This window comes from Paenibacillus sp. LS-5 (assembly GCF_056121505.1).
Map to the genome: position 1 here is coordinate 288,357 of NZ_JBWAVA010000001.1, position 115,343 is coordinate 403,699.

Genomic DNA, 115,343 nt, shown 5'->3' on the forward strand with positions numbered 1-115,343 from the left:
GCTGTATTATTATTTCCCGCATGGCAAAGAGGAACTGGCCTTAACCTGTATCAACAAAACCAGTGAGTATGTTGTAAGACAGCTGAAGCAATATGTGGAGAAGGAAACTTCGGTTACAAAGGCGGTTCAGGAGTTCATTCGTCAGATGATCAAGGATGCGGAAGAGTCTGATTACAAAGGTATGGTGCCCTTCAGCTTCTGGGTGGCTGTGGAAACCTCCTGTATCAGTGAGGAGCTGAGGACAGCGTGTCAGTCTGTATTCAAGGATTGGCAGGACGTTATTCTGCAGCGTTTGCTTGAAGAGGGAGTAGATGCTCAGCTCGCAGCAGATAAGGCTTCAGTGGTGGTCTCGTTGTTTGAGGGCGCGCTGCTGCAGACCCTGACCTGCCATAGTACAGGGCCGCTACTTGCCGCCGCCAAATTGGTTCCCGTATTGCTTAGCTAGGCAAGAAAAAAGTAAACAGATAGAGAGAACAATCTTTTATTATCAGGAGGATTATAGAGTGGAAGCCACCAAAACTGGAAAGAATCAAACCGAAGAAACCAAGTTCAAGATCATGCCCATCCTGATCTCCTTACTGCTTGCAGGATTTATTGGCATGTTCAGTGAGACCGCCCTTAATGTTGCGTTAAGCGACCTGATGAAAGTTCTGGATATTACACCGACAACGGCACAATGGCTGACTACAGCTTATCTGTTGACACTGGGTATTCTCGTACCGATATCCGGGTTGCTGCTGCAATGGTTCTCTACCAGACAATTGTTCGTCGCCGCATTGTGTTTTTCGATCCTGGGAACTTTCCTGGCTGCAATGTCGCCGAATTTTGAATTTTTGCTTACAGCCCGTGTTGTTCAGGCGATGGGAACTGCACTGCTCTTGCCGCTGATGTTCAACACCATTCTGGTCGTTATCCCCGCTGAAAAAAGAGGTGCAGCGATGGGACTCATCGGACTTGTTATCATGGTCGCTCCGGCTATAGGGCCTACGATTGCAGGTCTGCTGATTGAAAGTCTGAGCTGGAACTGGATTTTTTGGCTGTCATTACCTTTTCTGGTTATAGCGCTAATTAGCGGAATTCTGTTCATGCAGAACGTTACCGAGGTAACCAAGCCGAAGATTGATATCCTATCCATTGTACTCTCATCTGTAGGGTTTGGCGGAGTGGTATTCGGATTCAGCAGCGCCGGGGAAGCTGAGGGCTGGGGAAGTCCGAAAGTCATTATTGCTATCGCGGTTGGTGTGGCTGCACTTGTTCTGTTTGTAATCCGTCAACTTACGATGAAGCAGCCGATGATCAATCTCCGGGCATTCAAATTCCCGATGTTTGTCGTAGGTCTGCTGATGGTCTTCATCTGTATGATGGTGATTCTGTCCTCCATGCTGATTCTTCCGATGTACCTCCAGCAGGGACAAGGATATTCGGCTTTCAAAGCCGGGTTGCTGCTGTTGCCAGGCGGTCTGATCAACGGTCTGATGTCTCCGATTATGGGACGGCTGTTTGACAAATACGGTCCGAAATGGCTGGTCATTCCTGGTTTGGTTATTGTCGCAGTGTCATTGTGGTTCTTCTCCAGCATCACCGCCACTTCGACCGTGGTGTTCGTTATCGTGCTGCATAGCGCGCTAATGATAGGGGTGTCCATGGTGTTCATGCCTGCCCAGACCAATGGTATCAACCAATTGCCTATGGAACTCTATCCGGATGGGACAGCTATCATGAATACCTTGCAACAGGTAGCTGGTGCAATTGGTACGGCACTCGCAGTCAGCATCATGACTGCAGGGACCAAAAGCTATATTGAAGCTGCCAGCAATCCTGCCGATCCGGCCAATATTTTGCCAGCCTTTACACAAGGTGTACAGAATGCCTTCGTGTTCGGAATGTCCATGGCGATTATCGGTCTGCTGATTGCATTCTTCCTCAAGAGAGTCATCGTACAGCATAAAGCACAGGTTTCGATGCATTAATCACAAAGAGCAGTGAATTCGTTGTTAGGAGACACATCTGTTATTCAGGTGTGTCTTTTGGCATAGGTAACTTTTCATGGACAATGGGGAATAGAATAAAATATAATACATGGAAATATAATGTATATTAATTCGGCTGAGGGGAGCGGGCTATGAGAACCGTCAAGGAAGTATTCAAAAGCAATACGAAAACCCTGATTCTCTCTCTTATGCTCGCAGTCAGTGTGGAGGGTGCGTTTCTGTTTCATGGAGACCTTGCTTCCGCTAGGAATATCGTAACTGCAGAACCGGGACAGAGTGCGGGTACTGATGCCAACCGAAAGATTCAAGGGCAAAAGCTAAACAACCTGCCTGAGGGGTTCGTCTATCTGGATGAAGTTATTCCTACCGCGCAATATGAAATACGTTATTATAGTGAGAATAATTTCACAGGATCTCGTGTTGAGGGATACAAGGCGCCGCTGGCCATCTTTTCAAGAGTGGGGGCTAAAGCGTTAAAGGCAGTCAGCGAAGATCTGGCCCGGAAAGGCTATCTCTTAAGAATCTATGATGCTTACCGCCCGCAAAAAGCAGTGGATGATTTTGTATCCTGGTCAAAGGATGCCTCTGACATTAAAATGAAGCAGCAGTATTATCCTAAGCTGGACAAGCGAAATCTGTTCAAACTGGGCTTTATCGCTGAAAAATCCGGGCACTCTCGTGGCAGCACGGTTGATTTGTCACTAGCCTACGCCAAGACAGGCACTATAGTGGATATGGGCAGCCCGTATGATTTTTTTGGAGAAATATCGTATTACAATACTTCACTTATCAGCACAGTACAGCATGCTAACCGTAAAATCCTCAAGGATGCGATGGTGAAGCAGGGTTTCAAACCGTACAGTAAAGAGTGGTGGCATTTTACACTGATCAAGGAGCCTTTTCCCGCACAATATTTCAATTTCGATGTAGAGTAGAAGCGAAATAAACTTTTGCTTCCAATTGATCATATGAATGTTATAAAATCTAAGCAAAAGGGTAATGTTTAATGTAGGTTCTCTTCCTTAGCCTTGCAAAGATATGTAATCTAATACAGGAGAGGTGGAATCGATGTGTTGAACAAAATCGCAGCCGTAACCCTCAGTATTCTGTTATTTGCAGGCGGGTTAGGGCTATTCGTGCCTCAGCGCGCACAAGCCGCAGACCCCATTAAAGTCGTTCTGAATGGACAGCTTCTACAACTGGAAGAGTCAAGTGCATACAAGAGCGGATCGGCCGTCATGATTCCACTAAGGGAGACAGCTGAAGCGCTTAAATACCATACTACTTATAAAGGCAGTACCGGACAGGTTCAGTTAGCGCGGATTAATGAGACTGTTGATTTCAAGCTCAGCGGTGATGAAGTGCTGCTTAACGGGAAGGACAAGGTTCCCTTTCAGGAGCGGATTGAAGTCAGACAGAAACGAATCTTTGTTCCTTTGGCTTTTTTAAATGCAATAGGGCTTATTGCTGCTTATGATGATAACACTGGACAAGCCGAGATTTATGCTCCAGAGGTTGCTGCAGGAGCTGTTACCGGTCTGCTGGCAGCAGGCAAGTATCAGGAGCTTCAGGAACGTTACTTAAGCAGTACGGCTGCAGAGCAAGCATTCTTGCCGGTGATCCAGCGGAGCTGGGAGGCAGTTGCGACACCATCTGGTAATTATTTTGGTATAAAAACTACAGAGAGCCAGTGGGCTGATGGAGTGATGACAATTCGGAGTGTGCTGCTCTTCTCGAAGTCAGAAGCACTGCTCACTTTAACTGTAGACAAAACAGGAAAGATTACAACACTGACCTTGGCACCGGTGGCTGCAAATGCGGCTGCGGCTCTTACAGTGAAGTAACCCGTATATGCAAGAAGGCGACCCATTCCTTAGTTGGAGGAGGTTCGCCTTTTTTTATTTCAAGAAACTATTGACAGAAGGCCATATAGGGAGTAAATTAACTCTTGTTAAACGCTGTTTAAAACACTGATTAGACAAGTGAACGGGGAAGGAGAATATACTCACACCTATGACTAGAACCCATAACATAACAGAACCTTCAGACAAGGATACGAAGCAGACGATACTTGAAGCAACAGTGGATCTGATCCGGGCAGAAGGATTTGGTTGTGCCACCATGCGTAAAATAGCCGCCAAAGCAGAGACCAATCTGGCACTTGTTAATTATCATTACGGCTCCAAGGAGAAACTGCTGGCTGATGCGGTAAGAATGCTGCTTGCTACATTTGATGGCGCCTTTGAAGTTCTGGAGGATGATACTTTGCCCCCAAGAGAACGTCTTAAGCTGTTTTTTATAAGATACATTGAAGAACTCAAGCGCTATCCTGGATTGGCCAGACAAATGCTTGATCAGAGACATCATATCATGAGTTCCCTGGATGAATATTCCCGTTATTGTAAAATGATGCGGCTGGAAAAGATTTTGCAGGCGATTCGGGAAATCACCGGAGAAGAGGACAAAAATAAGCTGATGATGATGCAGCTTCAGATATACGGAGCAGTGGTCTTTCCAGTTATTATGGTTGCGAGCCTGCCTGGGGACAATACGGATTTCATGCCGGTCTTTAATCCTCCGCCCCTTGAGGAGCAGATCGACGCGTTATTCGAACGTTTTTTTCATTAATACTATACAAATAGAGAAATGAGTGGAAAATGAATGCCGAATTCAATGAATGCGAAAGTTGCTTCTGCTGAGCAGCCTTTCTCACTAAGAGCCATACTGCCGCCGCTGCTGGCCATCATCGTAGGGATGATCATGGTTATCCTTGACGGTACAGTAGTCAATGTAGCTGTTCCCAAGCTGGTGGAATATTTCAGTACTGATCTCAAAACCGTACAATGGGCAATAACAGGATATACTCTTGCCTTGGCTGCAGTCATCCCGCTTGCCGGTTATATGACGGACCGGTTCGGTTCGAAGCAGGTATTTGTGTCAACGGTCGCCATGTTCGTGTTGGGATCTATGCTATGTTCATTAGCACAAACTTCAAGTCAATTGGTGCTTTTCCGTGTCATTCAAGGTCTGGGCGGCGGCATGGTAGCCCCAATCGGGATGGCGATGGTCTTCAGACTGGCTCCACCGGAACGAAGAGGATCCATCATGGGTCTGCTAGGTATTCCGATGCTGCTGGCTCCAGCGCTTGGTCCTATATTGTCTGGATGGCTGGTGGAATATGTGAGCTGGCACTGGATCTTTCTGATCAACTTGCCAATTGGCATCGTTGGAATCATTCTCGGAATTAATTATTTGCCCAAAACAGAAAAGAAGGGCAAAGCCCATCTCGACATTCTGGGAATTATTCTGGCTCCGGTAGCCTTCTCCATGCTAGCTTACGGTGTGAACCAGGGCGGCGCCGAAAGCTGGTCCTCTACAGGTGCGATTGTAGGTTTGTCTGTGGGTGGTGTTGCACTGGTGTTGTTTGTTATCGTAGAGCTGCTTCATAAGCATCCGCTGCTGGAACTGCGTGTATTCCGCTCATCCGACTTCACCCGGGGGATTATTCTCAGCTGGGTGACACAGGCTGCATTGTTCGGCTCCATGTTGTTCGTGCCGCTATATCTGCAGCAGATTCGTAATTTTACGCCGCTGGAAACCGGTTTGATCCTGCTTCCGCAAGCTCTTGCTTCCGGGATCGGTATGCCGCTGGGTGGACGTCTGTTTGACAAGATTGGTGCACGTCCATTGGTGTTTATCGGTCTAAGTATTATTTCAACCGCACTCTTTATGCTATCGGGTGTGACTGTAGATACTAGCCTGCCGTTTATTATGTCTTGCCTGGCGATGATGGGTCTTGGCATGGGTCTGTCGATGATGCCGGTCAACACACATGTGCTGAACTCGGCACCGCGTGAATGGGTGAACCGGGTAACGCCGCTTACCGCCGCTGCCCAGCAAGTTGTGGTATCCTTTGCCGTGGCTGGAATGACCGGTTACCTGACCAGTCAAATTACAGTTCATATGGGTAAAATGGCCGCAGGCGCAAATCCTCTATCCGCCATGGTACTCGGATTCAATGATGTGTTCTTCTTCTCAGCCTGCATTGCTGTGGCAGGTGTAGTAATCAGCCTGATTCTCCGCAAGCCGAAAGTTGGCGCTGCCCCGGCTTCGCCGGAAGCGGAAGCTGTTGATCCTGCAATGATGATGGGACACTAAGCAGAATAGTTCAGATTAGTGTTAAGTTATTACAAAAAGCCGCTGCAGCTTGTCGCTGAGCGGCTTTTTGCTGTTAAGTGCTGTTGTTGATTCAGACTTAACTTATTATAGATTGGCCCGCCGTTTCCTGTGCAGCTTGTAGGTAGAAGGAGCGAAGTGTGCTTTACTAAGCAATTCTGAGGCGATGATCCCCAGTAGCACAAGCGCCGCACCGGTGTAACCTTGCATCGACAGCTGTTCTCCGGCGAACCAATAACCGAATAGAGCAGCGAATACGGGCTCCATCGAGAAGATCAATCCCGTACGGGTAGGTGTCGTGTATTTCTGGGCTACAGGTTGAAGTATAAATCCACAGGCGCTGCAAAAGATGCCAAGTGCCAGGATCGCAATCCAACCGGATAGAGATGAGGGTAGAGCAGGCGTCTCGAATAAGAATGACAAGATCAGTGCGAAACCTCCGGCGAAACCAAGTTGCAGAATACCAATATTCAGACTGTCGCAGGTCTTAACCGCTTTACCTGTTACCAGAATCTGCACAGCGTAGAATACAGCGGATAGAATACAGAGAACATCGCCAGGCTGCATGTGTAGAGAAGAATTCAAGGTGAGGAGTCCGATTCCGGTAATCGCCAGAATAGCTCCAAAGATTTGGGGAGGAGCGATTTTTTTCCTGAATACGAGCACATCAATCATCGGCACAAAAATAACAGTCAATGCGACAAGAAAACCGGCATTAGAAGTGGTCGTAGTCTTCAAACCAAAGGTGATACAGGTAAACACACCAAGCAGCAGAAATCCTAGCAGTGCACCATACTTCAGCGTTGTTGCATCTATGGCTTTGAACCGTTTGTGAAATAGGATCGCTGCCAGAATAAAAGCAAGTCCAAAACGTAAGGCAATCAGATTGAATTCCCCGAGCGACCCTAGTCCCATCTTCATGAACATATAGGAGGAGCCCCAGAACATGGTTACTATAAAGAGCATCAGCTCAGCCTTGAGCGGCTTCATTCAATCATCATCCTTCATCATTTCATGTAGCAAGCCACTATAGTATAATATGGTGGATTACATAAGTTAACTGAATGTTTATCATACAATACATGAGAATTACTAATGTATACCCGGAGGTGACAACCAGTTGAGTATTAGCAAGTATGAAGTATTCCTTAAGGTTGTGGAGCTGGGCAGCCTGACCCGGGCCGCAGAGGTGATGGGCTTCACCCAGTCCGGCATCAGTCATACGATCTCCAGCCTGGAGATGGAATTTGGTTTCGCTCTGCTCGTCAGAAACCGTTCCGGGGTGAAACTGACAGTCAACGGTGAGCAGGTGATGCAGCCAATCCGTGAAATGATCAAGTGGAACGAGCAGTTGAAGCAGCAGGTTGCTGACATTCATGGACTCGAGACAGGAACGATTACTATTGGTACCTTTACAAGTGTTTCTGTACACTGGCTGCCGGGAATGATCAAGCAGTTCCGCAAGGAGTACCCCTATATCGAGTTTAAGCTGATGGAAGGCGGTTATCTGGAAATTGAGCAGTGGATTGAAGCTGGAATGGTCGACTGCGGATTCATCTCGTTACCTACCCGTGAGAGATTCGAGGTTATTCCACTCCAGCAGGACAGGATGCTGGCGATTCTTCCCAAGGATCACCCCCTGAGCGGGGCACCCTATATGCCGCTTGCACAGATCGCTTATGAGGATTTCATTATTCCGAAGGCAGGTTCGGACTATGATGTCAGACGTGTGCTGGACAAGGCGGCAATTAAGCCAAATATCAAATTCTCGGCCGGAGATGATTACGCTATTATAGCCATGGTTGAAAACGGACTGGGTATCAGCATACTGCCGGAGCTTGTCATTCAGCGCCAAAATCATAACGTAGCTATGCTGGAGCTTGAAGAGCGCAGCTTCCGTTCACTGGGTATCGCCGTGCATTCACTGAAGTATGCTTCTCCGGCGACCAAGCGGTTCTTGAAACATGTTCAGTCCTGGTTACAATAAACCGACTAATCGAATTACGGATTTGGTGATTGACGCCAACCGTGCTCTGTGAGAAAATGTACGCGTGTACATTTGGATAGGCTTTATGAAAGGATGATTGCTATAGCAAGCCGCAAAGAGGTTGCCGAGCGTGCCGGTGTTTCAGAAGCGACGGTCTCCCGTGTGCTGAACAATGTCGGTCCGCTGAAGGAGAAGACCAAGGAACGTGTGATTGCAGCAGCACGTGAATTGGGCTATACGCCAAGCTCACTTGCCCGCAGCTTTGCCCGCAGGCGCAGCGGGAATCTGGGTGTAGTCATGCCTTATCTGCCCAAAGCCCGGCTGTTCTCCGCTTACTACTTCTCCGAAATTCTAAGCGGAATCGGGAGCCGTGCAAGAGAAGAGGGCTATGATCTGCTGATGATCTTCCGTGATGCCGATGAGCCGCTGGATTATTGTGGGCTTTTCCGGATGCGCAAGGTAGATGCCTGCATAGTGCTGGGTGCCAAAGAGGAGGCTGGAGAGCTGGAAGCACTCCGGCAGCTGAAGAAGGAGGGGCATCCCTACTGCCTGATTAACCAGCATTATGAAGGCGAATCCTTCCATGAGGTGGATGCCGACCACGTTGAAGGCTGCCAGCTTGCGGTGAAGCATCTGCTGCAGCAAGGCTTCACACGTATAGCTTTCCTGAATGGTCCTCAGGCATATTCAAACAGCCGTGACCGGCTGGAAGGGTATTTACGGGCGCTGCAGCAGGAGGGGATTCAGGCGGACTCCTCGCTTATGTTCGAAGGGAATTTCAGCAGAAGAAGCGGAATGGCTGCCGCGAAGGCCATGTGGGCTCAGCTTGAGCATATCGATGCAGTGGCAGTAGCTAATGATCGGATGGCCATTGGACTACAGCAAGGCCTGCGGGAATTAGGGGTTACCATAGACCGGATGCCTGCGATCGTCGGATATGACGATTCCGATGCCGCCGAGCTCACATCCCCGGCCCTCAGCAGCGTCCGGGTCCCTTTTTATCAGCTGGGGGAAATTGCTGCAGCTAAAGTACTTGAACTTCAGGAGAGCGGAGGCGTGGATCTCGGGAATAGCATGATCCGCGTGAAGCTTCCAACCAAGCTTGTTGTTCGTGATTCATCATTAAGATCAGGAGGGATTCAATGAAACAGCTTCGCATCGGAATGATTGGATACAAGTTTATGGGCAAGGCCCACAGCAACGCCTACCGCAGTCTGCCGATGTTCTTCCCCAAGGCTCTAAAACCGGAGATGTCTGTACTATGCGGACGGAATGCCGGGGCACTGAAGGAAGCAGCTGAGCAGCTAGGCTGGCAAGAGACTGTAACGGATTGGAGAGAACTTGTTAGCCGTGACGATATTGATTGGATCGATATCAACGCCCCCAGTGATGCTCACAAAGAGATTGCGCTGGCTGCTGCGAAAGCAGGCAAGCATATCTTTTGCGAGAAGCCTCTGGCACTGACGCTTGCGGATTCCCGTGAAATGCTGAAGGCAGCTGAGGAAGCCGGCGTTATGCATATGGTGGGCTTCAATTACCGGTTTTCACCGGCTGTGCGGCTGGCCAAACGGCTGGTAGAAAGCGGACGGCTGGGCCAAATTTATCATTTCCGCGCATGGTTTCTGCAAGACTGGATTCTGGATCCCGAATTCCCGCTGGTATGGAGGCTGCAGAAGGAGATTGCTGGTTCGGGTTCGCATGGCGACCTCGGGGCCCATCTGATCGATCTTGCTCATTATCTGGTTGGGGATTTGAAAGAGGTTATCGGAATGAGCGAGACCTTTATCAAGGAACGGCCATTGGCGGCAGAAATGACAGGTCTTAGTGCCAAATCAAGTGCGGGTGCCCCAAGAGGTCCAGTTACTGTAGATGATGCTACGTTGTTCCTGGCGCGTTTTGCAAACGGTGCCATAGGCAGCTTTGAGGCTACACGCTTTGCTGCTGGACACCGCTCTACCAATTCCTTTGAGATCAACGGCAGTCTCGGAAGTGTGAAATTTGATTTTGAACGGATGAATGAACTGGAAGTGTATCTGACCTCTGACGAGGAGGATGTGCAAGGATTCCGGCGGATTCTCGCCACCGATCCGGCTCATGATTATGCGGAGGCATGGTGGCCGCCGGGTCATACCATTGGTTTTGAACATACATTTATTCACGAATTTCTGGAGCTGTCTTCTGCGGTAGCCGAAGGCCGACAGCCTGTGCCGAATTTTCATGATGGGGTGAAATGCCAGGCGGTACTGGAAGCAGTGGAGCGTTCGGTGCAGGAACGGCGCTGGGTAGAACTGTCCGAAATGTAAGGATACTTAAATCTATGGTTGGGGAGAAGGAGTGACAATGATGAAAAAAGCACTAATCGTATGGGGCGGTTGGGATGGACATGAGCCGGAGCAGGTTGCCGGCGTTTTTGCGAATATTCTGCGTGAAGCGCAGTATGAGGTAGAAGTTGCAAATACATTGGAAGCGTTCGCTGACAAGGAGAAGCTGTTGGGGCTGGATCTGATCGTACCGGTCTGGACGATGGGGGAAATCTCACAGGATCTGGTCAACAACGTATCGGCAGCCGTACAGAATGGGACTGGGCTGGCGGGCTGTCATGGTGGAATGTGCGACTCTTTCCGGACCAATGTAGATTGGCAGTTCATGACAGGTGGTCAATGGGTTGCCCACCCAGGCAATGATGGAGTCCAGTATAAGGTGGAGATCAGTCAAAGCTCCAGTCCGCTGACGGCAGGTATTGAGGATTTCGAAGTCACATCCGAGCAATATTATCTGCATATTGATCCGGCGGTGGAAGTGCTTGCGACTACAAGATTCCCGGTTGTGCAAGGGCCGCACGCAGCGAACAAAGCAGTTGATATGCCGGTAGTCTGGACCAAACGATGGGGTCAGGGGCGTGTATATTACAATTCGCTCGGCCACCACGCGGATATTGTAGAGCTTCCTCCTGTACAAGAATTGATGCGTAGAGGACTGCTATGGGCAGGAGATGGCAAAGCAGAAGCAGCAGGGAGGGCCGGACAAACGGAAGGTGCCGAATACAGCGGCATGGCGGACAGCCAATTATAGGGCGGGAGCGAACAGGACATGGATAAAGTAAAGGTTGGCATCATCGGTTGCGGCAAGATAAGCAGCATCTATATGGAGAATTGCCAGAAGTTCGAGATTCTGGATCTTGCAGCCTGTGCGGACATGGACCGGGACAGAGCAGCAGAGCAGGCAGCTAAGTACGGAATTCCTCTCGTGTATACGGTTGACCAACTTCTGGAAGATCCTGAAATTGAGATTATAATCAACTTAACCATCCCTGCGGCACATGCTGATATCAGTCTGCGGGCGCTAGATGCCGGCAAGCATGTCTATGTCGAGAAGCCGCTCACGGTTACAAGAGAGGAAGGGCGCAAGGTGCTGGAAGTGGCTGATGCCAAAGGTCTGCTGGTTGGCAGCGCCCCGGAAACCTTCCTGGGAGCCGGGATTCAGACAGCACTAAGGCTGATTGAGGAAGGTGTCATTGGCCGCCCGGTTGCGGCGACATCATTCATGTTAGGCAGAGGGCATGAGCATTGGCATCCCGATCCGGAATTCTACTATGCTGCGGGAGGTGGGCCTATGTTCGATATGGGTCCGTATTATTTAACCGCCCTCGTGCAGCTCCTTGGGCCTATCCGCATGGTAGCCGGCATGACCGGGAAGGCTATGGAGGAACGTACCATAACGAGCGAGAAAAAGGCCGGACAAAAGATTCCGGTCGACATTCCAACTCATGTTGCCGGAACGCTGCAATTCAGCAGCGGTGCGATCGCTACGCTGATCACCAGTTTTGATGTGTTTGGCGGCAGTGAATTACCGCCGATAGAGATCTACGGCACAGAAGGAACATTGCAGGTACCTGATCCGAACACGTTCGGAGGTAAAGTCAGATATCGCAAGACGGGTGAAAGTGACTGGCAAGAACAGCCGCTTCTTCCAGGCTACGATCAGAATACCCGCGGGATCGGTCCTGCAGATATGGCCTATGCTATCCGCAGCGGACGCCCTCACCGTGCCAGCGGCGAATTAGCTTATCATGTACTGGAAGCCATGTGGGCTTTTCATGATTCCTCTGATTCGCAGTGTTTCTATAAGATGGAGAGCACTTGTGTTCGTCCGGCACCTCTTCCTCAAGGACTTGCACCTTATACACTCGATTAATAGAGTTGATAGTACCAGTAAAACACCGTTCAAGATCATGAACGGTGTTTTTTTACATGATGTGAAGCGTTAGAGCCACCCGGATATAGGAACAAGAGCCGATATCACATGAACATGACTTTGGTGAGATTAGCTAACCCTACTTTCTCGCGCCTGAGGGTGTAATCCCCTTATACTGTTTGTACAGTTTCGTAAAATAGTTAGGATTATCGCAGCCGACTTTGCCGGCGATTTCCGTTACCGTGAAGTCCGTTTCCAGTAGTAACCGTTCCGCTTCTTCTACCCGGCAGAGGTTCACATAATCGATAAAGGTGCGTCCGGTCAGCTTTTTGAAGGTTTTACAGAAATGGTATGGATTGAGATTCACGAATCTGGCCGCAGACTCAATGGTTATTTTGTCCTCATAATGCTGTTCCAGATATTCAAGCAGGGGTTTGAAGCGTTCCTGGTTAATGGAGTAGCGTTCCCTGTGATACCGTTCTGATAGTTGCAGAGGCGGAAAAGTCCGCGAGAGCAAGATTAAGAATAGATGCAGCTGATTTTTGACCACCAATTGAAATGCCGGTCCCTCCTCCTGAACCTCTTGAATGATCGCGTTAAGCAAAGGGTAATAGCTGCTGCATACAGGGTTCTGTTCTACAGGCTTGACAGGGAGATGATACAAGTTATTCAAATATGGGGCTACATATAGTTCATGCTGCGAATCCTGATTCCGGTCCTTGAACAAGGAACCATGGAACACTATGGACACAAAAGCAATATCTCCGCTGATCAAGCTGTAACCGACATGAAGCCCCCCGGAAGGCACTAGAATCACATCACCCGGTCCGGCTTCATAAGGTTTGCTGTCAATATGAAAGATGGCTCTGCCTTGCTGCATCACAATAATCTCAAAATGCTCATGCCAATGTAAAAAAAGAATGTTCTGCTCAGTCTTGGCATCCAGGCATTGATTGAAAAACAAGCGGAACGGATAGATTTTTTCTTCAAGCTGAGGATATTCCTTCAGTTCCTTTGGATAGGTCACAATCACATCAACTCCCACAATATTCAGCTATTTATGCACAAGATAAGAAGAGATTTCGCTACATATGCGCTATATACTTGGATTGCTGAACTTACTATAAACCAATATTGGAGTGGTATACAAGATGCACGAAGACATTAGAATCGGAACACTTGTCGGGGCGCCGGATGCCGTCCGTGTGATTCCCCAAATTGTTAAGCATGGTTTTGAATCCTTCAGCCTGACGTTCTGGCAGACTACAGGTGAAACCGATCTGGTGGAGACCGCAGCACGGGTTCGTGAACTGGCCGCTGAACATCATTTTGTCATTTCCTCTGTAGGAATCTTCGGGAATCCGTTGACGGGAACCGGTGGCAATGCCGACACCCTGGCGAGCTGGGAACGTCTGATTGATCATGCCCATTTATTCGGTACAGATATGGTCTCCGGATTCACAGGCAGACTGACCGGGCAGACAATTGACGAATCGATACCGAAATTTGCAGAAGTGTTCGGTGAACTCTCAAAACGCGCTGCTGACAAAGGACTACGGATAGCTTTTGAGAATTGTTCCATGGATGGAAACTGGCAGTCAGGAGATTGGAATATTGCCCATAACCCTATAGCCTGGGAGAAAATGTTCAACGCCGTTCCGGCAGACAACCTCGGTCTAGAGTGGGAGCCCTGTCATCAAATGGTTGCGCTGATCGATCCGATTCCACAGCTGCGTAAATGGACGGACAAAATCTTCCATGTACATGGCAAAGACGCAACAATCGCTTGGGATGTCGTCAAAGAGTATGGCATTCATGGTCCCAAGCCTTATGTATGGCACCGGACTCCGGGTTTCGGTGACACCAATTGGACGGATGTAATCACCATTCTGCGGCAGGCTGGTTATAAGGGCACCATCGACATTGAAGGGTGGCATGATCCCGTATACCGGGATGAGCTAGAAATGACCGGTCAGGTCCATGCGCTGAATTATTTGAAACATTGCCGCGGTGGGAGCTTCATCCCTAATCCGGTCTAATAGCAGAAAGCGGGGAAGCATATATGACTGCAATATACCGTGTAGCCGTCGCCGGCTGCGGAGGAATGGCTAATGAATGGATTAGTTATGCTATGAAGCGTTCTGATGTAAGTATTGCCGCACTTGTGGATATACGGCTCGAAGCGGCAGCAGATATGGCCAAAAAGCATGGACTTAATTGTCCGGTATTCACCGATATTGCTGAAGCCATAGATATTACTGATGCCAATCTCGTCTTTGATGTAACCGTTCCCGGCAGCCATTATTCGGTTGCCAGCACAGCGCTTGAACGTCAATGCGATGTGTTCAGCGAGAAGCCGCTGGCTGAGACGATGGAGCAGTGTAACGCCATTGTGGATTTAGCAGAACGGTCTGGACGCAGCCATGCCGTCATGCAGAACCGGCGGTATGATCCCCGTATACGCTCCCTTCGCCAACTGATAGAAGGGGGCAACATCGGCCGGATTGGCTATATCGGAGCGAGTTTTTTTCTGGCACCGCATTTTGGAGGGTTCCGGGATATCATGGAAAGCCCGCTTCTTCTCGATATGGCAATACACACCTTTGATCAGGCCCGTTACATCAGCGGTGCAGACCCCGTTACGGTGTACTGTCAAGAATTCAATCCTCCCGGATCCTGGTATGCGGGGAATGCTTCCGCAGTATGTATTTTTGAAATGTCGGACGGCTCGGTCTTCAGTTATCAGGGCTCCTGGTGCGCTGAAGGCGCCCCAACTTCATGGGAAGCCTCATGGCGGGTTCAGGGAGACAAAGGAACTGCCGTCTGGGACGGCGAAGGAATGCCCTACGCCGAGAAGGTTCAGGAAGGTGTTGCGGATGGTAAATTTATTCGTGATTATGAACGCGTAGAAGGTATAGCTGTAGAGATGAAGGAAACCTTCCATCAGGGATGTCTTGAGGAGATGTTCCTGGCTCTGGCAGAAGGCCGCCCGGCTGAGACGGACTGCCGTGACAACTGCTACAGCATGGCCATGGTGTTCGGAGCACTGGAGAGTTCCCGGACGGGAAAGAAAGTAGACCTGTCCAGCTTTATGCGTAGTAGTGAAATGAACATGCAGCGACAATAGCTGAAGAATCCAGTTTTTTACTAGGAATAAAAGGGGAATTTGACGCTTTGAGCAGGAGCATATTTCTGTCCAAAGCGTTTTTTTGCTGTTTCAGGCTAAGCTGTGTTATCGGCAAAAGTCACAAATATCCATTTGGTTATATCAGGAAGGTAAGCTCGGGTTCGTCTCTTTGATTGTGGATGCGGTCAAGTCTTGGGAGGCTGACGGAAATACGTGGGATGTGTATGGCGGAAGACTAAATAAATGATGAAGAGGCTGACTGCAGATATTATCTGCTGAGTCAGCCTCATTGGTAAAGTTCTGTAGAAGGAACTAAAAACCTTTATATTGAGGTTCCTCATTCTCCAGTTCAGTCACGCGTGATTCTACCTGATCTACAATCTGCTGCGTCTGTTGAGCTGCATTGGTGAACAGGGTCTTAGCTTCTTTATTCTGAGTTTCCATGGCGAATTGTTCCAGGCTGGCCTGGGCACTCTTCAGAGAGGAGACACAGGTTTTAACTTGTGAGGCTACAGTCATTTCATTATTCCTCCTTTGGATGGCGGTGCGGTTCGCGAAATATTATTTGCCGAGGTGCTGGAATGTATACCGTCCCGTACGATTAGAAAATATTTTATGGTTATTCCCGCACCGTATGACAAATAATGAATGTTAATGATATGAATACAGGTTAATGGGAGGCTACAAAAAATGCCGGAATGGTTTGAGGTTGTATGGCGCACTTTTTTTGCTGTGGTCATGCTCTTCTTTTTGACGAAGCTGCTTGGTAAAAGGCAGGTATCTCAGCTCTCGTTCTTCGAATATATCACAGGGATTACTGTGGGCAGTATTGCTGCATATATCTCGTTGGATACCGACAAGACTTGGCATTTGGGGATTATCGCACTGATGGTCTGGGTTGCTTTCTCACTAGGAATTGAATACCTGCAGATCAAGAGCAAAAAAGCCAGAGACTTCATTGATTTCAAATCGACTGTGCTCATCAAGGACGGTAAAATCCTTGAGGAGAATATGAAAAAAGAAAGGCTGTCGACCGACGAATTATTGGAGGAGCTGCGGAAAAAAGATGTCTTCAAGGTTGCCGACGTAGAATTTGCCATTATGGAGTCGGATGGGGCGATTAACGTTCTGCTTACCCGTGAGAACCAGCCTCTTACACCCAAGCATCTTGGGGTAAAGGTAGCCCCGGAGCAGGCGACTCAAGCCGTAATTATGGATGGCGTAATTATGGATGAACCGCTGGATACTCTAGGATTGACACGCGGCTGGTTGCAAGGTCAGTTGGAAAAGCTTAACTTGACCCCGGAAAATGTATTTCTGGGACAGGTGGATTCGTATGGAGAACTTACCGTGGACTTGTACGCGGACGGTGTAGAGGTTCCTAAGACTCAGGAAAAACCACAGCTCTATGCACTGCTTAAGAAGTGTGAGGCGGATTTGGAGTTGTTCAGCTTGTCTACCAACAATGAACAGGCGAAGAAGATGTATGGGCAGTGTTCCGAACAGCTGCAGAATCTTCTGCAGAAGCTGAAGCCATTTGTCCAAAGCTGAGCCCAGTGGTATTGGGATAACATTAATAAGATCCGTCTAACAAATTGTTCAGACGGTTCTTTTTTTGCCTGAAAGGTATGCCAATTCACATATTTGTAATATTATGCCTAAAAAAATCTCTGTACAATTACAAATATTTACTTATAGTGGATAGTAGGTTGCCTTCTGCAAAAAAAAGAATTTTGCAGCAATCTGCATGTCATCGGTCAAGGAGGAGTGCGATCGACAATACATCTGTGGTTCGTAAGGAAGCAATGGGAATGTAAGAATGCAACAGCTGCAACAGGCTCTGAAAATACAAAATACTCTGGAGGTAAATGTTAACGTGAAAATAAAAAAGAGATTTGCCTTTACCGCATGGATTGGGCTTTCTGCAGTACTTGCTTTTGGCGGTTTGCAATGGGGCATCCCTTCCGCACAGGCAGCAAGCATCTTCAGTGATGATTTTGAGTCTGGCAATGCCGGCAATTGGAACAATACTACAGGCACGTGGTCTGTGGTACAGGATGGCAGCTCTCATGTATATTATCAATCCAGCAGCTCTGAAGGGCGCACCTCCGCAGGTAGCAGTACATGGAGCGACTATAGCGTCCAGGCTGATGTTAAGGTCGATCATTTTAACGGCAGTAACCGTACTTATGTATGCGGGCGTTATACGGATGGAAATAACTATTATGCTGCTTCCATATCCAATTCGAACGGCGGCACACTCGAAATCCGCAAAAAATCGGGTGGTGCAAGCACTACCCTAGCAGCTAAGACTGATTATGCTATCACAACAGGAACAGTGTATTCAGTGAAGCTTGAAATGAGCGGAGATTCGCTTAATATGTATGTGAATAATGTGCTGCAATTAAATGCACACGATAACATTTTAACATCTGGAGGAATCGGATTAATTGCTTATAAGACCGCTGCTAAGTTTGACAATGTTATTGTAAGCGGTACCAATGCAACTCCGACAGCTGCCCCAACTGCTACAACAACTGCAGTGCCGACAGCTAGTCCGACAGCGGCCCCTACAAAAACACCAATACCTACATCAACGCCTTCACCAACAGCAACAGTAGCGCCTACCGCAACTCCAACGGTCACTCCAACAGCAACCCCGGTTTCGGGTGCACTTTATGTGGCACCAGATGGTACAGCCAGCAACCCGGGAACCATAGGCAGTCCGACCACTCTTGGATCGGCAGTGACCAAAATTGCTGCAGGCGGAACCATCTATTTGCGGGGCGGCACGTATTCCTTCTCATCACCGGTAACCATTGAGCGGGATAATAGCGGTACTTCCGGCTCCCGCAAGAATATTGCTGCATATGGAAGTGAAAAGCCTGTGCTTGATTTCTCCGGTGAAAGCTTTGCTTCCACTGAGCGCGGGCTGCAAATCTTCGGCCATTATTGGTCTGTAAAAGGTCTGGAGGTCAAAGGAGCCGGTGATAATGGGATTTTCATCGGAGGGAACTATAATCTTATTGAGAATGTCGAGACTCACCATAACCGGGACTCCGGGCTGCAAATCAGCCGCTACGCCTCTACAGCATCCAGCATGAGCGATTGGCCAAGTTACAACCAGATCATCGGTGTCTATTCTCATGATAATTTCGACCCGGATAACGGTGAAGATGCGGACGGTTTCGCCGCCAAACTGACCCTCGGACCCGGCAACGTATTCGATAAATGTATCTCTGCCTGGAATACGGATGATGGGTGGGATCTATATACCAAATCAGATACCGGTCCTATTGGCATTGTAACGATCAAGAACAGTATCGCGTACAAAAATGGCCAAACTTCGGATGGCAACACAACCACCAACAGTGATGGTAACGGCTTTAAGCTGGGTGGAGATTCTATCGCGGTCAACCATATTGTAACGAACAATGTTGCCTTCCAGAATAAGAAACACGGTTTTACTTATAACAGCAATCCAGGTTCGATTCAATTAACTAATAATACTTCCTGGAGCAATGGGGCGAGCAACTTCGCTTTTGATACTGGTACTCATATATTTACAAATAACCTAAGCTTTGCCGGAACCTCCAGCGATAAAACAAGTGGGACCGATGTTTCCAGCACCAATGTCTGGTGGAAGAGCAGCGCCAGTACCAATGCTAAGGGTCTTGTGGCCAGCAGCACTGATTTCTTAAGTCTGACTCCTTCCGTCGTCCGGAATACAGATGGCTCCTTCAGCCTTGGGAATTTCCTGAAGCTGGCAGCCGGCAGCGATCTGATTGGTTCCGGTACACCAAGCGGTACCAATATTGGTGCCACCAATAAATAGTTAATAGTCTGGGCCTACAACGTCGTTCTGCCTGAGATATACGATCGGACCTCGTTTTTCTATTGCCGTTGACAGCGGTATACTATAGTGGATTGGGATTTATATATTTTCTAATAGGGAGGCTGCTGTCAATTATGGAATATGTGAAGCTTGGTTCTACCGGACTTGAGGTCTCAAGAATTTGTCTGGGATGTATGAGTTACGGAATTCCGGAACGGGGAAATCATTCCTGGACGCTAAATGAGGAGATGAGCAGACCCTTTATTCAAAAGGCGCTGGATCTAGGGATTAACTTCTTTGACACAGCCAATGTGTATTCCGATGGAACCAGTGAGGAGATTGTCGGCAGAGCGCTAAAAGATTTCGCTGCACGTGACGAGATTGTACTTGCAACCAAGGTACATGGAACCATGCGTCCGGGACCTAACGGCGGGGGACTATCCCGTAAAGCAATTATGAGTGAAATTGACCATAGCCTGAAGCGGCTGGGAACGGATTATGTAGATCTGTACCAAATCCACCGCTGGGACCCGGCCACGCCGATCGAGGAAACCATGGAGGCCCTGCATGATGTGGTTAAGGCGGGTAAGGCCCGTTATATCGGAGCTTCCTCTATGTATTCCTGGCAATTCCTGAAGGCGCTACATGTCGCTGAACGCCATGGTTGGACCCGGTTCGTATCCATGCAGAATTATGTGAATTTGCTCTACCGTGAAGAGGAACGGGAGATGCTGCCGCTTTGTGAAGCGGAAGGTATCGGTGTAATTCCCTGGAGTCCGCTTGCCAGAGGACGTCTCACCCGTGAATGGGAAGAGACCAGCACCCGGTCAGCATCCGATGAATTCGGTAAGTACTTGTACTCCAGAACCGAAGAAGCGGATCGTACTGTCGCGCTAAAAGTCAAGGAAATCGCAGAAGAACGCGGAATTCCGCGGGCCCAGGTAGCACTCGCGTGGGTATTGCAGAAGAAGCCGGTGACGGCACCGATTGTAGGAGCCACGAAGATGGAGCATTTAGAGGATGCTGCAGCAGCGGTCTCGATCCGGCTGACACCGGCTGAGGTGAAGCGGTTGGAAGAACCGTACATTCCGCATCCGGTAGTAGGGTTCAGCTGAATACGGTAATACCTAAAAAGACAACAGAGCAGCGATTCTCCGGACATTTGGAGAATTGCTGCTCTGTTTTTTAATATACTGTACGAATCCGAGGATGACCTGCAGACACCAAATGACTGATGAGACAGCACGGATATTTTATACAACCATAAGAAGCATGCAAGTATAGTATTGCAAATAAATGGAATACTAAATTGAATTCTCAGGGGAAGCTCAAGGAGGTAGTACAGGTGGCAGAGAAAAGTATGCTGGAGGCTATTAAAGAGCAGCTTACGGACTGCAGTGATGCAGTATATCAATCCATTAATATATACGGACATGCCTGTATGCTGATCTATATTCCTTCTATTGTAGATACGCTCAGCCTGCAGGAATTTGTCTCCACACCACTTAAGGCGGAGGCGAATGCCGAGCCGGATTGGGCACGATTTTTGGAACGGCTGGATCACGGTTCTGCTTTTGCCATTCCTTATATCAAAGCTTATAAGTTGGACCGTGCGGTAGAGCTCATTGTTAGCGGTAATGCAGTGCTCTCGATTGAGGGTCTTCCTTATGTTTATTATTTTGAGATTACGCATTATCAGAAAAGAGCGGTCTCCGAATCGCAGAATGAGCTGGTGGTTATTGGGCCTCAGGAGGCCTTTATCGAGGATGTACAGACGAACCTGTCTTTACTGCGGCATAAGATCAAACATGCAGATTTGAAGACCCTGCATTTCTCCATCGGCAGGTATACGAAAACAGATGTGTATCTGGTCTATATTGAAGGGCTGTGCAAGCCGGAAATTGTGGAAGAGTTCACGAAAAAGCTGAGGGACATCACAGTGGACGGTGCACTTGGTATAAGCAATGTAGCGGAGCAAATAGGGAAGGGCCAGTATTCACCCTTTCCTTTATTTCAGTATACGGAGCGTCCGGACTCGGTTGCGGCTTCGCTAATGGAAGGACGGGTGGGGTTGCTGCAGGACGGGACACCTTCAGCTTTGCTGACACCGATAACCTTTTTTTCTTTGCTGCAATCCTCAGAAGACTATTATCAGAACTTCTATGCAGGAAGCTGGATTCGATTGGTCCGATTCTTTTTCTCCATGATATCTATCCTGTTGCCGTCCTTATATGTGGCTATCACAACTTTTCACAGTCAGATCATCCCCTCAGATCTGCTGATTACCATTGCTGCTGCGAGGGAGAATATTCCGTTCTCCGCCTTGACGGAAGCCTTGATTATGGAGCTTACGTTCGAAGCGCTTAGAGAGGCCGGCACCCGGATCCCCAAACCCGTAGGACAAACCGTATCCATTATTGGCGGGATTGTAATCGGACAGGCTGCTGTCCAGGCTGGGATTGTATCGGCTCCCATGGTTATCGTAGTTTCTATTACAGGCATCGCATCATATATTATTCCCCATCTTGAACTGGGTTTAACATTTCGTCTGCTCCGCTTTGTGCTGCTGGTTCTCGGCGGAACGATGGGGCTGCTTGGCGTATTTGTCGCAGCATTTGTAATTTACGCCCATCTGGCGAATCTTAGATCTTTCGGCACTCCTTACCTGCAGCCGATTGCCCCGCTTGTCTTCCAGGATTGGAAGGACACTTTACTTCGTGTACCTTCTCCTTTTATGACGAAAAGAAGCACTTCGTTCACCAACACTAAAAATGAAAAGAGGCAGAAATGAAAATGAAGCTCTTCAAGCTGGTTCTGAGCGTTGTACTGCTCCTGAATCTGACTAGCTGCGGATCCAAAATTGAACTGGATGAACTCATCTTTATATTTGGTCTCTATATAGATGCGGGAAAAGAGCCAGGAACGGTTGAAGTGTCGATCAGCTCGCCCCTGCCCAACCGTCTGCTCTCCAGCACACAATCGGGGGGTGGAGACGGAAAATCCTATTCTATGGTATCTAAGACAGCCGCAAATATTACGGATGCGGTTATATTAATTCAAAAAGACTTGTCCCGCAGGCTGGAAATCTCTCATATCAAGGTGGTTGTACTGGGGAAGGAATACGCCAGTCAGGGAATAGAGGAGGCTCTGCAATGGTTCAAGCGTCAGCCTGAAATTCCGCTTGGAACCTATATGATGACGGCTCCAGGCAAAGCGAAGGAAGTAGCTCAGCTATCGACTATATTTGAGCAGTTGCCCGACCAGGTGCTGATGAATTTTTCAGAAGAGAATCTTCTGTATGCAACTACAATTAGAGACTGCTTGCTGGCGGAGTCCTCGAATATGGGATATGCCATGAATTATCTCTCATTTGGCCAGAAGAGTGGTCAATCGGACCAGGGCAAATCTATACATTGGGCAGGCATTCAGGGAGTTGCGCTGTTTCAGGATGGCAAGATGCAAACTACTTTGCAATTAAAGGAGAGCAGGGCACTTGCCTGGGCAGCGGGAAACTTGGCTGGACAAGTAGCACTGCCCGAGTATACGGTTACCTGGGATGGAGACGATCCGGGTCAAGCAACCGCACTGTTCTTAAGCAACAAATCATCAATAAGCACCAAGTTAATGGATGGAGAACCGGTTTTCTACGTCAAGCTGAAGGGGAAAGTAAGCATCACTAACTTCAAAGACTCACAGGGGCGGAAGGCGATCGAACTTAGCTTCGTTATGCTGGAGAAGATTCAGGATATGGTAATGAAAGAGGCTTCCGATTCTATCCGTGCCACGCAGGAGGCGGGAACGGATGTATTGCAATTGGGCATGCAGCTGGAATGGAATTATCCGGGCCTATGGAAAAAGCTCAGGGAACGCTGGAAAGATTATTATGCGCATGAGGCGCAAATTAAGGTACAAGTAGCCTTTCAGATTCAGGACGTTGGTTCAGGAAAATAAAGGATAGTGAAAGGAGATTTTTATGCACACATCGAAATGGCAGTTGTTCAGATTCAGCCTGATCTATCTCAGTTCCCAGACCACTATTTTCCTGATTCCTGTACTCGTGGAAACTTCCGGCTATCAAGGGTGGATTGCGCTAATCGGCGGCGGATTTCTGAGCCTGATCGTTCTGTTCTTTACCATACGGGTAGGCTGCATGAGAACGGACCAGGGATGGATTGACTTTGGCAATGAGATTATAGGGAAATGGGTACACAAGCTGATGGTTCTGATTCTGTTATGCTGGTGCATTTATTATACTGCTTTTGATATGGAGAACTTCGTCCTGTTTTTCGGCTCCAATTATATGAGGGGAACCTCGCCAATTTTCATAATAACCGTCATAGGCCTGGTAATCATGTACTGTGGGACTCTAGGATTGTCTACAATTATATATATGGCGGATGGTATTTTTCTGATTTTTTTTGCTGGTACTCTTTTATCCATCTATTTATTTATTCCATATGCGGATTTATCGATGTTTCCGGCCTTCCTGCATTATCATGATCCCGGCCTTGCCATCAAAGATTCTATTTCAATAATGTCATGGTTAGCGGAATGGGTCGTATTTCTCTTCGTGGCACCGGAGCTAAAAATCGGGATCAAGATGCTAAAGAACCTGGCTGTAACCGGGATATGCCTCCTATTCATCGTATTATCAGCATGGGTGCTGACCATGCTGAATTTTGGCCCGCACTTGGGCAAAGATCTGCAATATCCTTTTCTGGATATGATCCGCAGTTCCTCGCATCACAATATTCTCGGGAATATGGACCCTATCCTCATTGGGATCTGGTCGGCTTCTATGTTCATTCACGGATCATTTTTGATGTATGTGTCTGCCAAATGCGCCATGTATCTGACCCATCAAAAAGGGCGGAAGTATATGATTCCTCTGATAACGGTTTGTTCCATGATCATAACTTATTTGTATTCTATTAATAATACTATAAATTACTATAGAAATTTCAACGCCAATCTGACCATCTACCTGTGGTTGTTCGTCGAGTGCATCCCAGTCTATTACTTCATCGTCGCATTCATCCGTTCCAAGATCAGTCGGGCTGTCAAATGACGGAAGCGACTTATCTATTATAAATTGGATGCGCTTTCTGGTATGATTAAGCTTTAACACATACCTAAATATGGAACGGATGGTGTTATTCTTCATGATGCTTCAGGAAGCGAACGCACGGATACAAGCAATAAGGGTCAATCTGGCTAAAGTTATTGTCGGTAAAGATGAAGGGGTAGATCTGCTCTTGACCGCCCTGCTGGCGAACGGACATGTACTACTGGAGGATGTGCCGGGTACGGGTAAAACATTACTCGCCAAAACATTGGCACGCTCGCTGGATTGCTCCTTCAAGCGCATCCAGTTCACTCCAGACCTGTTGCCTTCGGATCTTAGCGGAATCAATTACTATAATCAGAAAACAGGCGAGTTTCAGTTCCGTCCTGGTCCCGTCTTCGCCAGCATTCTCTTGGCGGATGAGATTAACCGTGCAACTCCCCGGACCCAATCAAGCCTGCTGGAATGCATGGAGGAACGGCAGATTACCATTGATGGTCTGACTCATGAGCTGGAAGCGCCTTTTCTTGTCATTGCTACACAGAATCCAGTGGACAGCCAGGGAACCTTCCCGCTGCCGGAAGCACAACTGGACCGGTTCCTGATGAGGATCACCACAGGTTATCCAACCTATGAAGAGGGAGTTCATATTCTTCAAAGATTCCGCGGGAATCATCCTTTGCAGGATACAGTAGCTGTAGCTACCGGACGTGATATTCAAGAACTGCAGAGACTTGCCGCAGGTGTTACTGTCAGTGATGACCTTCTGGGTTATATGATTAGCATTGTTGAAGCGACTCGCAAAGCTCCTGCAGTCAGACTAGGTGCAAGCCCCCGTGCGGGCTTCGCGTTGCTTCGTGCTGCCCAGGGGTACGCACTCCTCCGGGAAAGGGATTATGTACTGCCCGATGACATCAAGGCAGTAGCGATACCTGTGCTTGCCCACCGTCTGCTGATGCAGCGCGGCCCCGGTTCCCGTGAAGGACAGGCGGCAGAGCTTGTGCAGCAAGTACTACGTGAGGTTGAGGTTCCCGCTGAGCCTCTAACGGCCGCCAGAGGTGGAAGGGTGGACTAAATCATGACACTGCCCTGGTTTATCATCAGCACGCTACTGCTGATGCTGTTCATCTCCACGGTTTATCAGCGAAATGCTCTGAAGAAGGTGAATTATATCCGTTATTTCTCTTCTGATGCGGTGTTTGAGGGAGAAACAGTGGAGATGGTGGAAGAGATCAGCAATGGCAAGTTGTTGCCGCTGCCCTGGCTTCGTCTGGAGTCCAGCATCGCCCGGGGGCTCGAATTCGGAAGTCAGGAGAATCTGGGCATCAGCAGTGGTGAAATCTATCAGAACCATTTGAGCCTATTCTACCTACGGGCTTTCCGCCATATCAAACGTACACACAAGGTCCGCTGTCTACAGCGCGGGCTGTTCCGTCTGGATACGGCTACCATGACCACTGGGGATTTGTTCGGACTTAGCCGCAGCACCCAAACCTTCCCCTTACAGCTTGAACTTATGGTTTTTCCTATGTTGGTGGACTTGTACGAGCTGCCTCTTCCTGTACACAGCTGGCTGGGTGAGCTCCCTGTCAAGCGTTGGATTGTTCAGGACCCCTTTCTTACAGCAGGGACACGTGAATACAATCCTGGCGATTCGCTGGGGTCATTGAACTGGAAAGCCACAGCCCGTACCGGCCGGATGCAGGTTCACCAAAAGGAGTATACTGCTGATTCCAGGCTTGTGATCTGCCTGAACATGGAGATCAGTGATTCCATGTGGAGAACCGTCACAGATGTGGAGCGGATTGAGCTCGGCATTCGTTATGTCGCTACAGTAGCAGATTATGCCATTGGACATGGTATCGAAACCGGCTTCCTCAGCAACGGAAGGCTGGATGGAGGCGGTGCGAATGATCCGGTAGATGCTGAACCTATGGGACGGCTGGATGACATTCTAGGATTACTGGCAAGGCTGCAGCTGGATCGGACAATGCCAATGAGCAGATTGCTGGAGCAGGAAGCGGAGAAAGGAAACACCGACTCAGATTACCTCATTATTTCCTGTCACCTCGGTCCTGAACTTCAGCAGGCAGTCGAACAGCTAAGACTATCCGGGAATGGTGTAGAGTGGCTGCAAATTCCTGTGGAAGGGAGGGAGATTGTATGAGGCTGCAAGCTCCAAAACACTTGAAATATACATTGCAGCTCTACCTGACATGTATTGTAGAATGGCTGCTGTTCCTCCCTGTATGGATCGTGTTACAGAAGTATTTGCAGTCCGGTTCTGCGTTGCTGCCATGGATCTATACCCTGCCGCTCATATCCATGGCGGGAGGGACGCTTCATCAGTTCTGCGACCGGAAGTGGAAGCAGCTCTTGGCAGCACTTCTGCTTGGTGTGCTGGCAGGAATCTTATCAGGATCATTTTCATTAGAAGAAATCCCATTATATGCAGGTGCTATGATATCAGCCTATCTTGGCATAACTGCCGGGAGCCGTAGCAGCAGGATTAGCATATATATAGCTGGGCTTGCAGTATATTTTGTAGCTGTAATTGCTTTCGATCGTATTCCACTGCTTCAGCCAAGTGTTACAGAATTGACCTGGAGCGGCAGTCTCTGTCTAATTCTGGCCCTCTTGGATTCTAACACTAGTCACTTGCATTACAGCTCATTCACAGGAGCCGGTTCTCCGCTTCCGGGAGGGATTCGCCGGCATAACCGCTTGTTTGTTCTTTTGTTCATTGCAGTGGCGGCGCTACTTGCAGCGGGGGCAGGCAGAGTATTGGGACTATTAATTTGGCGTGCCGTGAAGGTCTTCTTCGGCTGGGTGAGCCGGCTGTTCTCCGCCTCCGATGAGCCGGCGCCGGAGCTGGATGCTCCGCCACCTGTAATGCCTGATATGCCCCCAGGCGATACTCATGAGCCTGGACTGCTGGCGATGATTCTGAATGTTGCTTTTTATGCCATTGGAGCAGCGGTGTTGATCATAATATTGTTTTTTGGCCTACGATGGTTATACCGTAATTCAAGTGGAGTGTGGCGAAGACTCATCGACTCTGTGTTAGCCTTACTCCGCAGAGAATCACCATCGAACAATACCGCATATCAAGACGAAGAAAAAAGTATTTTCACCTGGGAGAAGACGGTTCAAGGCGTGAGAGAGTACTGGCGGAACCGTACAACTTCTGCATCCAGGCGGGATCGCTGGGAAGGTTTGAACGGAGGGCGTGAGCAGACCCGCTGGCTATACCGCCACTGGCTGAAGAACAAACGTGCTAAAGGATATTTGCAGAGAAGCTATCTTACCCCTCAGGAGACTCTGAAAGATGTTGAAAAGTGGAGTGAGAGCCAGAAAAGCCAGCATAGACATCCAACAATTACTGCTGACGCCACTTCCGATCAGCTTCTCCAGTTCTATAATCAGGCCAGATATGGGGAGAATGAGCCTTCGGAAGCAGAAGTACTAAAGCTGAAGGAAAAGCTGAAGTTATAGCCGTGTCAGAAACAGCAAAGGGAGGAAGAGAGAGAATCCATGGTTACCTATTTACGTGGAGAACTGGCAAAGGCAGCGAAGGTCAATATTGAAACGCTCCGGTACTATGAGAAGCATGGCTTGCTTCCCCAGCCGCAGCGGACGGCCTCGGGTTATCGCAAGTATACAGAGGAGGCACTCACCCGGATCATTTTTATACAGAATGCCAAGAATTGCGGATTCACGCTGCGTGAAATCAAAAAAGCGCTGGCTAAGTCGGAGGAAGGAAGTATAGGCATTACAGATTTCATTATGGCCATTGAGCGGAAGATGATTGCTGTGGATCTGGAAATTGCCAAACGTGAGGGTACCAGACTGCTTCTGCAGAATCTGAAATTAAACCTTGAATCTGCGGAACAGCATCCCGGTGTGAAGGAAACCCTGCAAATTCTTAGAATGGATACATAAAAATTCGGGAGGCGTTCATAGGTGTTGCGATTCTGATCCTGCTTGACTCTGTACCCTGATACAGGGTTTACAATACAGGTATCAGGCCAATGCCGGGAGGAATGAAGGATGCAGAGCTCCAAGGAAATGCTTCAAGCCATAAAGCAATATTTGAAACAAAATAATCGAACAGCTGGAAAAACAGCAGTTCAAATCCGTCAGGAAATGGCCGAATCCGCCACACGGTTGCCACCGCTTCATGGAGTATCCTTCGAAAGAGTTGATTCGGATGGTGTTGCAGGAGAATGGCTTAATGTTATGGAAGACTATGCCGCAGAGGACAGGAAAAAGGCCATACTCTACGTTCATGGAGGAGGATTCATCTCCGGCAATTGTGAGATCTATCGTGATCTGGCTGCAAGAATCGCTTCCGCCAGCGGTGTGAAGGTGTTTACGTTAGAATATCGTCTTGCACCCGAGCATGTATATCCTGCAGCCAATGAAGATTGTCTAACTGCTTACTTCTGGCTGCTGCGGCAGGGTCTCCTGCCGGAAGACATCATTCTGGGCGGGGATTCTGTAGGTGCCACTCTCGTACTCATGACCCTGATCACGCTACGTGATACAGGTGAGGGATTGCCTGCCGCCGCATTTCTTCTCTCCCCACACGGCGATCTTGTCCATCTGGACGGGGAATCCTATGACAGCAGAGCAGAACTGGATCCTACGGGAAGCAGGGAGAGCAATCAGAGAATCTTGTTGGATTATCTTGGAGCATATGAGGGGAATATGCCTGATCTGCTCTCGCCACTAAGGCTTCAACTGGGTGGGCTGCCACCATTGTTGATACAGGTCGGGGATCAGGAAGTGCTGCTGAGTGATGCCGAACGGCTCGCAGAGCGTGTAAGTTCAGCCGGAGGTGAGGTGCAACTGGAAATATGGGAGAACCTGTGGAGCGTGTTCCAGATGATGTCCGCTCTACTTCCGGAAGGGCAGGAAGCGATCGGGAATATTGGAGATTTTGTCAAAAGGTTCTGGGATAAATAGAGGATCGAACGGATACAGGAGGAAATAATATGCCTTACACAATGGAAGTTAATGTAGCCAAGAATCAAGTGGTTGTAAAAGCATTTGGTCTTACGGAAACGGATGTCCCAGCTTATATATCTGATTTTAAAGCAGCCATGAAGCAACTGAAACCGGGCTTCACTGGAGTCACTGATGTAACGGAGTCCCAATCCATTCTCACCCCTGAGGTTGCTTCCATGCTTGCGCCAACAGGTGAGATAGCCGTCGCTCATGGAGTGGGTGGATGGGTATATGTTGCGAACTCCAAGGTGTGGAAGATGCAGATGAACAGATTATTCGGAAAGTTTGCTGTCCATTATCCGACTTTTGAAGAAGCAGATGCTTATCTGAATAGTCTGGTGAAGTAATTACTAACTTATGATTTATGAGGGACGGTTCTTCGGAACGGTCTCTTTTCTGTTTTATGAGAATAACGATCATAGGATGATAAGTGAAATAAGAAGATATCCAGTTACAGAGAGAACTCTAATTACTAAAAAGACTCCTCCTCCGCAGATAACTGCGGTATGGAGGAGTCATTAACCAACTTTAGTAGAGCACCAGTACTCCGAAGCCTTCAAGGCTGTATGAGCCGTTGATGACATCACCAGTCAACAGATCCGTTCTCTGTTCTTTGAGCTGAATCGTTGCAGGTTCTTCACTGAAGTTCAGCAGAAACGCATAACTGTTATTTTCACTTTTGCGGATTTGCAGCTCTACTTCCGAAGGAAGCTCCAGCCATTCCGCTACAGGGGAGTGAAGCGAAAGTCTGTCTATGATCTGGAGGGCTGCTTCCGCGTTAAAAACAGCGCCGTAATACCACACCTCTCCTTTGCCGCGTTTGTTTCTGGTGACTGCCGGTTTGCCGGCATAATAATCGGTTGCATAGGTGCCGACCACCTCGACTGTGTCCTCTTCGACATGAAGAATATCGTTGAATGCATCTGCCCCGGTAAGTACCCCGGAATCGTTACCCCAGCGGATGGAGGTAGGAAGACGGGTGCCTTTGACCATGGTGAATTCTTCAACGCTGATGCCGCAGAGGTCCTTCGCAGCACCTGGAAAAGGCCGCATATAACATTGTCCGCGGGTATCCTTGTAGCCGGTCCGGCAGCCAAAAATCAGCGTTCCGCCTTGCTGCACATATTGATCCAGCATTTCTGCTGTCTCATCGCTCATAATGGCCGGATGCGGATAGACCAGAACCTGATATGGAATCAGGTCGTCAATGGTGGTTTTGCTGCGCATGTAGATGATATCGTTCGGGATTTGTCGCTTCTGCAGTGCTTTGAACCATTCCTTGTTGCTCTGCCACGTAAAAGGTCCATGCCAAACATCGTATTCTCCATCCCATTCATTGTCGTAGTCACGCAGAATGGCGATATCCGCTTTAGAGCGGGTACCCACAATATGTTTACCAGCTGCAGCCAGCTCCCGGCCAATCTGTTCTGCCTCCCTGACCCTGCGGTTTGGCTGGTTATGATAGTCATTGATGCCGTGCCAATAAATTTCATTGCCCACCGTGGCTGTCCGCCAACGGAAGTAGAGCAGCTTGTCTGCTCCATGGGCAATGGACTGATACGTCCAGAGCCTCATTTGACCAGGTTTGGGTGATGGCATATCCATCCGGTTAACCCAGCCGCCAGGGCCGGATTGCTGCTCCATGATGCAAAAGTTGGGGCTGATCGAGCGGACCGCAGTCAATGATTGGCTCCAGCTCCGGTCCAGCAGCGGTTCTGCTTCGGCTGGATCCGTACTGATACTTGCGAACTGCGGGTAGGAATCATAGCTGAAGAAATCAAGAAGCTGATCATTCAGCTCATGGCTGTCCAAATGTCCGAACAGTCCATTGGTGGTTACCCATTGGGAAGGGGCCAATTCCCGGATGATATCGGCCTGTATTCTGGCAAAGGCAATGGTGTTATCTGAAATGAACCGCTTCTCATCCAGCGCCTGATGCGGATTAGGCTGCATGGTTGAAGGGGTTGGGCGCGGCAGGAAAACCTGTGACCAGCTGTTATAGGTTTGATTCCAGAAAACAGTTCCCCAAGCCTCATTCAGCTTCTCCAGCGTTACATATTTGGCCTGTACCCATTCCCTGAAAGCCTGGTGATCGCTCTCCGAATAGAATACATTAATTTCACAATTCAGTTCATTGTCAATTTGCCAGCCAACCACACCCGGATGACTGCTATAATGCTGGGCGAGCTGTCTGGTGATTCTGGCGCAGAGCTCCCGGTATTTGGGACTGCTGTAATTGTAATGACGGCGCATGCCGTGGTGCAGCGTCACTCCGTCATAAGTAACATTCAGCACCTCAGGGTAACGTTCGGTAAGCCAGGCGGGGGGTGTAGCCGTTGGTGTACCCAGAATTACCTTAAGGCCATAGCTATGAGCTAGATCGATTGCTCTGTCGAACAGATCGAATTGGAAGACACCTTCTTCAGGTTCAAAAAGGTTCCAGGCGAATTCAGCCATCCGGACAATTGTGAATCCGGTTTCAACCATACGGCGGTAATCATCTGCCCAGAGTTCCTCCGGCCAGTGTTCAGGATAGTAGCATACGCCAAGCTCAAACTGATCATTTGTTAAGGGCTTTCTCATCATAACCTCCAAAGGATAGAGAATACTTCATTTTTTTGTGTCCCAGACTCACTGATATTATGAAAAATATGCTTTATTTCATTTACATATCTATTGTATTATCAAGTGAAATGAACATTATATAACAAAATATTGCTTTTATATGACGATATTGCGAGATTACACAAGTGCACTGAGGGGAGCTACTGAACGAATGAGAAATCAATGTTATCTGCCAACACCGGCTTACACCAAATATGTATGTTATCCAGAGTTTCTGGGTCACTACACCGAATTTCCCCAGCATACGGAAAGAAGAGCGGAAGGATTCCTGGACAGCTATAATCTCCATTTGATTTTTGCCGGGGAAGGTTATGTATTTCATGAGGGGGAACGGATTCCGATGGAGAGAGGCAAAGGTTTTCTTTTCCCCAGAGGCGCTTATCAACAGTACGGTTCTGCTCTGAGCCAGCCCTGGGATGTACGTTGGGTGCACTTTGGAACCGGTATGCCGCTGCCATTACTGGAGGAGGCCGATCAGTCGAGGGGTTACTTCTTCACCTTTGATCCGGAAGCGGGGCTGGAAAGTTTATTTGAGGAGATGTACCGGCTTGGCACTTCCTACGAGACCCGTTACGAACCGAAGCTGTCGGCGCTGTTATATGAAATCTTGATTACACTATTGCAAAACTCCGAACCGCAGAATGGCGCAGTTTCTTTGGAGGTTAGGCATTCCATCCGCAACACAGCGAATCTCATTCACAGGGAGTGTGCGGGGACCTGGACACTGGAGACCATGGCCCGGTTGTCGGGTTACAGCAGCTATCATTTTCTGCGTCTGTTCCGTACAGTCATGGGTAAGACCCCGAACCGCTATTTGACAGAATGCCGTTTAGCCAGAGCAAAACTGCTGCTTGTATCTACTGAGTTCTCCGTTTCAGAAATCGCGCGGCAGGCTGGCTTTGCCCAATCGAGCTATTTCATTAAAGTATTCAGACAGTTTGAGGGAATGCCCCCCAACCAATATAGGCTTGCATTTGGATCAACTTCGACTTAACATACGATTTCTATTTTCATGTGAAAGTTACAGATTGAAATCTATGGTTACAAATTGGATACATTTACCTGATTCTCAACCACTATAATTATTCCTAGCAAATGTACATGGGAGGAAATCAATGAGAAAGCTTAGAACTACATATATCGCGTTACTGTTAAGCACATTCGCTATTGGACAACTGTCTGCTAATCCTGCATCAGCCGCCTCTGCGCCGGTAAATAACGGCGGTTTTCAGGGATCTGCAGTATCTACAATAAGCGCCGTCCCCAAGAATCTGGGCTCCATCCAGCTGGAGGCGAATGTCAAAGCTACGTTAGAAGATGTGACTCTCTGGTCTCAGGCGGGAGGGAATATTCTAACGTATACGCTGAATTACTCAAACGCAGGGGGCAGTAATGCAAGTCTGAGTCACTATTTTTCGAGAGTAGTTACTTCTGGAGGCTCTGTCATTCCGGGCAATCCAGTGACCGCCGATTCGGCTAAGAACAAAGTCGTATCCAGACAAACCGAACGGGTAACCTACTATGTTAACATTGGCAAAATAAATTCACTTAACGGACTTAAAGTTACAATGTATGTGTGGGACCCCAAAAGCAAAGGTTACCTGAGACATGCGGGAGCCCTAAGTATTCCAGCTAATTACTCATCGAGTGCAGCCATCGGCCAAAAACAGCAGCTCACCATTAACAACATTCCAGTCACTGCTGCTTCGGAATCCCTACAGCTCTATAAATATGGAGGCAAGGTATTCGCAAAGGTTGGGGTTAACTTCAGCAATGTGGGGAATAAGGTACTCTCGGACCCAGGTTATTCCGCATACCTAATGTCTGCTGGAGGAACAGCCTTCGAGCTGGCACTCGACAATTCGCAGGCAGGTTATAAGATTCAGCCCCAGGAAAAGAAGACCATTTATTACCTAACCGAGATTCCGCCGTACCTAAAGACCGACAACATGAAGATACAATATGTTCAGAGGGATGAGACGCTTAAGCTTGATCTCGCTAAATTTTCGTCCAAGCTTCCTGCGGCTGCAACCCCTGACCTGAACGTAGGCAAAGGGGCTATCAAAAAGGTCGGCATCAACAGCAATACTATCGAATTTCAGTTAACTGCAGCAAATGTCTATGCTGAAGATGCTACAGGGATATGGACGTTCCAGTTCCGGATTAAAAATGCCGGCAAACAAGCGGTGGTTCTACCTTCTTATGACCTCTCGGTTCGATCCGCAAAAGGGACAACCTTCCCTATCAGCTCTAGCGGTGTGAGCGGGGTCAAGCTGAAGCCCATGGAGGAAAAGGTAGTACAACTTACAGCCCAGATTCCACTTGAAGTGGAACAGAACACACTGAAACTGCAAATGATTGAAGCAGTCAGCAGCAGCGATGCGGCCAGTTCTGGAGCTCAAGTCAATCAAGGGACTTCGGGGGGCTCAGGTGCGAATTCTGGCCCTACAGTATCGCCAGGCGCGACGGCTAAGCTGTCCATTCCTGTCGCTTATTTTGCCATTCCGTACACACTACGTACGGATGCTCAAAAAAATATGAATTACACCATCACCAATCCATCAGGTACATTCGGCTATAGCTTGCTGTCCCTGCAGCGTTATCCATGGAAAGATGACGACATTCTGATCGCCAAGTTGAACATTACCAATACGCAGTCAGTAAATCTAACACTGCCAGAACTAAAAGGTGCTCTCAAATTGGATAATAACGACTTGACGGCATCAACGGAATTATTCATAGAGAAAGAAGGTTCCTCTATTGCTCCAGGGCAGAGTGTGGTGGTTAATGTATTTAGCAAAATCCCTTATACTACGGAGTTCCAGTCAACGAGAGTCAATCTGTATTCCGTCGTGAAAGAAGAGACTGTGCCCTTTCTGTCGTTGAACACGAGCAGTGTAACAGATGCCGTATACAAGGTTGACAGAGGTGGCAGCTATACCATTGCCGGAAAAGGTAAAAATGCCAAAGTACAGGAGAGCAAAACGGTCATCTACCAAGGTGTTAACTCTAACATTGTCTACACTGAACTGTTCATGAGCAGCGAAGAAAAGAGACAAAGTAAAATGGCCCGCCTTCAGGCTTATTTTAAATCCGAAGACGGTCAACTATATGAGGCCACACCAATCCAGCCTGACACGGCGGCAACACCTGGCGGCAAGCAACTGGTAACATTCTGGGCAAAGCTCCCAAAAGCAGTAGATGCCTCGGATGTAACCCTATATATTGGACCCGGCATCACCGGGAACAAGTTGACTGAGCCTGGACAGGAATCAACAGGTTTCATTAATGTCTCTGCCTTGGAACTGAGTCCGCAGTACATAACACCGGTTAACAATTTATCCAAGGTTACCTTATATCCTTATACATTGTCCGTTCTTAATTCAGAAGGCAGCAATGTACGCGGCAGCGACACGATTAATATCAACATGAATTACAGCCTGCTGCGTGATATCAGCTATGATGTAGGAGCATTCAATCACAAGCTTGTACTTAAAATGACGGATCCATACGGACAGACGCAAGAGAAAAGCATTACGATTGGAACGGATTTGATGGAAGGGGAAAATAACAAGTTTTCTTTGACCTTCAGCAGTGAAATGTACAAAAAACTGACTGGCGGAACATACTCCATCAAACTGTATGATGAATTCCAAGGTGAGCGGATCGAGCTGGCCAACCAGGCCTACGTTCTGAAGATGGAAAGACCAGCAACCACCGAGTTAAAGACAAGCACTGATATCAAAGAATAAAAAGGAGCAGCTTATGTTGCGAGTGGAGAATGTATCACATACGTTTAAAAGCGGCAGTGAAGTAACACCTGTGCTCCATAACATCAATTTCGAGGTGAAACCTGGTGATATGGTTGCCCTGCTAGGCAGCTCAGGTTCCGGTAAATCTACAATGCTGAATTTAATGGCGGGTCTGATGAAGCCGACAGAAGGACATATTTACATTGCCGACAAGGATATCGTGAAGATGGGGGAGAACAAGCTGGCAGTATTCCGGCGCAAAAATATCGGGTTTATTTTTCAGGCATATGAGTTGATCACCAGCCTGACGGTACGGGAAAATGTGGAGCTTCCTCTTGTCTTCCAATCGGTCTCTCCGTCGGTCCGCAGAAAAAAATCACTTGCTTTGTTAGAAGCAGTGGGTATCCCTGATAAATCCGAGTTATTTCCCACCCAGCTCTCCGGAGGCCAGCAGCAGCGGGTCAGTATTGCCCGTTCGCTGATTACGGAACCGTCTATTATTTTTGCGGATGAGCCTACTGGTAATCTGGATACCAAAACAGAAGAAGAGATCATAAGTATATTGTTAGATTTAAACAAAAAAATAAAAACTACGTTCATTGTAGTTACGCACGAGCCTGAGGTGGCAGCGCATATGCAGCGTATTTTTACACTTCGTGACGGACACATGATTACTGAGAGAGATGGTTCCGCTGAATCAGAACCTTTAGAGGAGGAGCCGGACCGTGCGAATTCTTGATGTAACGCGTTTGGCGTGGGGCCAGATTAAACGGAGAAAGGTAGTTACGGGGCTTTGTATGCTAGGGCTCTCTATCGGCTGTTCGGCTATTGTCGTGGCCTTGAGTCTTGGCGACTCTGTGCAAGGCTATGTTAGCCGCGAAGTAACTGCCCAATTTAGAATGGATGAGATTACCGTGACACCGAATGAAGGAGTCTCCCAAGGTGGCGGTGAAGGTGCGGTCAAAACAGGGGCGAATTCGAATGTCGGCAAGCTGACTGAACAGAAGCTGGATATTATCAGGGGACTCAGACATGTCGCGGCTGCCGCGCCGTTTCAAGATGCAGGATATTTTGAGATCATAACCGCTGACAATAAAATATCCAATTTCAATTTAGTTGTAACTGATCTTACCCTGCTGACCAAATATGACTTTTCTTTTCAAAAAGGGGTACCTAGTAAACAAGTAGGCAGCTTAGTACTTAACTATGGTGCTACTATCGGGTTAATGGACATAGAAACTCAAAAAAAGCTGTTCGAACAGATGAACACTAATGCCTACGACCCTGAAGTGATGCAGAAGTACGATGAACTATCCAGAATGCCTTCTGATTTGTACCAGCAGCAGGTTCAGTTTCGTTACAGTAATTTTGACAACAATACTCCAAAAACCTATCTCAGTTCCCAGCTTCAAGTCGTCGGCATATTGAAAAAAGCGGATGGGATGAGCGCGGATCAAGCTATGTATGATAAGAAGATTTATGTATCCCAAGAAACCTTTGACAGACTTAAGGAAGAATTCAACATGAAGACGGAAAATGCCGGATCGGGTGAAACTTACAACCAAGCACTTATTCGGGTAGATAACCAGAAGAATTTACCGCAGGTAGAGACACTGATTAAGAAACTAACTTTAAATACAAGCAACAATCTGTATCAACTGGAACAACTGAAGTCACAATTCGCTATGTTTAAAATGGTGGCTTTAGGAGTCGGCGGATTTATCCTGATTATTGCTTCCATCTCTATCATAGTAGCCATGACGATGTCTACACACCAGCGGCGGCGCCAGATTGGGATTATGAAGGTGCTGGGCTCCAACATGCGGCAAATTCGCACGATGTTCATTATGGAGTCCGCGTTGCTGGGCTTTATGGGAGGAGTACTCGGAATCGGCTTTTCATATTTGATTGTGGAAGGCATTAATAAGCTGGTCAGCAGTTCAGGAGAAATGACACTGGGTACTGGGGAAAGCCTTATCGTTTCTATTCCATTGACCACAATACCCCTTGGCATTGTTTTTGCAGTAATCACAGGAGTGTTGTCAGGGATTTATCCGGCAATCAGTGCTGCAAGAACCAATGCGCTCACTGCGATTAAACGGGACTAGCCATTTATAAGCTGAAAGGAAGTTACAGGAATGAAGAGGATCATAAAGTGGAGTATCCTAGTGGTGATACTATCTGTCGCAGGTTATTTTATCTATAACCAAATGAATAAACCCAAAGAGCAGGTTGCGCCTGAAGAACCGATGCAGGCTATTACCTTCCCGGTAACCAAAGAAACGATGACAAAATCTATACAGGTTAAAGGCACTTCAAAATACCAGCATGAAACCCTGGTCTATGCTCCATTTGCTTCCAAAGTAACAGACTGGAAAGTAGAAAACGGCGGACAAGTAAAAAAAGGCTCTGTGATGTACACGCTGGATACGGAGGCGCTCAAGAATGACATTGCCACCCAGGAAGCAACGATCCGCAAAGCTAAGCTGGAAGCCGAATTGAATGCCTTTATCAACCAGCAGAATGAGGAGACAGCCGTTGTAGGCTCTACTGAAGCTGAGCGGTTAAAGACTCTTGCGACACAAGAGACTTCAAGAATCAGCGATGATTTGAATCAGGTCAATGCGGAGATTCAAGCACGTGAAATTGCGGATAAAAAGAAGAAGATTCAAGCGGCGAGCTACCGTGCCCCAGCCTCGGGGATTTTCTTGTTCGACAATTCCAGTGAGATTCCACAAATGGTAACTGACAATCAGTACATCGGCAAAATAGTGGACCTCAGCAAATTGGAATTTATCGCTCTGGTGGGTGAACAGGATATATTCAGCATTAAGCCAGGTATGAAAGTAAAAGTCAAAATGACTGCTTCCAAGGATGTCAAGCTGTCAGGAGTAGTAACAAAGGTATCCAAATTCGCGACGACGGTATCGGCCAAGGATACAACGACCAACCAAACCCCGCAGTTCGAAGTGGTCATTTCACTTGAACCGAATGAGCTATTAATTGGCGGTCTCAGCTTAACTGGCGAGATAGAAACCTTACGCAAAGAAAATGTTACCGCGGTATCAAACATTGCTATCATCCATGAAGGAGATCTTTCTTACGTTATGGTGGACAAAGGCAACGGAAAAACAGAGCGGCAACAAATTACTACCGGACTGGAAACCACAGATATGGTAGAAGTGCTGACCGGGCTGAAACCGGGTGACACCGTAGTGCTTCAGTAAGAAAGACAATATTTCAGTCGATCCATTGCTAACAGCCACGGCATGCAAAAAGAAGTAATCTATCCACAAGAGTGGAAGGATTACTTCTTTTGTTGTTATAAAGAGATTTCTTTGCGCCATATTTTAATGTCTTTGTTAAGCTCGGTAAGCTTAGGGATAGGAATAGGCTCGTCTGTTAGCTTGTATTTCTGCTTCAGTGCAAGAATCCGATAGACGCTCTCATCAATCCTGGCTTCCGAAATCTTACCGCTCCTCACAGCATCCAGCAGGGCTTTTCGCGCAGTCTGTTCATTGCTGTATTCGTGGGCGATAAGCAGAATGTCACTGCCCGCGAGTACTGTATTCACAGCAGCCGTAGCCAGGCTGTAATTCTTCAAGATAGCACCCATAGTCAGGTCATCCGTAATGACCACGCCCTTGAAGCCCATCTGCTTCCGGAGCAATTGTCCGACGATGACTTTGGATAAGGAAGCAGGCCGGTCAGGGTCCAGCTTCGGATACAGGATGTGGGCCACCATTACCGCATCGGTCTGCTCCTTAATCGCGGCCTGGAAGGGCAGCCATTCGAGCTTTGCCAGCTGGGCTTCTGTTTTATTCACTACCGGAAGCTCCAAATGGGAATCGACCGATGTATCTCCATGTCCGGGGAAATGCTTAACGACAGGGACCACACCTTCACTCTCGATCCCCTTCATTTCAGCAATGCCAAGCTTGATAACCTTCGCGGAGGTGCTGCCGAAGGAGCGGTCTCCGATCACCGGATTGTCAGGATTACTGTTGATATCCAGTACCGGAGCAAAGTTCATATTGAACCCTGCACCCTGGACCTCTCTGGCAAGAAGCTTGCCCATAATTTCCGCTGCTTCCGCATTACCACTTGCGCCAACGGCTCCATTCGCAGGGATCTTGGCATATTCATCCGGCAAGCGGCTGACCTTGCCGCCTTCCTGATCGACACTGACAAACAGCGGTGCAGGGTTTCCAGCATTACTTCGCTTCAGCCCATTGGTGAGGCTGACCAGTCCCTTTAGGTTGTCAATATTATCCGCATACAGGATGATGCCGCCAACCTTATCTGTAGTGATCATGTTCTGCGTCTGTGCGCTCACTTCAGTACCGTCAATTCCTACGAGGAGCATTTGGCCGATTTTGTCTTCTAGCGGCATAGTAGCTATCTGCTGTTCGATGTCGTCTGCGGGCCTGATGCCTTCAGAGACAGCAGGCTCAGGTGAAGCCGAAGTCACCGGTAGAGGAGACTGATTAGCCGAGGGTGAGACGGTCTCCGTCTGCCGGGAAGGTGGATTAACAGAAGACGGGGAAGCGGTAGAAGGGACCTCCTGAGGCTCTGCTGCTAGACTAGAACCAGCTTTTCCACTGCAGCCGCTGCTGATGAGGAGGCAAGTAACGGCCATAGCGAGAGTAACCATTTTATAGCTTCGAACCGATGTCTTGCTGTGTTCATCGATAAGGGTCATTGGCAACTGCTCCTCCTTAATGTTTGCTGGATCACAAGTGCAGGTGTTAAGATGGGGTTGAGATATGCTACATAGGAATGGCTGCAAGGCACACAAATTTATATGAAGAGGTGAACTTGATCATGAAAGAAGAATTGGTAAAAGCGCTTAATGAACAGATGAATTTTGAGTTTTATTCCGCACATGTCTACCTGGCGATGGCTGCGTATTGTTCCGGTGAAAGTCTCGATGGCTTCGCTAATTTTTTCCTGATCCAGGCAGAAGAAGAACGGTTCCATGCGATGAAAATCTACAAATTCCTGAATGACCGTGATTTCCGGGCGACACTTGCTGCCCTTCCAGAGCCCAAAAATGAGTATACATCCATGCTGGATGCCTTTGAACATGCATTCGCCCATGAGCAGCAGAACACCTCAAGATTCTACCATCTTGCTGATCTTGCACTCGATGCGCGTGAACATGCCACAATCTATTTCCTGAAATGGTTCATCGATGAGCAGGTAGAAGAAGAGTCGTTGTTCAGTAATATCATCGCCAAGCTGAAGCGGATTGAAACCGACAGCAACGCCTTCTACATGCTGGATGCTGAATTCGCAGGACGCACCTTTGTAGCTCCGGCTGAATAAGAAATGCAGTTTCTACTGAATCCCGGCAGGCAGCTGTATACCCGTCATGGTACCTCCGCTCCGGACAATAAGAATATTCCCTGTTTTTAGCGAAGGCTGGAATTCACGGGAAGAAGTTCTGACGGTGAACAGAGGCTTTTGGCTGATGATGTCAAAGGCATGAAATAATCCGTCAGATTGTCCATTGTACATGGTCTGGCCGAAGATATCCATTTGTACGGAAGGATTCTCGCCTTGCTTCATGTTGATCACCTGTCCATTTGCAAGCTTCATGGCAATCAGGGTCTGATCGCTATAATTGTAATACATTAGCCGGTCCTGAATTACCTTGTAGAGAGGAAATATACTGCCGGATAAGGGTTGATCCCATTGCTTAAGGGGTTTCCCATTCTCAGTATAATTCCAGAAGTTATACCGGGCGACCTTCCGGCCCTGCATAACATACAGGTTGTCGCCATCCAGAAATGCTGTACCATACGCCCCTCCAGACCGGAATCCCCCGTCTGGAGGGGTGTTATTGTCTGTCCAGCGGTAATTACGTTCACCTTTGAGCTGCCCGCTCTTCAGGTTGAAAATAGACACCAGAACCTTACGGTTCACAGGATCTTCATCCAGCATCTCCAGTGACTTGACAGAATACAATAATCCATCGCGAATAGCCAGCGGCATGCTCTGCCGGTACTGCTCCCATAGTTTCTTACCCGTCTGGGAGTCATAAGCTATGATCGACGGAAAGGTTAAGACTCCAGCGCTGGTATAAAGACGGATCAGTACCCCGTCCTCTTCAATAAGGTCTGTATATCCCTCATAACTGCTGTTCTCCGCAATTTTCCATTTAAGCCTGCCGGTGGAAGCCTCCACCGCAGCTAGCTGTCGCCCTTCAGTCACATAAATAGTGGCTCCCAGTTGTTGAATACTGGATACATTAGGCAAAGATAAAGAAGTCGTCCAGACTTTTCGCCCTGACTCTGTTACAGCATACAGCGAACCGGCTTGTGTCAGTCCATATATCGTTCCTTTACTATACGTGAACATCGGTGCAAGGGCGCTCCCGTATTCCCAAAGTTTTTTGCCTGTAGCTGCATTCAGCGCAAATAACTTTTTATTCTGCTGAAGCGCAAAAACCTTGCCGTTTTCTGCGACAGCAGTAACGGAGTGAGACGGAATATCGTTCGGCACAGTGGCCGTGGTGATAGACCATAACGGCTTAAGGACAGGTGCTGTAACTTTGGTGTAAAAAGAATTTCCAATACTGGCCTCTGCCTTCTCGGCAGAAGCAACGGGCAACAGTTCTCCGGCATACAGGGGCAATGCTATTCCCATGCCAGCGAGAACTAAAGTCATTTGTTTGAGCTTTAGTCTGTTCATTTTTTGCGCTCCTTTTGTACTCGAAATAGATATGGTTTCTATCAGGGGAAAGATGCTTATTATCCTTAGACTAGAAAAATAGAAAAAAGTTACAGCTGCCTGGTTGGAAAGTGAAGAAGGAATGGGAAAAGGCTGAAGTTGAACGAGGGCAAACAATGTTACATGCGGCAAAACACTTCCGGTCTTCCAACTCTATTTAGCTGGGGGAACACTTACGGGTTCTTGCAACACTGTTTCTCTAGACCCACCCGGTTGTTAGCGTGTAGGATAGAACGATACTATTCTTTGGAGGTTCTTTGCTTGGAAAACTACAGTGACATCAAACAAAGTGAAAAAGGGGCCTGGCTAAGTCTGTTTGCCTATATTCTGCTGTCTGCCATCAAGCTGTTAATCGGTACATTTTCAAACTCTCAGGCACTTCTTGCCGACGGCTTGAACAACAGCACGGATATTATTGCCTCACTGGCTATTCTGGCCGGACTCAAGATTTCCAGGAGACCGCCGGACTCCAATCACAGCTACGGTCATTTCAGAGCGGAAACCGTGGCAGCGCTGGTCGCTTCATTTATTATGATCGTTGTAGGGCTTCAAGTTCTGTATCAAGGTGTGAACAAATTTATTCAGCCCGCACTGGAAACACCGGATCTTGTAGCCGCGTGGACGGCAGCTGGTTGTGCTATAGTGATGTTCGCTGTCTACATGTATAACATAAGACTGGCCCGCAGTCTGAACAGTAACGCGATGCAGGCCGTTGCCCAGGATAACCGTTCGGATGCTCTTGTAAGTATTGGCGCTTTTATCGGGATTGTCGGTTCGCAATTCGGTCTGCCTTGGCTGGATCCGCTGACCGCTACAATTGTCGGGGGATTGATCTGTAAGACGGCCTGGGATATCTTCCGCAAGGCAACTCATGATCTTACCGACGGCTTTGATGCCAGTGAGCTTGAGTTAATGAAACAGACGGTTGCTAAGATTGATGGGGTAGAATCTATTAAGGATATCAAAGCCAGAATACATGGAAATAATGTGCTGGTGGATACTACAGTGCTTGTGAACTCCAGCTTAAACGTTATCCAGAGCCATGATATCACCGAGGAAATAGAGGATCAGCTGAAAAATCTGCACCAGGTCTCCAATGTGCTGGTACATATAGAACCCGTGTAAAGGACGAACAGATCTCTGAAGCTGAAGATCCATTTTCAACAAAAAAATTGTTCCATAATTTGTAACGGATCTGTAGTATGCTTAACTCAAATTGGAGGTGGCTATACTAATGAAAAAAGTGAATTTGGAAGGTCTTACGTTACTCGCTGATGATGTTGCCCGTTTAGCAAGGTTTTATCATGAAGTCCTGGGGTTCACGATTGTTGTAGAAGAGGAGCATTACGTAGAATTCAGCAATTCAGGAGTGCGATTAGCCATTTGTTCCAAATCACTTATGGCGGAGAATACCAACGATCATTTTTCCTTCAGAGAACAACGAAGCGGACAAGCCGCTGAGCTTAACTTTCAATGTGATTCGCCAGAGGAAGTATATACTTTGTACGATGAATTCATTTCGAAAGGAGCCATTGACATCATGCCGCCGCAAGTCAAGTCTTGGGGGCATACCACTGGTTTCTTTGCCGATCCTGAAGGGAATATTCATTCCTTATTTGCGATAAATCCGGCATAATAACTGAAAATCGGGAACTGTGAAGAGGCGTAACCACGATGGGGGTTACGCCTTTTGTATGGATATCTCAATCCTTCGTCATCGACTTTTGATAAAACAAATACTTGACTCTACTAGTGGAATTGGATATATAATAACAATATGATAATAACACATAGATAATAACTAAAAATCTAAGATAGTTCCTAATATAAATCAAAGGAGTATATACATGTCCAACAAACCGTTAACTGACCGAAATGGCTTAACCGAGGAACAATTTTTGCAGGGTTATGATGCGGGGATGTATGAGCGTCCATCTGTTACGGTGGATATGCTGATCTTTACCGTAATGGAGCAGGCGCAGGATAACTACCGCAAGCTCTCCGAGAAATCACTTCAGCTGCTGCTGATTCAGCGCGGTGAGCACCCGTTTCTGGGTCAATGGGCGCTACCGGGAGGATTCGTCTCTGTTGACGAGAGCCTTGAGGATGCTGCCCGCCGGGAGCTGCATAGTGAGACCAATATAGACAATGTCTACATGGAGCAGCTCTACACATGGGGTGATGTGAACCGAGATCCGCGCTTACGCGTGATCAGCAGCTCATATATGGCACTTGTTGACCGGACTGCGCTTGATGTTCAGGCTGGGGATGATGCGGATGACGCTGGTTGGTTCGAGATTGCCTATGATGTGCTGAAGTCCAGCCGCAAAGAGCTTGAAGGTGGTTATCAACAGGATGAGCAGATTCGTATCATCCTACAGAAAGAGGATATTGTATTATCCGGTGTCCTTTCTGTTTCCGAGACTGTGCAAGGTCATGTCCGGCGTGTGCGGCGGGAGATTATAGAGAATCACGGGCTAGCATTCGATCATTTGAAGATGATCCAGTATGCCATTGAACGGCTTCGGGGCAAGGTGGAATACACCGATATTATTTTCAATCTGATGCCACCCTTATTTACATTGTCCGAACTTCAGCGGGTCTACGAAATTATACTCGGCAGAGAGCTCTTGGCCCCCGCCTTCCGCCGTAAAATTGCCGATCGTGTAACTGAAACCGAAGAGTTCACCAAAGATGCCGGACACCGGCCTTCAAAGCTGTACCGGTACAAAGTAGACCGGGATGCATAATTAAAAATGAGTAAAATTATAGAATGGAGAATTACAAATGGAGACTTTTACTTACTTTTACCGTAGCGGATCACCGTTTTCGCAGTGGTATCCCTGCAATTTCATTGTAGAAGAGAATAGCTTCAACTGTGCAGAGCAATACATGATGTATGGCAAAGCTCTTTTGTTCAAGGATGAAGAAACGGCCAGACAGATTCTGCGGGCAAGAACACCCAGGGAGCAAAAAGAGCTGGGACGTAAAGTGAGCGGCTTTAAGGAAACGGAGTGGAATGCTCACTGCAAAGAGATTGTCTACCAGGGAAACCGCGAGAAATTTCTGCAGAATGAAGAGCTGCTGGAGCTATTGCTGAATACTAAGGGAACGACACTAGTGGAAGCCAGTCCGACGGACCGCATTTGGGGTGTGGGGTTGGCCGAAGACGACCCAAGAATCCGAAACAGAGATACTTGGAGAGGCACTAATTGGCTTGGAGAAGTGTTGACGCAGCTTCGGGACGACCTGTTACTGGAATAACTACCCCCGGTATAACCCGGGTTAAGGAGTGAAGATATAAGATGAATAACTTAAATCCGAGGAATAAAAGAGCGGCAATTGCGCAAGAAACACTGGATATTTTGGAGAAGGGGAATTACGTTAACCGGATGGGACGGCATATCGACATAGCTGAAAGTGTGAGAGCATCCATCACGGATACCATGTTGTATGCACCGGACGAGCTGCCTCAGCTGAACGCAGCTGTTACGGAGCATATGAAGAAAGATGCGATGCATACCGCGAAGCTGACTATAACCAGTGAATCCACCTTGGAAGCCGCTTACCGATTAGTTGTCAAAGAGGGCGGGGAGCAGACGGTATGTCTGAACTTTGCATCAGCGAAGAACCCGGGTGGGGGCTTCCTGGGAGGAAGCCAAGCCCAAGAAGAAAGCTTGGCCCGAGCTTCTGCACTTTATCTGTCCATCGCCGCGAAAAATGAAATGTATCAATACAACCGAGGCCGTAAAACCTGTCTATACTCGCATTATATGATTCATTCACCTAAGGTACCTGTCATCCGTGACAGCCAGGATCAGCTGCTGGATGAACCGTATGCGGTATCTTTCATTACCGCACCAGCAGTAAATGCGGGAGTAGTCCGAGAGCGGGAGCCTCAGGAGATTGGAATGATCCCAACCGTGATGCTGGAGCGCATACGCTACATTCTGGCTGTTGCCGCTAATAATGGGCACAAGACTATTGTACTCGGTGCATACGGGTGCGGAGTTTTTCGTAATAATCCGAGCGAAGTTGCGGAATGGTTCAGACGGGTGCTGTTGGATGAAGGCTATCAAAGCCTGTTTAACCAGATCGTATTTGCCGTACTCGATCATTCTCCGAATCAGAGAGTGCTCGGCGCTTTTCGCACAATCTTCAATGCGTAAATATTGTATATACAATAATGATCAATATACCGAGCAATACACTCCAGGTGATCGGGTGATTGGGATTGAGACTCCAGCCAGCACCTGAACTTTTGCGGATAAACATAGGACGGTTCGGTCTATTTACTGACATTTTACTCATACTGCCCCTTCTTTCGGCCAAAGCATTGGCAGCAGTCAATGCTTTTTTACGTTTTTTACTAGTTTACTCTTTTAGAGGCGTTATTGTAAGAACGGTTTGATTAGAGAAGATGACGCAGGGCATTTTCTTTTTTTTTTGGCCTTTATTAGAGTGCCGGAGCAGAGTTTATACTACTCGAATGCTTTGTGTTATCATTTGAAATAGAGATTCAGATAAACTGCAAGTCAAGGGAGTGGAATGATGAAAATATTGCGTATGCTCGCGTCGGGTCTGGTCATGCTGCTTGTGCTGGGACTTGTGAATTTCTACATCGGTCTGCATTTATGGTATCTGCTGAAAAATTGGCTGCCGGGAATTCATGCAGGTCTATATTGGCCGCTGTTCCTGCTTATCGCTTTTGCTTATATGATTGGAATGGTTCCTTGGCCGAAGGCTGTGAAGCCGGTTGCCCGGCTGTTCAAAGTCATAGGCTCATATTATCTGGCCTGCATGGAATTTGCCATTATTGTACTTCCGCTTACGGATTTGTTCTATTGGGCGCTTGGTCTCATGGGGGTCGAGCGTACGTCCTTCACTTCGGAGGCGGGGACTACACTTGTTCTGCTGCTGGCCATCTTCCTAATCTGGGGTTCGCGCAATGCCTGGAGTACAGTTGTGCGTAATCACCCGATTCAGATTGACAAGTCAACTGGAACCAGTGTTCCGCTGACCATAGCGGTCGCATCAGATCTTCATCTGGGCAACATTGTCGGCAACCGCCATTTGCGCCGTATGGTAGCTGAGATTAACCGGATGCAACCCGACTTGATTCTGCTTGCAGGGGATGTACTGGATGACAGTATTGAGCCGTTTATCCGCAACGGGATGAGTGAAGAGATCAGAAAGCTCAAAGCACGCCATGGCGTATACGCTGTACTGGGCAATCATGAATATTATGGAGGCTCGATTAAACAGTACACTGAGCTTATGGACAGCATCGGCATCAAAGTTCTGCAGGACGAAGTAATAGATACCGCCGGTCTGTACATTGTAGGGCGTAAGGATAAAACAGCCGAGACGATGGAACCCGCAGGCCGTAAAAGCGTGGAAGCATTGCTGGAAGGACTGGATCTGTCCCGCCCTGTGATTATGATGGATCATCAGCCCACTGGATTTGATATCGCCGCCAAGGCAGGAGTGGATGTGTTGTTGTCAGGACATACGCACCGGGGTCAAATTGCTCCGAACCACTGGATTACCAGACGGTTGTTTGAACTGGACTGGGGTTATCTGCGCAAGGATAAGCTGCATGTGGTTGTCTCCTCCGGGTACGGAACTTGGGGGCCTCCAATACGTTTGGCAAGCCGCTCCGAACTGATCAAGCTTGAGGTAAGGCTGGAAGGCAGCAAACGTTACATTGAAGAGCCGATTCACGGAAATCCTGTTCTGATATAAAAAGGATAAACCCCCATGCCTCTCCTATTTTGAGGCACGGGGGTTTATTTTGTTTTGACATTTACAGCAGCTTACGTTATTTTTGAACAGAAGTAGTTAAGTTATTAACTAAGTGGAGCTGAACAGAAAGTATGAAAGATCTACAAGAGGGGAACTTACAGCAAGATGAGCTTCAGCAAGATGATCTGCAGGAATACGTGCTGAACCTGCCATTGCCGAATGAAGCCTTTTTCACATTGGTTGAGGCGACCGCCAATATGGTGGCTGTCTCTGAGAAGTACTGGCAGTCCAAGGGATTAAATGGTGCAAGAATTCGTGTGCTCGTGGAGATTGCCAAGCAAGGTGGAACGATGCTTCCTTCGGTACTTGCCGGCAAAATCGGAGTTTCCAAGGCCAATATCAGCCTGCTGCTGACCCCGCTGAAGCGGGATGGCTATATCGCGAGGACTGAGCACGCCCAGGATGGACGAAAGTCAGTGATTTCACTAACCGCTGCCGGCCGGGTCCTATTGACGGAGCAGCTTCCCGGCAATCGCGAGGCCGTTGCTGGACGGATGAGCCGGCTAAATGGAGAAGAACTTCGACAGCTAACGATGCTGCTGCAAAAGCTGAACCGGTCATAAAAGTGTATATCCAGCAAGACGCTAAGCTATATGAACGATGAAATCGAGTACCTGGTAGGCTGTAACTATACGACTCACAGGATGTCCTTCCGTTTCCTGCTTCACTCATTTAGTTAAGGGCTTAACTATTATCGTGATATACATTATGCATTTTAGAGGAGGAATGAAGATGACCACACTGATTACTGGAGCTACTGGCCAACTAGGCAGTCAGATTATAGAGAATCTGCTAACCCATCTCTCAGCCTGTGAAATCATTGCAGGAGCACGGAATTTGGATGCAGCCGCACACTTTGCGGATCGTGGGGTAGAAGTCCGATGCACCGATTACGATCGGCCGGAAACACTGCAAACCGCTTTGGCTGGAGTGTCCAAGCTGCTGTTGATCTCCAGCTCGAACACAGATGATGCAGTCCGCCTGACTGGGCACAGGCGTGTAATTGATGCGGCTAGGACAGCCGGAGTTGCGCATATTGTCTATACCAGTTTTGCTTTTCCGCAGGCAAATAATATACATTCAGGCAATATTCATGCGCTCACTGAACAGGCGATATTGGATTCGGGGATGGAGTAGACAATTTTACGCAACGGGTTGTACATTGATTTTGTAGGAGTGCTCGGACTGAATGAGGCGATCCGCACCGGTATTCTGCAGACACGGCCAGGTGATTGGAGGTTCAATGCTGTAACGCGGGGTGACCTTGCACTGGCAACGGCAAAGGTTCTTGCCGGAACTGGACATGAGCATCGGGTGTATGAGCTGGCTGCGCCGCGCACATGGTCTTTCGCTGATCTGGCAGAGGTACTTACTGAACTTGCAGGCAAGCCAGTAGCTCACACCGAAGATGTGTCTGTACAGCACTGGATTTACCATTTTCTAAGCAGTATCAACACCATATCTACCTCAAAGGATCTGGAGCAACTGATGGGCCGGCCTGCCGCTTCACTAAAGGAGAGCATTAAGCTGTTTTTGAATCTGGATAATGTGTGATTATAGTCCTGCCCACGTTGAAGTTGTCTAAATTCTTTAATGTTGCTACTATGATGACAGCTAAGGGAATACCCGGGGAGTGATAGGAATGAAGAAAATATTAGTGGCTGATGATGATGTGAACATCCGCACATTGCTGCGGCATGTCCTGACAAGAGAAGGGTATCAAGTACAGGAAGCTGCCGACGGACGCGAGGCGATGGGCCTGATGAAGGTCAATACTGTGGATCTGGCGGTTGTGGATGTGATGATGCCGTATATGGACGGGCTTGAGCTATGTGAGTACATTCGGGAGACTTATGATATTCCTGTGATCTTGCTTACCGCGCGCCAACAGCTTAGCGACAAGGAGCAGGGGTACATGCGCGGAACCGATGACTATGTGACCAAGCCGTTTGAACCGGAAGAGCTTTTGTTCCGGATCAAAGCCCTGTTTCGCCGTTACTCGGTGGCTGCGAGCGACAAGATTCGGCTGAATTCTCTGGTAATTGACCGTAAGAATTACGAGATCAGCGACGGAAATGATGTGCTTTTGCTGCCGGTGAAGGAGTTTGAACTGCTTGCCCAGCTTGCAGAGTATCCCGGCCGGCTGTTTTCGCGCAGCGAGCTGATTGAGCTGGTGTGGGGAGCGGATTATGAAGGGGATGAGCGGACGGTGGATGTGCATATCAAACGCCTGCGTGACCGGTTCAGCGGATACAAAAATGACTTTTCCATCCGTACGGTCCGTGGTATCGGCTACAAAGTAGAAATGGTGAATCCATGAAATCGCTGTATATAAGAATGAGTATATTATTCTGTTCGGTAATTGTGATCAGCAGCGTGCTGGGATTTCTCATATCCAACGCCTATTATCAGGTCAAAGTGAAACCGCAGAATGACGCCAAGCTTACCAAAATGGCTATTGGCCTGCAGTCTTTTATTGAAGATCATCCCGATGCCGTGGAGGAATATCTGCTCAGCACCGCTTCTCTGGGATACAAGATGTATCTACGGGGCGAACAGGGGGATGAACGGTTCTATGGGCTGCCTTTCCGCAAAAATGATCTGAAGGAAGATGATTTGCAAAAAGTGCTGGCCGGAGGCATCTATCATGGGGTGTCTGACTTTCCCAGCCAGTTGTTCGTTACAGGCTTTTTTGATAATCAGCTCAGCAATTCGATAGGTGTTCCCATATATGTTCACGGCCAGCCCTATGCGCTGTTCATGCGTCCGGATGCCGAGGTACAGTTCGGTGAGCTGCGGATTTTTTTTGCTGTGCTCATTGCAGTAACGATTCTCTTCAGTCTATGGTTTGTTCTGATCTCTGTTTTTCATGTGGTAAGGCCCATCACCCGGCTCACGGAGGCTACCAAAAAAATCTCCAAAGGCAGATATGATATTAAGCTCTATACGGCACGGCGCGATGAGATTGGTCAGCTGGCATCCCACTTCATGGTCATGAGCCGGGAGCTGGAGAGGACGAATCAGGCACGACAGGAATTTGTCGCCAACGTATCGCATGAGATCGAATCTCCGCTGACTTCTATCCAGGGCTTCGCCCATGCGCTTAAAGATGGCACTCTCCCCGACCAGCAGCGGTTAGAGTATCTGTCCATCATTGATGAGGAGAGCCGTAGGCTGTCTATGCTCAGTAAACAGCTGCTCACCTTGTCTTCACTGGATTATGACGGATATACGCTGGAGAAGAAAAGCATAGATCTGCGGGCACAGCTGCGCCAGGTTGTTCAGATTATGGAGTGGCAACTGACGGAGAAGGAGCTTGCGGTGCGGCTGCATGTGCCGGATATCAATCTTCAGGGCGATTCCAATCTGCTATACCAGGTATGGATGAATCTGTTGTCTAACGCGATAAAATATACCCAAGTTGGCGGATCGATCACGATCTCGGCGGAAATCTCACATCACAGCTGTGTTCTATCTGTTGCGGATAATGGCTCAGGCATTCCTGAGGATCAGCTGCCGATGATATTTGACCGCTTCTATAAAGTAGACCGGGCGCGTACCCGAGGGAGCAACAGCACCGGTCTTGGATTATCCATTGTGCGGAAAATAATCGAAGTCCACGGAGGTACCATTGAAGCGGAGAGCCAGCTTGGAAAAGGGACTATTTTTACGGTTGTACTGCCGCTTTTGTAATTCTCTATTCATACTCCGTTCATTTTCATCTTCTAGACTGTGACTATACAGATTAGAAGGAGTGGTTATATGTTTTTGGCATTAAGGGAGATGAGGCACTCCAAAGCACGCTACAGTCTCATAATGGTCATTATGCTCCTGGTCTCATTTCTGGTCCTGTTTGTGACCGGTCTTGCGCGGGGATTGGCTTATGCCAATATATCCGCTGTAGAGAACATGTCCGCCAATTACTTTGTGGTACAAAAGGACGCCGATCATACTTTCAGACGTTCCCAATTGGGTGAAACCGAGCTTGCTGCCGCACGTTCGGTTGCCGGAGAGCAGAATGCTTCTCCACTGGCGGTGCAGATGAGCACAATTACTGCTGCAGAGGCGGATATAAAAGCGGACATTACCTTTTTTGCAGTTGATATGGATGGTATGCTGGCGCCCAAGGCGGTTCAAGGGTCCGGCATTACCAATGACACACAGGGCAAAGTGCTTGCAGATTTGAAGCTTGCAGATTCAGGGGTTACGATCGGCAGTTCAATCAAAGATCAGGCCTCGGGGCTGACCTTCAAGGTAGCAGGTTTTGTAAAAGACAGCTCTTACAGCCATACACCAGTTATCTACATTAACAATCTGGACTGGAATGCTATAAGACAGGGCTCGGGCCAGAGCGGCATAGATGCAGACTCTGTTCCTTATAATGTCATAGCGCTACAGGCAACCTCCAGTCAAGCTTCTCAGATCACGGACAAACTGGACAATGTCGAGGTTATTACGCAAAAACAGGCAATCGCAAGCATTCCTGGATACTCTGCCGAACAGAACTCACTGCTGATGATGATCGTGTTCCTGTTCGTCATTGCTGCATTTGTACTTGCTGTATTCTTCTATGTGATTACGATCCAGAAGACCAGCCAGTTCGGCATTCTGAAAGCGATGGGTACTAAGATGTCCTACTTGGCCTGGAGTGTGGTCGGTCAGGTGTTGATACTCTCGGTAGCCAGTCTTGCAGTCAGCCTTTTGCTGACCTTTGGTATGAATATGGGCCTGCCGAATACGATGCCGTTCCAATTGGAAGGCAAGACGATCCTCTTGACCTGTGTACTGTTCGTCGGGATGTCACTGTTAGGCTCGCTGATCTCGGTAGCCAGAGTGGCCAAAGTAGACGCCTTAGAAGCGATAGGGAGGACTGGAGCATGAGTGCTGCTAAGTTAATGATGAAGCAAGTGACGCAGACCTACGGCGACGGTGATAGAGCCATGACTGTATTGAATCAGCTTGATTTTACGGTGAACGAAGGCGAATTTGTTGCAGTGCTAGGTCCCTCCGGTTCTGGTAAAAGCACTTTTCTCTCCGCAGCCGGTGCGCTTCTGACTCCGACTAGCGGTGAAATCTTCATTGATGGTGAACCGCTGGGCAACAAGGATAAAAGAGAGCTAACCGAGCTGCGATTGCAAAAGGTCGGTTTTATGTTCCAAAGTGCCCAGTTGCTGCCCTACCTGAAAGTGGAGGAACAGCTATTGTATGTAGCTAAACTTGCAAAGCTGAGCAGCAAGGAAGCTAAAGAACGGTCGGCCTATCTGCTGAAGCGGCTGGAAATCTGGGAGCGCCGGAATCATTATCCCGGGCAGCTCTCCGGCGGGGAGAAGCAGCGCGTGGCGATAGCCAGAGCCTGGATGAACAAGCCGGCCATTCTGTTTGCCGACGAGCCGACGGCAAGCCTGGATTTCAGCCGCGGGCACGAGGTGGTGCGTATGATCGCGGATGAGGTGACAAGCGAAGGCAAAGCGGCTGTCATGGTGACTCATGACGAGCGGATGCTGGAATGGTGTAACCGGGTGTATCTTTTACAGGATGGCGTGCTGGTTGAACAATAGGAAAGTTCGGTACTTCAGAGCAACTAGGATAACACGTCCTAGCGCAAAAACTGGTTTCATGAGGAAGGGCTGATAAATCTAGCCCTTTTTTTTATATTTGCAATTTTAATACTTTATATGAAAGAATTTTAATTTTGAACCTTGGGCGGAGAGGAAAACCATTGCCACGTGTTGAAAAAAGAATTTAGAAAAATTTTCTTGTCTGGTCGATTTCGTTGTCTCTCGTTCGTTGCTTATATAAAGGGAAATCACTTAAGGAGGAGATTCACGATGAGATTCATGATGATCGTCTAAGTAACAACTGATTCTGAGGCTGGCGTCATGCCAAGTCACAACGAAAAGGAACGAGAATTACTCTTGACGTGCGCTTCCGATTGCGCCGTAGAATAAAACAAGATACGAGAGGGGAAGTTCAAATGAGTCAAGAAGTTACCGAGTTTATTGAGAAAGTCAAAGAGCTTTGGCAAGTTCAGCTGTGCAAGGAATTGCGCCAAATCGTCCACAACGCTATTCCAGACGTTCAGGAGCGTATACAATACAACAAACCTCATTTTCTAAAAAACAAAAAATATGCAGCAGTGATCTCGAATTCGAAGGACGCTGTAAGCTTCACGATCTTCAATGCGACCGAACTGGAACTCCCTGAAGGAATGTTCGAAGGCCCTCCGGAACGGAAGACGATCAAGTTCCGCAGCGGCCAGCAAGTGGATGGCGTAATGCTCACCCATTTAATAAAACAAGCCTCCAGTACCCTATAAGTCAAAAGCCGCCCTTAGCCGCCCTTAAATGGGCGGTTTTATATTTTGAAAAGAAGAATATCCATGTTCAGGGTAAATTCGAAAGACCACAAGGAGGTTGATGCGCTTAATGCAGCGTGTATGGTCAAATCTTATGGCAGTGGCGCATGGAGGAATCTTGATATAAGGAAGACCATTGATAAACAGAAGTTTCATCATTTGAAGATTTGGGTATATAAGCTATGTTTTTGAAATATAAACGTCAACATGTAACAAGTTGAAAGGTGAGGGGCGTCATGGATTTTCCAATCAATATCCTGCTCGTAGATGATCACCCGGAAAATCTGATTGCCATTGAAGCAGTTCTTAGCGATGAACCTTATCGTCTGGTTCGGGCGTATTCCGGGATGGAAGCTCTGCGCTGTTTATTGGAAGAGGAGTTTGCGGTGATTGTAATGGATGTGCAAATGCCGGAAATGGACGGTTTTGAGACAGCCAGAATCATTCGCACCCGGGAAAAAACCAAATACGTGCCGATCATCTTCCTGACTGCCACCAGCAATACTATGGAGCATATTTTCGCAGGATATTCCGCCGGTGCAATGGATTATATGACGAAGCCCTTTGTCCCGCAAATCTTCAAATCCAAAATTGAGGGTTACGTTAATATGTACGAAGCCAACCAAACCCTTCAGATTCAAAGCGAAATGTTGAAGAAACAAACGAGACAAATGGAGAAAACCAATCAAGCGCTCAGTAAGGCCAAAGAATCGGCGGAAATCGCTTCCCGCGTGAAATCGGAATTTCTGGCCATGATGAGCCATGAAATACGGACACCTCTAAATGGAATCATTGGCATGTCTGATCTGCTTCTTGCCTCCGATTTGCCGGAAGAATACACGGAGATGGCAGGAATTATCCACAAAAGCGGCAATGCACTGCTATCTGTCATCAACCATATTCTTGATTTTTCCAAAATTGAATCGGGAAAGATGGAACTGGAGGAGGAACCGTTCTCCCTTCAGCAATGCTTGAATGAGACTATTGATTTGTTTACGGCCCAGACTAGAGAGCGGCATCTGGAAATGGCAGTGATGGTTGATCCTATGTTGCCGTCCTGTATCAAAGGCGATATGAACCGTCTGCGTCAGGTGTTGAATAATCTTGTAGGCAATGCTGTAAAATTCACGCCTGAAGGCAGTGTATACATAATGGTTAACAAGCTAGCGGAGACGGAGAATTCGCTTACGCTTGAATTTATGATCAAAGATACCGGAATCGGTATCCCTCAGGATAAGATAAACGAAATGTTCCAGCCATTCTCCCAGCTCGATGCCTCAACCACACGCAAGTTCGGTGGTACAGGGCTCGGATTATCCATTAGTAAAGCTTTGGTCGAGCTCATGGGCGGCACGATTTGGGTAGAACCCTCGAATGATCCCGGGGCAACATTCATTTTTACAATTGTTGTCAAGCCATGCCCGAGCCCATATCCTGCCGCTCCTGTATCGGACGATCCGTTTCAAAAGCCGGAGGAAAAGGATGTTATGATTATCTGTGATCCTGCAGCACCGATTCGGATATTAGTCGCAGAGGCAGACCACGTAAGCGGGAGGCTGATGATACAAATGCTGCGGACACTCGGCTTCACCGCCGATTTGGCAGAGAACAGCACAGAGCTGCAGGAAGCTGCCGGGCAAATAGCTTACGATCTGCTTTTCCTTGACACGCGAATACCAATGTATGTAGATTCCGGGACTGAAAAGGAAATGATTATGAATGTTATGAATAAGCATCCTGTGACCATTGGCATGACAGCGGACATTTCCAAGGAAACAATGCAGTGGTGCTTGTCCTCGGGTATGGACGTTTTTATCACCAAGCCCATTCGGTTGAATGATATCAAGCAGGTTATTCTAAAATATATGATGCAAAAGGGGCAGGGTTGAGAATATGAAGGATCAAAATCAATTCAGTGAAAAAAACGATGATCAAATAGATGCCGGTGAACTGCTCAATGCCTTGATGGCAATGAAAAAAGGCAACTTTTCCTATAGAATGCCCTATGACCGTACAGGTATTGCGGGTAAGGTAGCGGATACGTTTAATGAGATCATGGACATTCAGGAAGGACTGGTATATGAAGTCCAGACTGTAGCCAAGGTTGTCGGTAAAGAAGGCAATCTGTCGAAAAGGTTTGTACAGAAAAATCTGGGCGGATCATGGGAGACGATCACGGATTCGCTTAACGGACTGGTCATTGATCTGATTCAACCTACAAGCGAGATGGTTCGGGTAATTAATGCAGTGGCCAAAGGCGATCTGTCCCAAAAGGTGGAACTGGAAATCGAAGGAAGACCGCTCACCGGTGAGTTCCAGAGAACGGCAAGTAATATTAATATGATGGTGAACCAGCTCAGTACCTTTGCTTCGGAGGTTACCCGTGTGGCGCGCGAGGTGGGTACGGAGGGGATCTTGGGCGGACAGGCAGACGTCAAAGGTGTATCTGGAACCTGGAAGGATCTTACAGATAGTGTGAATTACATGGCCACAAATCTTACGGATCAAGTGCGTAACATCGCGGCTGTAACTACTGCCGTGGCCAACGGGGATCTGTCGAAGCAAATTACGGTAAATGCACGGGGAGAAATCCTTGAGCTCAAAAATACGATCAACACCATGGTGGACCAGCTCTCGATGTTCTCTTCCGAGGTGACCCGTGTGGCGCGCGAGGTGGGTACAGAAGGCAAACTAGGCGGGCAGGCGGACGTTAAAGATGTATCGGGGACTTGGCGTGATTTGACCGAAAGTGTTAACTACATGGCCTCCAATCTGACCAACCAAGTGCGTAATATTGCTGTTGTAACTACTGCGGTTGCAAATGGCGATCTATCGAAGAAGATTACAGCGGATGTTCAAGGCGAAATCCTGGAACTCAAGAATACAATCAACACGATGGTGGATCAATTGTCGACCTTTGCTTCCGAGGTTACCCGGATGGCGCGCGAAGTCGGTACGGAAGGGATACTCGGCGGGCAGGCGGATGTTAAAGGCGTATCCGGGACCTGGCGCGATTTGACCGAAAGTGTTAACTACATGGCTTCTAACCTTACCAACCAGGTGCGTAACATCGCAGAGGTGACGACGGCTGTTGCCAAGGGGGACTTATCGAAGACAATTACCGTAGATGCCAAAGGCGAGATCCTCCAATTAAAAAGCACCATCAACATCATGGTGGATCAGCTCAGCAACTTTGCCTCCGAGGTTACCCGTGTAGCGCGGGAGGTTTCCACAGAAGGAATTCTGGGCGGTCAAGCGGATGTTAAAGGGGTATCGGGAACGTGGAAGGACTTGACAGACAGCGTTAACTTTATGGCCGGCACGTTGACTGATCAGGTGCGCAATATTGCTGAAGTGACCACAGCGGTGGCAAAAGGCGACCTGTCCAAACAGATTACGGTGAATGCGACAGGCGAGATACTGGAGCTTAAGAACACAATTAACACAATGGTGGATCAGCTCTCCACCTTTGCTTCAGAGGTTACGCGGGTGGCGCGGGAAGTGGGTACCGAGGGCATGCTGGGCGGACAAGCCCAAGTTAAAGGCGTTGCGGGTACCTGGCGGGATTTGACCGAGAGTGTTAACTATATGGCTTCCAACTTGACCAACCAGGTGCGCAACATCGCGGTCGTGACCACTGCGGTGGCGAACGGTGATCTGTCTAAGAAGATCACGGCAGATGTACAAGGAGAAATTCTGGAGCTCAAAAATACAATCAATACGATGGTGGACCAGCTTTCGATGTTCTCCTCAGAGGTTACGCGGGTGGCACGTGAGGTGGGTACGGACGGGAAATTGGGCGGTCAAGCTCAGGTTAAAGGAGTCGGCGGGACCTGGAAAGACTTGACAGAAGGCGTTAATAACATGGCCCGGAATCTGACGGACCAGGTGCGGAACATTGCAGACGTCACGACGGCGGTAGCTAAGGGCGATCTGTCCAAGAAAATCACTGTAGATGTAAAGGGTGAGATTCTGGAGCTCAAGAATACGATCAATACCATGGTGGATCAGCTTTCCACCTTTGCTTCCGAGGTTACCAGGGTAGCGCGTGAGGTAGGTACTGATGGTAAACTGGGCGCCCAGGCTGAAGTTAAAGATGTATCCGGCACGTGGAAAGACTTGACGGATACGGTCAACTACATGGCCAGTAACCTGACCATCCAGATGCGTAACATTGCTGGGGTTACTACAGCAGTAGCGAACGGAGACCTGTCCAAGAAAATCACTGTAGACGTAAAAGGCGAACTGCTTGAACTGAAGAACACGATCAACACGATGGTGGATCAACTGAATTCCTTCGCCTCCGAAGTAACGCGGGTGGCGCGAGAAGTGGGTACAGACGGGAAGCTGGGCGGACAAGCCCAGGTGCGGGGCGTCGGAGGGATCTGGAAAGACCTCACCGATAACGTTAATATTATGGCGACCAACCTTACGGATCAGGTGCGCGGAATTGCCAAGGTCGTAACTGCGGTTGCGAACGGTAACCTGAAGCAGAAGCTGACCGTAGAAGCAAAAGGCGAAATCGCCGAACTGACGGATACGATCAATAATATGATCGATACTCTGGCTACCTTTGCCGATCAGGTTACCACTGTGGCGCGTGAAGTAGGCGCAGAAGGGAAGCTGGGCGGACAAGCGAATGTCCCTGGAGCAGCCGGTACCTGGCGCGATCTGACCGACAACGTTAACTATATGGCGAGTACACTGACCACTCAGGTACGTGCCATCACTAACGTCGCAACAGCGGTAACGAATGGCGATCTGTCGCGTGCTATTGACGTATCTGCATCCGGAGAAGTCGCGACGCTTAAAGACAACATTAACGAAATGATCCGAAATCTGAAGGAGACGACCCGAATCAATACGGAGCAGGATTGGCTCAAAACCAATCTCGCCAAATTCTCACGACTGCTGCAAGGACAAAGAGATTTGTATGCGGTAAGCCGTATGATTCTGTCCGAACTGGCTCCGCTTGTCTCCATGCAGCACGGTGTTTTCTATATCAATGAACCGTCTGGCGGCGAACCGGTGCTGAAGCTGTTTGCCAGCTATGCTTACCAGAGCCGCAAACATTTAGCGAACGAATTCCGGGCAGGGCAAGGATTGGTAGGCCAATGTCTCATCGAGAAACAGCGGATTCTGCTTACCAATGTTCCAGGTGACTACGTTGTGATATCCTCCGCTCTAGGAGAAGCTACACCGCTCAACATTATTTTGCTGCCGATTATCTTTGAAGATCAGGTACTTGCGATTCTTGAACTGGCAACCTTCCGGCCATACAGTGATATAGATATTGCATTCCTGGATCAGCTTACCGAGTCTATTGGAATCGTAATTAACACCATGCAGGCGAACCAACGTACGGAAGAGCTGCTGATTCAATCGCAGTCCCTCACCGAGGAGCTCCAGAAGCAGCAGATGGAGCTGCGGAATACGAATGATGAACTCGAGGATAAAGCGAAGCTGCTCGTACTGCAGAAGGCGGAGGTGGAGAGCAAGAACCATGAAGTGGAGGTGGCCAAACGATACCTGGAGGAGAAAGCGGAACAGCTTGCTCTCACATCCAAGTATAAATCCGAATTCTTGGCCAATATGTCGCACGAACTTCGTACCCCTCTCAATTCCTTGCTGCTATTGGCTGAACAGCTTGCTGAGAATCCGGAGGCCAATCTTAACGATATCCAAGTGAAGTTCGCAAAGACTATTCAAGACTCGGGATTCGAATTACTTAACCTTATTAATGATATCCTGGATCTGTCTAAAGTCGAATCCGGCACGATTACACCTGATTTCAGTGTGGTTTCTTTGACTGAACTCACAGATGGTCTGGACCGTACTTTCCGTCATATGGTGGATGCTAAGAAGCTCGACTACCGGATCCAGGTTGATGCCGGTGTGCCGGCAAATGTTGAAACGGACTTCAAACGACTTCAGCAAATCCTGAAAAATTTACTATCCAATGCCTTTAAGTTCACGGAACAAGGGAAGATCATGCTCCAGATCCGCAAAGCAAGCGAGGGCTGGCACCCGGACAATGAGTCTCTGAATCGTGCCAAAACAGTCATTTGCTTCTCCGTAAGCGACACGGGGATCGGTATCCCTCATGAGAAACAGCAGATCATCTTCGAAGCCTTCCAGCAGGCGGATGGCAGCACGAACAGGGAATATGGCGGAACCGGCTTGGGGCTTGCCATATCGCGTGAAATTGCCGAGATGCTAGGGGGAGAAATCACCCTGTACAGTGAAGTGGGCAAGGGAAGTGTATTTAACCTGTACCTTCCAACAGAAGCGGAATTCACAGAGCCGGAGATCCGGAAGGCACATGTTCCGGAAGTGATTGATATCACCCCTCCAAAACGCAGAAGCAGCATGGCCACACCCGAAGAAGACGCATTGATTGACGACCGGGATAATATCGAGCCGGGTGATCGTGTATTCCTGATTATTGAGGATGATCAAAAGTTCAATGAGATTATTCTCGACCTTCTCCATAAACGCGGGCTCAAAGGTGTCATTACGGCCAGTGGCTATGATGCCCTGGAACTTGTTCATAAGTACCATCCGATCGCTATCACGCTGGATCTGCATCTGGGCGGGGATAGCAACGGTTGGTTGGTGCTCGAGCAGCTGAAGAACGATATCGATGTGCGGCATATTCCGATTTGTGTCATGACTGTTGACGAAGATGAGGTGCTTCTGCTGCAAAAGGGGGTTCACGATTATTTCCGGAAACCGGTGAATAACGAAGAGCTTGAGAATGCACTGGATCGATTGAACCAATTTGCTGACAAAAAGGGGCGCAACCTGTTGTTGGTCGTCCATGATGAGCAAGAGCGCAAGCAAATCATTGAACTTTTAAGTAATCAGGATCTGAAGATCACGGCAGTTGACACAGGGCGCAAAGCTTTGAACCAGATGAATGCCAAAGATTTCGATTGTGTAATCCTGGATAATAGCCTGCCGGATATGAATCTCATTAGGCTCATCCGGGACATGTATAAGAACGCCAAAAACAAAAGGGTACCCGTAGTAGCCCGTCTGAGCAAGAAGTTGACGGCGGAGGAGGAAAACGAGTGGGATGAGCTCGTCAAAATGGCGGTTCTCAAGGAGGTTAAGTCAAATGTCCAATTGATTGACGAAACTACCCTCTTCCTGCACCTCAAGGCCGAGGACCTGCCGTCCGGCTTAAAGGACAAGCTGGTCAAACTATATCATTCGGATGAAATGATTGAGTATAAAAAAGTGCTTGTTGTAGATGATGATATTCGGAACATTTTTGCCCTTACCTCGATCTTGGAGCGTCACCATATGAAAGTCATTCCTGCGGAGAACGGCCAGGATGCAATTCATCTCCTGGAACAGACTCCTGATATCGAAATCGTGCTCATGGATATCATGATGCCAGGAATGGATGGTTATGAAACAACCCGGGCGATCCGGCAAAAGGCGGAATTCCAGAACCTTCCGATTCTTGCACTCACGGCAAAAGCCATGAAGGGAGACCGGGAGCTATGCATCGAAGCAGGCTGCTCCGATTACATCACCAAACCGGTCAACAGTGCTCATTTGTTATCCATGATGCGCACATGGCTGGACCAATGACCCGTACGGTCTAACCAATTTTAATGGAGACCCATAAGAAGGACACCTAGAAAAAGTGCCCTTCTTGTGGGTCTTTTGTGTTTGAACGGCATTACTGCACATATTCCTTGCTCAGCAGCAGATTTCATTGCCCACGGGGATGCACGGAAATATGGTTCGAAGGTAAGCTTAAGTTGCAGGTAAGAAAGGAGGATGGGATGTGGAAGAGATTTCATTCGAAACAGAGCACAAATGGTCACCGGCTGAGCTGGGCGGGGGCGGTTATATTACAGGGCTGATTCAGCATCCATCTAGAAGCGGTGTGCTATACGCCCGTTGCGATGTGGCGGGCGTCTTCGCCAGCACCGACGGCGGCTTCCGCTGGGAAGCTCGGAATGGCGGACTTTCGAAGGCATATCACCACCAGGTGCAAAGCTTTGCCATTAGTCCGCATCACCCTGAGGTATTGTTCCGCTGCTCGGGGGAAGTTCGCAGCCATCAATTTTACGGCTCGGTTCACAAATCAGGCGATGGCGGGCACACCTGGAGAGAGGTTTGTACAGGCATGGGTTTTTACGGCAATGGACCTACCCGGATGTACGGTGAAATCATCGCGGTAGATCCTTATCACCCGGAAGTTGTGATTGCTGGTGGTTATACTGGCGGCTTATGGATCAGCCGGGATGAAGGGGAGAACTGGAAGCCATCTCCCCTGCCGGAGGAACGGTTCGGGTGTGTCGTATTCCATCCAGGTATACCTGGATTACTGTATGCAGGAACCATAAGTGATGAAGATCTTAATATGGATTATGTGGAGACAGGGGAGGGCGGAGTGTTGGGACTGCTTCAGGACCTGCCCCGCGGCAAGACTGGCAAGCTCTATGCCAGCAGTGACCAAGGCAAGTCTTGGGTGCTTCTGCATGAAGGCCTAAGCTTTGCCGAGCTTGCCTTCGACAGCCGTGACCCCAAGCGGGTGCGTGCTGCCTGCATATGGAATGGCATCCTGCAGAGCCACGATGGCGGCGGGACATGGCAGTCTGACATGACAGGGCTGCTCCAGGGCAGGCAGAGATACGGAACGGTTGTACAGGACAACCATCATCCGCACTTGTGGTATACGGCCCCGGATGTCCGGCCTCATATGAAGACGGTTCCGCCGATTCCGTTGTATGTATCCGGTCTGGGCAGCGGCGATGCTGAAGAGTGGCAGCTCCTTCGGCAGTATAAGAATCAGGATTTGAGCGGATTCCCTGCCTATATGGATCACTTCGACAGCGGTTCGCGGGCAGAGGCGACAGGTTGGGCGATCTCCAAAATCATTGTCGACTACTTCTGCGAAGGTCGTCTCTATCTGACCAACTGGTATGGAGTTGCCGTCAGCGTTGATAGAGGAAGAACATGGGAGGCGGCTCACTTTCAGGGCCTGGAGACGACATGCATGGAAGCTGTTACCGCCGATCCGCATGAGCCGGGCAAGTTCTGTGTTACGATGGCTGACCACCCGCCCAAGATCACTGAAGATGGAGGCAGAAGCTTTTGGAATCTCCCTGGCATTCCCGGTTATTCAGGAAGTACGGCAGCTGTAATCCTGCGAACATCTTATCAGCACTATCTCTACGGACTTGTCGGTCATGGGCGTACTGCATGCATTGCACTAAGCCGGGACAATGGAGCGACCGCTTCAGCTGTGCTCACGCTGGGACAGGGTCTGTTTGTGCAGGCTTTGCGGGAGGACGGTGTGGAGGCGGGCACCTGTTATGCCTATATCGATGGCCCGATTGCATCAGGAGCCGGAATCTATTGTTCCAAGGATAGCGGGGTGACCTGGGAGCAGACTGCTTTTCGTCCTCACGTATATATGACAGAATTACCTCATCTGAAGAACTGGGTTGAAGCCGACCTGCTGTCTGTAGTGGTCTATCAGGTCAAAAATGCCTGCGGGGCCAATCAGCTGCTGGCAGCAAGCCCCAAACAAAAGGGCCGGATACTGGTTGGTGAATGGACAGAGGGAATCTGGGAATCACAGGATGGTGGAGACACCTGGGAATCGATCGAGAAAGGTCTTCCATTTCAGCGGAGAGGTCCGGTGTCCGTATTGAACACTGTAGCCTATTCTCCGAGTGACCCGGATACGATATATGCCGGTTTCATTACAGAAGGACTATGGCTTACCACCAATGCAGGGCAGTCCTGGAGCAAGCTATATCCTGCTGAGGCGGACCAGGCTTTTAATGTATCTGCACTGACAGTGGGGAGTGGAGACGGTGGACAGGATCTGTTAATCCTTGCCTGTGAACCCATGGTCATGAATGGTACGGGGTCTCAAGTGGTCTGCAGCCGGGATGGCGGAGGTCACTGGGATGCTTGGAATCAGACAGAACTGGGGGCGGTCCGCTGGAAAGGGATCACTCTTGATGCTGCGGGAAAACAGGTGCTCAGCGTATCCTGCGGCAATGGAGCTTATCGTACACCCCTCATGGACAAAATATAATTCGGCACAAAAGCCGGACATCGTTGCTGCAGCATAGTTTTCGTTGCTGCTGTACCTTGTTGAGCTTTATGGAAAACGCTTACATTTGAGGTGCCGGACGACGTCCTTGTCGTAATTCCACCGGCTATAAGTGAGTGGGGGCCTGATTGAAGTGGTACCACGTATGAGGGGGAAATGGTTCCATGGTTGGCTGGCCGTAGTTCTGATAGTTGCATTAATTTTCGTTCCTAGTGCTACAGTGCGGGGGGCTGGCGAGAATCTGCTGGGTAATCCCGGGTTTGAAGCGGGAGATACGCTCTGGGAGAAGTGGGGAAGTCCGGTGGTGACAACCGCCGAGAAGCATGGAGGCTCAAATAGTCTTTGGGTCAAGCGAAGTACAGGAGGGGCATCAGCTTCAGTTGCAGTACAGCAGGGTAAAACCTACCGGGTCGGATTATGGGTTAAGTTTGCCGCAGCAGGTGTCACTAGCGCGACGATTGATATGGACATTTTTGGCACGAAGCAATCGAAGGAACAGCTTCATTTCTCAGGCTCGACAGAATGGGAATACCGGCAGCTCCTGTATACGCCGGGGCCAGGTGTGCAGTATATCCGCTTGTCCTTCTGGAACGCCACGGGCAAAGATTATTATATCGATGACGGTATCATTCGGGAGAATGTGGATATCGAACGCCCCACAACTCCGGGTGCATGGCAGGCACAGCATGACTCCAAAGCACTGAAGCTAACCTGGGCGGGGTCCACGGATGATATGGGAGTGGATTCCTACCAGCTTTTTTACAAAAAAACAGATGCTGCTGACTGGAATACCGCGGTTATCCCTCATCAGCAATCCGTTACACAGTACACGTATACCCTCAATAATCTGGATCCTTTTTCAGTGTATGCGATTATGCTGAGGGCCAAGGATATAGCGGGCAACACCTCTGATGCCGTGATGGGACTGGAGGCTACACCGGGATATAATCAGGTACCTAACGGAGGATTGGAGACGGGGTATCTTCTGCCTTGGATTAGAACAGGGACCGTACAAACGACAACTTATGATCCCTATTCAGGAATGTATGCGATGAAGCTGATGAATTCCTCTACTGTCAAAACGCCTATTATACTCTCGAACAATAGTGCTTCCTATCTGGTTTCTTTTTGGAGCAAATTCAATACGATACCGCCGGGAACCTTCACAGTAACCATGGATGTCTATCAAGGGTTCTCTGTAAATTCCTATCCGCTCTATACTAACGCCACAGCAGCCTGGTCCCGTTCGGAGCAGCAGATACAGACCGGCAACGGATGGGCTGGCCTGCAGCTCCGGGCTGGTAATTGGAGCGGAGGGGATATGTATCTGGATCAGGTATTTATCGGCAAGATGCCAGTAATTCCGACTGACCTTAGCCCAACTGCACCTGCGGGTTTCAAGGCGGGAACAATAGACGGGGTATCTGCAGAGCTGGAGTGGGCAGCATCCACAGGACCCTTTGGCGTGAGAGAGTATAAGCTGCTCTATAAAAAAACCTCTGACACCGGCTGGAGCAGCCTGAGAATTCCTTATGTTTCCGGACAATCCATGTATGCTTACAAGCTGGAAGGCTTATCCCCGGAGAGTGTATATGATATTGAAGTTAAAGCAGTTAGTGAAGGGACGGCTATTTCCGCTGCAAGTACTCTTCAGTTGACGACTACACGGATGATTCCGGTGAACCCAAATGCATCTGAGGCTGCGTCTGCGCTTCTCGACCGCCTCTATGCTACGATGGGGAATGCTATCTTTACGGGCCAACACAATTATTACGAAGAGCCTGCAAAATGGTATGACAAGGCAGCAGAGCTGACGGGGTATTATCCGGCATTATGGGGCTCGGATTTTGCCTATTATACCGGGGAAGATATGGGCGAAGTGCGCCAATCCATGATTGACGAGGCGATTCGTCAAGGCCACGCCGGAACCATTGTGACTCTCACCTATCACCAGACCCGGCCCATGGACCCCGCCACCTCCGGCTGGGAGAGTGTGACGGGTGATGTGACAGAAACCCAAATGACAGAGATCGTCACTCCGGGCACTGTGCTGTACAATCAGTGGGCCGCCCAGGTAGATGAGATCGCAGGATATCTGAAGCAGCTGCAGGATGAAGGTATTCCGGTATTGTGGCGGCCGTATCACGAGATGAATGCTGAATTTTTCTGGTGGGGCGCAAGACCTGAGCTGTTCAGGCAGCTATGGCACAATATGTACGATCGCTTAACGAATCTGCATGGTCTGAATAATCTGATCTGGGTGTGGAGCCCGAATGCGGAGAGCTCCTGGGCGTATGACTCAACCCCCTATTATCCAGGTCACGATGTTGTTGATGTGCTGGCTATGGACATTTATAACAACGATTACCGTGACACCTATTACAACAAGCTGCTAAAGCTCAGCGGAGGACGGCCTATTGCCATCGGAGAAAATGGCGAGCTGCCGGATATGCAGATGCTGCGGGATAAACAGTCAAAATATGTGTACTTCATGACTTGGTCCCAATATTTAACCGACAAAAATTCAATTAGCGGCATTCAGGCGCTCTACAGCGATCCGCGGGCACTCAAGAACGGAGAAACAGGAAACGGCCCGTTTATTCCGCCTCCGGTGGACTTCTATCTAATCGATGATTTCGAATCCTACGGTGGTTCGTATACAAGCCTGCGTTCCAAATGGCAGCGCAATGTCTCCGGCAATGCCGCAACCGTAACACTGGATACGTATCAGCTGAACAGTGGTACCTACGGGCTCAAGCTGGACTATACCGTCGGCAATCCCGGCTACGCAGGTGTCTATCGCAGCATGGGTAAGGAATGGCCTGGTATGGAGGCGATCAGCTTCTGGCTGCAGCCGGATGGCTCGAACCGCCAGTTGGCTGTGCAATTTCATGAGACGAACGGAGAAGTCTGGGAAGCCAGTATCAAGATTGAGGGCACGGCTCCATGGCTTGTAACGATTCCCTTTACGGATTTTGCAAGGCCCGGTTGGTCAACTGGCGGCAATGGAGTTATTGATTTGGGCTCGATTAAAGAGTTCGCTTTCTATGTAGCTCAGGGTAGTGGAACCCAGGGCAGCGGGACGATCTATTTTGATGATGTAAAGGCAATTAAGCTGTAAATAACCATCATTGCTGAACCACACATTTCGTTGGCCACGGTACTGGTTCCTCCTTCCTGATCTGAATAAGATTAAGGTGTAGAGCACAGAAACAGGAAGGATGACTAACGTGGAAATCGAACGAAAGGTCATTACCAGGGCGAAAGGAAAGCCTGTATCCTGGTGGAGCAGGTGGATCAGGCAGTGGGATATTCAGCTGATGGTTGTCCCCGCAATGCTGTTTATCTTCGTCTTCAGCTATCTGCCCATGTATGGGGTATTGATGGCGTTCCAGGATTATCAGCTGTTCGGCGGTTTTTTTCACAGTCCATGGGTAGGGCTGAAGCATTTTGAGGCCTTCTTCAATTCGCCCGACTTCTGGACGGTAATGCGTAACACGATAGTAATTAGCCTGCTGAAGCTGTGTATCGGGTTTCCGGCTCCGATCCTGCTGGCGCTGATGCTTAATGAGGTCCGGCGTATGCTGTTCAAGCGGATCATCCAGACCGTCAGCTATCTACCGCATTTTCTATCCTGGGTAATCGTAGGCGGGTTCGTAGGCTCGATGCTTTCGACCGATAATGGAAGCGTTAACATGCTGCTTATGAATCTCCATCTTACCACGGAGCCCATCAGCTTCCTGTCGGTGCCAGAGTATTTCTGGGGGATTCTGGTGGGAACAGGCATCTGGAAGGAGATGGGGTTCGCGGCTATCGTCTATCTGGCGGCTATTTCCGGAATTGATCCGCATCTCTATGAAGCCGCTTCCATTGATGGTGCAGGAAGATTCAAGCAGATCCAGCTGATTACGTTACCCTGCATCCGGCCGGTCATCATTATCTTCCTCATTCTGGCTGTGGGCAACATTTTGAATGCCGGATTCGAAGATATCCTGATCTTAGCTACCAATCCGATCCTGCGTGATGTATCCGACGTGATTGATACGTATGTCTACCGCATGGGGATTTTGAACAACCGTTTCTCTTATGCGGCGGCAGCGGGACTATTCAAGGCGATCGTAAGTATCGGACTTCTTGCCCTGGCGAACAAGGCAGCGAGAAAAATGGGCTCAAGTCTATGGTGAGCACAAGTGAATTACAACAAATTCGAAGAAGGAAGGCGGGGAGCAGGTTATGATGAAGCTGTCGGCGGGAGACAAAATCCTTCAAATCATTATCTATGCACTGCTTCTGCTGCTGGGTTTCATCACCCTGTACCCTTTCTGGAATTCACTTGTGATTTCCTTCAATATGGGCTCGGACACGGCGCTTGGCGGAATAACGTTCTGGCCGCGAAGTCCTACGCTGGATAATTACGAGGTCGTGTTTCGGGATAGCCGCATCGGCCATGCGTTTCTGATCTCCATCATGCGCACCATCGTAGGCACCACCTTATCGGTCATGTTCACCGCCATATTGGCCTATGGCCTCTCCCGGAATGAACTGATGGGCCGCAAAGTATATATGGTATTCTGCATCATAACGATGTACTTCAGCGGTGGACTGATTCCAACCTTTCTCCTGCTGCGCGAATTTGGCATGATGGATACCTTCTGGGTACTGGTTATTCCAGGGATGATCAGTGTTTATAACATGATTATATTCCGGACTTTCTTTTTGGGGCTGCCGGCGGGACTGGTTGAATCGGCGCGGATTGACGGCTGCAACCATATCGGTGTACTGATCCGCATCATTATTCCCATCTCTGGTCCTGTCGTGGCAACCCTGTCCTTGTTTACAGCCGTGTACCACTGGAATGACTGGTTCTCGGCCAGCATTTATATTAACAATCCAGATCTGATCCCGATTCAGACCCTGCTGAAGCAGATCCTGAATTCCAATATTGTGACGGATCAGCTTCAGAAAGCTATAGGCAGCAGTGCAGCAGCGCAGGACCGTCTAGCGCTCGTACAGTCGGTCACCAGTAAATCGCTGATCATGGCAACGACCATGGTTGCTACACTGCCGATCATTATGGTCTACCCTTTTTTACAAAAATATTTCGTGAAAGGTGTATTAATCGGCTCGCTTAAAGAGTAAAGAATGAACATTAGAGAGGGGTTGCTGATTTGAAGTCTAAGAAGAGTTTTCCGAAATATAAGAATCTATATGCTGTGCGCCATAAATGTTCCTTATATTTCTCGCTGAAACGGTACCGTCCCTTAAAAAGACGGTTCAGCCATTTCTGCTTGCTGCTGAGTGTTGTAATATGTTCGGTGCTTATGATTGCCGGTTGTGGAGGGGGGAACAATACTACGGCACCATCCGCCGATCCTACCAAAGCACCTGCGGCAACAGAGACAACAGCGGCAAGTGCAAGTCCCGAAGCAACAGCTGCAGGTGTCGGAAGCACGGTCAAACCTGTCTCCTTTACGTATTACAGTAATTACGATTGGGATACCACGGAACAGTGGGGCAGGGATTCCACAACCAAATGGATTGCTGATACCCTGAAGGTCCAAATGACTCCGGTTCAGTCCAGCGGCGCTGCCGAGACCAAGTTCAGCACAATGATTGCCTCAGGCAGTCTGCCGGATGTCATTATGATGGACCGGGGTGCAAATGTGGAGCGGCTTCGTCAGCCCGGGCTGCTGGTACCCTTTGATGATTATCTGGACCGTTATCCCAATCTGAAAAAGAACGCCGGTGAAGCCACACTGAACATGCTGCGCTCGGAAGACGGCAAGCTCTACCAGTTCCCTAACTGGTATACGTCAAGCCCGAACGGTAACGGCGGGTGGATCATTAACCGCAAAATATATAAGGAACTGGGTTCACCAAAACTGGAAACCTACGATGATCTGTACGCTTACCTGAAGCAGGTAAAGGAGAAATATCCAGATGTGGTGCCGCTTGAGGTAGGAGCCAAGGGTCGTGGAATCGATACGATGTATGGTGGATTTGCTGAAAATAAACCGTATCTGCCCAAAGCGAATCCGGTAGGCAATACGCTGGAATCGATTTTTGAGGATCAGGTTTTTATCGAGAATATGCAGTACGCCAGCAAGCTTTTCCGTGAAAAGCTGATCACTCAAGACCTGTTCACCCAGACGGGTGACCAGATTTCCGAGAAGCTCAAAACCGGCCGCGTAGCAGTCTATGTGGATGGTGATGTGGTGAATCCTGGACGCGGAGCAGATACCGCGCTCAGAACAACGGACCCCAATGCCGGATATGATATCATCTGGCCAATTCACAAAGCCGGTCTGGATGCAGCCAAAATCACACCCAACAATTACAATTCACTGGGCTGGAACGTGCTGGTCATCACGAAGAATGCCAAAGACCCGGAAGCGATCTTCTCTTATCTCGACTGGGTAACCAGCGAAGAAGGACAGCGGATTCTGAACTTTGGCCGGCAGGGACTCTACTGGGATAAGTATGATGCAGACGGCGTTCCTATTCTGAACGAGGCAGGTCTGAATACTCCGCAGGGAGACAAGGACAAGGAAAGAATTGGCCGTTTCAACTGGGTTGGCAACACGACCTTTATTGACCAGACCAAAGCCAAGATGGATGCGCAGCTTCCGCCCGACAAGCAGAACTGGACTACACTGGCTCAGCAGAAGGTAACCTGGAAGACCTCCAAGAACTTCACGGAGTTCGTGAATCTGGATCCGCTGCCGGACTCGGAAGAAGGAACCATTGCCACGGCGGTAAATGATATTTACCAGGAGGTCTTTGCCAAAGCCTTGTATGCAAAAAGCGATGACGAAGTCATCAGCCTCTTAAATAAAGCGAATGAGGATGCGAAGAAAGCAGGCTATGAGAAGCTTCTGAAATTCCAAACCGGAAAATGGCAGGACAATCTGAGCAAGATGAAATAACACTAGAGCCATCCTAAGCCGTGGGGTATACTGAATCCAAGTGTACCCCCTTTTTACTATTATATGGTATTATCCGCAAGCACAGGTCGCCTGGGTGCAGATTGAATTCTGATTGTGAGGGTGATATGGGATGTACAAGGTGCTGCTGGTCGACGATGAGCTGCTGGATCTGGAGGGACTGCAGCGCTTCATGAACTGGGAAGGTCTTGGCATGGAGGTGTGTGCAGCCGCATGCAGCGGCTTTGAAGCACTGGAGGTGCTGGAGTCGCAGACTGTGGATATTATGGTCACCGATATCAGAATGCCGATCATGTCAGGAATGGAGCTTGCCCGCAGAGCCCTTGAGCTGAACCCGAAGCTGAAGATTATATTTGTCAGCGGCTATGAGGATTTTCAATATGCCAAGCAGGCCATATCCATGAGCGCGTCCGGTTATGTGCTGAAGCCTGTGGATGATAAAGATCTGCGCAGATCACTTGAAGAGGTCAGGGAAAGTCTGGACCGCGAGCAGGAGCACAACTATTTGGAGCGGTACTTCTCCGAATCTGAGCCACTTCTGCGCAGGGAATTGTTCATGCAGCTGATTGACGGAACCCCGGATGAAGAAAAGATATTGTCTCTCCTTCATCGAGTGGGGATCAACTGGAGTGGAGCGAGACTGTACACGGCGCTGCTCGAACCCGATGATATGTCCTGGAAGCTGAACGGCTACAGTGACGGGGCCAAGGCAGAGATAGAGAACAGACTGGAGCTGTCAATCGAGCGGTATTGTTCCGAAGAACAGATACAAGCGTGCAGAACGGAACGGTTCCATTACGCGCTGATTCTCGAAGAAGGTATGGGCCACGAAATACTCCGCAGGCTGATCCAACAGGCGGCGGACGGAATACCGCTGACGATAACCATCGGTGTGGGTCCTACCGTTAGCCATCTGTGTGAGCTGCGTGATTCTTTCCAGCAGGCAAGGAATGCGCTAGGACTGAAGTTGTTCCTGGGCAAAGGCAAGCTGATTCTGCATTCCGATGCCAGAGGGCCGATCTCGGCCTCCGCTAAGGACTTAGACAGCATACTGCAAGCTTTATTTGCGGCGATGTCCACTTATCGTCTGGTCGATGTGGATGACTGCAACGAGGAGCTGTTCGTATGGGTGGGCAATATGGAGACCAAGCTGGAGATTTACCAGCTTTTCCTGCACATTATCTCCAAGCTGGATGCATATCTGCATACGATCAATGAGGATTTTTATGAGCTGCTGGGGCTGGAACGCAAGCATCTCAATATTTTATATGACCTTGAGACCATTGAGGATATGAAATCCTGGCTCCGCCGCCGGATGTTCGAGTTATCCGAGCGCCTGCAGCGCAAACGCCAGGGGAAGAAACGCAAGCTTGTAGAGGAGATTCAGGCGTACATTGAAGAGCATCTGGAGCATAATGTCATGCTGCGGGATGCAGCCAATTACTTTTCTTTTTCGCCTAACCATCTGGGTCAGATCTTCTATGAAGAGACCGGAGTGTATTTCTCCGATTATGTGGGGCAGCGGAGGCTTGAGCGGGTCAAGGTATTGCTTGGTGATCCAAAACTGAAGGTCTATGAAGCCGCAAACAGAGTGGGTTATAAGAATCTTTCCCATTTCAGCAAGCAGTTCAAGGAATTTTATGGTGTGAGCCCTGGCGATTACAGGAGACATCTGTGACATGCGGCGCATGGGGAATATTCCTTTTGGATACAAGCTCATTCTGCCTTATGTACTCTGCCTGCTGATTGCCGTATTGACGGTTGGCTTGTTAGCTTACACCCATTCTGTGAATTCCCTACGTGAAAAAACACGTGAGAATCTTCAAGGTACCCTGAGGCAAATGCGCGATAATATCCGTTACCGCACAGATGATCTCGAACGGATCTCGAACAGTCTCTACTACAATTACAGTCTGCAAAATGCTCTACGCCGCTATGATCAGGGCTGGTACAGCTATGAGACCATGACGAAGACCCTCATGCCGGCGCTCGAAAATCTGCTGAATTATACAGCCAGCAACATTGGCCTGTCCCTGTATCTTCAGAACGAATCACTGCCTGAGGTGTTCTATAAGGATGGAGGGCAGAATCCACTGCTCTCAACCAAACGATACGAGATCTATCATCTGCAGCGGATTCAAGATGCGGATTGGTACCGCATGCTGGAATTCCCGGGCACCCTCCCGAGTCTCAGCCACTGGCAGCAGATACTCCACGATATGGAGGACAATAATATCTCGCTGCTGCAGCGTCTGGACGATGTACAGCGCGGGAAGAAGATCGGACTCGTCCGGGTGACGGTGCAGATTAAGGATCTGCTGGATTCGGTGGACTATCGTAAAATCGGTGAATACAGCACGCTTGTCGTGCTTGACGACAGCGGAAGAATCGTGCTGCAGTCCTCGCCGGAAGATTCGGAAGGGGGGAGCATCCAGTCCGGGCCCGGACGGCTTGTTCTTAGTGAATCCCTGCACGGTCTGGGCTGGCAGCTGCAAGCCTACATTCCGGATAGCTTGTTCGATCAGAGCGCGAATGAAGTCCGCCGGATGACCCTGCTGGTCTGTCTGGTCAGCGCCTTCATTCTGGCAGTGCTGGGAATTTGGGTATCCGGTTACTTTTCACGGAGGATTCAGAAGATCGTGGGATCGCTCAATGCTTTTCATGACGGGGATTTCCACAAAAGAATCCGCTTCAAAGGCAATGACGAGCTGGCTCAAATCGCTACCGCTTTCAATCGGATGGGCAGCAATATGGAAGAACTGATCCACAAAAATTACGTTGCCGATCTGCAGAAAAAGGAAGCAGAGCTGGAGTCGCTGCAGGCGCAGATCAATCCCCATTTCCTCTACAATACTCTCTCCTCTATCAATCGTCTCGCGCAATTCGGCGATATCGATAAACTGCATATTATGGTCCAGGAGCTGGCGAAATTCTACAGGCTTAGTCTGAACCGCGGAGAAATCCTGACCACCGTGGGTAATGAAATAGAACATGCTAAAGCCTATGTGGCAATCCAGTGTATCAAATACGGTGAACGGCTTAGTGTATATTATGACATCGACCCGGAAGTTCTGGAGTACGCCACGGTCAAGCTGATACTCCAGCCGCTGATTGAAAATGCGCTCGAGCATGCTTGGTTCGGAATGACTCTTGGTATCCGACTTATCGCTGAGAAAAGGGATACGGAGATTGTGTTCAAGGTGATTGATAATGGGGTTGGCATGAATTCGGAGATCATCCGGCAGATTATGGACCCCGAAGGCCCCCGCATTGGCTATGGCATACGTAATGTGGATTCCCGGATCAAGCTGCATCATGGCAGCAGCTACGGGGTAACCATCGCCAGCCGGCCAGGGATCGGGGCGTGTATACAGATTTCGATTCCGTGCCGAATGTAACCTGTAATCATTCAGGCGGTCACAACCGGCTACAAAGGAGCTTTGAAGCTATTGAAGATCATACTAAGCAATGGCTGTGAAATGAGGCTGGAGGGTAAGACAGGTGCTTTTACCGTCTCCCTCTTTGATGCTAGTGAAGAAGTCTCTGAGACAGGAGTTCATTATGTCCGTCTTGTTATGGATGCCTCAAATCCGGAGGTTCCCCCTGAATTATCCCTGAAATGGAGCTGCGCAGCAGTGGATGTGCAAGGTCTGTGGCATCCAGCGGTAGAGCGGAGCCGCGGACTGATCCCTGATTGGTGGCAGGGCTTCCCCTCAAGTTCTACTTCCTCTGCGCCGGTCATTAGTCTCTATGGGAACCGTGGGAATAATGTGCTTACCTTTGCCTGTTCGGATGTTCTGAACCCTGTGGTTCTGCATACAGGTCTGCATGAAGAAACATCCTGCTTTCATTGTTCCGTGACACTCTTTGCAGAATCTAGCCCGCCAGTGGGCCATCTTGAGATCACTCTGAGGCTGGATTCCCGCAGTCATCCGTATTATGAAGCATTGAAGGGAGTGACAGAATGGTGGGCCGGACTACCCGGATGTGACCCTTCACCCATTCCGGAAGCGACCAGGGAACCGATGTATTCGACATGGTACAGCTTTCATCAACAGCTAACACCTGATGCAGTAGAAGCCGAGTGCCGCGCAGCAACTGCAGTGGGCTGCAAGACAGTTATCGTGGATGATGGCTGGCAAACCTCAGATGCAACCAGGGGTTATGCGTACTGCGGAGACTGGAGGGAGAGTGCGGATAAAATCCCAGATCTGAAGACTCACGTAGCCCGGATTCATAAGTATGGGATGAAATTCATGCTATGGTACGCGGTTCCATTCATCGGGAAGCATAGTCAGGCCTGGGCGAGGTTTGAGAATAAATTGCTGTATGTGAATGATGCGTTTGGAGCCGGGGTTGCCGATCCCCGTTACCCGGAAGTGCGGGAATATTTGACCGGAATCTATGAGCAGGCGGTTCTGGAGTGGGATCTGGACGGGTTTAAGCTGGATTTCATCGATAGTTTCTATACCCCAGAGGATACGTCACCTAAGTATGGGCATGACACCGGTTCGGTGCCGGAAGCGGTAGATAAGCTAATGAGTGGCATCATCTCCCGTCTGCGGCAGCTGAAACCGGATATTCTGATCGAATTCCGCCAGAACTACATTGGACCGCTGATGCGCAAATACGGGAATATGTTCCGGGCAGGGGATTGTCCGAATGACGCGCTCCAGAACCGGATCAAGACAATCGATATCCGGTTGATATGCGGAACCACTGCGGCGCATTCTGACATGTTGATGTGGAATATGCAGGAGTCTTCAGCATCGGCAGCACTTCAGTTTATCAATGTGCTGTTTGCCGTCCCGCAGATTTCAGTCAGAATCGAACGTCTGCCGGAGGACCATGTCACCATGCTGGCGTTCTGGTTATCCTTCTGGCGAGAACACAGGGAGGTATTGCTGGATGGCCGCCTGGAGCCGCAGCATCCTGAGCTGTTGTATCCGCTGGTGATAGCCCGCACCACCCAGAAGTGGGTATTTGCGGCTTACCTTGATACTGTTATTTCCGTAACCGGGGATTTACCAGGGCTGGTGATTATCGTCAATGGTACGCTGCTCACCCGGTTGGTGCTGGAGTTGGACCGTGACTCGGGTCCACTGGATATCAGTGTCCGTGATTGTCACGGAACAGTGACTGCAGATTACCAGCTGAACTGGAGCAGCGGGGTACACGCGCTGGATGTGCCATCGGCTGGTGTAATTACACTGCGTCCAGTCCGCAAAAACGAATAGACGTATGAGGAACATCTATTCCACTGTTTCTGCATTACTTTAGCTGGCTCTGAACATTAAGTAGCTCCTTACTACGTGCAATAGGCTGCTCCCGAATTTATTCGGTAACGTGGCTATTGTCCGCCCAAGCCTGTTTTGAAAACGAAACAACGGCAGAAATGCCGTTGTAGGAGCACCTGCCTACCTGATGGGTCTGGAGGAAAGGAGGGATTTAAAAAAATTTTTCCAAATAGGAAAAAGCCACTTTCTGGCCGGACTTATTGGATCAGTTCTGCTGTCGGTGCTGGGGATGTGCTTGTGAATGCTTTTGGAGTGGCTTAAAGGAGACGGAGGGTTCGCACAGTGAAAAGACGCCGCTTGAATAGAACCTAACGGCGTCTTTATAAAGGATAGGTCACTGTTATTCCTGCTTAGGCACTGTAGTGATCATCCAAAGGATGCCAAACTTATCCTGAACATGTCCGAAGAGTGCTCCCCAGAATGCTGGATTCAATGCTTCCTTAATCACGCCGCCCTCCGCAAGATTGTCAAAGGCTTGACGGGCTTCAGCTTCTTCCGCGAATTCCAGGTTCAAATTGACCGTATTTCCATAACTAACCGGTTCTAAGACTGAATCGGACATCATAAAGTGGACCCCGGCAGCCATAAAGCTAAGGTTAATCACTTTGTCCTTCAAATCCTCACTTGCATTTGGCAAGTCTCCGTGTCTGGTAATGGAATTCATTTTGCCGCCAAGCGCCTGAATGTAGAACTCCGCTTGAGCTTTAGCATCCTCCGACATCAGATAAGCTGTAAAATTGGCCATGTGAACAACATCCTTTCCAGGGTTGAGGTTTGGTTCTGACTTGTTCATTGTAACAAATCACTTCAGCCGCATTTCTTATGGATTGCTGTATTGTTCTGTACAGAACTCAAGCTTTCTATACCCCTGAATAGGCCATGAATCCGCCGTCTACCGGTACTGTAATTCCCGTAACAAAACCCGACATCTCTTCGTCCGCCAACCAGAGTAAGGTACCGAGAAGGTCCTCCGGCTTCCCGAAGCGGCGCATCGGAGTCTGGGAGATGATCTTGTCTGATCGTTCGGTCAGTCCTCCGTCATCACGGAGCAGGAGCTTCTCATTCTGATTCGTGAGGAAGAAGCCTGGTGCAATGGCATTAACGCGAATCCCGGACTCTGCCAGATGGACAGCCAGCCATTGGGTGAAGTTGTTAATCCCAGCCTTTGCAGCACTGTATGCAGGTACTTTGGTCATTGGTGACGCGGCACTCATGGAAGAGATGTTAATCACGGTTGCACCTGAACGCCCAAGCATTTGCCTGGCAAATAGTTGGGTAGGTATAAGTGTGCCAACCAGATTGAGGTCCATGACCTGACGGAAGCCGGATGCAGATAGATCGAAGAAGGAGGTGATCTCCGGATTCTCCAGATCTCCATCTGCCAGTATTTCCTTCGTTGTAATGGCGGATGGCTGATTTCCCCCAGCCCCATTAATTAAAAGATCGCATGGCCCCCAATGCTTCAGAACCTCAGCTGCAGCAAGGCTAACGCTGCTTTCATCCGTTACATCACAAGCTACTGAAAAGGCTTGTCCTCCTGCTTCATTAATCTCGGCAGCAAGCGCGTTTCCCTTTTCCACCGTGCGGTTCAGGATAGCTACCTTGGCGCCCTGTCGCCCTAATTCATGTGCCATGACAGCACACAAGACACCCGCTCCTCCAGTAATAACAGCAATCTTGCCTGCAAGCGCAGGCTGCAATGCTAATCGAGCCATGAACGGCACTTCCTCTCTGCAGGGTACAGCGCTATCGCGCAGCCCAGGATGAATTCTTTTGCAGCATAACTTCTTGCACAAGACTTTAAAGATCTATCCGCTCTACGTGACAGTTGTATATACATTCATTAATCTTAAAGTGAAACAGTGGCCAGGCATTTATCGGGTGCTGCTTCGGTAGGCCGAGGGGGAGACCCCGGTTGTTTTTTTGAAATACTTAGAGAAGTGGGCCAGCTCCATCCCAACCTGTTCGGCGATATCAGAGATGCTGAAGCCGGTATAGGACAGCTGTTTTTTGGCGAGTTCCATCCGTTTGAGCTGTACATAGTGCATCGGGGTGACGCCCATGAACTTTTTGAAATAAGGAATAAAATAATTGGGATGCAGATGCACTTGATCTGCCAGTTCTTCGATCTCAAGCGGATGTTTCAGACGCCGGTCAATGTATTCCAGCACATGCGCGAGTTTGCCCTGGTCACTGGTATGCAGCAGCTCATTCAGGAAATCCGAGTAGCCGCCGGCCTCCATGCACAACGCCATAAGATTAAGCAGTGCCGCTTGCACACGGATTGTGGAGAGAAAGCTGTCATCTTGAAAGTGAGTGATCATCTCGGTAAAAACTTCCCGAACAGCGTCGGGATCGGCAGCATCGCTGATATACAGCTTATTAGCGGAATGAAACAGCGGCCACTCCCCGATGTGGGCATCGAAATGGCAATAGTACCGGGCATATGGGTGGTCTGGTGAAGTTTCTGTGGTCTGAATGGAACCGGCAGGCATTATCATTAATTGCCCTGGTCTTGGATAATAAGCAACACCATTAATAATCACTTTACCTTCCCCGCTGTCAATAAAATAAAGCCGGTTGAAAGAAGGCGTCTCGTTCGTGCGGTTCCAGCCCGGGTACCTGGTACTGAGCTGGGCATGAGTGACAGTAACGTTCAAATTCTGAAGCAGTCGTCCTGTCATATTTCCTAATCGATCCATAGGGCCACTCCTTAAGAGAGGAATAACTTTAGTATACCGCTTTCATTTAACTAATACATCTTAATTATATACAAATACTCCTTAATTCCAGTCATGTTCACACCTGATGATTAAGGTTATTCTCATAACATAAACTGAAATCAGGATGTGATCCAAGAGATGACAAAGGTACGTTATGGAATCATAGGCATCGGAAATATGGGCCGGGCCCATGCCCTTAGCCTGCTGGAAGAAGTGAAGGGGGCTGAGTTGACTGCCGTATGCGATATCAGTCCTGAACGCCTGGAATGGGCTTCGGAACAGTTGCCGGAGAAGGTGAAGCATTTCAGCACAGCAACAGATATGTTTCAATCAGGCGTCATTGATGCTGTGTTAATCGCTACACCGCATTATGACCACCCGCCGCTCGCGATAGAAGCGCTGGGGTACGGATTGCACGTTCTGATTGAAAAGCCTGCCGGTGTATACACCAAAGCCGTTCAGGAAATGAACGACATAGCTGCTAAGTCAGACCGCAAGTTCGGCATTATGTACAATCAGCGGACCAACCCGCTCTACCAGAAGCTCCGTGAGCTGATTCAGGCTGGTGAACTTGGCGAGATCCGTCGTACGAACTGGATTATTACGAACTGGTACAGATCACAGAACTACTATGATTCCGGCGGCTGGCGCGCTACCTGGGCCGGAGAGGGAGGCGGAGTGCTGCTGAATCAGGACCCGCATCAGTTAGACCTCTGGCAGTGGACCACAGGAATGATGCCTGTGCGCATTCGGGCGTTTTGCCATTTTGGGAAATACCGGAAGATTGAGGTCGAGGATGATGTGACTGCTTATGCCGAGTATGCGAATGGAGCCACCGGGCTTTTTATTACCACGACCGGAGAAGCTCCGGGTACAAACCGCTTTGAAATCACCGGAGACAACGGGAAGATCGTCATTGAAGACGGCACCCTGACCTTCTGGCGGTTGCGCACGCCTGAGCCAGTTTTTAACGCTGAATACAAGGGCGGCTTCGGAGCACCAGAGTGCTGGAAATGCGAGATTCCCGTGGAAAAAGGGGATGGTGAGCAGCATAAAGGCATCCTGCGTAACTTCACGAACGCCATCCTGCACGATGAACCCTTGCTTGCACCAGGGGAAGACGGCATCCATGGCCTGACACTGTCGAATGCGATGTATCTGTCCGCATGGACAGATAACTGGGTGGAGCTTCCCATTGACGGTGATTTGTTCCAAGAGAAGCTGATGGATAAAGTGCAGAATTCAACCTTCCAAAAGGATACGACTGGGCTAAAGACGCTGAATGTGTCGGGAACACACTAGATATCTTCGGTTAAAGCGATATCAACCGTCCGATTACAACCATACAAGGAGTGTAGCAATCTATGAAGACTTCAACCATTGCCGCGCAAATGTATACCCTGAGGGAGTTCACACAGACTGCCGAAGGGTTGCGGGACAGCTTTCTAAAGGTAAAGGATATTGGTTATCAGGCAGTGCAGGTTTCGGGTATTGGGCCAATTTATCCGCAACTGGTGAAGCGATATGCAGAAGAAGCGGGACTGGCGATCTGTGCCACACACGTTCCCTGGGACAGGCTGGTGAACGACCTTGACGCGCTGGCGGCGGAGCACAAGCTCTGGAACTGTCCATACATCGGTCTTGGAGCACTTCCGGGCGAGTACCAGACTAGTCAGGAAGGTTATCGTACATTTGCCAAGAAAGCTTCCCAAATTGCAAAAGTCTTGAAGCAGAAGCACGGGCTGCAATTTGTGTATCATAATCATGATTTTGAGTTCGAGCGACTGGATGGCATGACGGGACTTGAAGTTCTTCGGCAGGAGTCAGACCCGGAGACGTTCGATTTTGAATTGGATCTCTACTGGGTTCAGGCTGGGGGTGGCAGTCCGGTGGATTGGATTCACAAGATGAAGGGCCGAATGCGGGTTGTGCATCTGAAAGATATGGCAGTGGTCGCAAGAAAAGCAGAATTTGCTGAAATCGGCCAAGGCAATATGGATTATCGAGCAATCATCGAAGCCTGCCGCGAGACTGGAGTAGAGTGGTATGTGGTTGAACAGGATGTCTGCCGCCGCAATCCGTTCGAGAGCCTGGAGATCAGCTTGAAATATCTTCATACCTTGCTGTAATTAGATCTGGAGGGAAAATGTATGAGTCGTAATGACGGAATGAATTATGCTCCCAGACATGAGGCTAAACCTGTTGTGGGACCAGGCGAATTCGTAATTGCTGCAATCGCACTGGACCACGGACACATCTATGGAATGTGCAACGGGCTGGTGGAGGCTGGAGCGGAATTGAAATGGGTATATGACCCGGATCCAATAAAGATCAAAGCGTTCACGGCCGCATATCCGGGAGTCCGGGTGGCCAGATCTGCCGAAGAAATACTGGAAGACCCGGAGGTCCGCCTGGTAGCCGCTGCCGCTGTGCCCTCTGAAAGAGGACCACTGGGTCTGCGTGTAATGGCTCACGGGAAGGACTATTTTACGGACAAGGCACCTTTTACAGCTATGGAACAGCTAGAGGCGGCGCGTGTACAGGCAGAGAAAACGAAACGTAAATACATGTGCTATTTCAGTGAACGGCTGCATGTGGAAAGTGCAGTGTACGCTGGCCATTTGATCAGACAGGGTGCGATAGGCTGCGTGTTACAGGTGATTGGGATGGGGCCTCACCGTCTGAATGCGCCAAGCCGTCCCGACTGGTTCTTCCAACGCGAGAAATATGGGGGGATTCTCTGTGATATCGGCAGTCACCAGATCGAACAATTTCTCTATTATGCGGGTTGCCGTGACGCCAAGGTACTGCACAGCAAGGTGGCCAATTACAACAATGCTGCCCATCCGGAGCTTGAAGATTTCGGGGATGCATCACTGGTTGGTGATAATGGTGCAACCCAATATTTTCGCGTGGACTGGTTCACCCCGAAGGGACTCGGAACTTGGGGGGACGGACGTATGATCATTATGGGAACCGAAGGTTACCTGGAGCTGCGCAAATACACAGATATTGCCCGCTCAAATACACCGGATCACGTCTTTTGGGTAGACGGACAGGGCGAACATTATGAGCAGGTAGTCGGCAAAATTGGTTTTCCCTTCTTCGGTGAGCTTATCCTGGACTGTCTGCAGCGTTCAGAGCTGGCGATGACACAGGCTCATGTGTTCAAAGCTGCGGAACTGTGCCTCATTGCCCAATCTCAAGCGCTGAACCTTACACCGGATATTCTCAGGTAACATACTAAGTTAGTAGAATTTAAGACAGAGCATAACGGAAGGTGAACCGGGATGAGTACAATTGGTGCAGCGATCGTCGGATGCGGCGCGATTGCCCCCTTGCATGCCAAGGCTATTCTATCGTTGGAAGGGGCACGGCTAATTGCCGTCGCCGATTCCGATCCTGAACATGCGGCACAAGCCGCTCAGGACTATGGCTGTGAAGCGGTAACAGACTATAAGCAGCTTATTGGGAGAACAGACATCAGCATCATTCACATATGCACACCGCATCATCTGCATGCCTCAATGGCAGTGGAGTTCCTTCAGGCAGGCCATCATGTCTTGACGGAGAAGCCAATGGCCATGGATGTGCCGTCCGCCCGGAGAATGCAGGAAGCTGCAGCTGTAAGCAAGGGACAGTTGGGTATTGTATTTCAGAATCGTTATAATGAAGCTTCCATACGAATCAAAGAGATTATAGACTCCAGTATTCTCGGCCAGCTGCTCTGCATGAAGGGGATCGTGACCTGGAGCCGGAGTGAAGATTATTATACGCAGAGTAGCTGGCGCGGGAAATGGTCTACCGAAGGTGGAGGAGTCCTGATTAACCAGACGATTCATACGCTCGATCTCCTGCAATGGTTCGGCGGCGAAATCACTTCTATTAAGGGAAGTGTGACTACGGATGTACTGAATGAAGTCATTGAAGTGGAAGATACCGCACATGCCTGCATCATTTTCAAGGATAATATACGCGGAATTTTTTATGGAACGAATGCATATTCGGTGAATTCTCCGGTTGAAATGGAAGTTGTTTTTGAGCTGGGTACGCTGCTTCTTCGCAGAGACTGTCTATACCTCTGGAAGGATGGCCAGGAGACGCTGCTATGTGAACCCACGTCTACGGCAGCCGAAGGAAAGTCTTACTGGGGAAACAGTCATAAACGGTTAATCCATGACTTCTACAGACACATCAGCGAAGGCCGCAAATTCTGGATTGACGGGAACGAGGGAATCAAAGCGCTGAAAGTTATTGCCGGTATTTATCAATCATCCGAATTCAGACTCTGTTCACCTGTGTCCTCAAATTGACATTAAGCACATTTAGCCTTATCTTCATTACATGCGTTTCTAGCATGGCAGATGATAGACAGGGAGAGGGATACAGGTTATGGAACAGGCAATGTTTGCCGGAGGCTGCTTCTGGTGCATGGTAACACCTTTTGAGGAGCTGCCCGGAATTCATGGGATTATCTCCGGCTACGCCGGGGGATCCGTAGAGAATCCGACTTATGAACAGGTCAAAACCGGAACAACAGGCCATTATGAGGTTGTGCAGATTACTTATGACCCGGCGTTGTTCCCGTACGAGAAGCTGCTGGAGCTGTTCTGGCCGCAAATCGATCCGACCGATGATGGTGGACAGTTTCAGGATAGAGGTCCCCAATACCGGACAGCGGTATTTTATTATAATGAAGAGCAGCGTCTGGCTGCACTGGCTTCCCGGGAACAGGTAGCAGCAAGCGGCAGGTTCGAAGGTCCGGTCGTAACGGAAATACTGCCAGCACCAGTCTTTTACCGGGCAGAAGAATACCATCAGGACTATCACAAAAAGAATCCAAAGCACTATAAAGAGGACCGCGAGCAATCTGGACGCGATACTTTCATTGCAAAGCATTGGTAAAGCTAATAGTGTTTTTCAAAAGCCTTATACCTCCTGCATTCAGGAGACATAAGGTTTTTTCTTTTTTTGCAGCAAATGTGGCAGATCCATTGATTATCAAAACGTTTCACCCAAAATATGGAGACCAAATCCGAAATTCTGCTCCTACTAAATGAGCAATAAGAATACTATAATCAGCATTGTAAACGCATACATTTATGGTGCGTGATTGAACTTATTCCATATAATGGAGGATGATTGCGATGAGAAAAAAATGGCTCATGTCCGTGCTCGCGCTTCTGCTGCTGATCTCCTGCTTCCCGCTGTTCGGCTCCAAAGCCGAGGCCGCCGATTACACGCAAGGTGTCGACTTGTCTGGAACCACAGCAACGATCTGGTTCAAATCTGCTGTAAGCACTAGCTGGACGGACGTGCATTACAAGCTTAATGGTGGAACCCAGATTAATCTTCGCATGACGTACAGCAGCAGCAAAGCCCGCTATGAACAAACCGTAACGGGGGTATCAAGCGGGACAGCAATCACCTATTTCTTCACATATAACAACGGAACTCCTGCTTATGACACTGGCTGGTTCACTTTCAATGCCGGAACCACACCTACAACACCGCCATCCAATTCCTCCGGTTCGATCTATTCCATTGCCGCATCCTCCATTCCCACAGCACCAAGCGGATCGCTATCCTTTAAGGTAATGAACGGAACAGGGGGAGCATACTCTGACAGTCAAGTCTACTGGGGGGTTATCGGCATCAATCCGGCTAACGGACAATGGAGTTATCTGGATTTGAATGGAAATCTGGTGCCTATCTCAGCGGCTCTGAACGACGCGTCTGGCCATTTGACCAAAAACGGCGTGAATTATGCGAATATTTATCACACGGTCAGCCAGGCCTCATGGGTGAACATGCCCAAAATCACCTCCGGGCGGATGTTCCTCAGTGTAGGAACACCGCTGTACATCAAAACCTATAACGACGGCTTTGCCGGACCGGATATCAATAATGCAACGGATCCGAACCGTAATATCTACTTTGATTTTATTGAATTCACAGTCGACGCCACCGGATATCATGGCAATACTACCCGCGTTGACGCATTCGGATTCCCGATCCAGCACCGTCTGGTGAGCTTGTCCGGCTCATACGACCGGACTGTAGGTGAATTGGAATCGGAAACCCGTGCAGGAATATTCACGAAATATCAGAACGAAGTGCCAACCGCCTTCAAATCACTGGCTACCGATCAGGCACCTTACCGCATCGTAGCTCCGATTCACGGATCTTTTGCTCCAGGTGGGGCTAATGCCAACTATTTTGCCGGGTATTCGAGTTATAACACCCAGGATATTCTCCGCTGTGACGGAGCGCTCACCGATGCTGCTACTGCGGCTGCCATCAACCGCCATGTCTATACAACCAGCAACTGGAATAATGTAGCGAACTATTACAACGCAGCTCCAGCCAACTATTATGCAAAGTTCTGGCATGACCACAGCATCAGCGGCCTGGCTTACGGCTTCCCTTATGATGATGTCAACGGCCAAGCAGCTTATCTGGAGGTAGGCGACCCCAAAGGCCTGATTATCCGTGTAGCCTGGTAAACGTGTAATTCGCACTGACTTCTAATTGTAAAATCCGATGTATAAGAAGGCTGCACCGCTTAATGAATGGCGGCGCAGCCTTCTTTGTTCAATTAGATTTTCAATACGCTATTAATACATTTTTAATTATTGCAATTCTACATTCTTCCTACATATTTATTCAGTACACTTCTATTTACATTCGTGGGAGTGAGGCGCCAACACCGGAACATAACCTGCCAGTAATTCGCAAATTCATACTGCAAGTCTTCTACGGATGGAACAGGAAACCCGGAATATGATAAGCTCATGGAGTGAGGTTAGCCCTAAATAGAGGAGTGAAATCTGTGAGCAACTTGAAGACAGGTAGTATTTATTCAGGATTTCAAGTCGTACGTGAGGAATTTATCCGGGAAATCGAATCCTCCGTATTTACAATGGAGCATCAGCCAAGTGGTGCCAAGCTGCTTTTTGTGCAGAATCAGGATGACAATAAAGTTTTCAGTGTGAGCTTTCGGACTCCGCCGGAGGACAGTACAGGCGTGTTTCATATTCTGGAGCATTCGGTCTTGTGCGGATCTGACAAATACCCGGTCAAGGAACCGTTTGTCGAGCTGCTCAAGGGCTCAATGAAGACATTCTTGAACGCATTTACGTTTGCAGATAAGACTATGTATCCGGTGGCGAGCCGGAATAATAAGGATTTCTCCAACTTGATGGAAGTCTATCTGGATAGTGTATTTAAGCCGAATATTTACAGGCAGCGGGAGATTTTTGAGCAGGAGGGATGGCATTACGAACTCCAGCAAGAACAGGATGAGCTGATCTATAAAGGCGTCGTCTACAATGAGATGAAAGGCTCTTATTCCTCGCCGGTTACGGTTCTGATTGACCGGATCAAAAAATCGCTGTACCCCGATACGATCTACCGCCACTCCTCCGGGGGAGATCCGCAGAATATCCCTGCGTTGACCTATGAACAGTTCCTTGCGGCTCACAGTCATTATTATCACCCGTCCAATAGCTATTTTTATCTATATGGAGACGTGAACATCGAAGAGAGACTGCAGTTCATCCATCAGGAATATCTCAGCCATTACACTCGTAATGATCTCGATACCGCAATTCCTCTGCAGCAGCCGACCGGAATGACGGAACTCACTTCGGAATATCCCATTCTGGAATCAGAAACCGCTGAAGATAAAACCTATTTGAGCATGAATTATGTGATAGGAACTTCCCTGGACCGGGAACTGAATCTGGCCTTTGCTATTCTAAAAAACATACTGATGGACAGCAACGCAGCTCCGCTAAAACAAGCATTGCTCGAAAGCGGACTGGGCAAAGACGCGTTTGCTTTCTATTCCGACAGTATGGTCCAGCCGATGCTGGGCATTACACTGACCCATTCCAACCCCTCATCCAAAGATGCTTTCCTTGACCTGATCAGAACGGTGTTAAGCCGCCTTGTAGCTGACGGTCTGGATGAGAAACTTGTGCTCGCAGCGCTCAACAGTAAGGAATTCGAACTGCGCGAAGCGGACTTTACCCAGTATCCCAAAGGGCTGACCTATAATATTGAGCTAATGAAGTCGTGGCTGTATGGAGGGTCGCCGGCTGCACATCTGGAATATGAAAAAGCGTTCACTGCCATCCGGGAAAAATGTGCGGACCGTTATTTTGAGAAGCTGATCGAAACCTATTTGCTGAATAGTAACCACTGCAGTGTAGTAATATTACAGCCTTCTGCTGCCATTGCGGCCGAGAAAGAAGCTTTCAACAAAGCGCAGCTTGCTGAATATAAAGCATCATTGTCCCCAGTACAGCTCAGCCAGCTTGTTCAAAGCACTCAAAACCTGCTAGCCCGCCAGAGCCTCCCGGACACGGCTGAGAATCTGCAGAAGCTCCCGAAGCTGTCCCTACAGGACATTGACCGTAACGCTCCATCCCAGGTGGCTACGCATGAGTACACTCTGGAAGGGATCAAGCTGATTCATCATGAGTTACCTACGAACAAAATTGCCTACATTAAGTTTTATTGGGACACCAGGGTTCTTGCGGCGGAACAGATTCCATATCTGGTGCTGCTGGGGAGGGCACTTGGGCAATTGGAGACTGCGGCATATAGTATTGAAGAGCTTACGAGTGAGATTGGGATCAAAACCGGAGGAATGCGATTTCAGAATGAGGTGTTTGGTGCCAAACCAGATTCTGAAGCCAGCTATCAGCCCAAATTCAGCGCGCGTATAAAAGTATTAGAGAGCAACATAAGTGATGCGCTTAAGCTTCTCCATGAGATGCTCTATAGCAGCAATCTGGATAACTACACCAAGCTGCAGGAAATCGTCCGCCGCGAAGCTTCACGGATGGAATCGTTCCTGAACCAGAAAGGCAATGACATCGCAGCCAGCCGATTGCTATCCTATTTCTCCGATATGGGAGCGTACGAGGAACAGCTTGAGGGTGTAGCCTATTATCGTTTTATCCGAGGACTAGCTGACACTATTGACCAACAGGCCGAACACTTAGCTGGCACCCTGAAAGACATTGGCGCGGCCTTGTTCAATAAGCAGAATTTAATCCTTTCGGTTACGGGAACAGCAGATGTCTATGAGCAGTTCGCTGCTCAATTGCCGCAACTGAAACTTCAGGACGGGTATATGAAATCCAACCTTATGCTGAAGGCGGAGGATCATGCCAATAACGAGGGCTTTATGTCAGCAAGCCAGGTGCAGTATGTAGTAAAGGGATATGATTTTACTAAGCTTGGTTTTGTATATTCAGGCAAAATGCAGGTTCTCAAAAAGATCCTAAGTCTCACCTACCTGTGGAATACGGTGCGGGTAAAAGGCGGAGCTTATGGCGGGAATCTGATCCTGCGGAGAGACGGTGTGCTTATCTTCACCTCCTATCGTGATCCGAATTTGCAGGAGACGCTGGAGGTCTACGATCAGGCATACCAATTTGCCGGAAGCTTTGAAGCAGATGAAGAAGAGATGACCAAAGCGATTATTGGCACCCTGGCGATGTTTGAACAGCCGCTTAGTCCCAGTGGACAGGGGCGGCGGGCGGACCGACATTATTTCGAACAGATTACCAGTGAAGAATTGCAGCAGGAACGGAATGAAATTTTGTCAGCTACCCCCGAAGATATCAGGCAATATGCCGGGCTGCTTAAAGCTGTGGCAGATAAGAATTACTATAGTGTGGTTGGTAACGAATCCAGAATGAAATCGGCACAAGACTTATTCGGCAGCATGGAGGAATTGGTGAGGTAACCTATGAAAACACAAATTCTGATTGTAGATGACGAGTGGAACATGCGGAATTTACTGCGTATTTATTTACAAAAAGAAGGTTTTGCGACACAAGAAGCAGCGACCGGACATGAAGCGCTACGTATGGTAGAACAGCACAGCTTCGATCTGCTGCTCCTGGATGTAATGATGCCTGACATGGATGGCTGGCAAGTGTGCCGTGCAGTGAGGGAGCATACTCAGCTTCCTATACTGATGCTTACAGCCCGCTCGGAAACCAAAGACAAAGTGCAGGGGCTGGGCATCGGTGCAGATGACTATCTAACCAAACCCTTTGAACCGGAAGAATTGCTGGCGCGGATTCACTCTTTGCTCCGGCGTTCTTCATTAACCAAGGCGGTCAAGCCCCAGGAAGAGCAGTTGAATTTTCCGGGCCTGCGAATCTCTCCTGAAGCACGAGAAGTATTCATTGAAGGCCAAAGTATTGATTTTACTATGAAGGAATTCGATCTGTTGACGATGCTTGCGCGGAGCGGCCAGCGAGTATTCACCAGAGATGAACTGGTTGAACGATTGTGGGGCAATGATTATGGCGGAGAGACGCGCGTGATCGACACCCATATCAAGAACATCCGGGAGAAGCTGCAAAAGGCGGGGCTGTCCTATAATCCGGTACAAACGGTATGGGGGCTGGGTTACAAATTCCAAATTCCCGGCGACACGGAATGAAGAATAACATCATCGGTTTTAAATTGGGGCTTGTGATCATGTCGGTGTTTGTGATTGTTTTGCTGTTTCTGGGGATCGCCATCGACCGGATGTTCAGCAGCTTTTTCTATAAAGAAATGCAGACCGAAACCAATGAATTGGCTTCGCATTTCACCATCATGGCTGAATCCCAGGACACTACCAGCGAACAAATGATGCGGACCTTTGCCGAATTTTCTAATGTGAGTATATTTAACATTTCCCGGGATAGCAGCATCAATCTTCATTCTGGCGTGCATGACTCGGCGGATCGTTCATTTATTCATACGGCAGATCTGGCGCGGATATTTGCCGGCAAAAGTGTGAGCTTTCAATACAAAGATCCTGCGGGACACCGGTATTTCGTGACGGGGCAACCCATTAAGACGGGCAGGACGATAAGTTCTGCACTCTATCTCATGTCATCGACGGCAAGTATGGAGCAATCTTTGGCTTCGGTGCGGGATATTCTGCTCTTGTCGGGAATGGGGGCTTTGGTGCTGGCGCTGGGCATCACCTGGTTCATTGCCCGGGTGCTGTCTCGTCCGCTTGTACAGATGCAGAAAGCAACCCGCAAAATTGCGGCAGGAGAGCTGGAGACCAGGCTGGCGATCAGGAGCGTTGACGAGATAGGGTTCCTGGCTGCGGCGATTAACGATCTGGCTATGGACCTGCAGCGGTATCGGGACACTCGTCAGGAGTTTCTGGCGAATATCTCGCACGAGCTGCGGACGCCAATCACCTATCTACAAGGTTATGCCAAGGTAGTGAAGGGTGAACTCTATGAGACTGAAGAGGAAAAAAAACAGTATCTAGACATTATTGATCAGGAGGCACACCGCATCCAGCATCTTGTAGATGATCTGTTTGAGTTGGCCAAGATGGAGGAGGGCCAAATTCCGCTTAACCTAGGGATGGTAGACTTGAAGCTGGTTGTGGATCAGGCAGCCCGCAAGCTGGATTTGGCCGCCAAAGAAAAAGGCCTGAGTATTACAGTATTGTATAGTGGACAAGCTACCAATTTGCATGGAGACCGCAAACGGATGGAGCAAATCGTGATGAATCTACTGGAAAATGCCGTGCGCTATACAGATGAGGGTAAGATTAATATTCAGCTCAAGTATACATCTGACGCCGTGCACTTCATCGTAGAGGATACAGGTATGGGCATCCCTGAAGATGAGCTTCCGTATATCTTTGACCGCTTTTTTAGGGTCGAAAAGTCCCGCTCGAGACAGTATGGAGGCACTGGCCTTGGTCTTTCCATTGTGAAGAAACTGGTCGAGCTCCTTGGCGGTTCGATTGGCATCACCAGTAAAGTAGGCGTTGGCACCCGCTGCGAGGTCAGGTTTCCCCTGCGTAAGTGATGAATAGCATATGAATTCACTGAGGGAAAGAGCCTATCTGTAAAAGCCCGAACTGCACTCGCGTGTTTTACGGACCGGAGAGCCCTTATTCGACCGGATCATGCGATTGCGCATTTCTTACGGACTCAGATGATGTTATGTAACCTATTTCCCTTCTATTTATCCTGGAATGGACCAAATAACGCCGCCTGAGTCCGTATATTTTGAAAAACCACGTGTATTCGCAAAATAACGCCTTCTCTGTCCGTAACACTCGATATACTTAATCCGTTCCCATTTCTTCTATCATTCTGATAGCACAAAAAAAGAACGCGCACCCACACGCGTTCTTCTCTATTTTCCAAATCCAACTTAATGGCTCATTCCAGCCATCCCGCCCATAATCTCAGGATTAACCATCCCGAAGATCATCGCGATATGCGCTACCACAAGAAATCCGCTGATCAGGATGAAATGCAGCTTCATCTTGTTTTCCTCACTTTGTTTGCGGGCAATCAGTCCAAGGTCCAGCAGCGCCAGAGGCAGAAGGAAAATGACTCCGCTTAAGTAAAAGCTTACCGCCACTACGTCAACCCATGTATGCCATTCCCCGTTTGCGGTAATCGGTACAAAAGCAGTAGGGAACAAGTACAGGAATACTCCTGTAAAATATAGCCCGGCCAGAATACTGCATACCCGATTAAACGTCCTGAGGGGCCCGCTCAGTTTTTTGGTGAACAAAATAATAAATTCAGTCACGGTGATCGTCTCTGCAAAGATGACCGGGATTGCCATAAAAAGAATCAGATTCCATGGCTGGTTATCCGCGAGCAGGGACATATAATGCGTCATGTTCATGTTGGTTCCTCCAATAAATTAATTAACTGCCATCATCATATTAGTAGATAAGTGTGTGGAAAGTATGGAGAATCAAAGGTATGATTGTAGGAGTTGTAACATCATGCAGGCAGCAATTGAATACGAAAGGGGCAAGGCGTAAGTTATGGAGAGACTCGAAAATATTTTATTTGATCTGGATGGCACCTTAACCGACCCCAAAGAAGGGATCACCAAAAGCGTAGAATACGCCCTGGGCAAATTCGATATTACCGTGGAGCATCCCGATCTGCTCCTGCCATATATCGGCCCGCCCTTATATGATTCTTTTATAGAAATACAGGGATTCTCCGCCGAGATGGCGGCCAAAGCTGTTGAATTCTACCGTGAACGGTACCGCACACTGGGAATGTACGAGAATGCGGTGATTGATGGCATCCCGGAACTACTGGAGGAACTGCAGGACAAAGGCTTCAATCTATACGTAGCTACTTCAAAACCCACGGTATTTGCGGAAGAGATCATCCGGCATTATGGCCTGGACAAATATTTCCGTCATGTGGCTGGAAGTAATCTGGACGGTACCCGATCCAAGAAGAAAGAGGTGATTCAGTATGTACTGGACGAGAATCACATTCTTCCGGAAACCGCGCTAATGATTGGAGACCGCGAACATGATATTATCGGTGCCAAAACATGCGGCGTAGCCTCCATGGGTGTTATGATCGGCTATGGTTCGGAGGCGGAGCTTCAAAATGCTGGAGCGGATGACATTGCTTACGATGTGAAAGATATAGGTGATATTATCTCGCGCAATTATGTAAATATTACTAACGTGAAATAAGTGCCGGAATCACAAATTTGCATACTTAGGATTCATGATTGATGAAATATCTTTTTATTTAGAGTGGTTGACATTTCGTAAACGGGTTGAGTATTATGTAACCAGCAACACCATATCCAAGGCAATGACCAAAGACAGGATATCCTATTAGGACTGGCCAGAGAAAGAAGTGAACGGTGAGAGCTTCTTCAGGGACCGGCAGGATGTTACCCCTTTGCAGCCGTGACACTGAACCTACCCTGCTGTTAGGGAAGCTGTAAATGTCACCGACTTATCCCCGATAACGGATACCAATGAGGATCTTGTATATAATTCTTCCGCCGAACAGCCGGGGGTCGAACATTGCAGATCAAATTAGGGTGGAACCACGAGCCAGAACGCACTCGTCCCTTTCCGGGAGAGATGCGTTTTTTTGCGTTCTATAACACCAATAAACCTGAAGAAATGGAGGCCACAATCATGGAGATCAATGTAACGCTGCCGGATGGAACAATTAGGAGGTACGCACGCAACACCACAATTGCACAAATAGCGGAATCGATCAGCTCTAGCCTGAAGAAACAAGCAGTAGCCGGCAAAATCGACGGCACACCCGTTGACTTCCATCAACCGGTTGAATACGACTGTCTCGTTGAAATCGTCATGCCGGAAAGTTCAGAAGGATTGTCTATCCTGCGTCATAGTGCAGCACATCTCATGGCTCAGGCTATCCAACGAATATATGGCGCACCGAAGGTTAGACTGGGCATTGGTCCGGTTATCGAGGATGGTTTCTACTATGATTTTGATGCAGATCAACCGGTTTCAATAGATGACTTCGCCGCAATTGAGAAGGAAATGCAGAACATTATTCGGGATAATCTGCCGATTGTCCGGCGGGTTGTCAGCCGCAGTGAAGCAGTCGCACTTTTTGAAGCGATGGATCAGCCGTTAAAAGTGGAACTGATTCATAGTCTGCCGGAGGACGAAGTGATCAGCCTGTATGAGCAGGGTGAGTTCATAGATTTATGCAGAGGTCCGCATGTGGCTTCTACAGGCCAGATCAAAGCCTATAAGCTGATGAGTGTAGCGGGAGCCTATTGGCGCGGTAATTCGGATAATCAAATGCTGCAGCGCATTTATGGTACGGCTTTTTACAAGAAGGCTCAGCTGGAAGAGCATCTACACATGCTGGAGGAAGCGAAGAAACGGGATCACCGCAAGCTGGGTAAGGAGCTTGGACTATTCATGTTTTCCGAAGAAGCGCCGGGTATGCCCTTTTACCTGCCTAAAGGCATGATTCTCCGCACAGAACTTGAGAACTTCTCCCGGGCACTGCAGCGTGAGCGGGGGTATGATGAAGTTCGTACGCCTCTGATGATGAACAACCGGATGTGGGAGCAGTCGGGCCATTGGGATCATTACAAGGACAACATGTACTTTACTCAGGTGGACGAAACGAAATATGCGCTGAAGCCGATGAATTGTCCGGGGCATATGCTGATGTTCAAAAACAGCCTGCATTCCTACCGGGAACTGCCGATACGTATCGCGGAGTTTGGTCAGGTTCACCGTCATGAATTCTCAGGAGCGCTGAACGGGATGATGCGTGTCCGGACCTTTTGCCAGGATGATGCCCACCTGTTCGTGCTTCCTGAACAGATTGAAGAAGAAATCGGCGGCGTTCTGGAGCTGATCGACTATATCTACAAAGTATTCGGCTTCGAATACAGGGTGGAGCTGTCTACACGGCCGGAAGACTATATGGGTTCGGAGGCATTTTGGGATCAGGCGGAAGCATCGCTGCAAAGAGTACTGGATAGACGCGGGATCGAGTACCGGATAAATGCGGGAGACGGGGCTTTTTACGGGCCGAAGATCGACTTTCATATTCAGGATGCGCTGAAGAGAAGCTGGCAATGCGGAACCATTCAACTGGATCTACAGATGCCCGAGAAGTTCGATCTGAATTATATCGGTGAAGATGGTGAGAAACACCGTCCGGTTGTCATCCACCGTGCCATATATGGCTCAATTGACCGGTTCATGGGGATTATTACAGAGCATTTCAGCGGAGCTTTTCCACTGTGGCTGTCCCCTGTACAAGTGAAGCTCTTACCAGTCTCTGAACACTTTACCGATTATGCCTTCAAGGTGAAAAAAGAACTGCAGGATGCCGGAATCCGCGCCGAGCTTGATCTGCGGAATGAAAAGTTGGGCTACAGAATCCGCGAAGCCCAGCTGGAGAAAGTACCTTATATGCTTGTGCTTGGCGAGCAGGAGCAGAACTCCGCTACTGTATCTGTAAGAAAACGTGCGGCAGGTGATATCGGAGTCATGAGCGTCTCCGAGCTTGTCCGGCAAATGATCTGTGAGAATGAGACAAGAGAATAGATGTATCTTCATTAATATAACGGCAAAATGACAGCCGGCAGCAGCTCCGTTTTACACAAACGGGGCTCTTTTTTTATATGAATGTGGCAGACAGGGTTGATGGATGTAATTTATAATGATATGAAGATTCCCTTCTGCGGGAAGTCTGGGAGAATACGTCTATAGGAGGCAACTTCGTGATTTCCAATAATATCAGAGAACTTAGCGGCACTAGTATTAGAATGGTTCCTATGGAATCCGCGCATAAGGCGGATCTGATCGCTATTATGAGCCATCCGCAAATTTGGGAGTATACCTGGCGCAAAATCACATCAGATTCACAAGCGGAAAGTTTAATTGACACGGCGCTGGCCAATCAGGCCAAGGGGACGGAGCTCCCTTTTGTTATAATTGAACAATCCACAGGCAGAGTCGCCGGGACATCGCGAATTATGCATATAGATCACAATCACCGCAATGCGGAAATTGGCTGCACCTGGATTGCACCCCAGTTCTGGCGGACTGCTGTAAATACGGAATCGAAGTCACTCTTGCTGCAGTATTGTTTTGAAACCTTGGGCTTGATTCGTGTGAACTTCACGATTGCGGGGGACAACCTGAGGTCACAAAAAGCCATAGAACGTATTGGTGCGGTAAAAGAGGGCGTTCTGCGTAAACACCGGATCACCATGGAAGGCCCCATAGTGAATAGCATGCTGTACAGTATCATTGATGACGAGTGGCCTGCGGTGCAAGCCAATCTGCATTACTTGCTGCATGTGAAGTATGCAGAAAAAATCAGCCATTGAGGGGGTTATATAGTGGAGACAGGTAAGCCGGTAACGGTAACAGTGGACACAGTCGTTAATGCTCCTATTGAAAAAGTGTGGACCTATTGGACAGAGCCGAAGCATATCACGCAATGGAATAACGCTTCCGAAGACTGGCATACGCCATACGCGGAGAATGACCTGAAGGCCGGTGGTAAATTTCTCTCTAGAATGGAAGCCAAGGACGGCAGCTTTGGATTTGATTTTACCGGAGTGTACGACCAGGTGAACCTTAACGAGAGTATATCCTATACGATTGCCGACGGCAGAAAAGTGGTAATCAACTTCTCACACCAAGATCACAACACAAAAATCATCACGGTGTTCGATGCGGAAGATAGCAATCCCGCCGAAATGCAGCGAGCCGGTTGGCAAGCGATTCTAGATAATTTCAAAAAATATGTGGAAACATCTCCGGAAGAATAGAATCTTATCAGCCTTAATAGCGCATGCCGACATCGGCATGCGCTTTGCTGTATGTTCTCTTCATTATTATTTTTGCAAATAGCCAGAATTCTAGATCATTGATATAATAGAAACATATATTCCCCGGTAGCAGGAACTTATCTGTAAGAGATCAGAGATTAATCCCGCAGAGTTCATGTTCTATCTATATAGCCCATATTCCACCCTCCATGGGGCAGATATGGGTTTATGTTATTTTATAAGAATTCCCCAGGAAGTCCTAAACTACGAAGTGATGGCGAGGTTGGAGTGAAGCATGAACTGGAGTGACTTTGGAGAACGGAATAAACGTCTCAATCCCTTGTGGACCTTGGGGGCGGGCATGAATCTTGGCGAGCTGCAGCCGTATAAGGAAATGATAGCACTCAGTGTGCTGCTGCAGGTCTATTATCTGGAACTGGAATCCAGTGAACTTAGAGCCAGGGAGGATATCGTGGAGCTGGCCTGGAGTTCACTGGAGCGGTTCAATATAGTCAAGCTTGGTACTGCCGAATCTGTAGGTCGGCTAGTGGATGGTCTGCTGTGGAGCGGGAGCGGCGGCGATTTTGAAGCCTACTATTATGATGATCTGTCCCGGAAGATGGAAGTACAGAAATACAAGTACTTTACTGTCGATGAGGATGCTACCCGCACCAGCTGGGAGGAGAGCGGTAAAACCGTCTACCGGTTGTCGGAATATGCCATGGAGCTGATCTTCATGAGCCATGAGATTATCGAAGAATTTCAGATCAGCATCAAGCTGCTGGAAATTCAGATGCACATCAAGCATGGACGGGTGACCCGCGCGTTACAGGATGTGAGTGAACTGATCTCGCGGGTACGGAAGATGACACAGCAGCAGCAGGAATACCGTAATGCGCTGCGTCGTAATCCGAAGCATATGTTCAGTGAATACGGTGTGCTGCGGCATCAGAGGCTGGAGGAAATCCACCTGCAGTTTGACGAGGAGCGCAAGCACTTTGATAATATCCACCGTTCACTAGCCCGTCTGGCTAATGATGAGAAGGATGTTATCGACTTCAATGAGCTCCGCCAGCTGTCGGAAAGAGTGGAGTTATCCAGACGGGTACACGATGAGCTTGCTGAAGTGGTGCTAAGCATTTTTGAGGCAGAGACGAATCTCCGGTTGAATTTCCCCGAGCTCTTCTGGGGAGCGGCAGGCTTTAATTTTCGTACCAATGTCTGGGAGGAATGGGTTAAAGCCGAAGGTTTGCCGGATGCGGACAGCCTGGAGCTGCTGGTTAGCGGATTGTTCGCGCCTAATCAGGACTTTATCTACCCGCTGGCCTGGGCATGGGAAGAACAGGAGGTCGGGTTCCTGCCCGTAGATGAATTAGACGATCCGGATGAAGCTGGAGAAGAGGAGAGTATTCCATATACACCGAGGTCTATTCCATGGCCTGAGGTTGCAGAACTATGGGGTCCTATTTTACAAAAACTGGCGGATCAAGGAAGCTTTACTTTTTCAGCAGAAGCTTTCACAGAGGAGCAACAGCGGCAATGGTCCTCGACACCCGATGCCGTCGATCTGTGGGTGCAGTTCTTCCATGCTGAAATTACAGTGCAGGAGCTGGATCCGGACAGTAAGGGCGGAGCGTCAGATGAATGTCAGGAGCTCATCCAGCGGCTGCTGGATTCTAACCCTGATCTGGAGGTACTGCGCGGCACAGTGCTGCGCACAACAATACAGAACACACATACGCAACTTGTCTCCTGGCCCGGCCTGGAAATGAGTCCTTATACTATTACTATAATCGAGAGGTGAGATGAACCCGCATGAGCTATTCACTCGAACAATTGCAGCAGGCCTCACGGCTCTTTTTTGACCTGCTTCGCCGGAAGGTGATCTCACTGGATGATCCCGCAGCCGCCGAATGTCTTCAGGACACGGGAGCCTATGATGCACTGCAGTACATGGCCAAAGAAGGAGGCTGCCGGATTATGAATTCCGGACACCGCCTGCATCTGCTGGTTAATCCGCTCGGATCGGGTTTTGCCAGTAACTTCACACAATTACGGAATAAATATTCAAGGATTGAGCGTAAAACCCATTTACATATCATAAACATTATCATTCTGGTGTTTCTGGCCGAGATGGATCAGGATGAGCACCACTTCAAACCGGGACAGGACAGCATGTCTTATATTCAAATTTCCGACCAGATCTCATCCCTATTTCAGGCATGGGTGGAAATGGACGCTGACAGTAGCTTCAGCAAGCAATGGCGACTGGATATTCAGGCGATGTACAAGGTCTGGACAAGCCTCTATATGCAGACCAAAAGCCAGGAGGAGGGCGATTCCCTAACCCGAGGGGCCGGTTCACGGATGGGTCTGATTCATGAGGGGATGAAGCTGCTGGAGGAGGAACATCTGGTATTCATCTCGGAGAATGAGAAGCGGATCTTTCCGCGTGAAGAATTATATGAAAGAATGCGTTACCTGTATCATGATGTGGACCGTTATAAAGAATTAAAAGCACTTGTCGGGCGCACCTTGACGGAGAAGGAGGGGGAATCGCATGCCGCGCATTGAACGGATCCGGATTGCCGGACTTAAATATGAGAAGATGCTCAAAAAGTATGACGATATGATCCTGGACCTCAGCAACGACGAAGGCCCGGCTAACACGCTGATTACCCTGATGAACGGCGGCGGCAAAGGTGTCCTGCTGCAGTCGATTTTTCAGCTGCTGATCCCTAAGGCGGCCTGGGGCAAGGACAATGAGAACCAGGTCGAGGCATTTTTCCATAATCACAAAAAACAGCTCAAGCCCTACACCTTCCACGTGGCCATTGAGTGGCGGCTGGACAACAGTGATCGTAATGAATATATGACTACGGGCATTGCAATGACAGCCCACAGCTCTGCGGATCAACTGGAGATCAAAGTCGACTATCTGCTCTATGCGCTGCTGGATTATGAAGAGCATGCAGAGCTTACGCTGTCCACTTTGCCTCTATATGATGCCAATGCCGGGGGGGCTGTTAGCTTCGATAGTATACAGCAGTTCGTACGCGATCGCCGAGGCGAAATAGCTTCCTTCGGAAGTCACAGCTCAGATCTGAAAAGGTATTACAATTTCCTGGCAGAACGGGATATCCATATCGGTGAGTGGCGCAATATGCGGCGGATTAACGGTGAAGAGGGTGGTATCAAAGGCTATTTCCAGAAAAACGATGCCTTTACGAACCAGAACCTGTTCGAAAAGCTCATCATTCCCGAAATCGGCACCAGCCTGAACGAAGGGCTGCCCGAACAGGAAGGTTCTCTGCAAAAGATGTTCATGGATGCAGCAATTGTTGCACAAAGACTTCCGATGCTGGAGCAGCGGGAGAAGGCTTTTGCCGAATTCACCACACTGGCAGCACCGCTGCTTGAACTGGTGAAGCAGGGAGTAGAAGCGGACCGGGGCTACCGTGAAACGGAACTGCTGGGACGGCAAATGTACACGGTTATCCATGACGAGCTGAGAACAGCCGAAGAGGAACGACGCAAAAAAGCAGACGAGTTGGTGCAGCTGCACCAGGAGGCCCGACAACTGCGCTTCGCGGGAGATAACCTGATGTACCTGCGCAGCAAAGAGGAAGCCGACCGGAAGCAGGAGGAATTCAAAAAGATCGGGGATAACCAGACCCGTGCCCGTCAGCGGCTGGAAGAGTCCAAAGCAAAGGAAAAGACTCTTGAAGTAGCTCATTATCTGGCCAGACGCAAAGTTCACCTCCGTCAGATGGAGCAATGGCAGAAGGAGATTGAAGCCATCGAAGGCTCTCTGGAAATGAAGGAGCGCCAGGAGGTGGTACAAGCTGCGAAGGAGAATCTTCGCCAGCAGTGGACGGCTGTCTCAAAACTGTGGCAAGAGCAGATCAACGTGTTCAGCGGCCGCCAGCAATCGTTGACAACCGAAGAAACAGGGCTTCGTAAAGAACGGGAAAGCTATTTACTGGAGCTGGGTGGCCTGGACAGCCGGATTAACGAGCTGACCGCCTCCATCCGCCAATACACGGAAGCGCTGGGAGTGTTCGCTTCCCGCCATGGTCAAGAAGCTGCTCATTCACCTGCTGCCTCGCTACAGCGGGCTATCGGATATGCGAGAAGTTTCGCAGAGAATATCAGCGAGCTGAATGAACGGCGCAAATCTGCTGAAGAAGACCGCTTCAATCTGCATAAAAGGCATACTCAGCTAAGCGAGAAGCTACTTAGCCATGAACAGCAGGAAAGCTTGCTTAAAGAACAGTTGGATATACAGCTGAACAAAGAGTCACAGCTTTGGTCGCAGCTCGTGGTGCTGCTGGAATTATATGAGGAGCATAACACGTTTGGAGCTACTGGCTTATTCGAAGCGAAAGCTGCTGTACAGGAGCGATTCATCCGCAGACTGGACGAAGCAGAGGTACAGACCAAACGGCTCAGAAGAGATTACTATCATCAGCTGCTGGATGTTGAACTTCAGCATGAGGCCTACTGGCTGCCGAACAGCGATTTGCTGACGGTTAAGGACAGGCTTGATTCGCTGAAGATTAACTCGATGCCGGGCAGCGCCTTCCTGAACGATCAGCCTTATCTGATTCGCGAGGAAGAGCTGGAACGAAATCCCTTGCTGCCTTACGGCCTTATCATTACTGAACGCGAGGCGGCCAAGTTGCAGCCAGATATGGTGAAGGATCTGCTGGTAAAATCACCGGTTCCGATCTTCATTCGCGAACAGATGGCGCAGCCTGCGGTCCAGCCCTACCTTATACTGGACGGGCAAGGTTCACAAATGGTACTGCAGCCGGACCGTTTTCTGGAATGGAAGCAGGGGATATCTGCCCGGTTGAAGGAGCAGGAAGTCGAGCTGCAGGATGCGGAAGGGTATCTGGCCAAGCTGAAATCCGCAAGGCAGGAATATGAACGGTTATTCCAAGGGGAGCATTCTGTTACTCTAAAGGACAAGCTGACAACACTTGATAGTTCGCAGCACGAGCTTCGTACAGCAGTTAGCGCGTTGAATACAGAAATCAGTGATAACGAAGCAGCCATAGCGTTGATTGTGAGAGAAACAGCTGAATGTGAAGCCGGCAAATCCGAGCAGGAAGACAAGGCGGCAGCACTTCGTGAGTGGAATGAACGGACCAAGAAGCAGGAACAGGATTATAGGGACAAGCAGAAGGCGCTCGACCGCAAAGGTGATTTGAATAAAGAGATCACAGGCAAGGAACACCAGCTTGCGCAGTTAAAGGCGGAACTGAACAGCAACTCTCTGGAGCGGGAAAAATGGATCGGTGATACCCGATATTCATTATTTCCGAGACTGCAAACCTGGTTCCCTGAGTTGATCTTTCCTGAAGGGCATCAGGTCGTTACCTCAAGCGGTAATCAAGAAGAAATTCCGGATTTAGCACCAGATGCTTCCATTCAGGACAAGCTTCTGGAGACCCTAAGCACACTTGAAAGTCTCCAGCAATCGCTTAGCCGTAATGAGCTGGAGATTCGTACGCGGTCTGCACAGATCAAATCTGCAGCAGGACAACTGGCTGAGCTTGAAGCCGCAGTTCAACAGCTTGACAGTAATTGGCGCAGTGTGCAGGAACCCGGAGACACCCCGGATTCGATTATGTCAGCGCGGACGAGGCAGAAGAGCGAAACGGAAATACTGGATGAGGACTACCAGGATGTACATGATTCCTTCATCCGCTGCCAGACCGAGCTGGATCATCTGCAGAAGCAGTTAACCAAAGCAGAGAAGTCGATAAAGGAGAAGCATGAGCGGGCAGTAGAGTACTGGAATGATTCGCTCGATCAGAAGGACGAAGAGATTAGAGGACGGTCCCGGGACAATGAATACGCGATTAATAGCTGTAAGCTGAAGCTGACGTCCTTGGATCAGTGGCTTCAGACGCTTGCCAGTCAAAGTAAAATCATGGAGACCCACGTAGAAGGAAGGCTGCAACTGAGGGACGTTCCAGAAGAGGTTCAGCTCAGCACAAGAGAGGACTGCGAGCGGGCAGTAAGTGCATGGCTGCTACGCAGCAGGGAGAGCCGCACTGTACGGAACGAAATTTCGCGGCGGGTTAAGGAAGAGAAGAACGCCCTCAGCGGAACACTTGCCAAAAGCGGCTGGAATGCTGAGTTGGAGACCAAAATCCAGGAACGCTTAAACACCGTTCACTGGGAGGATTTCACTATTGCGCTTCAAGTGCTGGACTCGATGCTACAGAGTTCACAGGACCAGATCGAAAGCATCCGCGGTGATAAAGAAGGCATGGAGCTCTCCCGCAAAATGTGGGTAGGTCGTGCTGCCAAGCGGGTAGTGCAAATTGTAGACATCCTGAAGCGGATGGAACGCCGGATGATTGTCCACAATGAGAACGGCCATTCCTTCCCGCTGGTACGTTTGAATTATAAGAACATTAATGTACCGAAGACCACTGAAGATATCGAACCGCTGGTCAGCGATTACTTCAACCGCTGCATAAGCAGCCTGCTGGAGAAATTTCCGAAGATTGAGCAGGTTCCGGCAGCGGCAGTTAAGGATCTGATCAGTGACGGCAAAATTGTGTACGCCGCCATGCAGAACCGCTTCCCTGTCTTGCAGGTGTACAAGCCTGTGACTGAGAACTATTTCCTGTATGCAGCACCCGAGGATTATCATTACTCCGACTGGGAGGTTATTAACCGCGGAGCATTGGATGAGGCGGTCGGCAGCGGCGGGCAACGCCAATCGGTTCAGCTGCTGGTGGCGATGATGATCATGACCCATAAACGGGTCAACCGCGAGAACAAAGGCTGGACGGTCTTTTTATATGATAATCCATTTGGTGAAATGGTCTCTAACAACGTGCTTGACCCCGTATTTGAAATTTCCAAAGCCCTGAGATTCCAGTGGTTGATCGTTACTCCGCCGGAGCTGGTAAAGAACGATGTAAGTGTCCGGTTCGGGGTGTACTGGCAGCTGTATTTTGGCGGTGAAAAGGGAGAAATGCTGGAATCCACGCTCATAAAGGGCGGACGCAAGCTGATTCCGGCTTCATTATTCTGATTCTTATATTACAGAGCTCGTAGAAAGGATTGAATTCACTCATGAAGAATCTGCAATCAACTACAACTTTGGCTAATGGCATAAAGATGCCTTGGCTTGGCTTGGGAGTATACAAGGTGCAAGAGGGTCAAGAGGTCATCGACTCCGTTAAAGCAGCAATCCAGGCGGGCTATCGGAGCATCGATACTGCAGCCTTATATGCCAATGAAGAAGGTGTGGGACAGGCCATCCGTGAATCTGGAGTAAATCGCGAGGATCTGTTCGTTACGACCAAGGTCTGGAATTCCGATCAGGGTTATGAATCTACGTTGGCGGCATTTGACAAAAGCATCAGCAAATTAGGCTTGGACTTCGTGGATTTGTATCTCGTTCATTGGCCGGTTAAAGAGAAATATAAAGATACCTGGAGAGCGCTCGAGAAGCTGTATGCAGACGGCAAAGTCCGTGCCATAGGAGTCTCTAACTTCCAGATCCATCACCTGGAGGATTTGCAGGAGGCGGCCAAGGTGAAGCCGATGGTCAATCAGGTCGAACTGCATCCACTGCTTACACAGGTAGAGCTCCGTGACTATTGCAAAGCGCAGGGTATACAGATTGAAGCATGGGCACCCCTCGCTCAAGGTCATCTGCTGGATAACGAGGTGCTGGCCGATATTGCTACCCGTCATAACAAATCTCTCGCACAGGTGATGATCCGCTGGGATCTGCAGAACGGCATTGTGAGCATACCCAAATCGATCAAAGAACACCGGATTATCGAGAATGCCGATGTGTTCGATTTTGAATTAACAGCAGCTGAGGTTGAACGCATTAATGGCTTGAATCAGAACAAGAGGTTTGGATCTAATCCGGATAATTTTAATTTCTGATCCATGCCGGTATAAAGAAACATTGTCCCATTCCGTGCAGAACCGAAATAGAAGATAGAATCTATGACTAGCCGGGGGGTACGTATGAATCGAATAACTATTAAAACCATATGTCTTGTGATGCTGTTCAGTGTAATGCTGCTTCCAACCTTCAGTTTTGCCCAGACTGCCGCTCCAGATCACACCTTGGATGATTATGGGGCAGGTGCATACAAATCCTATAACCCTGAACCCTTAGGAACCACTAATTTTGTGGGCGATAACGCTGGAGTGTTCACACAGGTTACCAGAGATGATCTGAATCAATCCGGCAATCGTTATCAGCTCACAACCCATAGCGGAGTATATGTCGTAACCGTTAAGAATCTGGGAGATAAGAGCCTGGAGGATTACACATATGCTAAGTTCGCATCCATGGGGGCCGGACCGGATGATGTCATGCTTGTGCTGGATGTCAGTGGCGACAACTATTATGTGCTGCAGGGAAAAGGTATCGACGGCATACTGACCAATGACATAGTCAGCGATATTCTGAGTGCGAAGCTTGAACCGTTATTCGCCCAGAAGAATTATGCTGCTGGCGCAACCGCCACGGTTAATGCTTTTTACAGCTTTTTTCTGGCCCGGGCAGATAATGCCCTGAATGCCACGACTCCGGCAGTCATAAGCTCTGAACCTGTCCATTCGGAGCCTTTGAGCTTCCAGTCTACACATAGTACCTCAGCTTCAGTATCAGATACGGTAACTTATCCTCTTACCAAATCTGAAGGATATGTAATAATGGCTTTATTCCTCTTAGTGTTTGTCTTTAGCATTGTTTTGGCCTCGCGGCGCAACCGGTATATGGCTCTGTATGGCGTGCCGGTGAATCCATACAGCAACCGTTCCACCGATCACGGTGATGGCGGACCTTCCAGCAGCAACACAAGCAGCGGTAGTGGCAATGGACGTAATCGCTAGAGAGATATAACCGAATAAATGGGAACATACAAAATTGAGCTGCCCCGGGGCAGCTCTTTTGCATAACTAAGATTTAAGATAGGTTGTGCATCATCCAGTGGCGTTTAGATTCTCAATAAAATAAAGTCATATCATAGCTATTGCTCCAACGAAGATCAGTAGTTGTGAATATAAGAGGTTAGAAATTACCCGGATCACCTATCCTTCTATATAATTTTCCAACAATTTAACAAACTGAAACCTTTAATCTTGCAATATCGTCTATGATGGGGTAGATGAGCCGATGCCCATTTCCATTATCAGGCAGTACCAGGGAGGAAATCAAGAAGTGAACTCTTCATCATCTTTACCACAGCGCAACACCGTCCGCAAGAAGAAGCCCGTTCGTAAACGCAAGAAAAAAAGCTTTTTCCGCACGCTCTCCAGACTCTTTCTATTCTTCATATTACTGCTGATAGCCGGCGGCGCCTGGTTGTATTTTGCACCTTCCGCCCGGAACACCCGTTATTTGATAGCAGATACGCTAATCACTACACAGCACCGCTATATGGCGAAATATATTATAGGCGAAGATGAATTGAAGGAACGGGTCACAGAATACAATCTGCGGTTTCAGCATATGGGGGACGAGAAGGACACCCACGTGATTAAGGAACCTACAGCAGAAGAACAAGATAAGCCGCTGGTTGAAATCGATAAGGTATCCGGCAGTGGCTACACCGGGTATGTGATGACGGTTAATGATCCAACGAAGGTCCGCTTAGGCGTACCTGATTCGATAGGCTCAGGTGAAAAAGTAACCAGTATGGTCGCCCGAACGGGAGCCATTGCCGGCGTGAACGGCGGAGGGTTCGCAGACCCCAACTGGAAGGGAAACGGATTTAAGCCAATCGGTCTGGTTATTTCGCAGGGCAAGCTATTCTATAACGGTCTCGGAGGCAAAAACTCCACACAGATCGTAGGCTTGGACAAGCAGGGCAAAATGATCGCCGGGAACTATACTCTCGAGGAGCTTAGCAAGATGGGGGTGCAGGAGGCGGTATCTTTTCAGCCGCGGATTATTGTGAACGGTAAAGGGTTGATCAAGAATGCAGCCGAAGGCTGGGGAATTGCCCCCAGAACGGCGATGGGCCAGCGTGCTGACGGTGCGCTGCTGTTCGTAGTGATAGACGGCAGACAGCCAGGTTACAGTATTGGTGCGAATCTCTATGATGTGCAGCAGATTATGCTGAAGCATGGAGCGGTGATCGCAGCCAACCTGGACGGAGGATCATCGACTGTTCTGGTGAAAGATAATGAAATTATCAACAAACCCTCCTCCCAATATGGAGAGCGTTATCTGCCCACCGCATTTCTAGTGTTTGAACATCCCGAACAGGCGGATATCAAGAACATCTGGGAAGGCCTCGACCCATCCAAGATTGATGCAGGCAAAAAGCGGAGCCAATAACAAATTGAAAGCCCTTCTGGCATCAGGCATGGATGGAACAGTGATTCTATGCTACTATAAGCAGAAACCCAGGTGCCGTTCCTTCCGAGGGACGGCATCTGATGTAACCGGATAGTGATGCATCAGCAACAAAGTCCTTGCTAAAAGGAGGTACAGGTTTGACATTGCAGCAACTCCGCTATGCCATTGAGATTGCGAACAGCGGCTCGATGAATGAAGCGGCCAAAAGACTTTTTGTCTCTCAGCCAAGCCTCTCCAATGCCATTAAAGAGCTGGAGAATGAGCTGGGGATTACCATCTTTGAGCGGAATAACCGGGGCATCAGCATTTCAGCCGAAGGTGTGGAGTTTCTCGGATATGCCCGGCAGATTATTGAACAGACTGAATTTATGGAGAACCGGTATACCGGCAAGAAACGCAGTCCAATCTACTTTTCCGTATCCACCCAGCATTACCCTTTTGTAGTGGATGCTTTTGTAAAGCTGATGACAGAGAGCAAGGTGCCTGAATATAACTTTAGTCTGAGAGAGACGCAGACCTATGAGATCATTGAGGACGTCAGGACTCTACGCAGTGATCTGGGCATTCTCTATATCAATGAGAGTAACTATAAGGTGATGAACAAGCTGTTCAGTGACGGGAACCTGAAGTTCACCCCGCTGTTCAACACGAACCCTCATGTATATGTGAGGGCAGGGCATATCCTCGCCGCTAAGGAAATGATCCAGCTGGAAGATATTCTTCCTTTTCCGTACATTACCTTTGAGCAGGGGGAGAACAACTCGCTGCATTTTTCCGAAGAGATGCTCAGCTTCACACAGATTGAGAAAAATATCCAGGTTACCGACCGTGCGACGCTGACCCATCTTCTGCTAGGGAGTGATTCCTACACGGTGGGTACGGGAATAATGGATACCGAGCTTAATGGCGAGGGGCTGGTCACCATTCCTTTTGACAGTCCTGAGGTATTTACCGTCGGCTGGATCGCCCATAAGGACCGCAAGCCAGGTGAGATGATGTCCGCTTACATTGATATTTTGAATGATCTGGTATCCCGTAATTATTTCGACCTTAAATCTTTCTTACTCTAAACGCAGGAGGGACGTATGATCAGTCCAGTTACCGGCACCACACGAAATACTCCACCCTTTCGCTACGATATCGTCGGCAGCTTCCTCCGCACAGAGGAACTGAAATCCGCCCGCAATCAACGTTTGCATGGAGCAATTACAGACGGGCAGCTTCATGATGTCGAGAATAGGGAAATATTCAAACTGTTGGAACAGGAAAAGGCTTTGGGGCTAAAAGCCGTTACTGACGGGGAATTCCGCCGGTCCTGGTGGCATCTCGATTTCTTTCTTGGGATCACGGGTACACAGAAGATCAGTCTGGATCAGGGAAAAGGTACCAAAGAAACCGTTCAACGTGCTGAAAGCTTCCGGATCGTAGGCAAAATCGCCTTCGGGGATCATCCCATGGTTGGAGAGTTTATGGAGCTGCAGCAGATGGCTGGCGATACACTTGCCAAAATGACCATTCCTTCTCCGGCATTGTTTCACTTCGTGCAGGATTACAACGGCAATGAGATCTACCCGGATCGTGAGACGTTGTTCCGTGATATCATCCAAGTCTACCAGGATGCCATCCAGGCATTCTATGAAGCAGGCTGCCGCTATCTACAATTGGACGATACGACTTGGGGAACGCTGTGCAGCGGTAGACACAGGGCGCACTTGCGCAGCCGCGGTATTGATCCCGATCAGCTCGCCAAGGATTACGTGAGGCTGATCAATGACAGCATAGCCGGGCGGCCGCAGGATATGACGATTGCACTGCATGTCTGCCGGGGGAATCTCCGCTCTACCTGGTTTGCCGCCGGCGGGTATGAGCCCGTAGCTGAGACGTTGTTCGGACAGGCTGAAGTAGATGCCTTTTTCCTGGAATACGACAATGAACGTTCCGGTGACTTCAATCCGCTCCGTTTCATTCAAGGGCAGCAAGTCGTACTTGGTCTCGTGACCACAAAACACGGGGGTCTGGAGAACAAAGAGCAGATCATGGCACGTATCGAAGAAGCCGCACAGATTGTCCCGATTGACCAGCTGTGCCTCAGCGCCCAATGCGGATTCGCCTCCTCTGAGGAAGGGAATATGCTGACCGAGGAAGAGCAGTGGGATAAGGTTAGGCTGATTATTGAAACGGCGAATGAAGTGTGGGTCTAAGGGTTATAGCTCTCGTCCTCAAGATGACAATCTTGCGGATGAGGGCTTTTTAACGTTTACAATTCCTGTGCTGATCCAGGCAGTCGGACAGGAGAGGTTGCTGGCTTTGCTGGATTTTTAGCGTACACCGGGACTGCCCTTTACGGGATACACAGAGCAGAGGTATAATATATTGGACTGTTTATAATTAATGTTGGAAAGTGAGCGGGAACAATATGGGTCGTAAATGGAATAATATTAAAGAAAAGAAGGCATCCAAGGATGCCAATACAAGTAAGGTATACGCCAAGTTTGGTGTAGAAATTTATGTAGCCGCGAAGAAGGGTGAACCTGATCCTGAATCAAACCGTGCACTGAAAGTCGTGCTGGAGCGTGCCAAAACGTACAATGTGCCTAAGGCCATTATCGACCGGGCACTCGACAAAGCCAAAGGCAGCGGTGACGAAAATTACGTAGAGCTGAGATATGAAGGCTTTGGACCAAGCGGTTCGATGATCATCATCGACGCATTGACGAACAACGTCAACCGTACTGCCCCTCTGGTGCGTTCTGCATTCAGTAAAAACGGCGGCAATATGGGCGTCAGCGGTTCGGTAACCTATATGTTTGAGCCTACAGCTGTCATTGGTCTGGAAGGTAAAACAGCTGATGAAGTGATGGAGCTGCTGATTGAAGCGGATCTGGATGTGCGCGATGTGCTGGAAGAGGACGATGCTGTCATCGTCTATGCCGAGCCTGACCAGTTCCATGCAGTTCAAGAAGTATTCCGCGGTGCGGGAATTACCGATTTCACTGTTGCAGAGCTGACGATGCTCCCCCAGAACTATGTAGCTCTTCCAGAGGATGCCGAAGCACAGTTTGAGAAGCTGATTGATGCTTTGGAGGAACTGGATGATGTACAGCAGGTCTACCACAACGTAGATTCGGAAGAATAGAATTATTGAATGCATTAGCCGGACAGGCAGATCATGAATCTGCTTATCCGGTTTTTTTGTGCGCTCATGTTCAATATTAATCCAGCGACAGCGCATAATCCGCCCCATATCTTGCCACAATAAACTGATGCGACCCATCACCCTACAACTACTTTTCAGGAGGCAATACAATGGATAATCACACCAAACCGGATAAGAATCTGATCAACACCGTAGAGGAGCTGGATCAGGTGGCGGTAACCAGCCAGGAAGCCCAGCAGATGGAACAGAAGAAAAGCGATATCCGCAAGGAAGCACTGCGGGATGACAAAACCACGTATAAGAAAAACGAACAGAATACGTATAAATGAGCATTTACAAAAACGGATTGGACAAGAGTGGCAGGGAAGGTTCCTGTCACTTTTTTTCGTGTATGGGATGTACAGACTGATATATATAAAGTATTCAAAGAATTCTATGGTACAAGCCCGCGAAATTGTGTATGCTGAAATTTGTTTGTATGACACTTACATACTGGCAGGAGGCTTTTTTGCATTATGGAACATGGCAGTATAGCAATGATTTTAATTTTGGTGATTTGCGGTTTTTTGGCGGGTGTGATTGATTCTGTAGTGGGAGGCGGAGGCCTGATCTCCATTCCAGCACTGCTCGCTGCCGGGATCCCGCTCCCGCTGCTGCTGGGCAGCAATAAATTAGCCGGGACCTTATGTTCGTTCACCAGTACCGCGTCTTTTGTCCGTTCCGGGAAGATCAATTTTGGGATGGTTAAGTTCCTAATTCCGTTCTCACTTGTGGGCGCCGTGGCTGGCTCATTGACCGTTCGGCAAGTACCTTCAGAATTTCTGAAGCCGCTTGTGATCGTGATGCTGGTTGTCATTACGGTCTATACTTTGTTCAAAAAGTCATGGGGTGACGTCTCCACCTACTCCCAAGACAGCAAAAGATCGTTAATAATAGGCATGGGTGTTGCGCTTGTCATTGGATTTTATGACGGATTCTTTGGTCCGGGTGCCGGCTCGTTCCTGATCTTCGCCTTTCTCATGCTGGGATTTGAATTCGTAACGGCCGCAGGCAACGCGAAGGTACTGAATTTTGCTAGTAATATCGCAAGTCTGCTGACGTTTGCCGCATTTGGCTCAGTAAGCTTGTATTATGGCCTGCTGCTGGGCATTCCGATCGTGATCGGTGCTCTAGTGGGTTCAAGAATAGCTATCCGCAAGGGATCCAGCTATATTCGCCCCCTGTTCATCACGGTTACTCTGATCTTGATCGGGAAACAAATATGGGATACGATGCACTGATGCACAAAAGACGATTCAGAAAGGAACACTGATATGACTAAGAAGCTATATTATGATTCGGCCTATTTGAAGGAATGGCAGACCTCTGTTAGTAAAGTGGTAGATCGTGAGGACGGGCACTATCTGATTTTGGAAGAGACGGCTTTCTATCCTCATGGAGGGGGGCAGCCTTGCGACACAGGAACCATTGACGGAATCCTCGTACAGGACGTCATTCTAGAAGAAGACGAGGTCTTGCACAAGGTGGATCGTCTACCCGAAGGAAACCAAGTGAGCTGTCAGCTAGACTGGAACCGCAGATTTGACCATATGCAGCAGCACAGCGGCCAGCATCTGCTGTCGGCGGTATTCCTTGAACGGTTTGAAGCGAATACGTTGAGTTTTCACATGGGGAATGATTATGCAACAATCGACATCGAGCTTCAGGAACTAACCCCGGATCAGTTGGCTGCGGCGGAGCAGGAAGTCAACCGTCAGGTTGTGCTAGACCATCGAATCGTAAGTTATTTTGTCACCGCTGAAGAAATGGCTAATCTGCCGCTGGTGAAACTGCCCAAGGTTACAGAGAACATCCGCATTGTAGAGATTGAGGGAGTGGAGCATAACGCCTGCGGCGGGACTCATGTATCTGCTACAGGAGCAATTGGGATGATCAAGCTGGTAAGAGCGGAGAAGCAGAAGGGGAACATCCGGATTACTTTCAAATGCGGTGGACGTGCACTGGACGAAGCTAACGATAATCAGCGTATCCTTGGCGCGCTTTCTGCGAAGTTCAATACAGGCAAAGATGAAATCATGGACCGGATCGGGAAATGGGAAGCCGAGCAGAAGCAACTGCAAGCCGAACTGAGTACACTTAAGGAACAGAATGATCATTATTTGGCCAAAGAGCTCTTGTCTGGACTTGAGTCCGAAGCAAGGGTAGCCGCTCAAGTCTTTGAGGATAAATCCCTTAAGGATTTGCAGAGTCTGGCCATGAAGCTGACTGCTCATACAGAACTTCCCGTGCTGCTGCTGACGGCTGCGGAGAACAAAGTAGTGCTGGCTTCCAGTGGCAATACGGATTTGTCTTGTGGCACCTTCTTCAAAGCCAATCTCGGAGAATTCCAGGGAAAAGGCGGCGGCAGCGACAAAATGGCCCAAGCCGGGTTCCCGGACTGGGAACATGCATTTGGATTCTATGAGTTTGCAAAAGGAAGACTGTAGTATTAAAGATACTGGTTATAGAATGGTAAACCCGGATGGTGCTGCCCAATCTTCACACTGTGTGAGCTACATATACGATACTACCTCTCTGTCCAGTGAGATAGCAAAGTCTCTCAGCCATCTGAGAGGCTTTTGCTTATAACCATCCTCTCTCTGTTAAAAGAAAATAAAGTGTTAAATTGGAGTGATCTGCACCCCAGACATTTAGTCACTTACATTAGTTGGTATTTTGAGAAGATTGATAAAACTAACGTGCAGGATATGTGGTAGTACTATTTTTTTATAAGCATATCAGTCCATAGATATCGTTTGGTCAAACAATAGGGGGATTAAATTCATGGAGGAAAAGTTCCATCGACACATAGGAGTCTACGGAATATGTATTGTTAACGAGAAAATCTTAGTTATTCGAAAAAGTCTAGGCCCTTACACCGGCCAATTTGACTTGCCTGGTGGACGACTAGAAGTATCAGAGTCTTTAGAGCAAGGCTTAATAAGGGAGTTTAGCGAAGAAACAGGATTTACGTGTAATGAACTCAACAATATTGGAGTTTGTGATTTCTCCGTGCTATGGACTCTACCGGATGATTCGACTGAATTCTTGCATCATATTGCAATTTTGTATGAAGTTATTATTGGCGAAGAGAAAATTGGTGGTTCCGTAGTTCAATTCGAGGGACAAGACTCTAATGGTTATGACTGGATTTCAATTCACAAGGTTACAACGATTAATTCTTCACCGCTGGTCCAGCAAGCGACCGAATGGTTTTGTACGAAGACCATCCCGGTTAGAAGAAGTTCATTTGACTACAGATCTTTACGCTAACGGGAAACGTTAGTTAAATAATTCACATTAATAAGCAAGCATTACGGTAGCCGGCTGTTTTCATTGAAGTAACGGGCAGTAGAGCATGGTTAATAATATCGCAGACATAGCAGAAATGCAGTATAATTCAAACGAATATGAATCTTTGAGAGGGGATAACCATTGAAAATCGGAAACATTAATCATCTACTTTTTTCTGTTACTGATTTAGATAAATCAATAAATTTTTACAGGGACGTATTTAATGCAACGTTATTAGTAAAAGGTAGGAAGTTGGCTTATTTTGATTTGAATGGGTTATGGCTGGCATTAAATGTGGAAGAACAAGTTCCACGGAAAGAAATCCATTATTCATATACACATATAGCTTTTACGATAGAAAACGAAGATTTTGATTCAATGGTAAAAAAACTTGAAGATTTAGGTGTAAATATTCTCCCTGGTCGTAAACGAGATGAGAGGGATGAACGGTCAGTTTACTTTACAGACCCTGATGGTCATAAATTTGAATTTCATACTGGTACGTTACAAGCTAGGCTTTCCTATTACAAAGATGATAAATCACATATGACGTTTTATGAGTAATAAATCAGCCTAACAATGAATCATTGAACGGGAAACGATAGTTCAATAACCATATCGATAAAGCTGTCGCTGTGATCGGCAGCTTTATTACGTTAACGGGCAGGATAGTTCAATTAAAAAATAGAAAGGTGGGAGATTTTTGATAGAAACAAAACGTCTTATAATTAGAGAAATGGTGCAGTCCGATTATGATGCATTGTGCGGAATATTGTGTGATGAGGAAGTAATGCGTGCTGCTTATGAAAGTGCATTCAACTTAGAAGAAGCACAAAATTGGCTTAACAGACATCTTAAAAGATATGAAGAATATGGTTTTGGACTTTGGGCTGTTGTATTAAAAGAAACAAACGAAATGATTGGTCAATGTGGCTTGACAATGCAAGGCTGGAGAGAAAAAGAAATTTTGGAATTAGGATTTTTGTTTCAAAAAGCGTATTGGCACAAAGGTTACGCAACAGAATCGGCAATTGCTTGCAAGGAATACGCTTTCTCAGCTCTTAATGCGAATAGGGTTTATTCTATTATTAGGGACACGAATATAGCCTCTCAAAAAGTTGCTGTTCGAAACGGTATGAATATTATTGATAAAGATACTAAGAATTTTAGGAATATAGATATGGAATTTTTTCTGTATTCTGTAGAGCGAACAAAATGAGCAAGTGAAATTGAATAAGGTTTCATGATGAACCCATATACTGTTTGAAATTGAGCTAACGGGAAACGTTAGCTCAACAAAACAGCGTTAGTTTAGGACTTCATTCTTTTCCACGGCTGCCGCTGTTTTGTTGAGCTGGGGCTAGTTTGTTACTTTTTTTATGAGACCTGCCATTTTTAATCAAAAATCCGCTTGGGAACGAGATATTCAATCTATATAGATGAACTTGAAAATTGTGCAATAGAGCTCTCAGTGTTTGGCAACAAATTGCATTAATCTCCGTTATTCCGAAAAGATTTCGTATGAAATTTAGTAATATGGCGAAATAGGGTTTGACCTTCATCTGTAATGACAAAATCCTGGCTTAACGGCAGCACCATAGCCCGGTAAGGCTCGGGTATCCAGGTATATTGATGCACGTACGACGTTGGTATAAACC

General features: G+C 48.6%; 95 protein-coding genes (2 of these 95 cut by a window edge). 83 read left to right on the forward strand and 12 right to left on the reverse strand.

What is annotated here, in order from left to right:
* From AC0MA3_RS01355 to AC0MA3_RS01380, 6 genes are all read left to right on the forward strand, one after another.
* Positions 1–445: the 3' portion of a TetR/AcrR family transcriptional regulator gene (locus AC0MA3_RS01355; protein ID WP_474654894.1), read on the forward strand. 125 nt of this gene lie to the left of the window's left edge; only the last 445 of its 570 coding nucleotides appear in the window; the start codon falls outside the window, past its left edge; it ends in the stop codon at positions 443–445.
* Between the two features lie 112 nt (positions 446–557).
* The gene (locus AC0MA3_RS01360; protein WP_474655158.1) at positions 558–1,970 is read left to right on the forward strand and encodes a DHA2 family efflux MFS transporter permease subunit; all 1,413 of its coding nucleotides are present in this window, start codon (positions 558–560) and stop codon (positions 1,968–1,970) included.
* A 152-nt stretch (positions 1,971–2,122) separates the two neighbouring features.
* Positions 2,123–2,926: a M15 family metallopeptidase gene (locus tag AC0MA3_RS01365; protein WP_474654895.1), complete on the forward strand. Its 804-nt coding sequence runs from the start codon at positions 2,123–2,125 to the stop codon at positions 2,924–2,926.
* 135 nt (positions 2,927–3,061) lie between these two features.
* Positions 3,062–3,835 (forward strand): stalk domain-containing protein, encoded by a 774-nt coding sequence (locus tag AC0MA3_RS01370; RefSeq protein WP_474654896.1) that lies wholly within the window; start codon positions 3,062–3,064, stop codon positions 3,833–3,835.
* A gap of 169 nt (positions 3,836–4,004) precedes the next feature.
* Positions 4,005–4,619 carry a TetR/AcrR family transcriptional regulator gene (locus AC0MA3_RS01375; protein ID WP_474654897.1) on the forward strand — a complete coding sequence of 205 codons (615 nt, stop codon included), beginning with the start codon at positions 4,005–4,007 and terminating at the stop codon, positions 4,617–4,619.
* A 33-nt stretch (positions 4,620–4,652) separates the two neighbouring features.
* The gene (locus AC0MA3_RS01380) at positions 4,653–6,149 is read left to right on the forward strand and encodes a DHA2 family efflux MFS transporter permease subunit (protein WP_474654898.1); all 1,497 of its coding nucleotides are present in this window, start codon (positions 4,653–4,655) and stop codon (positions 6,147–6,149) included.
* 105 nt (positions 6,150–6,254) lie between these two features.
* Here AC0MA3_RS01380 and AC0MA3_RS01385 read toward each other — a convergent pair whose 3' ends face one another.
* Positions 6,255–7,157: a DMT family transporter gene (locus tag AC0MA3_RS01385; protein WP_474654899.1), complete on the reverse strand. Its 903-nt coding sequence runs from the start codon at positions 7,155–7,157 to the stop codon at positions 6,255–6,257.
* A 130-nt stretch (positions 7,158–7,287) separates the two neighbouring features.
* Between AC0MA3_RS01385 and AC0MA3_RS01390 the strand changes: the two genes are divergently transcribed.
* The 5 genes from AC0MA3_RS01390 (at position 7,288) to AC0MA3_RS01410 (ending at position 12,348) form a co-directional block, all read left to right on the forward strand.
* Complete coding sequence (locus tag AC0MA3_RS01390; protein ID WP_379152776.1) at positions 7,288–8,154, forward strand: LysR family transcriptional regulator; 867 nt, start codon at positions 7,288–7,290, stop codon at positions 8,152–8,154.
* A gap of 93 nt (positions 8,155–8,247) precedes the next feature.
* The gene (locus AC0MA3_RS01395; protein ID WP_474654900.1) at positions 8,248–9,300 is read left to right on the forward strand and encodes a LacI family DNA-binding transcriptional regulator; all 1,053 of its coding nucleotides are present in this window, start codon (positions 8,248–8,250) and stop codon (positions 9,298–9,300) included.
* On the forward strand, positions 9,297–10,457 hold the full coding sequence (locus tag AC0MA3_RS01400; RefSeq protein ID WP_474654901.1) for a Gfo/Idh/MocA family protein: 1,161 nt from the start codon (positions 9,297–9,299) through the stop codon (positions 10,455–10,457). The genes AC0MA3_RS01395 and AC0MA3_RS01400 overlap by 4 nt, the downstream gene beginning before the upstream one ends.
* Before the next feature lie 40 nt (positions 10,458–10,497).
* Positions 10,498–11,226: a ThuA domain-containing protein gene (locus tag AC0MA3_RS01405; protein ID WP_474654902.1), complete on the forward strand. Its 729-nt coding sequence runs from the start codon at positions 10,498–10,500 to the stop codon at positions 11,224–11,226.
* Positions 11,227–11,244: 18 nt separating this feature from the next.
* Positions 11,245–12,348, forward strand: a complete 1,104-nt coding sequence (locus tag AC0MA3_RS01410) for a Gfo/Idh/MocA family protein (RefSeq protein ID WP_474654903.1) — start codon at positions 11,245–11,247, stop codon at positions 12,346–12,348.
* Between the two features lie 139 nt (positions 12,349–12,487).
* Here AC0MA3_RS01410 and AC0MA3_RS01415 read toward each other — a convergent pair whose 3' ends face one another.
* Positions 12,488–13,375 (reverse strand): helix-turn-helix transcriptional regulator, encoded by an 888-nt coding sequence (locus AC0MA3_RS01415; protein ID WP_474654904.1) that lies wholly within the window; start codon positions 13,373–13,375, stop codon positions 12,488–12,490.
* A 124-nt stretch (positions 13,376–13,499) separates the two neighbouring features.
* Here AC0MA3_RS01415 and AC0MA3_RS01420 point away from each other — a divergent pair, with 124 nt between their 5' ends.
* Positions 13,500–14,387 (forward strand): sugar phosphate isomerase/epimerase family protein, encoded by an 888-nt coding sequence (locus AC0MA3_RS01420; RefSeq protein ID WP_379152765.1) that lies wholly within the window; start codon positions 13,500–13,502, stop codon positions 14,385–14,387.
* A gap of 23 nt (positions 14,388–14,410) precedes the next feature.
* Positions 14,411–15,475, forward strand: coding sequence for a Gfo/Idh/MocA family protein (locus tag AC0MA3_RS01425; RefSeq protein ID WP_474654905.1), 1,065 nt, complete (start codon positions 14,411–14,413; stop codon positions 15,473–15,475).
* A gap of 312 nt (positions 15,476–15,787) precedes the next feature.
* Here AC0MA3_RS01425 and AC0MA3_RS01430 read toward each other — a convergent pair whose 3' ends face one another.
* Positions 15,788–15,994, reverse strand: a complete 207-nt coding sequence (locus tag AC0MA3_RS01430) for a DUF1657 domain-containing protein (RefSeq protein ID WP_379152761.1) — start codon at positions 15,992–15,994, stop codon at positions 15,788–15,790.
* A gap of 171 nt (positions 15,995–16,165) precedes the next feature.
* Here AC0MA3_RS01430 and AC0MA3_RS01435 point away from each other — a divergent pair, with 171 nt between their 5' ends.
* The 12 genes from AC0MA3_RS01435 to AC0MA3_RS01490 all read left to right on the forward strand — a co-directional run bounded on the left by AC0MA3_RS01435 (position 16,166) and on the right by AC0MA3_RS01490 (position 29,732).
* Positions 16,166–17,026, forward strand: coding sequence for a DUF421 domain-containing protein (locus tag AC0MA3_RS01435; RefSeq protein ID WP_379152759.1), 861 nt, complete (start codon positions 16,166–16,168; stop codon positions 17,024–17,026).
* A 991-nt stretch (positions 17,027–18,017) separates the two neighbouring features.
* Positions 18,018–19,310, forward strand: coding sequence for a right-handed parallel beta-helix repeat-containing protein (locus AC0MA3_RS01440; RefSeq protein ID WP_474655159.1), 1,293 nt, complete (start codon positions 18,018–18,020; stop codon positions 19,308–19,310).
* Between the two features lie 134 nt (positions 19,311–19,444).
* Positions 19,445–20,425 carry an aldo/keto reductase gene (locus AC0MA3_RS01445; protein WP_379152757.1) on the forward strand — a complete coding sequence of 327 codons (981 nt, stop codon included), beginning with the start codon at positions 19,445–19,447 and terminating at the stop codon, positions 20,423–20,425.
* Between the two features lie 245 nt (positions 20,426–20,670).
* A complete protein-coding gene (locus tag AC0MA3_RS01450; protein WP_474655160.1) occupies positions 20,671–22,101 on the forward strand; it encodes a spore germination protein in 1,431 nt (476 codons plus the stop codon).
* Entirely contained in the window at positions 22,098–23,261 is a 1,164-nt protein-coding gene (locus tag AC0MA3_RS01455) for a Ger(x)C family spore germination protein (RefSeq protein ID WP_474654906.1), read from the forward strand. The genes AC0MA3_RS01450 and AC0MA3_RS01455 overlap by 4 nt, the downstream gene beginning before the upstream one ends.
* Before the next feature lie 22 nt (positions 23,262–23,283).
* The gene (locus tag AC0MA3_RS01460; protein ID WP_474654907.1) at positions 23,284–24,378 is read left to right on the forward strand and encodes a GerAB/ArcD/ProY family transporter; all 1,095 of its coding nucleotides are present in this window, start codon (positions 23,284–23,286) and stop codon (positions 24,376–24,378) included.
* Between the two features lie 94 nt (positions 24,379–24,472).
* Complete coding sequence (locus AC0MA3_RS01465; protein ID WP_474654908.1) at positions 24,473–25,450, forward strand: AAA family ATPase; 978 nt, start codon at positions 24,473–24,475, stop codon at positions 25,448–25,450.
* A 3-nt stretch (positions 25,451–25,453) separates the two neighbouring features.
* Positions 25,454–26,542 carry a DUF58 domain-containing protein gene (locus AC0MA3_RS01470; RefSeq protein WP_474654909.1) on the forward strand — a complete coding sequence of 363 codons (1,089 nt, stop codon included), beginning with the start codon at positions 25,454–25,456 and terminating at the stop codon, positions 26,540–26,542.
* Positions 26,539–27,870 carry a hypothetical protein gene (locus AC0MA3_RS01475; RefSeq protein ID WP_474654910.1) on the forward strand — a complete coding sequence of 444 codons (1,332 nt, stop codon included), beginning with the start codon at positions 26,539–26,541 and terminating at the stop codon, positions 27,868–27,870. The genes AC0MA3_RS01470 and AC0MA3_RS01475 overlap by 4 nt, the downstream gene beginning before the upstream one ends.
* Positions 27,871–27,909: 39 nt before the next feature.
* Entirely contained in the window at positions 27,910–28,317 is a 408-nt protein-coding gene (locus tag AC0MA3_RS01480; RefSeq protein ID WP_474654911.1) for a MerR family transcriptional regulator, read from the forward strand.
* Positions 28,318–28,425: 108 nt separating this feature from the next.
* Positions 28,426–29,343 (forward strand): alpha/beta hydrolase, encoded by a 918-nt coding sequence (locus AC0MA3_RS01485; protein WP_474654912.1) that lies wholly within the window; start codon positions 28,426–28,428, stop codon positions 29,341–29,343.
* 29 nt (positions 29,344–29,372) lie between these two features.
* Positions 29,373–29,732 (forward strand): hypothetical protein, encoded by a 360-nt coding sequence (locus AC0MA3_RS01490; RefSeq protein WP_474654913.1) that lies wholly within the window; start codon positions 29,373–29,375, stop codon positions 29,730–29,732.
* Positions 29,733–29,913: 181 nt separating this feature from the next.
* Here AC0MA3_RS01490 and AC0MA3_RS01495 read toward each other — a convergent pair whose 3' ends face one another.
* A complete protein-coding gene (locus AC0MA3_RS01495) occupies positions 29,914–31,968 on the reverse strand; it encodes a beta-galactosidase (RefSeq protein ID WP_474654914.1) in 2,055 nt (684 codons plus the stop codon).
* A gap of 193 nt (positions 31,969–32,161) precedes the next feature.
* Between AC0MA3_RS01495 and AC0MA3_RS01500 the strand changes: the two genes are divergently transcribed.
* The 5 genes from AC0MA3_RS01500 to AC0MA3_RS01520 all read left to right on the forward strand — a co-directional run bounded on the left by AC0MA3_RS01500 (position 32,162) and on the right by AC0MA3_RS01520 (position 38,989).
* Positions 32,162–33,004: a helix-turn-helix transcriptional regulator gene (locus AC0MA3_RS01500; protein ID WP_474654915.1), complete on the forward strand. Its 843-nt coding sequence runs from the start codon at positions 32,162–32,164 to the stop codon at positions 33,002–33,004.
* A 121-nt stretch (positions 33,005–33,125) separates the two neighbouring features.
* Positions 33,126–35,762, forward strand: coding sequence for a hypothetical protein (locus AC0MA3_RS01505; protein ID WP_474654916.1), 2,637 nt, complete (start codon positions 33,126–33,128; stop codon positions 35,760–35,762).
* Positions 35,763–35,775: 13 nt separating this feature from the next.
* A complete protein-coding gene (locus AC0MA3_RS01510) occupies positions 35,776–36,501 on the forward strand; it encodes an ABC transporter ATP-binding protein (RefSeq protein ID WP_379152735.1) in 726 nt (241 codons plus the stop codon).
* Positions 36,488–37,870, forward strand: coding sequence for an ABC transporter permease (locus tag AC0MA3_RS01515; RefSeq protein WP_379152732.1), 1,383 nt, complete (start codon positions 36,488–36,490; stop codon positions 37,868–37,870). The genes AC0MA3_RS01510 and AC0MA3_RS01515 overlap by 14 nt, the downstream gene beginning before the upstream one ends.
* Positions 37,871–37,900: 30 nt before the next feature.
* Entirely contained in the window at positions 37,901–38,989 is a 1,089-nt protein-coding gene (locus tag AC0MA3_RS01520) for an efflux RND transporter periplasmic adaptor subunit (RefSeq protein WP_474654917.1), read from the forward strand.
* A 95-nt stretch (positions 38,990–39,084) separates the two neighbouring features.
* On the opposite strand, the gene nagZ is transcribed toward AC0MA3_RS01520, so the two are convergent.
* Positions 39,085–40,464, reverse strand: coding sequence for a beta-N-acetylhexosaminidase (gene nagZ, locus AC0MA3_RS01525; RefSeq protein ID WP_474654918.1), 1,380 nt, complete (start codon positions 40,462–40,464; stop codon positions 39,085–39,087).
* A 122-nt stretch (positions 40,465–40,586) separates the two neighbouring features.
* On the opposite strand from nagZ, the gene AC0MA3_RS01530 reads away from it, so the two are divergent.
* Complete coding sequence (locus AC0MA3_RS01530; RefSeq protein ID WP_379152726.1) at positions 40,587–41,090, forward strand: ferritin; 504 nt, start codon at positions 40,587–40,589, stop codon at positions 41,088–41,090.
* 12 nt (positions 41,091–41,102) lie between these two features.
* Here AC0MA3_RS01530 and AC0MA3_RS01535 read toward each other — a convergent pair whose 3' ends face one another.
* Positions 41,103–42,458 carry an outer membrane protein assembly factor BamB family protein gene (locus AC0MA3_RS01535; protein WP_474654919.1) on the reverse strand — a complete coding sequence of 452 codons (1,356 nt, stop codon included), beginning with the start codon at positions 42,456–42,458 and terminating at the stop codon, positions 41,103–41,105.
* Between the two features lie 300 nt (positions 42,459–42,758).
* Here AC0MA3_RS01535 and AC0MA3_RS01540 point away from each other — a divergent pair, with 300 nt between their 5' ends.
* From AC0MA3_RS01540 to AC0MA3_RS01560, 5 genes are all read left to right on the forward strand, one after another.
* Positions 42,759–43,622: a cation diffusion facilitator family transporter gene (locus tag AC0MA3_RS01540; RefSeq protein WP_474654920.1), complete on the forward strand. Its 864-nt coding sequence runs from the start codon at positions 42,759–42,761 to the stop codon at positions 43,620–43,622.
* A gap of 109 nt (positions 43,623–43,731) precedes the next feature.
* A complete protein-coding gene (locus AC0MA3_RS01545) occupies positions 43,732–44,133 on the forward strand; it encodes a VOC family protein (RefSeq protein ID WP_474654921.1) in 402 nt (133 codons plus the stop codon).
* Positions 44,134–44,344: 211 nt separating this feature from the next.
* The gene (locus tag AC0MA3_RS01550) at positions 44,345–45,247 is read left to right on the forward strand and encodes an NUDIX hydrolase (protein WP_474654922.1); all 903 of its coding nucleotides are present in this window, start codon (positions 44,345–44,347) and stop codon (positions 45,245–45,247) included.
* A gap of 37 nt (positions 45,248–45,284) precedes the next feature.
* Complete coding sequence (locus AC0MA3_RS01555) at positions 45,285–45,761, forward strand: NADAR family protein (RefSeq protein WP_474654923.1); 477 nt, start codon at positions 45,285–45,287, stop codon at positions 45,759–45,761.
* A gap of 41 nt (positions 45,762–45,802) precedes the next feature.
* On the forward strand, positions 45,803–46,666 hold the full coding sequence (locus AC0MA3_RS01560) for a TIGR02452 family protein (protein WP_474654924.1): 864 nt from the start codon (positions 45,803–45,805) through the stop codon (positions 46,664–46,666).
* Here the strand turns inward: AC0MA3_RS01560 and AC0MA3_RS01565 are convergent.
* Positions 46,656–46,808, reverse strand: coding sequence for a hypothetical protein (locus AC0MA3_RS01565; protein ID WP_474654925.1), 153 nt, complete (start codon positions 46,806–46,808; stop codon positions 46,656–46,658). The two genes, AC0MA3_RS01560 and AC0MA3_RS01565, sit on opposite strands and share 11 nt — an antisense overlap.
* A gap of 240 nt (positions 46,809–47,048) precedes the next feature.
* Here AC0MA3_RS01565 and AC0MA3_RS01570 point away from each other — a divergent pair, with 240 nt between their 5' ends.
* The 19 genes from AC0MA3_RS01570 (at position 47,049) to AC0MA3_RS01660 (ending at position 76,928) form a co-directional block, all read left to right on the forward strand.
* Positions 47,049–48,242 (forward strand): metallophosphoesterase, encoded by a 1,194-nt coding sequence (locus tag AC0MA3_RS01570; protein ID WP_474654926.1) that lies wholly within the window; start codon positions 47,049–47,051, stop codon positions 48,240–48,242.
* 131 nt (positions 48,243–48,373) lie between these two features.
* Positions 48,374–48,865 (forward strand): MarR family winged helix-turn-helix transcriptional regulator, encoded by a 492-nt coding sequence (locus AC0MA3_RS01575; RefSeq protein WP_379152710.1) that lies wholly within the window; start codon positions 48,374–48,376, stop codon positions 48,863–48,865.
* A 169-nt stretch (positions 48,866–49,034) separates the two neighbouring features.
* The gene (locus AC0MA3_RS01580) at positions 49,035–49,439 is read left to right on the forward strand and encodes an NAD(P)H-binding protein (RefSeq protein ID WP_474654927.1); all 405 of its coding nucleotides are present in this window, start codon (positions 49,035–49,037) and stop codon (positions 49,437–49,439) included.
* Positions 49,440–49,457: 18 nt separating this feature from the next.
* Positions 49,458–49,856 (forward strand): Rossmann-fold NAD(P)-binding domain-containing protein, encoded by a 399-nt coding sequence (locus AC0MA3_RS01585; RefSeq protein ID WP_474654928.1) that lies wholly within the window; start codon positions 49,458–49,460, stop codon positions 49,854–49,856.
* A gap of 88 nt (positions 49,857–49,944) precedes the next feature.
* Positions 49,945–50,622: a response regulator transcription factor gene (locus AC0MA3_RS01590; protein WP_474654929.1), complete on the forward strand. Its 678-nt coding sequence runs from the start codon at positions 49,945–49,947 to the stop codon at positions 50,620–50,622.
* A 17-nt stretch (positions 50,623–50,639) separates the two neighbouring features.
* The gene (locus AC0MA3_RS01595) at positions 50,640–51,995 is read left to right on the forward strand and encodes a sensor histidine kinase (protein WP_474654930.1); all 1,356 of its coding nucleotides are present in this window, start codon (positions 50,640–50,642) and stop codon (positions 51,993–51,995) included.
* Positions 51,996–52,064: 69 nt separating this feature from the next.
* Complete coding sequence (locus AC0MA3_RS01600; RefSeq protein ID WP_474654931.1) at positions 52,065–53,183, forward strand: ABC transporter permease; 1,119 nt, start codon at positions 52,065–52,067, stop codon at positions 53,181–53,183.
* A complete protein-coding gene (locus AC0MA3_RS01605; RefSeq protein WP_474654932.1) occupies positions 53,180–53,860 on the forward strand; it encodes an ABC transporter ATP-binding protein in 681 nt (226 codons plus the stop codon). The genes AC0MA3_RS01600 and AC0MA3_RS01605 overlap by 4 nt, the downstream gene beginning before the upstream one ends.
* A 416-nt stretch (positions 53,861–54,276) precedes the next feature.
* Positions 54,277–54,618 (forward strand): DUF1801 domain-containing protein, encoded by a 342-nt coding sequence (locus tag AC0MA3_RS01610; RefSeq protein ID WP_474654933.1) that lies wholly within the window; start codon positions 54,277–54,279, stop codon positions 54,616–54,618.
* Between the two features lie 275 nt (positions 54,619–54,893).
* Complete coding sequence (locus tag AC0MA3_RS01615; protein ID WP_474654934.1) at positions 54,894–56,546, forward strand: response regulator; 1,653 nt, start codon at positions 54,894–54,896, stop codon at positions 56,544–56,546.
* Between the two features lie 4 nt (positions 56,547–56,550).
* Positions 56,551–62,259: a HAMP domain-containing protein gene (locus AC0MA3_RS01620; protein ID WP_474654935.1), complete on the forward strand. Its 5,709-nt coding sequence runs from the start codon at positions 56,551–56,553 to the stop codon at positions 62,257–62,259.
* A 199-nt stretch (positions 62,260–62,458) separates the two neighbouring features.
* On the forward strand, positions 62,459–64,729 hold the full coding sequence (locus tag AC0MA3_RS01625; protein ID WP_474654936.1) for a hypothetical protein: 2,271 nt from the start codon (positions 62,459–62,461) through the stop codon (positions 64,727–64,729).
* A gap of 151 nt (positions 64,730–64,880) precedes the next feature.
* Positions 64,881–67,868 carry a glycosyl hydrolase gene (locus tag AC0MA3_RS01630; protein WP_474654937.1) on the forward strand — a complete coding sequence of 996 codons (2,988 nt, stop codon included), beginning with the start codon at positions 64,881–64,883 and terminating at the stop codon, positions 67,866–67,868.
* A 199-nt stretch (positions 67,869–68,067) separates the two neighbouring features.
* Positions 68,068–68,931: an ABC transporter permease gene (locus AC0MA3_RS01635; RefSeq protein WP_379154151.1), complete on the forward strand. Its 864-nt coding sequence runs from the start codon at positions 68,068–68,070 to the stop codon at positions 68,929–68,931.
* A gap of 49 nt (positions 68,932–68,980) precedes the next feature.
* Positions 68,981–69,886, forward strand: a complete 906-nt coding sequence (locus tag AC0MA3_RS01640) for a carbohydrate ABC transporter permease (RefSeq protein WP_474654938.1) — start codon at positions 68,981–68,983, stop codon at positions 69,884–69,886.
* Positions 69,887–70,068: 182 nt separating this feature from the next.
* A complete protein-coding gene (locus AC0MA3_RS01645) occupies positions 70,069–71,673 on the forward strand; it encodes an extracellular solute-binding protein (protein ID WP_474655161.1) in 1,605 nt (534 codons plus the stop codon).
* A 130-nt stretch (positions 71,674–71,803) separates the two neighbouring features.
* Entirely contained in the window at positions 71,804–73,369 is a 1,566-nt protein-coding gene (locus tag AC0MA3_RS01650) for a response regulator transcription factor (protein WP_474654939.1), read from the forward strand.
* A gap of 1 nt (position 73,370) precedes the next feature.
* Positions 73,371–75,089, forward strand: coding sequence for a cache domain-containing sensor histidine kinase (locus AC0MA3_RS01655; RefSeq protein ID WP_474654940.1), 1,719 nt, complete (start codon positions 73,371–73,373; stop codon positions 75,087–75,089).
* A gap of 51 nt (positions 75,090–75,140) precedes the next feature.
* Entirely contained in the window at positions 75,141–76,928 is a 1,788-nt protein-coding gene (locus AC0MA3_RS01660; RefSeq protein WP_474654941.1) for a glycoside hydrolase family 36 protein, read from the forward strand.
* A 400-nt stretch (positions 76,929–77,328) separates the two neighbouring features.
* Here AC0MA3_RS01660 and AC0MA3_RS01665 read toward each other — a convergent pair whose 3' ends face one another.
* From AC0MA3_RS01665 to AC0MA3_RS01675, 3 genes are all read right to left on the reverse strand, one after another.
* On the reverse strand, positions 77,329–77,733 hold the full coding sequence (locus AC0MA3_RS01665; RefSeq protein WP_474654942.1) for a VOC family protein: 405 nt from the start codon (positions 77,731–77,733) through the stop codon (positions 77,329–77,331).
* Positions 77,734–77,848: 115 nt separating this feature from the next.
* On the reverse strand, positions 77,849–78,703 hold the full coding sequence (locus tag AC0MA3_RS01670; RefSeq protein WP_474654943.1) for an SDR family oxidoreductase: 855 nt from the start codon (positions 78,701–78,703) through the stop codon (positions 77,849–77,851).
* 159 nt (positions 78,704–78,862) lie between these two features.
* Positions 78,863–79,690, reverse strand: a complete 828-nt coding sequence (locus tag AC0MA3_RS01675) for a helix-turn-helix domain-containing protein (protein ID WP_379152673.1) — start codon at positions 79,688–79,690, stop codon at positions 78,863–78,865.
* A 159-nt stretch (positions 79,691–79,849) separates the two neighbouring features.
* On the opposite strand from AC0MA3_RS01675, the gene AC0MA3_RS01680 reads away from it, so the two are divergent.
* From AC0MA3_RS01680 to AC0MA3_RS01720, 9 genes are all read left to right on the forward strand, one after another.
* On the forward strand, positions 79,850–81,013 hold the full coding sequence (locus tag AC0MA3_RS01680; protein WP_474654944.1) for a Gfo/Idh/MocA family protein: 1,164 nt from the start codon (positions 79,850–79,852) through the stop codon (positions 81,011–81,013).
* A 62-nt stretch (positions 81,014–81,075) separates the two neighbouring features.
* The gene (locus tag AC0MA3_RS01685) at positions 81,076–81,840 is read left to right on the forward strand and encodes a sugar phosphate isomerase/epimerase family protein (RefSeq protein WP_474654945.1); all 765 of its coding nucleotides are present in this window, start codon (positions 81,076–81,078) and stop codon (positions 81,838–81,840) included.
* A 21-nt stretch (positions 81,841–81,861) separates the two neighbouring features.
* Positions 81,862–82,950 carry a Gfo/Idh/MocA family protein gene (locus AC0MA3_RS01690; protein ID WP_474654946.1) on the forward strand — a complete coding sequence of 363 codons (1,089 nt, stop codon included), beginning with the start codon at positions 81,862–81,864 and terminating at the stop codon, positions 82,948–82,950.
* Positions 82,951–83,001: 51 nt separating this feature from the next.
* Entirely contained in the window at positions 83,002–84,024 is a 1,023-nt protein-coding gene (locus tag AC0MA3_RS01695) for a Gfo/Idh/MocA family protein (RefSeq protein ID WP_474654947.1), read from the forward strand.
* 79 nt (positions 84,025–84,103) lie between these two features.
* Positions 84,104–84,616 carry a peptide-methionine (S)-S-oxide reductase MsrA gene (gene msrA / locus AC0MA3_RS01700; RefSeq protein WP_379152663.1) on the forward strand — a complete coding sequence of 171 codons (513 nt, stop codon included), beginning with the start codon at positions 84,104–84,106 and terminating at the stop codon, positions 84,614–84,616.
* Positions 84,617–84,858: 242 nt separating this feature from the next.
* On the forward strand, positions 84,859–86,217 hold the full coding sequence (locus AC0MA3_RS01705) for a glycoside hydrolase family 64 protein (RefSeq protein WP_474654948.1): 1,359 nt from the start codon (positions 84,859–84,861) through the stop codon (positions 86,215–86,217).
* 326 nt (positions 86,218–86,543) lie between these two features.
* Positions 86,544–89,474: an insulinase family protein gene (locus AC0MA3_RS01710; RefSeq protein WP_474654949.1), complete on the forward strand. Its 2,931-nt coding sequence runs from the start codon at positions 86,544–86,546 to the stop codon at positions 89,472–89,474.
* Between the two features lie 3 nt (positions 89,475–89,477).
* Positions 89,478–90,182 carry a response regulator transcription factor gene (locus AC0MA3_RS01715; RefSeq protein WP_379152657.1) on the forward strand — a complete coding sequence of 235 codons (705 nt, stop codon included), beginning with the start codon at positions 89,478–89,480 and terminating at the stop codon, positions 90,180–90,182.
* Positions 90,179–91,567 (forward strand): sensor histidine kinase, encoded by a 1,389-nt coding sequence (locus tag AC0MA3_RS01720; RefSeq protein ID WP_474654950.1) that lies wholly within the window; start codon positions 90,179–90,181, stop codon positions 91,565–91,567. Before AC0MA3_RS01715 ends, AC0MA3_RS01720 begins: the two co-directional genes overlap by 4 nt.
* 351 nt (positions 91,568–91,918) lie before the next feature.
* Here the strand turns inward: AC0MA3_RS01720 and AC0MA3_RS01725 are convergent, their stop codons facing one another.
* Complete coding sequence (locus AC0MA3_RS01725; RefSeq protein ID WP_474654951.1) at positions 91,919–92,404, reverse strand: DUF6803 family protein; 486 nt, start codon at positions 92,402–92,404, stop codon at positions 91,919–91,921.
* A gap of 145 nt (positions 92,405–92,549) precedes the next feature.
* On the opposite strand from AC0MA3_RS01725, the gene AC0MA3_RS01730 reads away from it, so the two are divergent.
* The 19 genes from AC0MA3_RS01730 to AC0MA3_RS01820 all read left to right on the forward strand — a co-directional run bounded on the left by AC0MA3_RS01730 (position 92,550) and on the right by AC0MA3_RS01820 (position 114,904).
* Complete coding sequence (locus AC0MA3_RS01730) at positions 92,550–93,227, forward strand: HAD family hydrolase (RefSeq protein WP_474654952.1); 678 nt, start codon at positions 92,550–92,552, stop codon at positions 93,225–93,227.
* A gap of 459 nt (positions 93,228–93,686) precedes the next feature.
* Positions 93,687–95,600, forward strand: a complete 1,914-nt coding sequence (thrS, locus tag AC0MA3_RS01735; protein WP_474655162.1) for a threonine--tRNA ligase — start codon at positions 93,687–93,689, stop codon at positions 95,598–95,600.
* Positions 95,601–95,776: 176 nt separating this feature from the next.
* A complete protein-coding gene (locus AC0MA3_RS01740) occupies positions 95,777–96,388 on the forward strand; it encodes a GNAT family N-acetyltransferase (RefSeq protein WP_474654953.1) in 612 nt (203 codons plus the stop codon).
* 12 nt (positions 96,389–96,400) lie between these two features.
* Positions 96,401–96,835, forward strand: a complete 435-nt coding sequence (locus tag AC0MA3_RS01745; RefSeq protein WP_379152647.1) for an SRPBCC family protein — start codon at positions 96,401–96,403, stop codon at positions 96,833–96,835.
* 295 nt (positions 96,836–97,130) lie between these two features.
* On the forward strand, positions 97,131–98,639 hold the full coding sequence (locus AC0MA3_RS01750) for a hypothetical protein (protein WP_474654954.1): 1,509 nt from the start codon (positions 97,131–97,133) through the stop codon (positions 98,637–98,639).
* Between the two features lie 11 nt (positions 98,640–98,650).
* Positions 98,651–99,409, forward strand: coding sequence for a DUF6063 family protein (locus AC0MA3_RS01755; RefSeq protein ID WP_379152642.1), 759 nt, complete (start codon positions 98,651–98,653; stop codon positions 99,407–99,409).
* Positions 99,396–103,895: a coiled-coil domain-containing protein gene (locus AC0MA3_RS01760; protein WP_474654955.1), complete on the forward strand. Its 4,500-nt coding sequence runs from the start codon at positions 99,396–99,398 to the stop codon at positions 103,893–103,895. Before AC0MA3_RS01755 ends, AC0MA3_RS01760 begins: the two co-directional genes overlap by 14 nt.
* Before the next feature lie 41 nt (positions 103,896–103,936).
* Positions 103,937–104,764 (forward strand): aldo/keto reductase, encoded by an 828-nt coding sequence (locus tag AC0MA3_RS01765; protein WP_474654956.1) that lies wholly within the window; start codon positions 103,937–103,939, stop codon positions 104,762–104,764.
* Between the two features lie 84 nt (positions 104,765–104,848).
* Positions 104,849–105,724, forward strand: a complete 876-nt coding sequence (locus tag AC0MA3_RS01770; protein ID WP_474654957.1) for a TPM domain-containing protein — start codon at positions 104,849–104,851, stop codon at positions 105,722–105,724.
* 328 nt (positions 105,725–106,052) lie between these two features.
* Positions 106,053–107,174: a phosphodiester glycosidase family protein gene (locus AC0MA3_RS01775; RefSeq protein ID WP_474654958.1), complete on the forward strand. Its 1,122-nt coding sequence runs from the start codon at positions 106,053–106,055 to the stop codon at positions 107,172–107,174.
* Positions 107,175–107,332: 158 nt separating this feature from the next.
* On the forward strand, positions 107,333–108,265 hold the full coding sequence (locus tag AC0MA3_RS01780) for a LysR family transcriptional regulator (RefSeq protein ID WP_379152632.1): 933 nt from the start codon (positions 107,333–107,335) through the stop codon (positions 108,263–108,265).
* Positions 108,266–108,280: 15 nt separating this feature from the next.
* A complete protein-coding gene (locus AC0MA3_RS01785; protein WP_474654959.1) occupies positions 108,281–109,396 on the forward strand; it encodes a 5-methyltetrahydropteroyltriglutamate--homocysteine S-methyltransferase in 1,116 nt (371 codons plus the stop codon).
* A 215-nt stretch (positions 109,397–109,611) separates the two neighbouring features.
* Positions 109,612–110,331, forward strand: coding sequence for a YebC/PmpR family DNA-binding transcriptional regulator (locus tag AC0MA3_RS01790; protein ID WP_379152628.1), 720 nt, complete (start codon positions 109,612–109,614; stop codon positions 110,329–110,331).
* Between the two features lie 170 nt (positions 110,332–110,501).
* The gene (locus AC0MA3_RS01795; RefSeq protein ID WP_379152626.1) at positions 110,502–110,681 is read left to right on the forward strand and encodes a hypothetical protein; all 180 of its coding nucleotides are present in this window, start codon (positions 110,502–110,504) and stop codon (positions 110,679–110,681) included.
* Between the two features lie 186 nt (positions 110,682–110,867).
* A complete protein-coding gene (locus AC0MA3_RS01800; RefSeq protein ID WP_474654960.1) occupies positions 110,868–111,632 on the forward strand; it encodes a TSUP family transporter in 765 nt (254 codons plus the stop codon).
* Positions 111,633–111,665: 33 nt separating this feature from the next.
* Positions 111,666–112,838, forward strand: coding sequence for an alanyl-tRNA editing protein (locus AC0MA3_RS01805; protein WP_474654961.1), 1,173 nt, complete (start codon positions 111,666–111,668; stop codon positions 112,836–112,838).
* A 337-nt stretch (positions 112,839–113,175) separates the two neighbouring features.
* On the forward strand, positions 113,176–113,664 hold the full coding sequence (locus AC0MA3_RS01810; RefSeq protein WP_474654962.1) for an NUDIX hydrolase: 489 nt from the start codon (positions 113,176–113,178) through the stop codon (positions 113,662–113,664).
* A 162-nt stretch (positions 113,665–113,826) separates the two neighbouring features.
* Positions 113,827–114,249, forward strand: coding sequence for a metallothiol transferase FosB (gene fosB / locus AC0MA3_RS01815; RefSeq protein WP_474654963.1), 423 nt, complete (start codon positions 113,827–113,829; stop codon positions 114,247–114,249).
* Positions 114,250–114,388: 139 nt separating this feature from the next.
* Complete coding sequence (locus AC0MA3_RS01820; RefSeq protein ID WP_474654964.1) at positions 114,389–114,904, forward strand: GNAT family N-acetyltransferase; 516 nt, start codon at positions 114,389–114,391, stop codon at positions 114,902–114,904.
* Between the two features lie 272 nt (positions 114,905–115,176).
* Here AC0MA3_RS01820 and AC0MA3_RS01825 read toward each other — a convergent pair whose 3' ends face one another.
* A protein-coding gene (locus AC0MA3_RS01825) for a GNAT family N-acetyltransferase (RefSeq protein WP_474654965.1) crosses the window boundary here: on the reverse strand, positions 115,177–115,343 show its final stretch. 400 nt of this gene lie beyond the right edge of the window; only the last 167 of its 567 coding nucleotides appear in the window; its start codon lies off the right edge, out of view; it ends in the stop codon at positions 115,177–115,179.

Bases quoted from the DNA above. Each gene is read 5' to 3' on its own strand.
- AC0MA3_RS01655 (WP_474654940.1), top strand. From the start codon at position 73,371: ATGCGGCGCATGGGGAATATTCCTTTTGGATACAAGCTCATTCTGCCT.
- AC0MA3_RS01410 (WP_474654903.1), top strand. From the start codon at position 11,245: ATGGATAAAGTAAAGGTTGGCATCATCGGTTGCGGCAAGATAAGCAGC.
- AC0MA3_RS01530 (WP_379152726.1), top strand. From the start codon at position 40,587: ATGAAAGAAGAATTGGTAAAAGCGCTTAATGAACAGATGAATTTTGAG.
- AC0MA3_RS01730 (WP_474654952.1), top strand. From the start codon at position 92,550: ATGGAGAGACTCGAAAATATTTTATTTGATCTGGATGGCACCTTAACC.
- AC0MA3_RS01800 (WP_474654960.1), top strand. From the start codon at position 110,868: ATGGAACATGGCAGTATAGCAATGATTTTAATTTTGGTGATTTGCGGT.
- AC0MA3_RS01580 (WP_474654927.1), top strand. From the start codon at position 49,035: ATGACCACACTGATTACTGGAGCTACTGGCCAACTAGGCAGTCAGATT.
- AC0MA3_RS01565 (WP_474654925.1), bottom strand. From the start codon at position 46,808: ATGAGTAAAATGTCAGTAAATAGACCGAACCGTCCTATGTTTATCCGC.
- AC0MA3_RS01615 (WP_474654934.1), top strand. From the start codon at position 54,894: ATGGATTTTCCAATCAATATCCTGCTCGTAGATGATCACCCGGAAAAT.
- AC0MA3_RS01725 (WP_474654951.1), bottom strand. From the start codon at position 92,404: ATGAACATGACGCATTATATGTCCCTGCTCGCGGATAACCAGCCATGG.
- AC0MA3_RS01645 (WP_474655161.1), top strand. From the start codon at position 70,069: ATGATTGCCGGTTGTGGAGGGGGGAACAATACTACGGCACCATCCGCC.
- AC0MA3_RS01490 (WP_474654913.1), top strand. From the start codon at position 29,373: ATGCCTTACACAATGGAAGTTAATGTAGCCAAGAATCAAGTGGTTGTA.
- AC0MA3_RS01705 (WP_474654948.1), top strand. From the start codon at position 84,859: ATGAGAAAAAAATGGCTCATGTCCGTGCTCGCGCTTCTGCTGCTGATC.
- AC0MA3_RS01395 (WP_474654900.1), top strand. From the start codon at position 8,248: ATGATTGCTATAGCAAGCCGCAAAGAGGTTGCCGAGCGTGCCGGTGTT.
- AC0MA3_RS01590 (WP_474654929.1), top strand. From the start codon at position 49,945: ATGAAGAAAATATTAGTGGCTGATGATGATGTGAACATCCGCACATTG.
- AC0MA3_RS01560 (WP_474654924.1), top strand. From the start codon at position 45,803: ATGAATAACTTAAATCCGAGGAATAAAAGAGCGGCAATTGCGCAAGAA.
- AC0MA3_RS01450 (WP_474655160.1), top strand. From the start codon at position 20,671: ATGCTGGAGGCTATTAAAGAGCAGCTTACGGACTGCAGTGATGCAGTA.
- AC0MA3_RS01570 (WP_474654926.1), top strand. From the start codon at position 47,049: ATGAAAATATTGCGTATGCTCGCGTCGGGTCTGGTCATGCTGCTTGTG.
- AC0MA3_RS01385 (WP_474654899.1), bottom strand. From the start codon at position 7,157: ATGAAGCCGCTCAAGGCTGAGCTGATGCTCTTTATAGTAACCATGTTC.
- AC0MA3_RS01805 (WP_474654961.1), top strand. From the start codon at position 111,666: ATGACTAAGAAGCTATATTATGATTCGGCCTATTTGAAGGAATGGCAG.
- AC0MA3_RS01495 (WP_474654914.1), bottom strand. From the start codon at position 31,968: ATGAGAAAGCCCTTAACAAATGATCAGTTTGAGCTTGGCGTATGCTAC.
- AC0MA3_RS01470 (WP_474654909.1), top strand. From the start codon at position 25,454: ATGACACTGCCCTGGTTTATCATCAGCACGCTACTGCTGATGCTGTTC.
- AC0MA3_RS01690 (WP_474654946.1), top strand. From the start codon at position 81,862: ATGAGTCGTAATGACGGAATGAATTATGCTCCCAGACATGAGGCTAAA.
- AC0MA3_RS01750 (WP_474654954.1), top strand. From the start codon at position 97,131: ATGAACTGGAGTGACTTTGGAGAACGGAATAAACGTCTCAATCCCTTG.
- AC0MA3_RS01650 (WP_474654939.1), top strand. From the start codon at position 71,804: ATGTACAAGGTGCTGCTGGTCGACGATGAGCTGCTGGATCTGGAGGGA.
- AC0MA3_RS01475 (WP_474654910.1), top strand. From the start codon at position 26,539: ATGAGGCTGCAAGCTCCAAAACACTTGAAATATACATTGCAGCTCTAC.
- AC0MA3_RS01375 (WP_474654897.1), top strand. From the start codon at position 4,005: ATGACTAGAACCCATAACATAACAGAACCTTCAGACAAGGATACGAAG.
- AC0MA3_RS01445 (WP_379152757.1), top strand. From the start codon at position 19,445: ATGGAATATGTGAAGCTTGGTTCTACCGGACTTGAGGTCTCAAGAATT.
- AC0MA3_RS01755 (WP_379152642.1), top strand. From the start codon at position 98,651: ATGAGCTATTCACTCGAACAATTGCAGCAGGCCTCACGGCTCTTTTTT.
- AC0MA3_RS01400 (WP_474654901.1), top strand. From the start codon at position 9,297: ATGAAACAGCTTCGCATCGGAATGATTGGATACAAGTTTATGGGCAAG.
- AC0MA3_RS01605 (WP_474654932.1), top strand. From the start codon at position 53,180: ATGAGTGCTGCTAAGTTAATGATGAAGCAAGTGACGCAGACCTACGGC.
- AC0MA3_RS01520 (WP_474654917.1), top strand. From the start codon at position 37,901: ATGAAGAGGATCATAAAGTGGAGTATCCTAGTGGTGATACTATCTGTC.
- AC0MA3_RS01720 (WP_474654950.1), top strand. From the start codon at position 90,179: ATGAAGAATAACATCATCGGTTTTAAATTGGGGCTTGTGATCATGTCG.
- AC0MA3_RS01595 (WP_474654930.1), top strand. From the start codon at position 50,640: ATGAGTATATTATTCTGTTCGGTAATTGTGATCAGCAGCGTGCTGGGA.
- AC0MA3_RS01505 (WP_474654916.1), top strand. From the start codon at position 33,126: ATGAGAAAGCTTAGAACTACATATATCGCGTTACTGTTAAGCACATTC.
- AC0MA3_RS01665 (WP_474654942.1), bottom strand. From the start codon at position 77,733: ATGGCCAATTTTACAGCTTATCTGATGTCGGAGGATGCTAAAGCTCAA.
- AC0MA3_RS01760 (WP_474654955.1), top strand. From the start codon at position 99,396: ATGCCGCGCATTGAACGGATCCGGATTGCCGGACTTAAATATGAGAAG.
- AC0MA3_RS01770 (WP_474654957.1), top strand. From the start codon at position 104,849: ATGAATCGAATAACTATTAAAACCATATGTCTTGTGATGCTGTTCAGT.
- AC0MA3_RS01715 (WP_379152657.1), top strand. From the start codon at position 89,478: ATGAAAACACAAATTCTGATTGTAGATGACGAGTGGAACATGCGGAAT.
- AC0MA3_RS01485 (WP_474654912.1), top strand. From the start codon at position 28,426: ATGCAGAGCTCCAAGGAAATGCTTCAAGCCATAAAGCAATATTTGAAA.
- nagZ (WP_474654918.1), bottom strand. From the start codon at position 40,464: ATGACCCTTATCGATGAACACAGCAAGACATCGGTTCGAAGCTATAAA.
- AC0MA3_RS01420 (WP_379152765.1), top strand. From the start codon at position 13,500: ATGCACGAAGACATTAGAATCGGAACACTTGTCGGGGCGCCGGATGCC.
- AC0MA3_RS01670 (WP_474654943.1), bottom strand. From the start codon at position 78,703: ATGGCTCGATTAGCATTGCAGCCTGCGCTTGCAGGCAAGATTGCTGTT.
- AC0MA3_RS01620 (WP_474654935.1), top strand. From the start codon at position 56,551: ATGAAGGATCAAAATCAATTCAGTGAAAAAAACGATGATCAAATAGAT.
- AC0MA3_RS01365 (WP_474654895.1), top strand. From the start codon at position 2,123: ATGAGAACCGTCAAGGAAGTATTCAAAAGCAATACGAAAACCCTGATT.
- AC0MA3_RS01500 (WP_474654915.1), top strand. From the start codon at position 32,162: ATGAGAAATCAATGTTATCTGCCAACACCGGCTTACACCAAATATGTA.
- AC0MA3_RS01765 (WP_474654956.1), top strand. From the start codon at position 103,937: ATGAAGAATCTGCAATCAACTACAACTTTGGCTAATGGCATAAAGATG.
- AC0MA3_RS01460 (WP_474654907.1), top strand. From the start codon at position 23,284: ATGCACACATCGAAATGGCAGTTGTTCAGATTCAGCCTGATCTATCTC.
- msrA (WP_379152663.1), top strand. From the start codon at position 84,104: ATGGAACAGGCAATGTTTGCCGGAGGCTGCTTCTGGTGCATGGTAACA.
- AC0MA3_RS01405 (WP_474654902.1), top strand. From the start codon at position 10,498: ATGAAAAAAGCACTAATCGTATGGGGCGGTTGGGATGGACATGAGCCG.
- thrS (WP_474655162.1), top strand. From the start codon at position 93,687: ATGGAGATCAATGTAACGCTGCCGGATGGAACAATTAGGAGGTACGCA.
- AC0MA3_RS01695 (WP_474654947.1), top strand. From the start codon at position 83,002: ATGAGTACAATTGGTGCAGCGATCGTCGGATGCGGCGCGATTGCCCCC.
- AC0MA3_RS01810 (WP_474654962.1), top strand. From the start codon at position 113,176: ATGGAGGAAAAGTTCCATCGACACATAGGAGTCTACGGAATATGTATT.
- AC0MA3_RS01600 (WP_474654931.1), top strand. From the start codon at position 52,065: ATGTTTTTGGCATTAAGGGAGATGAGGCACTCCAAAGCACGCTACAGT.
- AC0MA3_RS01635 (WP_379154151.1), top strand. From the start codon at position 68,068: ATGGTTGTCCCCGCAATGCTGTTTATCTTCGTCTTCAGCTATCTGCCC.
- AC0MA3_RS01785 (WP_474654959.1), top strand. From the start codon at position 108,281: ATGATCAGTCCAGTTACCGGCACCACACGAAATACTCCACCCTTTCGC.
- AC0MA3_RS01465 (WP_474654908.1), top strand. From the start codon at position 24,473: ATGATGCTTCAGGAAGCGAACGCACGGATACAAGCAATAAGGGTCAAT.
- AC0MA3_RS01555 (WP_474654923.1), top strand. From the start codon at position 45,285: ATGGAGACTTTTACTTACTTTTACCGTAGCGGATCACCGTTTTCGCAG.
- AC0MA3_RS01675 (WP_379152673.1), bottom strand. From the start codon at position 79,690: ATGGATCGATTAGGAAATATGACAGGACGACTGCTTCAGAATTTGAAC.
- AC0MA3_RS01790 (WP_379152628.1), top strand. From the start codon at position 109,612: ATGGGTCGTAAATGGAATAATATTAAAGAAAAGAAGGCATCCAAGGAT.
- AC0MA3_RS01550 (WP_474654922.1), top strand. From the start codon at position 44,345: ATGTCCAACAAACCGTTAACTGACCGAAATGGCTTAACCGAGGAACAA.
- AC0MA3_RS01795 (WP_379152626.1), top strand. From the start codon at position 110,502: ATGGATAATCACACCAAACCGGATAAGAATCTGATCAACACCGTAGAG.
- AC0MA3_RS01380 (WP_474654898.1), top strand. From the start codon at position 4,653: ATGCCGAATTCAATGAATGCGAAAGTTGCTTCTGCTGAGCAGCCTTTC.
- AC0MA3_RS01535 (WP_474654919.1), bottom strand. From the start codon at position 42,458: ATGAACAGACTAAAGCTCAAACAAATGACTTTAGTTCTCGCTGGCATG.
- AC0MA3_RS01455 (WP_474654906.1), top strand. From the start codon at position 22,098: ATGAAAATGAAGCTCTTCAAGCTGGTTCTGAGCGTTGTACTGCTCCTG.
- AC0MA3_RS01480 (WP_474654911.1), top strand. From the start codon at position 27,910: ATGGTTACCTATTTACGTGGAGAACTGGCAAAGGCAGCGAAGGTCAAT.
- AC0MA3_RS01685 (WP_474654945.1), top strand. From the start codon at position 81,076: ATGAAGACTTCAACCATTGCCGCGCAAATGTATACCCTGAGGGAGTTC.
- AC0MA3_RS01680 (WP_474654944.1), top strand. From the start codon at position 79,850: ATGACAAAGGTACGTTATGGAATCATAGGCATCGGAAATATGGGCCGG.
- AC0MA3_RS01430 (WP_379152761.1), bottom strand. From the start codon at position 15,994: ATGACTGTAGCCTCACAAGTTAAAACCTGTGTCTCCTCTCTGAAGAGT.
- AC0MA3_RS01545 (WP_474654921.1), top strand. From the start codon at position 43,732: ATGAAAAAAGTGAATTTGGAAGGTCTTACGTTACTCGCTGATGATGTT.
- AC0MA3_RS01610 (WP_474654933.1), top strand. From the start codon at position 54,277: ATGAGTCAAGAAGTTACCGAGTTTATTGAGAAAGTCAAAGAGCTTTGG.
- AC0MA3_RS01360 (WP_474655158.1), top strand. From the start codon at position 558: ATGCCCATCCTGATCTCCTTACTGCTTGCAGGATTTATTGGCATGTTC.
- AC0MA3_RS01435 (WP_379152759.1), top strand. From the start codon at position 16,166: ATGCCGGAATGGTTTGAGGTTGTATGGCGCACTTTTTTTGCTGTGGTC.
- AC0MA3_RS01640 (WP_474654938.1), top strand. From the start codon at position 68,981: ATGATGAAGCTGTCGGCGGGAGACAAAATCCTTCAAATCATTATCTAT.
- AC0MA3_RS01575 (WP_379152710.1), top strand. From the start codon at position 48,374: ATGAAAGATCTACAAGAGGGGAACTTACAGCAAGATGAGCTTCAGCAA.
- AC0MA3_RS01425 (WP_474654905.1), top strand. From the start codon at position 14,411: ATGACTGCAATATACCGTGTAGCCGTCGCCGGCTGCGGAGGAATGGCT.
- AC0MA3_RS01510 (WP_379152735.1), top strand. From the start codon at position 35,776: ATGTTGCGAGTGGAGAATGTATCACATACGTTTAAAAGCGGCAGTGAA.